The organism is Mycolicibacterium sp. lyk4-40-TYG-92, from assembly GCF_030209435.1.
GTDB lineage: Bacteria > Actinomycetota > Actinomycetes > Mycobacteriales > Mycobacteriaceae > Mycobacterium.
Genome location: NZ_JARVRX010000020.1, coordinates 114766 through 225019, shown reverse-complemented (window position 1 = coordinate 225019; position 110254 = coordinate 114766). Strand labels below are relative to the sequence as shown.

Sequence of the window (110254 nt, the reverse complement as noted above, 5' to 3'; positions counted from 1 at the left end):
GACACCGAAACCGAGCGGCTGTTGCGCGAGCGCCTGGCGGTGTTGCGGCCCGGCGACGCGATCCTGGGCGAGGAGGAGGGCGGCGCGACGTGCGCGCCCGCCGGTGTGCCGGTATGGGTGCTCGATCCCATCGACGGCACGGTGAACTTCATGTACGGGCTGGGCGCCTACGCGGTGTCGGTCGGGGTGCAGATCGACGGCGTGTCCGTGGCCGGCGCGGTGGCCAACGCGGCGACCGGAGAGGTGTTCTCCGCGGCGCGCGGGCACGGGGCCGTGGCGACCCGGGATGGGGCGCGGGTGGCCTTGCGCTGCAACGTCATCGACGAGCTCCCCATGGCGCTGGTGGCGACCGGCTTCGCCTACGCGCGGGAGCGGCGGCGGCAGCAGGCCGCCGCGGTGGCCGAGCTGCTGGCCGAGGTGCGTGACATCCGCCGCGTCGGGTCGTGTGCCCTGGATCTGTGCATGGTCGCCGCCGGACGGCTCGACGCGTACTTCGAATCCGGTGTGCACGTGTGGGATTGGGCGGCCGCGGCGCTGGTCGCCGAGGAGGCGGGTGCGGTGGTGCGGCTGCCCGCACCCGGTGCGGACGGCGACGACCTGGTCATCGCCGCGGCACCCGGGGTCGCCGCGGCGCTCAGCGCACAGCTGTCGCGGGTCGGGTATCGCTAGCTAGCAGGTCCCGCTGTGGATCTTCGGCAGCAGCGAGGTGTCGGCCGGCTGCGTCGCGTCGGGCTTCAGGCTGGCCAGCATGGCCTCGATGTCGTCGCTGTGGGCGAGCTCGTTGAACTCGGTGCCGATCGCGAGGTCGACGGAGTCGTCGGGCCGCTGGTCCTGGAACAGCTGCGTGCACGGCGCGACGAGCCACAGCGCCGCGGCCGCGGACTTGCCGGCCGGGCCGAACCGGATCTGGCCCTGGCATTCCATGCGGGTACTGGCGTACACCGGGTCGTTGCTCGCCGCCGGCTGGCCGAACCCGAGGTCGCGCAGCTCGCCGGCGACCTCGCTGGCCTGGCCGCCCTGGCCGCTGGCGTTGAGCACCTTGATCTTGGTGTCGGCGAGCTTGGCGGGCACCACGTTGACCATCGAGGACTGTGACACCTCGTCGCCGAGCTTCGGCTGGTTCGGGTCGGTCGGCGCGGGCGGGGGATTGCAGGTGATCGCCTGGTGGATTTCGGCAGGCTGGTTCGCGACAACGAGCCAGGCGATCAGCGTCGCCACGGCAAGTACCGCGAACAGCACCGCGGCGGGCATGTAGTTGCGCCGCCGGAACGGCCGACCGTGCTTGTCGAAGGCCGTGCCCTCGGTGATTTGTGCGACCACATGAGCACTGTAGATGCCCCGCTTCCAGCATGATTACAAACCACCTCTGGCGCGTGTGACGCAAATCACATACAATCGGCGCGCTTTCTGGGCACGAATCATTTGGTAGAAGCGTTCGACGCTGGTACAAAGCTCTGCTGCAAGGTAACGGAGGGGATGACCATGGCTACCGATTACGACGCCCCGCGGCGTTCTGAGACTGACGAGGTTTCCGAGGACTCTCTGGAGGAGCTGAAAGCGCGACGGAACGAGGCGCAGTCCGCCGTCGTCGACGTCGACGAGACCGACTCGGCCGAGAACTTCGAGTTGCCGGGCGCTGACCTGTCGGGCGAGGAACTCTCGGTCCGAGTGGTGCCCAAGCAGGCCGATGAGTTCACCTGCTCGAGCTGTTTCCTGGTGCAACACCGCAGCCGTCTCGCCAGTGAGAAGAACGGCGTGATGATCTGCACCGACTGCGCCGCCTAGGGATTCACAAACGCCGAATGGCCGGTCTCGCACGCTCTGCGTGCGGGGACCGGCCATTCGGCGTCTTCGGACCATGCGTCCTATGGGCCCTGCAGCGCCGCCAGGACCCGATCGGGATGACGGGTGCTCACCAGCCAGTACGGCGTGGGGTCGTCCGGATCGTCGAGCACCACGAGGATCAGCGGACCCACCCAGGCCCGGTGCACGACGTACGCGGCCGGGTCCAGCTGGCGTCCCAGCGCCGCCGACTTCGCCGAGCGCGGCACCTCCGCCGACCGGGAGATGACGCCGGTCGGAATGTGCGCCGGCCCCACCCACAGCTCGGTTTCGGCGTCCGGCCCGGTTCCGGTGCTCACCACGCGCAGCTCGATGCGCCCCATCCACACCAGCGTCGCCGCGGCGACCGGCAGCAGGACGGCGAACGGCGCCCATGCGGGCACGCCCGACACGCCTTGCACCACTTCCAGCGCGATCAGGGCCGCCAGCCCGAAACCCGGTAACCACCACCACAAAGGCACCGTCAACCGCTCCCGGTAGCGGACGGTTTGGGTGGCTGCTCGCGTGTCTGACACGCGGCCAAGGGTAGTCTGTGCGGTCGTGTCCACCTCTCTGGCGGTAGTTCGGTTGGACCGGGATCTGCCGATGCCGGCCCGTGCTCACGACGGCGATGCCGGCGTCGATCTGTTCAGCGCGATCGACCTCGAACTGGCCCCCGGTCAGCGCGAGTTGGTGCCGACGGGGATCGCCGTCGCGATTCCGCACGGCATGGTCGGCCTGGTGCATCCGCGCTCGGGATTGGCCATCCGCGTTGGTCTTTCGATCGTGAACGCGCCGGGGACCGTCGACGCCGGGTACCGCGGCGAGATCAAGGTGGCGCTCATCAACCTCGATCCCAGTGAGCCCATCACCGTCAAGCGCGGTGACCGGATCGCGCAGCTGCTGGTGCAGCGGGTCGAGCTGCCCGAGCTGGTCGAGGTCACGTCGTTCGACGAGGCGGGGCTGGCTGACACCTCACGTGGCGCGGGCGGCCACGGTTCCTCCGGCGGACATGCGAGTTTGTGATGGCATTCGAGTTCAACCCCGAAGAAGACGGCCCGTTCGACATCGAGGACTTCGACGACCCGGCCGACGCCGAGGCCGCCCGACTGGATCTGGGCGGGGTCCTTGTCCCGGTGCCCGACGGTTCACAGCTCAACGTCGAGGTCAACGAGCAGGGCGTGCCGAACGCCGTCTGGATCATGACGCCCAACGGGCGCTTCTCCGTGGCCGCGTATGCCGCGCCCAAGACCGGCGGCCTGTGGCGTGAGATCGCTGCCGAACTGGCCGAATCGCTGCGCAACGACGGCGCGCAGGCGCGCATCGAGGACGGACCCTGGGGTCGCGAGGTCGTGGGCCTGCCGGTGCCGCAGCCCGGCCAGCCGCAGGTCGTGATGCGTTTCATCGGGACCGACGGCTACCGGTGGATGGTGCGCTGCGTCGTCGTCGGCACCGAGGAGACCATCGACGCCATCGCCGACGAGGCCCGAACCTCGTTGGCGGACACCGTGGTTCGCCGTGGTGACACCCCGATGGCGGTCCGCACCCCGCTTCCGGTGCAGCTGTCCGAGCCGCTGCTGGAGCAGCTGCGCGCCGCGGCGCAACAGATGGCGCAGCAACAGATGGAGCAGGCTCAGCAGGCACTCGAGCAGCTGCAGCAGCAGATGCAGCAACAGCAGGCCGGCGTCGGCGGTGCCGACAATCAGCCGAGCGCCGAGCCCGATGCCCGTCGCAGTGAGCAGGGCTCGGCCATGCAGCAACTGCGCACCCAGCAGATGGGCACCATCACCGGAGGCTGACGGCCTCCCGCAACGCCGCCACGCAGGCGTCGCCCAGCACTGTCGGCTCGTCGCCCATCGCATCGAGGGTGACGGTCCGCAGCGCGGCCCTGGGGGCCGCCACGGCCCATTCCGCGGCGACCGCGACAGGGTGCACGGCGTCGTCCACCGCCCCGGCGACACCCATCGGCACCTGCAGCTCGGCGAGTTGTTCGCGGGTGGGCGCGCCATAAGCTGCCGCTTCCTCCATCGCGTCCGGCAGGCCCGGCCACTGCGCCGTCCACGACCGCGTCAGTTCGTCGGCGAGCCAGGCCGGGCTACCCGCCCGCATGCCGGCGACTGCCGCGTCCAGCCCGATCTCGCGCAGCTGCTGTGCCGAGTAACGGGCGGCCTGGGCGGCCGGTGCGCCGTCGGACTCGCCGGTCCAGGCGGGCAGGGCGGCCAGCACGGCGATGCACTGTTCGGGGTGCTTGAGCGCCCAGTTCGTGGCGACCGCCGCACCCAGCGACACGCCGCCGACGATGATGGGGCCGTGTTGCGCGGCGGCGTCGAGCGCTTCGACATAACCGCCGATCAGGTCGCCCGGCAGCGGCCGCGGGGCGATCACCACGGCACCGGATTCGAGCAGTGCGCCGCCGAAGGCACGGCGGACGTAGTCGTCGTCCGATCCTGTGCCGGGCAGCAGTACCGCGGTCATCCCGTGCAAATTGGCCGTCATCCCTCGATGGTGCCCGGCGGCCGGAACGGCGCTCGCACGGGGGTCGCGTGGGGTGTCCTGCCCAGTGAGCGGGATAACGAAGATATATCCCGTGCCGAAATGGCGAATCGGAACCAAGAGGTCTAGCGTGACGTTGGTTAGATAGCGGGTCCACGGTGGATTCGCAGCAAGTCTCAGGAGAGACCATGGCTACGGCGGAAGGCTATTTGCGCCGACTTACCCGGCGGCTTACCGAGGACCTCGAACAGAGCGATGTCCAGGAGCTGAACGACGAGGCCCTGAACACCGGCGCCATGCGAGCGGTGGACTGCACGCGCGGACAGGAAGTGACGATGGTCGGCACGCTGCGGTGTGTCGAGACCAACGGCAAGGGCTGTTCGGGTGGCGTGCGAGCCGAGCTGTTCGACGGCACCGACACGGTCACGCTGGTCTGGTTGGGTCAGCGGCGCATCCCAGGCATCGAATCCGGGCGCACCCTGCGCGTGCACGGACGTCTCGGCAACTTGGACAGCGGGGCCAAAGCGATCTACAACCCGCACTACGAGATTCAGAAGTGACTTTCCCCGACAAGGGGACCGCGGACAGCGAGCAGGCCGAAGCCGAGATCGAGGCCCAGCAGGACGACGGTGACGCCAAACTGACGGCGCATGTCCTGCTGGAACAGATGGGTGGCCTCAGCGGCCTGATTTATTCGTCCCTACCGGTCCTCGTCTTCGTCCCCGTCTCCAGCTTCTTCGGGCTGACGGCCGCGATCTACTCGGCGCTGGGCGTCGCCGGTCTGGTTCTCGTCTGGCGCCTGGTCCGGCGGGAATCGGTGCAGCCGGCGGTGTCCGGCTTCATCGGCGTCGGCATCAGCGCACTGATCGCCTACATGATCGGCGCCTCGAAAGGCTATTTCCTGCTTGGCATCTGGTCATCGCTGATCTATGCCGGGGTTTTCGGGATCTCGATCCTGATCCGCCGCCCGCTGGTCGGTTACGGCTGGAGCTGGGTCACCGGACACGACCGCAGCTGGCGCGATGTCCGGCGGGCGGTACTGGCGTTCGACATCGCGACCGCGGTGTGGGCGCTGGTGTTCGCGGCGCGTTTCCTGGTTCAGAACCACTTGTACGGACTGGACCAGACGGGTCTGCTCGGTGTGGCCCGGATCGCCATGGGCTGGCCGCTCACCGCGGTCGCCGCGCTGGCGTCCTACCTGGCCATCCGGACGGCCCAGAAGGCCCTCCGCGACGCCGAACATCACGTCACCGAGGATTAGCCCGGATTCAGCACCTGGTTGCGCAGCTCCTGCTCGACCTCGGCCACCGCGACGAACAACAGCTCGTCGCCGCCCTCGAGCGGCTCGTCCGATTCGGGCACGATGACGCGCGGGCCGCGCAGGATGGTCACCAACGTGGCGTCGCGCGGCAATTGGAGGCGCTTGACCGCCTTGCCACCCCACGGCGTGTCGTCGGGCAGCGTGATCTCGACCAGGTTGGCCTGGCCCTTGCGGAAGCTCATCAGGCGGACCAGGTCGCCCACCGAGACGGCCTCTTCGACCAGTGATGCCAGCATGCGCGGCGTCGACACCGCGACGTCGACGCCCCAGCTGTCGTCGAACAGCCACTCGTTGCGCGGGTCGTTGACACGGGCCACGACGCGGGGGACCGCGAACTCGGTCTTGGCGAGCAGGCTGACCACCACGTTGGCCTTGTCGTCGCCGGTGGCGGCGATGACGACGTCGAACTCGTGGAGCTTGACCGACTCGAGCAGCGACAGCTCGCAGGCGTCGCCCAGGCGCCACTGCGCCGCGGGGACGGCGTCGACATCGATGTGGTCCGGATTGCGTTCCAGCAGCGTCACCTCGTGGTGATCGACCAGTTCCCGCGCGATGGAGCGGCCGACGGCGCCGGCGCCCGCGATTGCGACCTTCATGTGCGCTCCTAGTGGCTTTCGACGTCGTCGCCGGGCGGCAGCGAGGCGATGGCGATGGCTTCGGCGACACGGCCCGACACCGCGGCCATGTACACCTGATCGCCGGCCTGGATGACGGTCTTGGCGTCCGGCAGGACGCCGCTGCCGAACCGGATGAGGAACGCGACGCGGCCGCCGGTCGCGCCTTCCAGCGCGGTGACGCGGTAGCCGACCCAGTCCTCGTGGAGCGACAGTTCGGTGACGCCGACGTTGCCGGAAGGATCGCGCCACTTGGTGGTCTCGGTCTCGCGGGTCAGCAGATTCAGCAACCGGTCGGTGGTCCACGGCACCGTCGCGATGGTCGGGATTCCCAGCCGCTCGTACACGGCGGCGCGCTTGGCGTCGTAGATGCGGGCGACGACGCGCTGCACACCGAACGTCTCACGCGCGACGCGCGCCGAGATGATGTTCGAGTTGTCACCGGAGGACACGGCGGCGAACGCGCCGGCCTCTTCGATACCGGCCCGCTCCAGCACATCCCGGTCAAAACCCATGCCCAGCACGCGTTCTCCGGGGAATTCGGGGGACAGCCGGTGAAACGCCGTCTTGTCCCGGTCGATCACCGCGACCTCATGGCCGATGCGGGCCAATCCGTCCGCCAGCGATGCGCCAACGCGGCCGCATCCCATCACGACTACTCGCACCAGCCGATCCTTTCTGGGCCGGAAACCGGCCCTGAAGCGAATTTCATGCCTCAGCTCAGTCCGAACGCTACAACCCGGGCCCTGTGGGCTTACCCTTGGCACTCGTGTCCAAGCTTTCGACCGCTACGCGACGGTTGGTGATCGGCCGACCCTTCCGCAGCGACAAGCTCGCCCACACGTTGCTGCCCAAACGTATCGCCTTACCGGTCTTCGCGTCGGATGCGCTGTCGTCGGTCGCCTACGCGCCGGAGGAAATCTTCCTGGTGCTGTCGGTCGCCGGCCTGTCGGCCTATTCGATGGCGCCATGGATCGGTCTCGCGGTTGCCGCGGTCATGTTGGTCGTGATCGCCAGTTACCGGCAGAACGTGCACGCCTACCCGTCCGGTGGTGGTGACTACGAGGTCGTCACCACCAACCTGGGCCACACCGCCGGGCTGACGGTCGCCAGCGCGCTGCTGGTCGACTACGTGCTGACGGTCGCGGTGTCGACGGCGTCGGCGATGTCCAACATCGGGTCGGCCGTGCCGTTCATCGCCCAGAACAAGGTGCTGTTCTCGGTGCTGGCGATCCTGATCCTGGCGTCGCTGAATCTGCGCGGCATCCGGGAGTCCGGCACCGCGTTCGCGATTCCGACCTACGCCTTCATGATCGGCATGTACCTCATGCTGGCGTGGGGGTTCTTCCAGATCTTCGTGCTCGGCCACCCGCTGCGGGCCGAGTCGGCCGGTTTCAGCATCAAGTCCGAGCACGGCGACGTGCTGGGCTTCGCCATGGTGTTCCTGGTGGCCCGCGCGTTCTCGTCGGGCTGTGCCGCCCTCACCGGTGTGGAAGCCATCAGCAACGGTGTGCCCGCTTTCCAGAAGCCGAAGTCGCGCAACGCCGCAACGACGCTGCTGCTGCTCGGCGCCATCGCGGTGTCGTTGTTCATGGGCATCATCGTGCTGGCCAAGCAGATCGGCCTGAAGATGGCCGACAGTGTGGACCAGTTGGTGGGTGCGCCCGCCGACTACCACCAGAAGACTGTCGTCACGCAGCTCGCCGAGGCCATCTTCCAAGGCTTCCCGGTGGGCCTGTACGCCATCGCCGGCGTGACGGGCCTCATCCTGGTGCTGGCTGCCAACACCGCTTTCAACGGCTTCCCGGTGCTGGGCTCGATCCTGGCGCAGGACCGTTATCTGCCGCGACAGCTGCACACCCGCGGCGACAGGCTCGCGTTCTCCAACGGCATCCTGTTCCTCGCGTTCGCCGCCATCGCCTTCGTCGTGGCGTTCAACGCCGAGGTCACGGCGCTGATCCAGCTGTACATCGTCGGTGTGTTCGTGTCGTTCACGCTGAGCCAGATCGGCATGGTCCGGCACTGGAACCGGTTGCTGAGCACCGAGACCGACGGATCCGAGCGGCGCCGCATGCAGCGCGCGCGGATCGTGAACACCATCGGCTTCATCTGCACGGGCGCCGTGCTGCTGGTGGTCATCGTGACGAAGTTCATGGCCGGCGCCTGGATCGCGATCCTGGCCATGAGCCTGCTGTTCGTCCTGATGAAGGCGATCCACAAGCACTACGACACCGTCGCCAAGGAGCTGCGCTCCCAGTCCGGGCCGGACGAGGACGTCGTGCTGCCCAGCCGCAACCACGCCGTGGTACTGGTCTCCAACCTCCATCTGCCGACGCTGCGGGCGCTGGCCTACGCCCGGGCCACCCGCCCGGATGTCCTGGAGGCCATCACCGTCAGCGTCGACGACGCCGAGACGCGCGAGCTGGTGCACAAATGGGAAGACAGCGACGTGTCGGTGCCGCTGAAGGTCATCGCCTCGCCGTACCGCGAGATCACCAGGCCGATCCTCGATTACGTCAAGCGCATCACGGCCGAGTCGAAGCGCACCGTCGTGACGGTGTTCATCCCGGAGTACGTGGTGGGCCACTGGTGGGAGCACATCCTGCACAACCAGAGCGCGCTGCGCCTCAAGGGCCGGCTGTTGTTCATCCCGAACGTGATGGTGACTTCCGTTCCGTGGCAGCTGAATTCGTCGGAGCGCGTGAAGGTGACCATGACCCCGGGCTCGGCGCCCGGTGACACCCGGCGGGGCATCATCGAGTGACCCACTCATCTCCCGTCGCTTCGCTCGCCCCGGAAGTAACGCTGACGGTCGGCCCGCCGGCCAACGGTGGCAGCTGCGTCGCACGTCACGACGGCCGCGTGATCTTCGTCCGGCACGCCCTGCCGGGCGAGGTGGTGCGCGCCAAGGTGACATCCGAGCGCGGCTCGTACTGGCATGCCGATGCGATCGAGGTGCTCGAGGCGTCGCCCGACCGGGTGGATTCGCTGTGCGAGATCGCCGGGGCGCAGGGATCCGGTTGCTGTGACCTGGCTTTCGTCGATCCGGCCGCGGCGCGGCGACTCAAGGGCGAGGTCGTGGCCAATCAGCTGGCCCGCCTCGGTGGTTACGAGGCCGGCGACCTCGAGGCCGCGGAGGTCGGTACCGCCGGCGCGACCGGGTGGCGTACCCGGGTGCGCCTGGAGGTCGGCGCGGACGGCCGGGCCGGGTTCCACCGCTATCACAGCGACGAGCTGGTGACCGACCTGTCGTGCGCCCAGGTACCGGCGGGGATGTTGGACGATCTGCCGCTGCAACCGCCCGGCGCGCACCTGCACGTGGTGCTCGACGACGCCGGGCACCGGCACGTCGTGCGGTCCGGTCCGCGCGCGGGCAAGAAGAGCAAGGCCGGCATGACCGAGGTGGTCTCGGGCGAGTACGAGGCCGTGCAGCGCGTCGGCGATCGGGAGTGGCGCGTGCCGGTGACGGCGTTCTGGCAGTCCCATCGCGACGCCGCCGGCACTTACAGCGCGCTGGTCGCCGAGTGGGCCGAGCTGTCGACCGGGCAGACGGCGTGGGATTTGTACGGCGGCGCAGGCGTTTTCGCGGCGGCGCTGGCCGGTTCGGTGGGGGAGTCCGGCAAGGTGCTGACGGTGGACACCTCCCGCGGATCAGCGCGCGCGGCCCGGGCCGCGCTCGGCGACCTGGGTTGCATCGAGGTGGTGACGGATTCGGTGCGCCGGGCGCTCGGCACCCAGCGGGTCGCTGCCGACGTTGCCGTGCTGGATCCGCCGCGCACCGGCGCCGGGCACGAGGTCATCGACCAGCTGGCCGCCGCCGGGGTACCGCGGGTGATCCACATCGGTTGTGAGGCAGCGTCTTTCGCGCGTGACATCGGGCTCTACCGCGGACACGGATACGAGGTGGCCAACCTGCGCGTCTTCGACTCATTCCCGCTGACGCACCATGTCGAGTGTGTGGCGTTGTTGACCCGTTAGCGGTTCTGGAAGTGGAAGGGCCGTCTGATGGCCACCGTGGATGTGACTGTGGAATGCGTCATCGCCCGACCCCGCGGTGTCGTGGCTGCCTTCGCAGCCGAACCCGACAACGCCACTGAGTGGTACGTCAACATCCGCGCGGCGCGCTGGGTCACGGCGCGACCGTTGGCGGTCGGGTCGCAATTCACCTTCACCGCGTCATTTCTGCGCCGGACCTTGACGTACACCTACGAGGTCGTGGAGTTCGTTCCCGACCGCCGCCTCGTCATGCGCACCGCCGAAGGCCCGTTTCCCATGGAAACCGTCTACGAGTGGGCCGATGTGGACGCGCAGACCACGCGGATGCGACTGCGCAATCGCGGTGCGCCGAGCGGTTTCTCACGCTTCGCCGCTCCGCTGATGGTGCGGGCGATGAAGCGCGCCACCACCAACGACCTCAAGCGGTTGAAGAACGTCCTCGAATCAGAGGTCACATAGCGGCGCGGTGCGGGCCGCTGTCGATGCTCGGCTCGGCTGCTAACTTTGCAGGCGGTGTGCCGGGAAGCCTGGTCGGCGCCGTTCGACGCTGCCCAGGAGAATTCCGATGAACAACCGCAACACCCGCCGGCGGCTGCTGACCCGGGGCAGCTGGCCCGAAGCCCAGCGGTTCACCGAGATCCTCCGCAAGGAGACCGTCGGCGGCATCCTGTTGTTGCTGGCCGCCGGCGTCGCCCTGGTCTGGGCCAATTCGCCTGCCGCGCACAGCTATCACGCACTGTCTGAGTTCGCGGTCGGCCCGCAGTCGTGGCATCTGCACCTCAGCCTCTCGGCGTGGGCGGCCGACGGGCTCCTGGCGATCTTCTTCTTCGTCGTCGGCGTCGAACTCAAACGCGAATTCGTCGCCGGCGACCTGCGCGATCCGGCACGTGCGGCGCTGCCCATCGCCGCGGCCGTCGGCGGCATGCTGGCGCCCGCCGCCATCTTCGTGGGCCTGAACCTGGCGCTGGGGCACCCGGAGAATCTGGACGGCTGGGCGGTGCCGATCGCGACGGACATCGCCTTCGCGCTCGCGGTGCTTGCCGTCATCTCCACGCATCTGCCGACCGCGCTGCGCACCTTCCTGCTGACGCTCGCGGTGGTCGACGACCTGCTGGCCATCATCGTCATCGCCTGCTTCTACACCGACCACCTCAACCCCACGGCGCTGGCGCTCGCGGTGATTCCCGGCGGGCTGTTCGTCGCGGCCGTGCAGCGCGGCATCCGGCACTGGTGGCTGCTGCTGCCGCTGGCGGTGGCGACCTGGGCCCTCGTGCACGCGAGCGGTATCCACGCCACGGTGGCCGGGGTGCTGCTCGGATTCGGGGTGCCGGTCCTGGGCAGGCACGCCTCGGCCGAGATGTTCGAGCACGCGCTGCGGCCGCTGTCGGCCGGGGTGGCGGTGCCGGTGTTCGCGTTCTTCGCCGCGGGGGTGAGTGTCGGGGGCTGGCCGGGTCTGGTCGACGCGATCACCCATCCGGTGACCGCAGGCGTCCTCTTGGGGCTGGTTTTCGGCAAAGCCATCGGTGTGTTCAGCACCACATTTCTGCTGGCGCGATTCACCGGTGCCGAGCTCGACGAGGGCCTGGGTTGGCTCGACGTCGCCGGGGTGGCGCTGCTGGCCGGGATCGGCTTCACGGTGTCGCTGCTGATCGGTGAGCTGGCGTTCGGTGCCGGCACGGCCGCCGGCGCCGATGCCAAGATCGGCGTGCTCGCCGGATCGCTGCTCGCGGGGATGCTGGCCGCGGTGGTGCTGCTGTCGCGCAATGCCGCATATCGCCGCATCCACGAACGCGAGACCGCCGACGACGACGGCGACGGGGTGCCGGACATCTATCAGCCTTGACCGGCTGTACCCGTGGTGCGTGCGTAGACTGTCGGAATGCTTGAACAGGTCCGCGGCCCAGCTGATCTGGCGCACCTGTCGCAGCCGCAGCTGACGGAACTCGCCGCCGAGATCAGGGAATTCCTGGTGCACAAGGTGGCCGCCACCGGCGGGCATCTAGGACCCAACCTGGGTGTCGTGGAGCTGACGCTCGCCCTGCACCGGGTCTTCGATTCGCCGCACGACCCGATCATCTTCGACACCGGCCACCAGGCTTACGTGCACAAGATGCTCACCGGCCGGTGCCCTGACTTCGAAACTCTGCGCATGAAGGGCGGCCTGTCCGGCTACCCGTCGCGCGCCGAGAGCAAGCACGACTGGGTCGAGTCCAGCCACGCCAGCACCGCGCTGTCCTACGCCGACGGTCTGGCCAAGGCGTTCGAACTCTCGGGCTACCGCAACCGGCACGTCGTCGCCGTCGTCGGTGATGGCGCCCTCACCGGCGGCATGTGCTGGGAGGCGCTCAACAACATCGCAGCGGCCAACCGGCCCATCGTCATCGTCGTCAACGACAACGGCCGTAGCTACGCGCCGACCATCGGCGGCCTGGCCGACCACTTCGCGGCACTGCGGCTGCAGCCCGCTTACGAGAAGGCGCTGGAGCGGGGCAAGAACGCGCTGCGCGGCATGCCCGTCCTCGGCGAGTTCTGTTACCAGTGCGTGCACAGCATCAAGGCCGGCATCAAGGACGCGCTGGCGCCGCAGGCGCTTTTCACCGACCTTGGACTCAAGTACGTCGGCCCCATCGATGGGCACGACGAGCACGCCGTCGAGGCGGCGCTGCGGCACGCCCGTGGGTTCAACGCGCCGGTGATCGTGCACGTCGTCACCCGCAAGGGCATGGGTTATTCGCACGCGGAGAACGACGAAGCCGAGCAGATGCACTCGACCGGCATCATCGACCCGCACACCGGGCGGTCCACCGCTGAGTCGGTGCTCGGCTGGACGTCGGTGTTCTCCGAGGAGCTGATCAAGCAGGCCACGAAGCGGCGCGACATCGTCGCGATCACCGCGGCCATGCCGGGGCCGACGGGTCTGTCGGCGTTCCGGCAGCGCTTCCCGGACCGGTTCTTCGACGTCGGTATCGCCGAGCAGCACGCGATGACGTCGGCCGCGGGTCTGGCCATGGGCGGTATGCACCCCGTCGTCGCCATCTACTCGACGTTCCTGAACCGGGCGTTCGACCAGATCATGATGGACGTGGCGCTGCACAAGCTGCCCGTCACCATGGTTCTCGACCGTGCCGGTATCACCGGCAACGACGGCGCCAGCCACAACGGCGTGTGGGACATGTCGATGCTCGGCATCGTGCCCGGTATGCAGGTCGCCGCACCGCGCGACGCCGCCCGGCTGCGTGAGGAACTCGGCGAGGCACTGGCCGTCGATGACGGGCCGACCGCCGTCCGCTTCCCGAAAGGCGCTGTCGGCGACGACATTCCGGCCGTCCGCCGCCAGCATGGCGTCGACATCCTGACCGAACCCGCCGACGGCCTGTCCGACGACGTGCTGCTGGTCGCTGTCGGTGCGTTCGCCCGGATGGCGCTGGTGGTGGCCGACCGGCTGCGCAAGCAGGGCATCGGCGTCACGGTCGTCGACCCGCGCTGGGTGCTGCCGGTCCCGGCGGCCATCGCCGACCTGGCCCGGGCCCACAAACTCGTTGTCACGCTCGAGGACAACGGTGTCGCCGGCGGCATCGGCTCCGCAGTGTCGGCTGCGCTGCGCCGCGCCGAGATCGACGTGCCGTGCCGCGATGTCGGCGTGCCGCAGGAGTTCCAGGACCACGCCAGCCGCAGCGAGGTGCTCATGTCGATCGGTCTGACCGACCAGGACATCGCCCGGCAGGTCACCGGCTGGGTCGCTGCCCTCGGCAGCTCGGTGGACATCACCTCCCAGTAGCTGACTCTCTCTCTCCCCGCGAGCGGCCGTGTTTGTACACGCAATTACGGTGTGTCGCGGGCATTTTGGGGCCGCTCGGCGGCGGTGACCGTGTGCCTACACGTGGAGCGCGATCGCTTTGCCTATCGGGATCAGTGCGCAGGCGACGGCGATGCCGGCAGGAATGCCGACCAGTGGCGTCCACCGTCGACGCGCCGCCAGTGCCGCGGTCACCACTGCGGCGACGACGCCCCCGATCAGACATATCCAGGGGATCGCGATGAGGAAGTACTGCCCGCGCGCGGAGAGCTTGCACACCCAGTCGGTGCTGCCGTCGTGGCAGCTGTCGGTGGCCATCGCCAGCGGGAGCATCAGGACGAATGAGAGGCCGAAACCCAAAACTCCGAGTGCCCCCACGATGGCCCCGAACCAGGCCCACTGCGTGGAAAGCCCTGAGCGAGTTGGCCTGTCGCTGGCTGGCCGTCCGGGCTCATTGGTCATGCGAAACGGTCCTCGCCCCCGCCGTCGATCTTGCCCCGGATCTCCGCGTACGCCGCGGCCAGGGCCGTGATCTTGTCCACCGACGACGACGGCGCCTGGGGCGGCGTGACCTCGACCCCGTACAACCTGGCGGACATCCGACTTCGGACGTCCTCGCGCTTCTCGGCGAGCGCGGCCCGGGCGCGGTCGTCACGCAGCGACCGGTCGATCTCCTCGGCCTTGTCCGCACACGTCCGCAGGTCGTCGACTCGCTGCCGGGACGCGACTTCCAGTCGCCGCGCCTTCGATCGCGCATCCTCCAGCATTGCCAGATCGTCTGAATCGGGTTCGGCGAGGTCGCTGAGCTCTGTGATCAGCCCCCTGAGTTCCTTTGTGGCGCGGCAGTTTTCGCGGATCGTCGTCAGGTCGCCGGCGAAGTCGAGGTCGTTACCGAGCCAACCACCGGTTGCGGCTTCCGACCGTTCGATCCGGTCGATGGCGACCTGCGCGCCGTCGAGCAGCTCGACACCATCGGCTCCGAACTCTTCGACAAGCCGGGCGCGTTCCAGCTCCTGAGTCGACGGTGCACGCGGGGTCCTGGAGGCGCGGCTGTCGATCACAATGTGCGTGATCAACAACCCGATGGCGGCGATGCCCATGGCGGGCAGAAGCAGGATGCCCTCCGTCGCGATACCGACCAGGAGGACCATGGCGATGCACAGCAGCCAGGCCCGTGTCATGGCCGACATGTGGCGCGTCGACTTCCGGTCAGCGGTGAAGACCGCCCCGAGCGCGGCGCCGCCGAGGATCATGATGACAGCGAGAATGACCGCGACGACGCCGAGCACTAGCAGCAGCCGAACCATCCCGATGTCCTTCTCCGTTCAATGCTGTCAATGGTAGGTCGGCGCGCCAACATCCCAGGCTGACGCGGTGCGGAGACGTCAGACTGTCCGCGGCTTACGCTCAACCCATGCACGACGAACTCGAAGCCTGGAAGTCCGCCGGCGCGTACTTCGACTACCTCGGATTCGACATCTTCTACCGTCGAGACGGCCTGCAGCTCGGCACCGGTCCGGTGCTGCTGCTCATCCACGGCTACCCGTTCAATTCCTGGGACTGGTCACTGATCTGGCCGACGCTCACCGAGAAGTTCACGGTGATCGCGCCGGACATGATCGGCATGGGGTTCTCCGCCAAGCCGTCCGCGTACCAGTACTCGATTCACGACCATGCCGATGTGCACGAGGCACTGCTGGCACACCTCGGCGTGCAGGCGGTCCACATCCTGGCCCACGACCTGGGCGACTCGGTGTGCCAGGAATTGCTGGCCCGCAACCACTTTGGTGATCCGTCGTACGGCAATCTGAACATCGAATCGATCACCTGGCTCAATGGCGGGCTGTTCGTCGAGTCCTACACTCCGCGCCTGCTGCAGAAGGCGATGTCGCAAACTCCGTTGGGTGACATCATGCGTCCGCTGCAGGGCAGCCCGCTGTCACGGCGCCTGGCCGACCCGACGATCAACGAGATGTTCGGCGTCAACACCAAGCCGTCGAAGGAATTGATGGACAAGTTCCACGAAATCCTCGACTACAACGACGGCAAGAAGGTCATGCACCAGGTCGGCCGTTTCATCAACGACCGCTATACCTACCGCAACCGCTGGGTGCGCGCCATGCGTGAGACCACCATTCCGATGCGGCTCATCGACGGCCCGTCCGACCCCAACTCGGGCGCCCACATGGCCAAGCGCTACCGGGAGGTGATCCCGAACCCGGACATCGTGATGCTGGCCGACGACATCGCGCACTGGCCGCAGATCGAGGCGCCCGACGCGGTGCTCGAGCACTTCCTGGAGTTTGTCACCCCGATGCTGTGGCGGCCCATCGACCACCGCTGATTACACGCGCGCAACCCGGACTCAGCTGGTTCACTTGCGGTATGCGCGTCCACCGCCCGGATCTGGTGGCGCTGCTGGCCGTCCTCTTGATCAGCGCATGCGAATCCGGGACGCCGACCGTCACGTCGATCGTCTTCGACGGGGAACCGCACACCATCGACTCCGGCAAGGTCGTCTGTACGCGGCAGCCGGCCGGGGGAGGCCTGGTCATCCTGGCGCAGGGCAAGTCGGGTCAACTGGTCCGGATTCAACTCACGCAGATCGGCCGCATCGTCGTCCAGAAGGTCGGGCTGCGCGACGGCGACGCGACGGGATTCATCGCCGACCCGCAGGAGATCACCGGCATCAAGGTCGACGACACCTACACCGTCAGCGGGCGGATGCCGCCGAACCGTGGTGAGTCCCAATGGCACACCTTCAAAATCCAGACCGCCTGCCCCGGCTATCAGGACGCCCATCCGCGCGACACTGTCCCCGCGATCGGGTCGCCTTGATCAGGTGAGCCCGAGTGACCGTGGATACAGGATCAACGCTGAGCTGAGCCGGACCCGCGTTGATCCTGAGCTGGCGGCGCAATCCACTCGAACTTTCGCGCCCTCGTTGCAGGGTCAACCCAAAGCAGCGACCAGCACCGGCCCGCACAGCTCCCGCTGCCACGGCCGGGCGCCCGCGGTGGCCAGGAACTCGTCGACCGCAGCGGCGACGTCGGGAACCGGCTGCCAGTCCCAGCACAGCCGCCGCACGGTCTCCGGCGTCAGCAGATTCTCGGTCGGGACCGACACCTTTTCGGACAGTAGCGTCAGCCCACTACGGCAGGCCTCCAGCCGTTCGAATGCCTCGGGCTTGCGGCGCGACCACCGCGCGGGTGGCGGCAGCCCGTTGCTGGGCTCGGATGCCGGCGGGTCGGCCTCGCGGGCCCGGGCTAGCGCGTCGAGCCACACCTGGGCACTGCGCTTCTGCCGCGAGCCGCCGAAAATCGGCAGTGCCGTGAGCTTTTCGATGGTGTCCGGATTCGCGACGGCCGCCGCGATGATCGCCGAATCGGGCAGGATGCGGCCGGGCGCGATGTCCCGCCGCTGCGCGATCAGGTCACGCGTCTGCCACAGCTCGCGCACGGCCGCCAGCGTCTGGCCGTTGCGGACCTTGTGGATGCCCGACGTCCGCCGCCAGCGGTCGCGCCGGGTCGGGGTTGGCTCGGCGGTCCGCATGTACTCGAATTCCTGTGCGGCCCATTCGGTTTTGCCCTGCGACTCGAGTTCCGCGGCCACCGCGGCGCGCAATTCCAGCAGCACCTCGACGTCCAGCGCCGCGTAGTTCAGCCAGTCCGCGGGCAGCGGCCGCTTGGACCAGTCGGCGGCGCCGTGGCCCTTCTTCAACCCAAGCCCCAACAACCGCTGCACCATGGCCGCCAGGTTCACCCGGTCGTAGCCGGCCAGCCGGCCGCCCAGTTCGGTGTCGTACAGCGACGGCGGCGTCATGCCCAGCTCGGCCAGGCACGGCAGGTCCTGGTCGGCCGCGTGCAGAATCCATTCCTCGGTATTCACGACCTCGGCCACCGGCGCTAGCGCTTTCACCGGGTCGATGCCGTGGCTGACGGGGTCGATCAGCACCGTGCCGGCGCCCGCGCGCCGAATCTGGATCAGGTAGGCCCGGTTGGAGTATCGGAAGCCCGACGCCCGCTCGGCATCGATCGCGAACGCGCCGTGCCCGGATGCCAGAAGCTCACCGGCGCGGGCGATGTCGCTCGCATAGACGGCAACGGGCGGCACGCCGTCGGCGGGCGCCAGCAGGGGAGTGACGTCGGGATCGTCGTCAGACGTCTCGACCGGATCAGCGTCAGTCATGCGGTCACGCGCGCGTGCGCGAACCCAGATCGGTCACGCCGGCAGGCGGCAGTCCGGCGGCGTGCTCGAGCACCTCGCAGAAGGCCTGCACGTGCGGTCCCAGCTCGAGTGACGTCGCGGTCCACGACGCCCGCAGCTCCAGCTGGTGCGCGCGCGGCGGGCCGGAGATGTCGCCGTAGCGGACGGATGTCGTCGCGGTGACGGTGCCGCCGAGCGCGGTGACGCCGTCGGCGTGCGACTCGAGCGCGTCGACCAGCCAGCTCCACGCCACCTCGGGCAGCAACGGGTCGACGGCCTCGGTGGAGTCCAGATCGGCCTGGATGTAGGCGACGAGACGCATGGTGCCGTCCCAGGCTTCAGCACCTTCGGGATCGTGCAGCAGGATCAGACGTCCGAAGGCGTCGCCCTCCGAGCTTTCCGGGACGACGGAGGTGTCGGGATGACGCACCTCTGCGCCGAGCGCGTAGCTGAAGGGAGCCAGCCGCTGCGGCGGACGGATCGGGCCGAGTTCGATCTCCTGGCGCACGGTGGCGGCGTTCATTGCCGCAACAGCAGTGCGGAACTGGGCCGGCTCGGCGGAGGTCACATTCTGGGACGCTAGCCCGATCTGGCCGGTCGCGTAAGCAGGCGCGCCGATAGCCCGACATTTGGCTGCCCGACAGGGTATAAGCGGCCGATGTGGACATGGCAGCATTAGCAGTGATGAGCACCCGTCGTGAACTGCCGCATGCGCCCTATCTGGCTGCCGCCACCGGCCGCACCCCGGACCGGACCCCGGTGTGGATGATGCGGCAGGCGGGCCGGTCCCTGCCCGAGTACCGCGCCCTGCGCGCCACCCACACCATGCTCTCGGCGTGTTTCAACCCCGAGTTGGTCTGCGAGATCACCATGCAGCCGGTGCGCCGCCACGGCGTCGACGCTGCCATCTTGTTCTCGGACATCGTGGTGCCGCTCAAGGCCGCCGGGATCGATCTGGACATCGTGCCGGATGTCGGGCCGGTGATCGCCCACCCGATCCGCACCCCGGACGATGTCGAGGGCATCAAGCCGCTCGAGCCCCATCAGGTGGCGCCGGTCGCGGAGGCCATCGGCCTGCTCACCAAGGAACTGGGTGACGTGCCGCTGATCGGTTTCGCCGGCGCGCCGTTCACACTCGCTTCGTACCTGGTGGAGGGCGGCCCGAGCCGGAACCACGAGAAGACCAAGGCCATGATGCTCGGCGAGTCCGCGACGTGGCACGACCTGATGGACAAGCTGACCGACCTCACCATCGAGTTCCTGCGCGCGCAGCTGGCCGCCGGCGTCGACGCGATCCAGCTGTTCGACTCCTGGGCCGGCACCCTGTCGCTCGCGGACTACCGCGACTACGTGCTGCCGCACAGCTCCCGCATCTTCGCGTCGCTGAAAGACGAAGGCGTGCCGATGACGCACTTCGGCGTCGGCACCGCCGAGCTCCTGGGGGCCATGGGCGAAGCCGGCGCGACGGTCGTCGGCGTGGACTGGCGCACCAACCTCGTCGACGCCGCGGGCCGGGTCGGTCCGGGCAAGGCCCTGCAGGGCAACCTCGATCCGGTCGTGCTGCTGGCCGGCTGGCGCGTGGTCGACGACGCCGTCCGCCAGGTGGTCGCGGACGGGCGCCGCGCCGTCGCTGCCGGTGCCGCCGGGCACATCTTCAACCTCGGCCACGGGGTGTTGCCGTCGACCGATCCCGGTGTGGTCACCGAAGCGGTGGCGCTGGCCCACTCGTTGTGAGTCGGTAGATGAGCAAGACGTATGGCGTTGTCGGCGGCGGCATTTCGGGTCTGGTTGCGGCGTACCGGTTGCGCCAGGCAGAGCCGTCGGCGCGCATCACCGTCTTCGACCCGGCGGACCGGCTGGGTGGCGTGCTCCGTACCGAACGGCTCGCCGGCCAGATCCTCGACGTCGGCGCCGAGGCCTTCGTGGCCCGTCGGCCCGAGGTCACATCGCTGCTGAAAGAACTGGGCCTGCGCCAGCTCGGCACCACCGGCGTCCGCCCGCTGATCTTCAGCGGCGGCCGCCTGCACCCCATGCCCAAGGGCACCATGCAAGGCATCCCCGGACCCGGCGCCAACCTGCGCGGACTCGTCGACGACGCGACGCTCGCCCAGATCGCGAGCGAGCCGACCCGGCCCCTGCCCTGGCAGCTCGATGCCGACCCGACCGTCGCGCAACTGGTCGGCGACCGGTTCGGCAACCAGGTGGTGACCCGGTCGGTCGATCCGCTGCTGGCCGGCGTCTACGCCGGTTCGGCGAAGACCATCGGCATCCGTAGCGCGGTCCCGGCATTGGCCGCCGCGCTGGACCGCGGTGCCCCGAGCCTGACGGCCGCGGTCGCCGCGGTGCTGGCCGCGGCGCCGCCTACGACCGCGTCGGTGTTCGGCGCGGTCGACGGCGGGTACGCGGTCCTGATCGACGAACTGGTCCGGCGGACCGGTGCCCAGTGGGCCCAGGTCGGGATCGAGGGGCTGGCTCCGGTGGGCTGCGGCTGGCAGCTGCGTGACGACGAGGGCAAGCACTGGTCGGCCGACGCTGTGGTGCTGGCGCTTCCGGCGCCGCGCGTGGCCAAGCTGCTCGAGAACGTCGCACCGGGCAGCGCGGCCATGGCGCGGTTGATCCCGATCGCCTCGGCCGCGGTGGTCGCACTCGCGCTGCCGGGCGGGACCCCGCTGCCGCAGCAGTCCGGTGTCCTGATGGCCGCGGGAGAAGCGTTGCACTCCAAGGCGATCACCCTCACCTCGCGCAAGTGGGGGCGCGGCGGCAACGTCGAGCTGGTGCGGTTGTCGTACGGCCGGTTCGGTGACGATCTGGCCCGCAACGTCGGCGACGACCGGCTGCTGGCGTGGTCGCTGGAAGACCTGCGGGCACTGTTCGGGATCACCGCCGAGCCGGTGGACTACCTGGTGCAGCGCTGGATCGACGCCATGCCGCAGTACGGTCCGGGGCACCTCGAACTGGTCGACGAGCTGCGGGCGGGGCTGCCCTCGGGGCTGGCCGTCGCGGGTGGATATCTGGACGGCATCGGGGTGCCGGCGTGTGTGGCGTCCGGAACCCGGGCGGCCCAAGAGGTACTCGGTACCCGCGTGGCACGATAGAGCCATGGCCAAGCTCGACTACGACGCCCTCAACGCGGTGACCCGGTACATGATGATCTCGGTCTTCGCCGTGCAGCCGGACGAGCTGCCGGCGGACGAGAAGTCGCGGGCCGCCATCGCCGCGGATACCGCTGCCTACCTCAAGAAGCGAGAGGACGCGGGCGTCGTGGTCCGCGGGCTGTACGACGTCGCCGGCTTCCGGGCCGACGCCGACTTCATGATGTGGACCCACGCCGAGCGTGTCGAGGACTTGCAGGCCACCTACACCGGCTTCCGGCGCACCGCCCTGGGTGCCGCAACCGAACCGGTGTGGAGTGTCGTCGCCCTGCACCGTCCCGCCGAGTTCAACAAGAGCCACCTGCCGGCGTTCATCGCGGGCGAGGATCCCGGCGACTACGTCTGCGTCTACCCGTTCGTGCGTTCGTTGGACTGGTACCTGCTGCCCGACGAGGACCGCCGCCGGATGCTCGTCGAGCACGGCATGGCCGGCCGTGAGTACCCCGATGTCCGCGCCAACACCGTGCCGGCCTTCTCGCTGGGCGACTACGAGTGGATTCTCGCGTTCGAAGGCCCGGACCTGGCCCGCATCGTCGAGCTGATGTGGAAGCTGCGCTACACCGACGCCCGTCGCCACGTCCGCGAGGAGACGCCGTTCTTCACCGGTCCGCGGGTCGGCATCGAGCAGCTGGTCGCGAACCTGCCGTAGCCCGGAGCTGGCAGGTCTAACTCGGGCCGTCGCCTGTCGCCATGATTCGGCGGTGCAATTCCGTTGTGAGCGTGTGGATTTGGCGGGTCAGATCGGTGTTGGTCCGGAGTTCGAGTTCCTGCGTCTCGAAGTCGTGATCGGCCTTGACGTGCTGGAATTCGGCCTGCCGGTTCTGCCCGATCATCACGAACGTCGACAGGAAGATGGCCTCGAGGGAGACCATGAGGGTCAGTGTGGGCCACGGGTTGCGTTCGAAGAAGATCATCCACGCCGCGAACAACACGGCATGGATGTAGACGAAGCTCATCGAACCCGCGAAGGCGGTGATCCGGTCTGCCACCCGTAGTTGCAGGCTCTGATTGCGCTTGATCGCCTGCTGGATGACGACGGGGTGATGGCTGGTTGTTCCGTCCCGCAGCCGGCGCTGGATCAGTTGAGCGAGGTCCTCGTGAGGGCGGTCCATGCGCCAATTGTCCACGACGGCAGCGGGTCAGAGGTCGGACTCTGCGGTGACCCGTCCGGCAGTGACGGCGGCGCGCAACGCCGCGTAGTCACGTGCGTTCTGGTCCGCGTAGGCCTCCGCGAAGCGGGCCAATGCCGTATCGGCGGCGTCGCTGCTCCCGAGGTAGGCGGCGATCGCGATGCGGTCGCCGGTGCGGGAGTGGGCCCGGGCCAACGCGTGGGCGCAGGCGCGTCCGTAGTCGGCCAGCAGCTTCGGGCTCGACGTCTGCACCGACACGGCGCCCTTCCAGTCGTGCAACTGACGGACGTAGTAGTCCGCCTCGTAGCCGTCCGGCCCGACGGCGTGCAGCCAGCCCAGCAGAATGTCGCTGCTGGCCTGCATCAGCCGCTGTCCCACTGAAACCCGTTGGGCGGCATTCGAATACGGGCTGGGTCCGAGGAAGCGCTCCAGGACGGAAGGTTGGGCCTCCTTCATCTGCAGCAACAACGGGTCGTCGCTGTCGCGCCCGGTCAGCAACACGATCCACGCCCGCAGACCGACACTGCCGACGCCGACGACCTTGCGCGCCATCGTCACGTACTGGAAGCGGTCGACGAGGACCCGCCTGCTGTCCTCGAGGCTGTCGCGGTAGCGCTGCATGAACGGCGTCATCTGCTGCTCGTATTGACGGGCCTGGTCGGCGCCGACGAGTTCCTCGATGGGCACCACGAGTGGTGGACGGCTGATGAGCCTGCTCTGGCCGTCGACCGTCTCGGTCAGTTTCGCGACGGCCTGGAGACTGTCGTGTGCACGGGCCTTGGCCGCGGTCTGCTGGATCTCGCGGGCGAACTTGGTGTCGACGCTGTTCTGCAGTTCCGCGTCCACGGTCGTCTGGGTGTACCACGCCTCCAGTTCGCCCATCCCGGCCAGTTCCTGCATACGGGTGCGGTAGCCGTTGACGCAGCTGCGAACCACCTCCGCGCGGTCCTCGGCTTGAAAGCCGTTGTCCCGTCCGGCGATTGCCAGACTCGCCACCAGGCGCTTGATGTCCCATTCCCAGGGGCCGGGCAGGGTTTCGTCGAAGTCGTTGACGTCGAAGATCAGATTGCGTTCGGGCGAGCCGAACAGGCCGAAGTTGCACAGGTGGGCGTCGCCGCACAGTTGCGCTGCCAGCCCGGTGTGCGGGCCCGCCGCCAGATCAGACGCCATGATCAGGGCCGCACCGCGGTAGAACGCCAGCGCCGAGGTCAGCATCCGGCCGTATCGGATCGGGACGAGCTCGGCGATCCGCGAGGTGGCCTGCGATTCCAGCAGGGCCACCGGGTCGGGGCGGTCGGCGGTGAGGTGGACGTCGGCCAAGGCGGACCGGGGCAGCCGGTCGCGGGCGGCCCGGCCGGCGTCGCGGCGTTGCTGCACGGACTGGTCCATCAGCCGACCGCGGTCCCGAACAACAGGCCCAGTCCATAGGTCACCGCGGCGGCGCCATAGCCGATCATCAACTGGCGCAACGCCCGTCGGAGCGGCGGCCCGCCGGAGAGCAGGCCGACGACCATGCCCGTCGAGAGCAGCGCCAGCCCGACCAGGACCGCCGAGACAACGATGGCGGTGATGCCGGTGAGCCCGAACAGATACGGCAGCACCGGGATCAGCGCGCCGGATGCGAAGAACAGGAAGCTGGACACCGCGGCCCGCAATCCGGTGCCGACGGCTTCGTGGTGCTCGGTCGACACCTCGCCCAGCGGGGAGTCGGCCGGCGCGCCCGCCCGCAGGCTCGCGAATACGTTCGCGGCGCGCACGGCGGCATCCTCGGGGCTCATCCCGCGGGCCCGGTACACCAGCTCCAGTTCGTTGGCGTCGACGTCGAGCGCCCGTACCGCGGTGCCGGCGGTGGCGCTGGGTGTCGACGCCTCGAGCAGTTCGAGCTGCGAGTTGACCGACACGTACTCGCCGGCGCCCATCGACAGGGCTCCGGCGATCAGCCCGGCCAGCCCGGTGGCCAGAATCGTCGCGCTCGAGACCCCGGTGGCGCCGATGCCCAGGACCAGCGCCAGATTGCTGACCAGTCCGTCGTTGGCGCCGAAGACCGCGGCGCGGAAGCTGCCCGACAGCTGGTCGCGGCCCCGGCTGGCGAGGGCGCGGACGACCTCGCCGTGGATACGTTCGTCGGCCGCCATGGTCGGCGTGGCGTCGACGTCGGTGTCGTACTCCGAGCGGGCTTCGGCTCGCTGCGCGAGCGCCAGCGTGAACACCGAGCCGAGATGACGGGCAAGAAAGCCCAGCAGCCGAGTCCGGATGTCGGGGCGGCGTGGCTTCCCGACCTGATCGCCCAGCAGCGTCAGCCAGTGCTTCTCGTGCCGGCCCTCCGCGGTGGCGAGTTCGAGCAGGATGTCGCGTTCGGCGCCTTGACGGCGCTGCGCCAGATCGCGGTAGACGGCAGCTTCGGCGCGTTCATTGGCCAGGTGCTGTCGCCACCGCCGCAACTGCGCGTCGGTGGGCTGCGCGACCACGTGTCAGCTCTCGGCCGGGACCAGGCGGAGCGAGATCGAGTTGATGCAGTAGCGCTGGTCGGTCGGGGTCGGGTAGCCCTCGCCCTCGAAGACGTGTCCGAGGTGGCTGTGGCAGTTGGCGCACAGCACCTCGACGCGGCGCATGCCGAGGCTGTTGTCGGCCCGCAGTATCACCGCGTCCGAGTCGGCCGGGTCGAAGAACGACGGCCAGCCGCAATGGGATTCGAACTTCTCGGTGCTGCGGAACAACTCGGCGCCGCAGGCCCGGCACTGGTAGACGCCCTCGGTCTTGGTGTCGGTGTACTCGCCGACGAAGGGGCGTTCCGTTCCGGCTTGGCGCAGCACATGGAATTCTTCGGGGGTCAGTTTCTCGCGCCACTGCGAATCGGAGAGTTCAACCTTGGGTGGCGGAATGCTCATGCGTTCACGCTACCTGCGGAAGCCCGTCCGGACTCGGCGTTGGACAACCACAACGGGTCGATGCCCTGGTCGAGCCGGCCGTCCTTCTTGGCGTCGAGGTAGCGGAAGTACAGCACGCAGAACACCACGACGAGCATCAGCGACCAGCCGTAGGTGATCTTGATGTACTCGAGGAACCGGCCGGTCGTCGGCCAGCGCCACATGAGCCAGCGGTCCATGGTGAGGAAGCCGTACACCGCGAGCCAGGCCGGCCAGCTGCGGATCGTCGACCGCGGCAGCACCACCGTCATCAGGAACGGGAACAGCATCATCGAGTAGTAACCCTGCGCCAGGGACAGCACGAGCCACGAGGTGATCAGCAGGACACCCGACGACGTCAGCATCCAGAACAGCTGGTCGCGCTCGCGGTAGTAGCGGTACAGCAGCCACAGGCTGGCCGCGGCCAGCAGCACGAAGGCGATGCGCAGCAGCATGATCAGCCACATCGGCAGGCCATAGTAGATGCCGTTCCCGAGTACCGAGCTGTTGAAGTAGTCGCGGGTCTGGAAGATGTACGGCACGGTGTTGCGCACGAATCCCATGGGGTCGGCCGACAGCGGCCAGGCCACGGCGTTGAAGACCAGCGGCACCGCGAGGGCGGCGACCAGGGCCCGCCACTGGCGGTTGAGCAGCGGCAGCAGCAGCAGGACGCCGAGCAGTGGCTTGAGCACCAGGGTCAGGCCGATGGCGGCGCCGGCCAGCCATTCATGGTTTTTCTTGCCATCCAGCAGCCAGGTGAAGAACAGCACCTCGGCCAGCAGGATGCAGCCGTTGACGTTGGTGAAAACCAGTGTGTTGGTGACCGATTCGGTGCAGTACATGGCCAGCAGGAGGGCGGGCAACGCCACCGACGTCAACGAGAACTTGAACAGCCGTACCAGAAGGCAGGCGGCGATGATGATCGCCACCGAGTTGACCGCGACGAACCAGAACCGCGACGCGAACTCCGGCAGGAAGCCGAACGGCGAGAGCAGCAGGGTGCCGCCGGGCGGGTACAGGTAGTGCGGATCGACGTAGTTGAAGTGCTCGTTGTAGATGGCCCAGTGCCGCCGGAAGTTCGACACCGCGCGGTACACCGGACCGAAGTCATCGGTGATGTAACCGTTGGTCGTCAGCACGTAGCTGCGGTGGATGATCGACACGATCGCGATGGGCCACAGGGCATTGCGAACGATATTCGCGGTGCTCTGCGGGCCGGTGCGGGGACCGAAGACGCTCAGGAGCGATAGAGGGCGCGTCACCACCGAACCCTATAACGGGGTGCCGGACGGGCCGCTCAGGCCGGGCAGAACGTGTCGGTCTCCGGCAGCTTGCCGGTGTTCAGGTAGCCCTGAACCGGCGGCAGGGCACACGCCGTCGTGTAGACGATGGTGCCGTGGCCGGTGCCCTGCCACATGACGCGCCGGCTGTTGTTGCCCGCGTTGATCGCCATCGCGGCCACCGCGGCGATGCCGTCGCCGCCGACGATCGCGTCGTTGTGGGTGCCCAGCAGCAGGATCGGCACCTTCAGCTCCTTGGGGGGCGCGGGCGACGGGCTGCTGGGCCAGCTCAGGCACGGTGCCAGGCTGAGCGCGCCGACGGCGCCGAACTGCGGGTACTTCTTGGGCCACGCCACGAGCAGTTCACGGACGCGGTCCGGCGTCGGCCGGTTGACGGAGTCGTCGCACCGGTTGACGAACTGCCCGTCGGTCTGGCGCGTCTCCTCGGCCGTCTTGCTCAGGGCGTTGAGCGCGGTGGCGTCGCCGCTGCGGGCCGCTGCCAGCGCACCGGCCAGCGCCATCGTGTTGGCGAGCCCGTCGCCGCGCGGGTAGCCCAGCGCCGTGGTGATCGACTCGAGCAGCCCGGCCGTCGAGGCGCCGCCGGCGCCGCGTCCGGCGCGGGCCTCGGCCAGCAGGCCGTCGATCGCGCCCTTCGGGTCCGGGCCCAGGGGGCAGTTGTTGGCGACGCACTGCGCGGCGAACGCGTCGAGTGCCGCCTGCTGGCCCTTGACCCGCTGCTCGGCCGTGGCTTCCGCCGAGATGCCCAGCGGCAAGGGGGAGTCCAGCACCAGTCGGGCGACCTTGGTGGGGTGCGACGCCGCGTAGGCCAGGGCGATCTGGGCGCCGTTGCCGATGCCGAGGACGGCCAGCGCGGGCACGTCCCAGGTGCTGCGCAGCCGCTCCAGGTCCTCGGCCGAATGCGCGTTGTCGTAGGCCGACTCGCCCGGGGCGATGCTGTCGGTGCAGTCGGTGGTGGCCGAGGTGGCGACCTTCGCGAGGTTGGCCACCTGGTCGTCGCCCGACAGGAACTGGGCCTGGTCCAGCAGGTCCTGGCGATCATTGCTCGACACACAGCTCAGCGGCCCGGACATGCCCATGCCGCGGCGGTCGACGGCCACGACGGGGCGGGTCTTCAACAGGTCGACACCGCCGCGCTGCAGCCACACCGGCAGCTGGTGCGACGTCGGGATGTCGGATCCGGTGGTCATGACGATCGGTCCGGCGTCGGCGGGGGTCGTGGCCAGGCGGGCCCGCACCACACCGATGCTGACGGTCCCGGCGGAGCCGCCCAGGGAATCGAGGTCGGCGTCGTAGTCGGAGCAGTCCAGGATGACGCCCGGCACGGCGGGCACCGTCGCGTCACCGAACACCCGGGACGTGCATTCATGCCACGTCAGATCCTTCTTCGGCACGGCGATCGGCGGCGGGCCTTCGGGTGCCTTGGACGTGGTCGCCGCGCCCTGCGGGCGGGCACCGGAGTCGGTGACGTACCGGGGGTTGGCGGCCAGCAGCGGGGCGCATCCTGCCACGACCGTCGACAGCACCACGGTCGACAGGCTCAGGGCCGGGAGCAGCAGGCGGCGACGCATGGCCACCACAGTAGCGATGCCGATGCTGCGGACCTGTCAGCGGACGTAGCGCGTGTACAGGTAGCCCGCGGTGTCGGTGAGCACGTGGCTGCGGCGCAGCCGGGTGTGTGCCTCGCCGGGACCCGAGGCGATCCGTCGGGCGAATCCGCCGACCAGGATGGGCGCGATGGTCACGCACATCTCATCGATCAGATCTTCCTCGATCAGCATGTTCAGCACCGACGGTCCGCCTTCGGTCAGCACCCGGCGCAGTCCGCGCTCGCCGAGGATGCGCAGCACGACGTGCGGGTCGACCCGGTCGGGCGCGGTGCCGGAGGCGTCGATGACCTCGGCGAGCCCGGTGAACCGGCGGCAGGTGTCGTCGATGCTGTCGCGGCTGGTGAGGATCAGCGGCGGCACCTCGGTGCGGGTGAAGAACTTGGCGTCGTGCGGAATGTCGGCGCTGTGCGTGATCACCGCGATGGGCGGCACCTCGGCCTGACCGCGGAGCTGACGGGCCTGGCGTTGTGGCGCGGACATCTGGGCACCGGAGTAATTCTCGATGCGCACGGTCGCCGCACCGACCAGGATGACGTCGGCCTGCTGGCGCATGTAGCCGAACAGCGCCCGGTCCCCGGGGCCGGCCAGGCCACCGGCGCGGCCGTCGTCGGTGGCGCCGCCGTCCAGGCTGGAGATCATGTTGGCCCGCACCCACGGCCGGTCCAGTTCCGCGGGGTAGCTGTAGAACGGCGCCAGCAGCGTGTCGTCGCCGGTCTCCGGGTCGGCCGGGAAGGCAGCGCCTACCGCGCTGAGCTCTGTGAGCTGCGTCGCAGCGTCGGGATCGGACACATGGATCATTGCAACACGCCGCTATGGTTCCTTAATGCCTGGGGCCAGCCAAGTCGCGCACCTGACCGATCGTCATCCGACCGTCACGCCGGAGAGACTGATCGCCGAACTGGTTCCGCCGCCCACATTCGCCGACGTCAGCTTTGACTCCTACCGGCCCGATCCGAATGAGCCGTCGCAGGCCGCTGCGGTGGTCTCGGCGCGCAAGTTCTGCGAGGACGCGATCCGCCAGCGGGCCGGCAAGAAGAAGTTGTTCGGCAAGCGGGAAGCACTGCCCGGGGTCGGTATGTACCTCGACGGCGGCTTCGGTGTCGGTAAGACCCACCTCCTGGCGTCGACCTACTACACCCTGGCCGGCGCGAACGCGGGCCCCGCCGCGTTCGCCACGTTCGGTGAGCTGACGCAGCTGGCCGGCGTCTTCGGCTTCACCGAGTGCATCGACCTGCTGTCCGACTATGTGGTGGTCTGCATCGACGAGTTCGAGCTCGACGATCCGGGCAACACCACGCTGATCTCCCGGCTGCTCTCGGCGCTCGTGGAGCGCGGTGTGTCGATCGCCGCGACGTCGAACACGCTGCCCGAACAGCTGGGTGAGGGCCGCTTCGCCGCGCAGGACTTCCTGCGGGAGATCAATACGCTGTCGAGCATTTTCACCACCGTCCGCGTCGAAGGCCCCGACTACCGGCAGCGGGCCCTGCCGTCGGCTCCGGTGCCGCCGTCGGACGACGACGTGCGGTCCTGGGCGGTCGGCGTCGAAGGTGCCACGCTCGACGAGTTCGACGCCCTGTGCGCGCACCTGGCGACCATGCACCCGTCGCGCTATCACGCGCTGATCGAAGGCGTACAGCAGGTTTTCATCACCGGTGTGCACATGGTCTACGACCAGGCCGTCGCGCTGCGGCTGGTATCGCTGATCGACCGGCTCTACGACGCGGGCATCCCCGTCGTGGCGTCGGGGGAGAAGATGAACACCGTGTTCAGCGAGGAGATGCTGGCCGGCGGCTTCCGCAAGAAGTACCTGCGTGCCACGTCCCGCCTGCTCGCGCTGACCCACGAGGGCACCCAGCTCCACGCCTGAGTTCTCTCGCGAGCAGACGTGAAAACCCCCAAATTCACATGATTTTGGGGGTTTTCACGTCTGCTCGGCGAGCTAAAGGGGGCGCACCAGGACGTAATCACTCTCGGTCCGCTCACCGAGCTGAAACGTCTTGGTACCGCCGACCTCGAACCCGTGCTTGCGGTAAAAGCGTTGGGCGCGTTCGTTTTCCTGGTTGACGCCCAGCCATACGCAGCGGGCGCCGAGGTCCCGGGCGAACCTGACGGACGTCTCCATGAGCAGGGCGGCAACCTTGCCGCCGTGGACGTCGGGCAGCACGTAGCACTTGGACAACTCGACAGCCGGTCGCTCCGGCACGGCACGTTGCACGTCGGCGTCGTCGGCCACGCCGCGAATCAGCATGGTGTAACCCAGGATCCGCGTGTCGTCGTGCGCGACGAACACCGCACGATCGGGATCGCGCAGGTATTCGTCGAAACGATCGGCGGACAGATTGGCGGCGATGAAGGCCGCGATGTTCTCCGTCGTCGACGACGGCGGGCACGCCAGCGGGAACGTGGCGGCGGCCACGTCGGCGAGTTCGGCGACATCCTCGGCCTGTGCCTGCCGCACCTGCACCGTCATCGAGATCTCCTTGTCCGCGAATACAAAACTGCCCCTGTCCACGCGGGGCAGGGGCAGTTTATATCCGGTCGCCGGGGCCTCAGGGCAGCTGATCGCCCGGCTGCCAGATGTTCCACTGCGCGAGGTGGACGCCGGTCGCCGGGTTGAGCATGACCACGTTGGTCACCAGGCCGCGGTAGACGTCCCAGTAGACGACACCGTCGACAGTGGCGCCCGCGGGCGCGCTCAGCAGCTTGAGTTCCAGGGCGTTGGGGTCGTCGGTGTGCTTGGACACGTAGGCGTCGGCGTAGGGCGTGACGCCGCTGAAGGTGACCCCGGTGGCCATCCAGTGGGGGTTGGGAGTGGAGATGACGTGCACGGTGACGTCGGCTTTCCAGGGGCCGCCCTGGTTGCGCCAGCGCGGCGAACCGTTCCAGGTCCAGCCCGGCGGCTCGTCCGACGGCAGCACGTTGTGGACGGTGACGTCGGCGACGAGGCCCTTGTAGTCGACGTGGAGGGTCTGGCCGAGGTTGCCGATGCTCGTCTCGGCCGCTGCCGAGGGCGCCAGCGTGGCCGCCAGCAGCGTCAACGCACCGAGCAAACCCGCCAGCCAGCGGTAGGTCCTGTTGCCGTTCACGCCCGTGCTCATCGCGTCCTCTCAGTTATGACTGCATCGCATGATGGCACACCGCCATCACGGCCTCCCCGGAATGGAGCAGATCTGGGCCACTTCGTCCCTGTCAGTGGACACTCACGCCGGCCCGGATTTTTCCCCGGCCGACTGCTGGGCGGCGACGAAGTCGGTGAGCATCTTCTCGAGTTCGGTTTCGAGGCGGCCTTTGTCGACGCCGAGCCGGTGCAACGGTCCGTCGGCGCCCTCGGATTCGAGCAGCGCCAGCAGGATGTGTTCGGTCCCGATGTAGTTGTGCCCCAACCGAAGTGCTTCGCGGAAGGTCAGTTCCAGCACCTTCTTGGCGGCGCCGTCGAACGGGATCAGGGCCTTGGGTTCGGCGGTGCCGACGGGGACGGCGGCGGCGGTGCGGATCTGGTCGGCGGTGACGCCCTGATTGCCCAGCAGGACCATGGCCAGTGATCCCGGGTCGGTGAGCAGTCCGAGCAGGAGATGGTCGGGGGTGATCTCGGTGCTGCGTGAGGTGTGCGCGGCCTGCTGGGCCTCGACGACAGCGGTGCGGGCACGCGGGGTGAACCGGCTGAATCCGTCCTTGGGATCCATGGTGTCGAACCGGGGTTCCTTGGGGACGAAGCGCTTCTGGGCGGCCTGCTTGGTGACGCCCATGCTGCTGCCGATGTCGGTCCACGACGCCCCCGAACGGCGGGCCTGGTCGACGAAGTGGCCGATGAGGTGGTCGGCGATGTCGCCGAGATGTTCGGCGGCGAGCATCGCGTCGGTGAGTTGGTCGAGCGGTTCGGTGTGCACCTTCTTGATCGCCTCGATGAGGTCGTCGAGGCGGACGGTGCCGGCAATCGGATTGGGTGTCGAGGTGTGTGCGGATTCAGCAGATGTAGCCATGCGTCAACGGTAGGTTGACGCATGGCATTCGTCAACCGCAAGTTGACGCCGCTATGACTGGCGCAGGGTGTCCCAGTCGTGTTCGGTTTCCAGTTGCTCGATCGCCTTGGCGGTGCGTTCCTTCAGCACAATCGTCACGGTCAGGGCGATCAGGCCACCGACCAGCAGCGCGACCCAGGAGAACCGAGCCAACCACTTCTCGGCGGCCACGCCCAGGTAATAGACGACGGCCGTGGTGCCGCAGGCCCACACGATGCCGCCGGCGGCGTTGGCGGCCAGGAAGCGCGTGTAGTGCATCTTGAGGGCCCCGGCCAGCGGCCCGGCGAAGATGCGCAGCAGCGCGACGAAACGGCCGAAGAACACGGCCCAGACGCCCCAGCGGCTGAAGAGCCGGCGGGCGAGTGCGACGTGACCCGGCCCGAAGTGCTTGGGGAACCGGCGGCCCAGGCGCTCGAACAACGACATGCCGAAACGGCGGCCGATGCTGTATCCGATCGAGTCGCCGATGATGGCGCCGGCGGCAGCGGACAGTCCGACGCCCAGGGGGTCGATGTCGAGCGTGTGCCGGGACGACATGACGGCGGCCGTGACCAGAATGATCTCGCCGGGCAGCGGGATGCCCAGGCTCTCGAGCCCGATCACGAACCCGACCACGAGATACACCGCCAGCGGCGGGATCGATTGCAGCAGCGCGTCGACGTCCATGCCGCTAAGGATGCACTACTACGGCGTGGCCGGCGGTGCGGGCGGCGCTGCAGGTGCCGGGGCGGGGGCAGGGGCGCCGCCGCCTCCGCCGAGGGTGCCGAGAATCGCGATCGCGGCGCGGGCCTGCGGGGAGATGTTGGGCCCCGGTCCGGTGGAGTCCGGTGCGGCATCGGTGACGTGCCACGGCTGGCAGCCGCTGGTCTTGAAGGCCTTGTCGGTCTCATCGATGAGCACGACCTGGGGCTTGGCGGTCATGGCGCTGTCGATGACGTTGTTCTTGGCGTGCGGGTCCGCGTTGTTCATCCGGCGCCAGTAGCAGCGCTTGTCGCCGACCGGTCCGGCCGTGGCGTAGGTGCCGGGCGCGATGTCCTTGCCGACGATGTACAGCCCGTCGGCGTCGATGCTGGTCTTCAGGCCTCCGGCGGGGGCCGCGGGGCCCGGGGGAGCAGGCGTGGGGTCGGCCACGGCAACCGCCGCCGATGCGCCCCAGCTCACCACTGCCAGTGCCGCGGCAGCGGCGATCGACGTCTTTGAGCTCATGAGGTCAAAGTTTAGCTCTTCTAGCTATGTGCGTGGGGCGCATAGTGGTGGAGAAAACAGAGCAGGGCGTGGGCCGCCTCGGCCCACGCCCTGCTCTGTGTGTTCGCGAATCAGTGCTGCGGTGCGAAGACGCCGCCGACGAGGCCGACGAGCTGCTGGGTGGCGAAGGTGCCCAGCTGGCCCGCGCCCTGCTCGTAGTAGGTGCCCGCGGTGCCGGCCTGCTGGTTGTAGTAGGTGCCGGCCTGGCCGAGGGCCTGCTCGTTTTGCGTGCCGAACGTGCCGATGGCGTGGTTCAGCTGGGTGCCGAACTGGCCGATCGCCTGGATCGGGTTCGGCGGCGGCGGGGTCGGGGCGGCCGAAGCGGCGCCGGCGCCGGCGAGCGCGACGATCGCGGCGCCTCCAGCCAGGGCGATCGATCCTGCGATGCGAGTGGTGATGTTAGCCATGATTGGTGTCCCTCCTGGAGCGAAACTCGCTTACAGCAAACATTTGTAGTCCACATTCGAGCGTTGTGCAACCAATTGAGCGAACTTTGCGGAAATGTTCACGTAACAGATTCTGGTTTGCTGACGGAAACGAGCGAGTTCCACGTCCTGGTGACTGCTGGGGCAGGTGTGGCGGCGCCACGGTGTGTTCGACCCGGCCTTGGCGGGGTCGCCGACGAGTTATTTGAACTGGGCTGATGCCTATCTCGTTCCAGCTGTTGGGTGGGCGGGCCGCCGACCGTTGCCCGAGGCTGCGGACATGGCATTACTCAATTAGCTGCGTGGAAGGTCAACATCGCCCGATGGCTATTGATGACACCCTGCTGAGCTAGTTTATCGACGCTCGGCAGTAAATCGTTACGCACCGGGTGAGGCAAATCCTCCGGTGTTCACTGTGCCTACGCCTTCGGGGCTGGTGAATGCTGGAATGCCCTCGCGGCGCCCATGGCAAACGCGTAGGCTATGACTGTCTGACTAAAGGAGTCATAGCTATGGCCGTGGCGTTCACTTCCGACGATAGGGAGCGCATTGCGCGCGTCCTCGTCCATACGGCCGAGCGACTGTTCGCCGCACAGGGCTTGAAGAAGACGTCGCTCGATGAACTCGTCCAGCCGGCGGGGATCGCCAAGGGCAGCTTCTATGCGTTCTTCGACTCGAAGGAGTCGCTCTATCTCGAGGTGATGCTGCGGCGCGCGCCCCTGGTGGGTGCCCGGCTCGCCGAGGTGCTGGGTCGGCCCGTCGATGAGGAGAACCTCGTCGCCGTCCTGCGCGCCATCACCGATGTGCTCGTCAACGATCCGTTCTATCGGCGGCTGCTGACACATGCGGACGAGCTGACGGCGGTCAACCGCCGCGTCGGGCCCGAGCAACTCGCGCGCGTCATGCCCGAGGTCGTCAGCCCGATGCTGGACTACCTCGCGGCCGGCCAGCGGGCCTGCGTCCTGGTCGACGACATTGCGCCGGAGACCCTGCTGGGTGTCATGCGGTCAGTCGGGCTGGTGGTGATGAACCGCGACCGGTTCGGCGCCGACTACGAGGACGTCCTCGAGGCCACCATCCGAACGCTGGCGAGGGGAATGCTGCGATGAAGCTCTTGGACAAATACGCCCGCGCCGCCGGCATGAGCGACGAGGCCTGGCGGCGCCACGCCAACCCGTGGAGCGTATGGACACGATTCGCGGCCATCCCGCTGATGGTGCTGGCGATCTGGAGCCGCGTCTGGATCGGCTGGTGGGCGCTGGCGCCCGTCGGCGTCGTCGTCCTGTGGCTGTGGTGGAACCCGCATGCGTTCGCGCCCGTCGACAAGCCGGTCGCCTGGTCCTCCCGAGGCATCTACGGCGAACGGCTGTGGCTGCAGGACCGATCGCGCGTGCCGGCGGGTTTCGCTGTCGTCCAAAGAATTTGGGCCGTGGGCGCGATCGCCGGCGCCGGGCTGCTGACGTGGGGGCTCGGCGCGCTGCTCATCTGGCCGACGGTATTCGGCGCCGTCCTCGTGGTGTACGGGCAGTTGTGGCGGATCGACCGGCTGGGCATCTTCTACGACGAGGTGACCGCCGGTCGGTGACCGGACTCTCTTGCCCCGTTCCGGCCTCGCGCAGGGGAGCGCTGCGCGAGAATGGGGCGATGCGCGAGTTCAGTGAAGAGCGAGCGATCGGCGAAGTCGTGGCACGCCTGACGGCGCGCTATCCGGCACTCGATCCCACGCTGATCGCCGCGTCGGTGCGGCAAGCGCACGAAGCCTTCACGTCGTGCACGGTGCGGGATTTCGTGCCCCTGCTGGTGGAGCGGCACGTCCGCGAAGAACTCGATGAAGGCCTGCGCGCCACCGCGGTCTGATCAGCCTTCGCAGGCGATGCCGTCGCCGTCGCGGTCCTGGGACGCCTTGTAGTCGGGGTCACCCTGCGGGATGTTGTACCGACCGTCGGCGTGGGCTGCCGAGCAGTTCTTGTATCCCGATGCCTGCGCGGCGGGTGCGATGGCCACACCGGCAGAAGTGATCAGGGCAGCAACGATCAACGCACGCAACATTTCGACCTCGGAGAGTTAGCTCGGCTCGGCAATATGCCGATATTGCGAGCTGGACGCTACCGCCATCTCCAGTGGTCTGTACGCAGATTCGGCAAGAAACCGCGCATCGGTACGAATATATTGCGGATTGCTGGACGAGAGAGTTCTTGGCTCCGTGAGGCAATAAGAAAGGCCCGGTTCGAAAACCGGGCCTGTCGTCAAACTGTGGTGCGCGATACTGGGATTGAACCAGTGACCTCTTCCGTGTCAGGGAAGCGCTCTCCCGCTGAGCTAATCGCGCCGGGTTGAAACTTGTGGAGGTGGAGACGGGAATCGAACCCGTGTGCACGGCTTTGCAGGCCGTTGCCTCACCACTCGGCCACTCCACCACTGGGGCTGATGCCATTCGCACCTTCGAGCGGATGACGGGATTCGAACCCGCGACCCTCACCTTGGCAAGGTGATGCGCTACCAACTGCGCTACATCCGCGTTTCGCTTCGGTTGAACTTTGTTCGTCCGTTGCGATGCAAGACATTAGTGCACGAATGCGAGCAGATACAAATCGCGTGAAAACCGCTGGTAAACGGGCTGGTTCGGGCAGGTGACCGAGTCCTGGCCGGTGTTTCAGGCGTTGTGTCGTGTGACTCCTGAGGCGGCGCGGGGGTGGGTCTGGGCGCCCGGCGCGGGTGCGTCCTGGTGCCGGCGGGGCGCGATTCCCGTTCGGGTCGTGGGACGTGTTAGTGTCTGTCGTCGCACCGATCCGGTCGGTGAGATTCCCCGGTCTCGTAGCTCAGGGGGAGAGCGTCCGCCTCACACGCGGAAGGTCACTGGTTCGATCCCAGTCGGGACCACCACACAAGCCCGCCGTCACGCATCATCGGGCATGACGACTTCCCACTGTCCGAACAGCTGCAAACCCAGGCTTGCCGCCAGCTTGTTCGAGGCGGCATTGTCCAGCTGGCATCGGTATTGCGGCTCATATCCTTCGGTGAGCGCGTAGCGAAACATTGCGCGCACCAACGTCTTTGCATGCCCGCGGCCGCGTGCAGCGCTGGTGGTGAGCACTCCGAGATCGGCCAACGGATACTCGTCGTCCCACGGATACATGCTGCCGATGCTGACGAGGCGCCCATGTTCGTCGAACGCGCCGAACACCGCCCAGTGGTCGAGCTCGACGTACGCGTTGTCCCAGTCTTGTTCGGGCACAGTCGCTTTGAACGAGGCAAAGAGTTCGGCGTCGTCGTCGGTGAGCGGGCGCACGTTGGGCGATCCGACGTCGTCGAGGATGTCCGCCGCTGCTGGTTCTGAGAGATAGAACACATTGTCGGCGCCGTTGAGCACGACATCCTGGGTTGCCAAGGCGGCCCGTATGCCGGCCTCTGTCGGATTGCCGAGTGCGGCAATGTCTTTGGTCAGTGCATCCGAGACAGCGGGACTCACGGTGATTGCGACCGGTTCGTCGTCTACCGATCGCAGGATGGCGACGCGTTCGTCGTGATCGAGATCGGGGTTGACGGTGATCGTCAGATGTTCGTTGCTGTGCAACGTTTTCCCGCTGAATACGGCGCTCCAGTAGTCGGTGATGACCGGCGAGAAGTCGGACATGGATGCACTCCTGGGCGCTGGCGGGTGGACCTGGGTAGGTCGCATCTTCCAGAGCCACCACCCGATCGGCAACGCATTTTCTCGGGCCGGGGCACCCGCCTGCTACCTTAATGAATATAGTTTTCATTATCGTTAACGGGGCGAGGGGATGCGCGATGGCAATGCCGGTGTGGATGGCGTCGCCGCCGGAGGTGCATTCGGCATTGCTCAGCAGCGGCCCGGGCCCGGGGCCACTGCTCGCGGCCGCCGCCCAATGGTCGTCGCTCGGCGCGACCTACACGGCGGTCGCCGAAGAGCTTCGCGCCGTCCTGACTGCAACGCACCTGGGAGCGTGGCAGGGCCCGACCGCCGAGAGGTACGCGGCCGCACACGTTCCGTATCTGGAGTGGTTGATCCAGAGCGGCCTGGAAAGCACTGCCCGCGCGGCTCAGCATGAGGCTGTCGCAGGGGCATACAGTGCCGCTCTCGCCATCATGCCGACACTCGCCGAGCTGGCTGCCAACCACGCCGCGCAGGCCGCGTTGGTGGCCACAAACTTCTTCGGTATCAACACAATTCCGATCGCGGTGACCGAGGCCGACTACGTCCGCATGTGGGTGCAGGCCGCCACCGCGATGGCGACATACGAAGCCGTGTCCGACGTGGCGATGACGTCCGCGACGCACTCCACACCTGCGCCCTCGATCGTGGCGCACGACGACCACGGTCATGACCACGATCACGGGCATGATCACGGCCACGGCCACGGCGATCTGGATCCGACCGATCTGGAGTGGTGGTTCGACGTCGGCGCCGAGATGGGCGAGCACCTCCGACTGCTGTGGAACAACCTGCTGACCGATCCGGCCGCGCTGCTGACCAACCTGCCGATGGTGTTGGCGGACGTGACTTTCCATGCCTCCCAGCTGGCTTCGGTGCTCGGACAGTTCGCCCCGGCGTTGATCCAGCCGGCGTTGGGGCTGGCGATCGCCAACCTCGGCTGGGTGGCCGGGCTCGCGGGACTGGCCGGTATCCAGGTGTCCCCGGAAGCCGTTGGCGCCGAGCCATTTCCCGCGGCGCAGGAACCGTCCACCCCGGCTGCCGCAGCGGCCCCCGCGCCCAGCCCGGCGTCGACGGCGGCAGCCCCGGCTTCTGCGCCGGCAGGTGCGGCTGCATCTGCAGCGACCGGCACGGTCCCGTCGCCCGCTCCGACACCCACGTCTCCACCGCCCGTCGCAGACCCCGGGTTCCCGTACGCCGTCGGCGACGGTTCGGGCATCGGCGCGAGCGCCTGGCTTCAGCGTCAGACGCGTGCCGACGCGGCCGCGTCGGCACGGGTGTCGACGCCTGCCCGAGAAGCCGCGGCTGCCGCGGCGGCGGCCCGGCAGGCGCGCCGGCGCCGGGGTCGCCGCAAGCGTGAAGGTGACGCTGTCGAATACATGGACCTCGACGTCGCCCCGGAGTGGGAATCCGGCGCTTCGGACAGCGGCGCCGGCCCCATGGGGTTCACCGGAGCCGTATCGAGCGCGGGCGCGAGGCCGGCGGGTTTGACGGCGGTGTCCGGCGACGGGACGCGGGCGCCGATGCTGCCGAGCACCTGGAGCCCCGACGAGAAGCGTTAGGCGGACTCGTTCTTCTCGACCTTGTCGGCCGCGGCCAACGCGTTCAGCTGGTTCTGTAGCAGCTGCATCGAGGTGCGTGCGTAGATCATCTGGCTGGTGATCGCCATCTGCGCGCGCCCGCGGCCCAGGAAGGTGACGAACCAGGTGAACAGCGTCGTCACCCGGTTCTTGTAGCCGACCAGATAGACCAGGTGCAGCACCAGCCACGACAGCCACGCGAGCGGCCCGGCGAATTCCAGTTTCTTGTTGGTCAACGGCACCGGTACCTGCGCGACGGCGTCGAACCGTGACACCGTCGCCATGCTGCCCTTGTCCCAGTACTTGAAGGGTTCGCGGTTGGCTGGGTCGTCCTGGCCGGCCAGAGACCGCTTGATGATGTCGGCGGCGTAGGTGGCGCCCTGGATCGCGCCCTGGGCCATGCCCGGCACCCCCGGGACGGCCATCAGGTCACCGATGACGAACACGTTCGGGTGCCCTTTGACCGTGAGGTCGGGTTCGACCAGGACGCGGCCGGCCCGGTCGGTCTGGCTGCCGTCGGACTGCTCGGCGATGAGCTTGCCCAGCGGGCTCGCCTGCACGCCGGCCGACCACACCTTGCAGGCGCAGTCGATGCGGCGCTCGGTGCCGTCCTTGTCCTTGACGGTGATGCCCTTGTAGTCGACGTCGCTGACCATCGCGTTGAGCTGGATCTCGACGCCGAGCTTTTCCAGGCGTTTCTGCGCCTTGGCGCCGAGCTTGGGACCCATCGGGGGCAGCACCGCGGGCGCGGCGTCCAGCAGGATCACGCGGCAGTCCTCGGGTTTGATGCTGCGGAACGCTCCGGCCAGGGTGCGTTCGGCCAGCTCGGCGATCTGCCCGGCCAATTCGACGCCGGTTGGCCCGGCGCCGACGACGACGAACGTCAGCCGCCGTTCGCGTTCTGCCGGGTCGGTGACCACCTCGGCGGCCTCGAACGCGCCCAGGATGCGGCCGCGCAGTTCGAGGGCGTCGTCGATGGTCTTCATGCCCGGCGCGAACGTCGCGAAGTGGTCGTTGCCGAAGTAGGACTGCTGCGCGCCCGCCGCGACGATCAGGCTGTCGTACGGCGTCACGGTCACCTGCGACATGAGCTTGGAGGTGACGGTCTGCGCCTGCAGGTCGATGCCCTCGACCTCGCCGAGCCGGACCGTGACGTTCTTCTGCTTGCGCAGGACCAGCCGCGTCGTCGGGGCGATCTCGCCTTCGGACAGGATGCCGGTGGCGACCTGGTACAGCAACGGCTGGAAGAGGTGGGTCGTCGTGCGTGAGATCAAGGTGATGTCCACGTCGGCGCGTTTGAGGGCCTTGGCGGCCTGCAGGCCACCGAACCCCGATCCGATGACGACGACGCGGTGACGCTGGGACGCGATGGTCATGTGGCTCCTTCGGGCGCAACGTGGGACCGAACGACAGGGCAAACATACTGGGAGTTGGCGAACTATGGGCGGCAACGGGTTGACCTGCGGTGGAACGCCGTCGGCCGCAGCACGTTTGCGCGCGGGCTGAGCGGGAATCGCAGTAGCGATGAATCATTGGCATTACGGCAATTACGCCCCATCGCATCCGATCCCGCCGGCACTGCCGAGGGCGGATCGGGGCGACTACACGGTGGCCGGGCATTGGCTGCTGGCCAGGCTAGGGAAACGGGTGCTGCGGCCCGGCGGCGTGCATTTGACGCGCGCGCTGCTGGCCGATGCGGCGGTCAGCAATGCCGACGTCGTCGAGTTCGCCCCTGGAATGGGGCGGACCGCGGCCGAGATTCTGGCCCGCGGCCCGCGTTCGTACCTGGGTGTGGAACTGGACCGTGATGCCGCCGACACGGTCGCTCTGGTGGCCGGGCAAGACAATGTGAGGGTCGGGGATGCCGCGAATACGGGCCTGCCCGGCGGCAGCGCGGATGTGGTGATCAACGAGTCTCTGCTCACCCTGCATGACAGGGACGTCAAGGAGGCGATCGTCGCGGAGGCCGTGCGCTTGCTGCGCCCGGGCGGCCGCTACGCGGTGCACGAACTGGCGATGTCGCCCGACACCATGGCCGAGGCCGCCGATATCGCGGGGCAGTTGGCCGGCGCCGCACTGACCAAGGTCCGACCCATGACGGTGGCCGAGTGGGAGCAGCTGCTGACGACTGCGGGGCTGACGGTCGAGCGGGTGCGGATCGCGCGGGCGGCACCGCTGGCGCTGCGGCGCCAGATCGCCGACGAAGGCGTCTGGGGCGCAATCAGTTTCGATGTGAAGCTCGCGAGGCACCGGGAAGCCCGCCGCCGCGTGCGGCAGTTGCGACTGTCTTATGCGCGGCACCGCGGGCATCTGGCGGCGGTGGGGTTGGTGGCATCGAAACCGGCCGGCTGACCGCCTAGCGGGTGGAGGGCAGCTCGATGCCCATCTGCTGCAAGGCTTTTCGCATGGAGGTGTCGCCGCGGTCCAGGTAGCCGCTCAGCTGGTCGAGCGATGCGTCCGCGGTGCCCGGCGTCATCATCGTGCACACGCGCGCGAACGATCGGAAGTTGTCGATGCTGTCCTGCAACGACGAGTTGACGTCCGCATCGGGAGTCGGCAGGTTCTTGCCGAGATCGTCCAGAGTCCCTTGCAGTTTCGTGCATCCCCGGGACATGGCGACGAAGTCGTGCGCGGTCATCGCTTCCCCGACAGTGCCGAGCGTCCCGCCCAGGCTGGACACCGAATCGGTGATAGGGCGTTGCCACTTGAGCTCGGCCGGCGCGCCGGGCTGCCCCGGCACGGTCTGCGTGCAGGCGCTCAGGAGCGCACCTGCCAGGACCAGTGCCGCGACTCGACGCATACGGCCAGCGTAGGCGAGTTGGCGGTCGCGTGAGAGCCTGGCTGCATGAGGCGCACAGTGCTCTCCGCCGCGTCGGTGCTGGTCGTGGCTATTTCGGCGTGCAGCTCGCCGCCTGCGAAATCCCCGCCACAGGCGCTGACGGTGTGCAGCACCGGCGACTACCGCCCGTTCACCTACCGTGACGCCGACGGCCGGTGGAGCGGTATGGACATCGATCTGGTCCAGGATTTCGCCCGCGAATCCGGCGCGGAAGTGCACCTGGTGCCGACCACCTGGCCGACGCTCATGGCCGACCTGGGTCAGAAGTGCGAACTTGCCGTCGGCGGCATCACCGTCACCGCCGACCGGGCTGCCAAGGCGCTGTTCTCCGACCCGTATCTGCGTGACGGCAAGGCGGCGGTCGTGCGTTGTGCCGATGCCGCGAAATATCGGTCTCTAACCGACATCGACCGCGGGGGAGTGCGAGTGGTCGTCAATCCCGGTGGCACCAACGAGCAATTCGATCGCGCGAACCTGCACCACGCGACCATCATCGAATACCCGGACAACAACACCATTTTCGATCAGGTCATCGAGGGCAAGGCCGACGTCATGATCACCGACGGCAGTGAAATCCGTTGGCAGGCCACGCAACATCCGCAATTGTGCGCGGTGTCGACCGATCAGCCGTTCACCGTCGCGCAGAAGGCGTACCTGATGCCCAAGGGTGCGGCGGAGCTGCAGCAGCGAATCAACAAGTGGCTCAGCACCATTCAAAGCGACGGTAGCTATGCGGCCGTCAGCCGCAAGTGGCTGGGCGCCGATGTCGGTCCGAAGTGACGCCGCTAGCGCAGCGCACCGTTGATCACCGGCTTGTCGATGACGCCCATCTCCACACCCCATTTGGTGGCGATCTCCCGGTATTCGCCGGTCTCCATGAGATGTTTGAGCGCCGCCTGCAACGCGGCGGCGAGCGACGAGCCCTTGGCCACCGGCCACCCGTAGGGCTGCGCATCGACGATTCCGCCGGCCGCTTCCAGCTTGCCGCCGCTGAGTTTGATCGCGTAGCCGGTGACGGGCGAGTCGGCGGCCATGGCGTCGACGGTGCCGGCGAGCAGGGCGGCGGTGACGCCGTCCTGACCGGCGATGGGGACGATCTCGATGGGGGCCACCCCGGCCGCCACACATGCCGCGCTGCGGGCCGGCAGGTGGTCTGTTTCCTCGACCGAGCCCAGGTGTACGCCCACTCGAAGTCCGCACGCCGCGTTGGGATCCACACTCGATCCGGCCCGCCGCGCCCAGAGCACGCCGGCCTTGAAGTACGTCACGAAGTCGGCTGACTTCTCCCGCTGTTTGGTGTCGGTGGTCGAGGATGCCCCGACCGAGATGATGCCGTCGTGCACCGAGGCGACGATCTTGGAGATTCCGATCTCCCGGAACTCCGGCTCGAGTCCGAGCACCCGGCTCACCGCCGTCATCAGGTCGACGTCGAAACCGGTGAACTTCCCATCGGGGCCCTTGAATTCATTTGGCGCATAAGGGATGTTGACTCCCACCACCAGCCGGCCGGAATCCCTGAGGTCGGCGGGCAGCTTGGCGGCGATCGACGGCACCGAACCCGACGGGCCCACCTGGTATTGCCGGGACCAGTAGAGCCACGCCGTTCCCGCGCCGGCGGCCAGCACGATGACCGCACCGACGGCGATCACGATTCGCCGGGTGCGGCGCTTCGGTTCGGCGGTCTGCACTGCATGGCGTCCCGAGCCCGTCCGCGGGCCGGTGCGGCCCGAGACGCGGACTTGGGCACTCAGTGCGGCGCGGGCGTCGGCGGCGAGTTCGCCTGCGTGCTGATAGCGCTTGCCGGGTTTCTTGGCCATGCCCTTGGCGATGACGTCGTCGAATGCGGCGAGCCGCCGGTCCACGTCGGACGGCTTCGGCGCGGGAGCACTGACGTGCCCGGCGATCTGGTGCTCGAGACTGTCGGCCGGATACGGCCGCCGGCCGGTGAGACATTCGTACAGCACGCAGGCCAGTGCGTAGATGTCCGAGCGGGGGTCGGCCTGGCCGCCCTCGAACCGCTCGGGCGCCATGTAGGCCAGCGTGCCGAGAGTGCTTCCGGCCGTGGTCAATCCGTGCTCGCCGGCGGTCCGGGCCAGGCCGAAGTCGATCAGATAGGCGAAGTCGTGGTCGGTCACCAGGATGTTGGAGGGCTTGATGTCCCGGTGGATCAACCCGGTGCCGTGTGCAGCGTCCAGGGCTGCGGCGATCTGCTCGATGACCCGGACCGAGAATTCCGGGCTTGGACGGTGCTCGGTGTCGGCCAGGATTTCCGCGAGGGTGCGGCCCTCGATGAGCCGCATGTCGAGGTAGAGCTGGTGGTCGATCTCGCCGAATCCGTGAATGGGGACGACGTGCGGCTCGTTGAGGCCGGCCGCGGCCTGCGACTCGCGCTTGAACCGTTCCTGGAACACCGGGTCCTTGGCCAGGTGTGGCGGCAGCACCTTGAGCGCCACAGTCCGCTGGGTGTTGGTGTCGTATGCGACGTAGACCTCGCCCATGCCGCCGCGGCCTATCAGTTCGCGCAGCTCGTAGTGCCCGAATCGTGTCGGCTCCACCCAGCACCCCTTGGCGTGTCAGTTTCGTGTGAAAGCTACAACACCTGGTCAGTGGTGGCCGGGTGAATCACAGTCGAGTGGGCTGGCGTGCGGCCGGGTAATCGGGCATCGCGGGCGTAATTGACCCTTGCTGTTCGAACATTTGTTCGATACAATTGGGCATGGGAATCGCACCGGATCTCAACCCCCTTCTCGACCATCTTCGTGACGTGGTGGTCCCCGACGAGATGGCCGGGGACGACGCGCTGGAGGTGGCGCGGTGTCTGTTGAGGATGCGGAAATTGGTCGATCATCTGGCGGCGACGCTGGCCGGGGTGTTGGACCGGTTGGGTGTGGCCGCGGGCCAGGGGCGGACGCTGCGGGAGCTGTTGATGTCGCTGGGGTGTGCACCGTCGGTGGCGGAGCGGCTGGTTCGGGTCGGTGGGGCGTTGCCGTTGTTGCCGACGTTGGTGGCGCACGCGTGCGATGGGGCGGTCTCGGGTGAGCATGTCGATGCGATCGTCAAAGGCGTCAACCACATTCGAGCCCGATCCCCCGGTGAGGTGGATGAGGAGGCCCGATTCCGCCAGGTGACGGATTTGTTGGGGCAGTTCTTCTCCGGAGCCACCCCGGCCGCGATCGCGGACCGGGGCCGAAAGTTGGGCAACCGCGCCGCCGCGGCCGAGGGTGGGTTGCCGGCGGCGGAGGATTGGTCGGTCAACACCCTCGAGCACCGGGTAACCAGTGACGGGCGGCTGCAGGTGCGGGCGGACCTGGATGCCGAAGTCGGCGCCAAGCTGGTCGCCGCAGTGGAAGAGCTGTCGGCGCCGCGGCCCGAACCCGACGGCAGCCCCGACACCCGCTCCGCCAGCCGGCGGCGGGCCGATGCGTTGGAGGCGGTGCTGGACATCGCTGCCCGCGGTGGGGATGTCGCGTCCGCGCCGCGGACGCAGCTGTTGGTGACGGTGCCCGCACAGGTTCCGGATTTGGCGGCGTTGGCGTTCATGGGGTCGATCAGCACCATGACCCTGGAACGGCTGACCTGCGACACGGCTGTGACGACCGTCGTCGTGGACGACGAGCAGGTGCCCCTCGACATGGGGCGGGAGAAGCGGCTGTTCCCGCCGCACCTGCGCAAAGCCCTGTATCTGCGGGATCAGTGCTGCATCAAATGCGGCGCACCCCCGGGGCGCACCCATGCCCATCACATCGTGCACTGGACCCACGGCGGCGAGACATCACTGGGCAACGGGTGCCTGCTGTGCCCGGCGTGTCACGCCAACGTCCACCACGACGGCTGGGACGTCGTCATGGGCCTCGACCGGCACCCCTGGCTCATCCCACCCGCCACCGTCAACCCACAGCGGAACCCGGTACCGGCTTACAACCGCCGCACCATGCGACTCGACCACGCCGCATAACACATAAAGCGTTGTGCACCTTGACAACTGAATAGTGTTGCGGTGACCGCCGGATCGCTTACACCGCGCGCAGATAGCGCTGACCGATGAAGCGCTGTGCTACCCGGGCGACCGGCGCACCAAGCCGGCTCCACCAGCGCGCCGGCCGGGAGAACGCGCGGACCTCGGCGTAAACGGCATCGGTGGCGGTGTCGTAGCGCACGCAGAACAGCTCCTCGCCGGACTCCGGGTGGCCGGGCAGTGTCCCGTAGGCGAATCCGCGCCGGTCGGGTTCGTCGACGACGTACACCACGCGGCAGGGGACCTGTACGGGTCCGAGGTGACCCAGCATGTCCGTGCCGGGCGCCGCGGTCACGGTGGTCGCCTCCACCCGCATGCCGACACCGCGTTGCATGCCCCACCGCAGGACCGCGGCGGCCGCCTCGTCGAATCGTGCTCGACCCGAACCGATCTGGGCCTCCGCGTGCACCTGGTGGTAGCCATCCGGCGGATCGCCGGCGGTCGCCCCGACCTCGGGGTAGGTGAATGCCAGCCCGGCCAGGTCGCTCAGTCGCATAGGGCCACCTTGCCACCGTGATAAGAGAGACAGGTGGATATGCATGCCGGCGGGGGATTCAACCCGCCCAAACCCACCACCCAGGGCGGCCCGGACTACGGCAGGTTCGTCGAATCCGTCCGCACGGTCGGCGACCACGCGCGCGGTGCCGACGCGCCCGACGACGTCATCACCCAGGCCGCGAACCTCATCGAACAGGCCAACGCCCTGCTGGCGCCGTACCGCGCCGACGAGTGGCACTCACCGTCGGGCCGCCGACTCGACCTACCCAACCGCGGCAACGTCCTGAACGTGCCGTCGGACCTCAAGGTCACAGATGACGGCCGGATCGCCGGTCCCGTCCGGTTCCGGCGCTTTCATCTGGGCCGCAACGGCGCTGCGCACGGCGGGTCGATCGGGCTGCTGTTCGATTCGGTGCTGGGGCATGCCGCCTACCGGCTCACCGACAGCCCCTTCCAGCGCACCGCCTACCTGCACATCAACTACCGGCATATCGTCCCCGTTGAACGGGACCTGCACGCCACGGCTGCGCTGGAGCGCGTCGAAGGCCGCAAGATCTTCATCACCGGTGCGCTGCTGGACGGTGACACGGTGCTCGCCGACGCCGAGGCCCTCTTCGTCAAGCTCAAGCCGGGTCAGCCTTGAGCGGCGCTGCGCCGCGAAGCGATGACCGGTGCCGATAGCATGGTCGCGACCGTCACCTAACCAGTAGGAGTGTCTCGATGACCGCCGTCGCCAGCCCCGCACCAGCAGCCCCGATCCGGGTCGCTGCCGGGACTACCGCAGGCGCCGCGGTCCGCGAGGCCGGACTGCCGCAGCGTGGCGAGGTGGACGCCATCGTCGTGGTCAGGGACGCCGACGGCCGCCTGCGTGACCTGTCCTGGACCCCGGACGTCGACGTCGAGATCACCCCGGTGGCCGCGAACACCGAGGACGGGCGCAGCGTCATCCGCCACTCGTGCGCCCACGTGTTGGCCCAGGCCGTGCAGGACCTGTTCCCAGAGGCCAAGCTCGGCATCGGCCCGCCGATCACCGACGGCTTCTACTACGACTTCGACGTTGCCGAGCCCTTCACGCCGGACGATCTGGCCAAGCTCGAGAAGCGCATGCAGAAGATCATCAAGGACGGTCAGCTGTTCGACCGTCGCGTGTACGAGTCCAAGGAGCAGGCCCGCGAAGAGCTGGCCAAGGAGCCCTACAAGCTCGAACTGGTCGACGACAAGTCCGGTGACGCCGACATCATGGAGGTCGGCGGCGACGAGCTGACGGCCTATGACAACCTCAATCCCCGTACCCGCGAACGGGTTTGGGGCGACCTGTGCCGGGGCCCGCACATCCCGACCACCAAGCACATCCCGGCGTTCAAGCTCACCCGCAGCAGCGCCGCCTACTGGCGCGGCGACCAGAAGAACGCCAGCCTGCAGCGCGTCTACGGCACCGCCTGGGAGTCGCAGGAGGCCCTCGACAAGCACCTCGAACTGATCGAGGAGGCGCTGCGCCGCGACCACCGCAAGCTGGGCGTGGAGCTGGACCTGTTCAGCTTCCCCGACGAGCTGGGCTCGGGTCTGCCGGTGTTCCATCCGAAGGGCGGCATCGTCCGCCGTGAGCTGGAGGACTACTCGCGGCGCAAGCACCAAGAAGCCGGCTACGAGTTCGTCAACACCCCGCACATCACCAAAGAGCAGCTGTACATCACCTCCGGACACCTGGAGTGGTACGCCGACGGCATGTACCCGCCGATGCACATCGACGCGGAGTTCAACGAAGACGGCACGCTGCGCAAGCCGGGGCAGAACTACTACCTCAAGCCCATGAACTGCCCCATGCACCACCTGATCTTCCGGTCGCGGGGGCGGTCGTACCGCGAGCTGCCGCTGCGGCTCTTCGAGTTCGGCAGCGTGTACCGCTACGAGAAGTCGGGCGTCGTCCACGGCCTGACCCGCGTGCGCGGCATGACGCAGGACGACGCGCACATCTACGTCACCCGTGAGCAGATGCGCGACGAGCTGACCACGCTGCTGCAGTTCGTGCTGGACCTGCTGAGCGACTACGGCCTGGACGACTACTACCTGGAGCTGTCCACCAAGGACCCGGACAAGTACGTCGGCTCCGACGAACTGTGGGAAGAGGCCACCGAGACGCTGCGCGAGGTCGCCGAGGCCTCCGGCCTGGACCTGGTGCCCGACCCGGGTGGCGCGGCGTTCTACGGACCCAAGATCTCGGTCCAGGTCAAGGACGCCCTGGGCCGCAGCTGGCAGATGTCGACCATCCAGCTGGACTTCAACATGCCTGACCGGTTCGAACTGGAGTACACCGCAGCCGACGGCAGCCGGCAGCGCCCGGTGCTGATCCACCGCGCCCTGTTCGGGTCCATCGAACGGTTCTTCGGCGTGCTCACCGAGCACTACGCCGGCGCGTTCCCGGCCTGGCTGGCCCCGGTGCAGGTCGTCGGCATCCCGGTCGCCGACGCGCACCTGGACTACCTGTACGACGTTGCGGCGCAACTGAAGTCGCGCGGGATTCGGGTCGAGGTCGACGGCAGCGACGACCGGATGGCGAAGAAGATCGTCAACCACACCAACCTGAAGGTGCCGTTCATGCTGCTGGCGGGGGACAAGGACAAAGAGGCAGGTGCGGTGTCCTTCCGGTTCGGTGACCGCACCCAGGTCAACGGCGTCCCCGTGGCCGAGGCCGTCGACCTCATCGCGGGCTGGATCGCGCGCCGCGAAAACGCTTTCCCGACAGCAGAATTGGTGAACGAAGCGCGGGGCGCGCAGGCGTGACCGAGGATGGGGGCATCGTGGACCGCGGCGTCGGTGACGCCATAGTGGACCGGGGCGTGGGCGACGTCGACTATCTGCAGCGGCTGTGGACGCCGCACCGGATGAGCTACATCGTCGACGCTCCGATGAAGGGTGGCGAGGGCACGTCCGCGGGCTCGAAGCAGCCGTTCATCGACATTCCCACGATGTCCGACGAGGAGGGCCTGATCGTCGCGCGCGGCGAGCAGGTCTACGCAGTGCTCAACCTGTACCCGTACAACCCGGGGCACCTTATGGTCGTGCCCTACCGCAAGGTATCCGAACTCGAGGATCTCACCGACGCCGAGAGCGGCGAGCTGATGGCGTTCACCCAGAAGGCAATTCGCGTGATGAAGGCCATCTCGAACCCGCATGCCTTCAACGTCGGTCTGAACCTGGGCACCTCGGCCGGCGGTTCGCTGGCCGACCACCTGCACATGCACGTGGTGCCACGCTGGGGCGGCGACGCCAACTTCATCACCGTCATCGGCGGCACCAAGGTCATCCCGCAGCTGCTGCGCGACACCCGCAAGCTGCTGGCCGACGAGTGGGCGGCGCAAGACCGGGAAGCCGCACCCCTGGGCGAGCGCAGCGACGGGAAAGCAGCCCCGTGAGCGACTTCTACCTGCTGACCCGCGCGGCGTACACCAAGTTGAGCCGCCCGCTGGCCCGGGGAGCATTGCGCATCGGGCTGACGCCGGACAGCGTCACTGTCATCGGTACCACCGCGTCGGTCGCCGGTGCGCTGACGCTGTTCCCGACGGGACACCTCTGGTACGGCGCCCTGGTGGTCTGGTTCTTCGTGCTGGCCGACATGCTCGACGGCGCCATGGCCCGCGAACGCGGCTACGGCACGCGCCTCGGCGCGGTGCTCGATGCGACCTGCGACCGCATCGGTGACGGCGCGGTGTTCTGCGGCCTGCTGTGGTGGATCGCGTTCGAGATGCACGACAAGCCGCTGGCCGTCGCCACGCTGATCTGCCTGGTCACCTCGCAGGTCATCTCGTACATCAAGGCCCGGGCCGAAGCCAGCGGACTGAACGCCGACGGCGGCTTCATCGAACGCCCGGAGCGGCTGATCATCGTCCTGGTGGGCGCCGGATTCTCGGACCTGCCGATCCATCCGCTGCCGCTGGCGCTGCCCATAGCGATGTGGCTGCTGGCCGTGGCCAGCATCATCACGCTGGGCCAGCGTGTCGCCGCGGTGCGCCGCTCGCCGGGCGCCGATGCGCCGTTGCCGTCGAGCACGCCCACGAAGGAGCCGCAATGAGCGTTCCCACTGGCGGTGTTCCGTCCTTCGGGGGCTTCGACGTCCCGATGGGCGAGCAGATCAAAGACCTCGGCTATGCCGCGGGGTGGGGACTGATCCGGACCATGCCGGAGTTCGCCGCCCGCAACATGTTCGATGCGGGTGCGCTGTACGCGGCGCGCGGCGGCGGTCCCGAGCAGCTGCGCAAGAACCTGGCCCGGGTGCTGGGTGTCCGGCCGGCCAAGGTGCCGGGCCGCGTCATCCGCGCGTCGCTGGCGTCGTACGCCCGGTACTGGCGGGAGGCCTTCCGGCTGCCGTCGATGAACCAGCGCACGCTCGGTGAGAGGCTGCGGCACTGCCTGGTCGGGACCGAGCACATCGCACGTGGGCTCGAAAACGGTAAGGGCGTCATCCTGGCGGTGCCGCACAGCGGCAACTGGGACATGGCCGGCGTCTCGGTGGTGCACCAGTACGGAAAGTTCACCACGGTCGCCGAGCGGCTCAAGCCCGAGTCGCTGTACAACCGGTTCGTCGAGTACCGCGAGTCCCTGGGCTTCGAGATCCTGCCGCTGACCGGGGGAGTGCGTCCGCCGTTCGACGTCCTGACCGAGCGCCTGCAGGAGGGCCGCATCGTCTGCCTCATGGCGGATCGGGACCTGTCGCGAAATGGGGTGCAGGTCAACCTCTTCGGCGAGCCGACCCGCATGCCGGCCGGTGCGGCCAAGCTGGCCGTCACCACCGGTGCGACGCTGCTGACCGTGCACTGCTGGAACAAGCCCAACGACTGGCAGTTCGACGTGTCGGCGCCGCTCGACACCTCCAGCGGCGACGTCGCGGTCATCACTCAGGACCTGGCCACCCGCTTCGAGGCGGGCATTGCCGCGCATCCCACCGACTGGCACATGCTGCAACCGCAGTGGCTGGCCGACTTGTCCGAGGAACGTCGGGCCCGGTTGGCCGGGAACGACTGATGCGCATCGGCATGGTGTGCCCGTACTCGTTCGACGTACCGGGCGGCGTTCAGGCACACGTGCTGCAACTGGCCGAGGTGATGCGCGGCTACGGCCACGAGGTCAGCGTGCTGGCGCCGTCGTCGGCCGAGACACACGCCGACCTGCCCGACTTCGTCGTCTCCGGGGGCCGCGCCGTGCCCATCCCGTACAACGGGTCCGTGGCGCGGCTGCGCTTCGGCCCCGCCACCCGGCGGATGGTCAAACGCTGGATCGTCGAGGGTGACTTCGACGTACTGCACCTACACGAGCCCAACGCCCCGAGCCTGTCGCTGCTGGCGCTGATGGTGGCCAACGGCCCGATCGTCGCGACGTTCCACACGTCCACCACGAAGTCGTTGACGCTCAACGTCTTCCAGGGCATTCTGCGGCCCTGGAACGAGAAGATCATGGGCCGCATCGCGGTGTCCGATCTGGCGCGGCGCTGGCAGATGGAGGCCCTGGGCTCGGACGCCGTCGAGATCCCCAACGGTGTCGACGTGTCGGCATTCGACAACGCGCCGCTGCTGCCCGGCTATCCGCGGCCCGGCCGCACCGTGCTGTTTCTCGGGCGGTTCGACGAGCCGCGCAAGGGCATGCAGGTGCTCGTCGGCGCGCTGCCCAAACTGGTGGCGGCCTACCCGGACGTCGAGGTGCTGATCGTCGGCCGCGGCGACGAGGAGGCGCTCAAGGAGACGGTCGGCGAGCACGCGGGGCATCTGCGCTTCCTCGGCCTGGTCGACGACGCCGAGAAGGCCTCGGCCATGCGTAGCGCCGACGTCTACTGCGCCCCGAACACCGGCGGCGAGAGCTTCGGCATCGTGCTGGTCGAGGCCATGGCCGCGGGCACCCCGGTGGTGGCGAGCGACCTGGATGCCTTCCGGCGGGTGCTCGACCAGGGTGCGGCCGGCCGGCTGGTGCCGGTCGACGACGCCGAGGCCCTCGGCGAGGCGCTGGTCGAGATGCTGTCGAACGACGCCACCCGCCGCCGGTACGCCGCGGCCGCCACGCAGGCGGTGCGCCGCTACGACTGGTCGGTGGTCGCGCAGCAGATCATGCTGGTCTACGAAACCGTCGCCGGGTCGGGGACGAAGGTCCGGGTGGAGGGCGGCTGATGAGCGCTTGCGCGAAGAAGAAATAGCATGACGCACTGGCTTCTTTTGATCGCGCTGGTCTTCCTGGCGCTGATGGTCCTGCTCACGGTGGTGTGGGCCTATCAGACCGCGCACCGGCTTGACCGGCTGCACGTCCGCTACGACCTGTCGTGGCAGGCCCTGGACGGCGCGCTGGCCCGGCGCGCGGTGGTCGCCCGGGCCGTCGCGGCCGACGCGTACGGGTCCCGACCGGCGGGCCGTCGCCTGGCCGCACTGGCGGACGAAGCCGAACGGGCGCCCCGCGCGGCCCGCGAGGCGGCGGAGAACGAACTGTCGGGCGCCCTGGCGCAGGTCGATCCGGCGTCCATCCCGGTGACGTTGGTCGCCGAGCTCGCCGACGCCGAGGCCCGGGTGCTGCTGGCCCGGCGCTTCCACAACGACGCCGTGCGCGACACCCTGGCGCTGCGGGAGCGCACCCTGGTGCGCTGGCTGCATCTCGGTGGAACCGCGGCCATGCCAACCTATTTCGAGATCGTCGAGCGGGCGTCGCGGCACGAGCCCGGTGCGGTGGGACGACGGACGTCGGCCCGTGTGGTGCTGCTGGACCAGGACGGGCAGGTGCTGCTGTTCTGCGGCAGCGACCCGGCCGCCGACCCGCTGATGGCGCCGCGGTGGTGGTTCACCGTCGGGGGAGCGGTCGAACCGGACGAGTCGCTGCCCGACGCCGCCGCCCGCGAGATGGCCGAGGAGACCGGGCTGAAGGTCGACCCGGCCGACCTGATCGGCCCGGTGTGGCGTCGGGAGGCGGTGTTCGAGTTCAACGGGTCTGTGATCCGCAGCGAGGAGTTCTTCTTCGTGTACCGCACCACCCGCTTCGAACCGGTGACCAGTGGTCACACCACGGTGGAGCGCCAGTCGATCCACGCGCACCGCTGGTGTGACGCGGCGGTCATCGCCCGGCTGGCCGCCGATGGTGAGACTGTCTACCCATTGCAGCTCGGTGAATACCTCTCTCTCGCAGGCGAATTGGCCGACAGGGTGCGTCCGGTGGCGACGGCGGGCGCGGAGCCGCAGCCCATCCGCTGACCTGCGCGGATAACCGATTTGGTCCGGCCACTAGACTTGGCGGGTACCAAATTCTTGAGGGAGATTGCAGTGGATACCGCAGCGGATAACAGCGGTCAGACGGGCACCGCCCGGGTCAAGCGCGGCATGGCCGAGATGCTGAAGGGCGGCGTCATCATGGACGTCGTAACACCCGAGCAGGCGCGCATCGCCGAAGGCTCAGGTGCCGTCGCCGTCATGGCGCTAGAGCGCGTTCCCGCCGATATCCGCGCGCAGGGCGGTGTCTCGCGGATGAGCGATCCGGACATGATCGAGGGCATCATCGATGCCGTCACCATCCCGGTGATGGCCAAGGCCCGTATCGGCCATTTCGTCGAGGCGCAGATTCTGCAGAGCCTCGGGGTGGACTACATCGACGAGTCCGAGGTGCTGACCCCGGCCGACTACACCCACCACATCGACAAGTGGAAGTTCACCGTGCCGTTCGTGTGCGGCGCCACCAACCTGGGTGAGGCCCTGCGTCGCATCAACGAGGGCGCGGCCATGATCCGCTCGAAGGGTGAGGCCGGCACCGGTGACGTGTCCAATGCCACCACCCACATGCGCAAGATCGGTGGCGAGATCCGTCGGCTGACGTCGCTGTCGGAGGACGAACTGTACGTTGCCGCAAAGGAATTGCAGGCGCCGTACGAGTTGGTGGTCGAGGTCGCGCGGGCCGGCAAGCTGCCCGTGACGCTGTTCACCGCCGGTGGCATCGCCACCCCGGCCGATGCCGCGATGATGATGCAGCTGGGTGCCGAGGGCGTGTTCGTCGGCTCGGGCATCTTCAAGTCCGGTGACCCGGCGGCCCGCGCCGCGGCCATCGTCAAGGCCACGACGTTCTACGACGACCCCGACACGCTGGCCAAGGTGTCGCGCGGCCTGGGCGAGGCCATGGTCGGCATCAACGTGGAGGACGTGCCGGAGCCTCATCGGCTCGCCGAGCGGGGCTGGTAAAACCAACAGGTGGCAATCGAGCAGATACTCGATCTCGAGCAACTCGAGGTCAACATCTACCGCGGCAGTGTCTTCAGCCCGGAATCGGGCTTCCTGCAGCGCACTTTCGGTGGCCACGTAGCCGGTCAGTCGTTGGTGTCCGCGGTGCGCACCGTGGAGCCGAAGTACCAGGTGCACTCGCTGCACGGGTACTTCCTGCGTCCCGGTGACGCCCGCGCACCGACGGTGTACATGGTGGAGCGCATTCGCGACGGTGGGTCGTTCTGCACCCGCCGCGTGAGTGCCATCCAGCATGGCGAGACCATCTTCTCGATGTCGGCGTCGTTCCAGACCGACCAGTCGGGCATCGAGCACCAGGACGCCATGCCGGTCCCGCCGCCGCCTGACCTGTCGAAGGGGTTCCGGTCCGCCGGAGCGTTCGACGACGCCGGCTTCGCCCAGTTCGCCGAGTGGGACGTGCGCATCGTGCCGCGCGACCAGGTGGCCCGGGTGCCGGGCAAGGCGTCGCAGCAGCAGGTCTGGTTCCGGCACCGCGACCCGCTGCCCGACGATCACGTGCTGCACATCTGCGCGCTGGCCTACATGAGCGACCTGACGCTGCTGGGTTCGGCGCAGGTGAATCACCTCGAGGTACGCAAACACATGAACATCGCCTCGCTGGACCACGCCATGTGGTTCATGCGGCCGTTCCGGGCCGACGAATGGCTGCTGTACGACCAGTCGTCGCCGTCGGCGTGCGGCGGTCGTGCGCTGACGCAGGGCAAGATTTTCAACCAGTACGGCGAGATGGTGGCCGCCGTGATGCAGGAGGGGCTGACCCGCTACAACCGCGGTTTCGTCCCGCCGGCGGAGTGAGCCCGCACGTCGGTGTCCTGGCCTTGCAGGGGGACACCCGAGAGCATCTGGCCGCGCTGCGCGAGGCGGGCGCCGAGGTCTCCACGGTCCGGCGCCTCACGGAGCTCAATGCCGTTGACGCCCTGGTGATCCCGGGCGGCGAATCCACCGCGATGAGCCACCTGCTGCGCGAGCTGGAATTGCTGGAGCCGCTGCGCGACCGCCTGGCCGCGGGCCTGCCGTGCTACGGATCGTGTGCCGGCATGATCCTGCTCGCCACCGAGATCAACGACGCGGGCGTGCCGGGCCGTGAGGCGCTGCCGCTACGCGGGATCGATATGACGGTGCGGCGCAACGCGTTCGGTCGTCAGGTCGACTCGTTCGAAGACGACCTCGACTTCGTCGGCCTCGATGATCCCGTGCATGCGGTGTTCATCCGGGCGCCCTGGGTCGAGCGCGTCGGACCCGACGTCGAGGTGCTGGCCCGCGCGGCCGGACATCCGGTCGCCGTCCGTCAGGGCCGCATGCTCGCGACGTCGTTCCATCCCGAGGTCACCGGCGACCGGCGCATCCACAAGCTCTTCGTCGAGTCGCTTGGCCAGTAGGGTGCGGTCGCGTGCGGCCTATGAGGTCTTTCGCCAGCGTCCGAGGTAGCCGTATCCGGAGAACGGGTCAGAACCGGCGGTCAGTCGTCCGGCGTAGTTCTGGTCGTAGATCCTGCCGTTGTACCACGTGGCGATGTGCCCTTGCGGCAGGTACGCGAATCGCGGATCCTGTTGCCACACAAGGATGTCGCCATCGCTGAAGTCTCGGTCGTCGCTCCAGGTGAACCCGCGGGCCTGGAGTTCATTGCCGCCCCGGCCGCCGCTGCGATAGTCGATCGCGTTGCCCCATGAGCCCGCGGCGATACCGTAGACGTCGCTCAGATACCGTTTGATCAGCGTCACGCACTGGCCGTCGCCGATCTGCTGTCCGTTGGTGTTCGCGACGAAGCCGGCAATCCCGCCGGTGGGCTGGGCAGCCGCGGGCGCCGGTGGGCGGTTGTCGCCGCAGATGCCCGTCACATCGTTGAGTGTTCCGGTTTCGATATCCACGTCGGCCACGAAGTGGCCGTCCGAGGTCTGATACCAGAGGTTGTCCCATCCGCCGGGGATGTTGAAACTGAAGAAGCCCTTGACGTTCTGCCCGCGCTTCGAACAGACGAGAGTCAGCTTGTCGCCGACGTTGTACCAACCTTCTTGGTGCGAACCGAGATTGGCGTCGCTCATCCGCTGGGTCCGGGCCTTCACGGTGGCGACCGGGTCGGCGTGTGCCACGCCGGTCTGCGTCAGTACGGGGAACATCAGTCCCGCTGCCACTGTCACTCCGGCAATTTCGATAACCCGACGACGCATGGGACGGCTCACTTACCCTCGGTGCTCACGCACGGTTAACTGGACCGCATAGTAATAGCACGTAGTTTGGCTATGCGTGATGCGGATTGGTTTGCCATTAGGTGAGGAAGCCGTGAAATTCATCCGTTCGGCCGACATCGCCGAGTGTGATGGCCGTGGCCGCAGCTAACTATGCCAACCAGACGCGCAGCCGCTCATAGATCCGCTCGTCGTTGAGCAGGGTGAAGTGGTGCGCCTCCGGCAGGTGCAGGCGATTGCCGCGTTCAAACCCCATGTCGCGCTTGCGGCTTCGGCCTTGCGCGCTGCGCACCTGCACCAGCCCGTCGCCGAGTACCCAGCCGATCGGGTTGGCCGGCGTGCGGGCCAGGGTTGCGGTCACGCAGTAGTACGACACGCCCTCGAGTAGCGGCACGTCGATCGGAGCCGTGGCGCGCAGGGCATCCGGCGCCCGGTCGCGCCAGTCGCGTTCGTCGAGCGAGCCGAACCGCAGATCGCGAATTCCGGTGCTGCGCCGCCGCAGCAGGCTGCCGAACGGGCGGGTTTCGGGCAGCGCGCAAAGTGCCGCCGACCCGTAGTGCACGACCTTCTCCAGCGGCGCGCCGGTGTGCGGGGTGCCCAGCGTGACGACGGTGCGCACCCGGTCCACCCACGAGGCGCCGGGCACTGCGCAGGCCGAGCGGATCACCAGGCCGCCCATCGAATGGCCGACCAGCGAGATCGACGTGACCGGCACCGGCCAGGCGGCCACCAGTTGGTCCAGCAGTTCGGCGAGGAGCAGTCCGTTGTCGGAGATGTGCAGGCCGGTGTTGTAGCGGATCTCGACGCCGGTGATGCCGATGTCGGCACCGAGTCGCCGGCCGTACGTCGGCCGTTTCCCGAGCGCCCAGAAGGCCTCGGTCTCGATCAGCCCGTGGACGAACACCACGACGTCACCCGTGGCGGCCGGGTAGGCGTCCCGCAGGCTGTCGGTGTCGAGGTCCACCGGCCGGCCGTCGACGCGCACCGACATCGTGGTCGCCAGCACCGAACCCTGCTCATGGAGCTTGTCGCCGATCAACCCCTGCAGCACTGCAAGAACGCGTGCGCCGCCGGCCTGGTCGGACAGCTTGCCGGCGGTCTGGTCGTGTACCGCTTTGCCCGCGATGGGCGCGGCCGTCGTCGCCACATGACTGATGGTGGAGTAGACGCCGTCGGTGATGGCGTCGTAGACGACCTTCACGGGCTTGGCGGCCGGGCCGACACCGAAGCCCACCAGCCGGAACACGCGTTCGGAGATGGCGCGCTGGACCTTGTGGATGCCGTCGACGGCGGTCCCCAGCTCGTTGAGGCCGAGCTCGGTGAGGGCGGCGGCTTCGCTGGCGAGGGGGTCGTCCATGAATTGAGTGTACGACTGTTCACTGGATTGGCCCCCTGTGAATCCGCTGACTGTGAGCAGTTTCATCGCCCGCGCACGTCATAGCGGCGGCTCGTCCGCTTCACAGCTAGGCCATAGCTGGAGCTGCCTTAATGGTCGGGTGACTACGACATCCGCCGCTGTCCTGGACGCCCCGACGGCCGAGCCGGAGACCAGGGCACCCGCCAAGACTGGCGAGCGCGCGGCGCTGGCCCTGCTGCTGATCGTCACGGCGGTCGGCTACCTGTGGAACATCACCGTCAACGGCATGGGCAACCAGTTCTACGCCGCCGCGGTGTGGGCCGGTTCGCGGAATTGGGAGGCGCTGCTGTTCGGGTCGATCGACCCGAACAACGTCATCACTGTCGACAAGCCGCCGCTGTCGCAGTGGGTGATGGCGCTGTCCGGCCAGATTTTCGGCTTCAGCAGTGCGAGCATGTTGATCCCCGAGGCGTTGATGGCCGTCGGCTCGGTCTGGCTGCTGTACGCCGCGGTCCGACGGATCAGTGGTCCGGCGGCCGGTCTGCTCGCCGGTGCGGTGCTCGCGCTGACCCCGGTGTCCGCCATGATGTTCCGTTTCAACAACCCCGATGCGGCCATGGTGCTGCTGATGACGCTGGCGGCGTATTTCACGGTTCGCGCGCTCCACGGTAAGGGCGCCAAGTGGATGGCGTTGGCCGGCGTCGCGCTGGGTTTCGCGTTCCTGGCCAAGATGCTCGAGGGACTGATGGTGGCGCCGGCCCTCGGCCTGACGTACCTCATCGCCGCGCCCGTCGCGCTGCGGACCCGGCTGTGGCACCTGCTCGGGGCGTTGGGGGCGCTGCTGGTCTCCGCCGGCTGGTTCGTGGTGCTCACGATCCTGTGGCCGGCATCGTCGCGGCCGTACATGGCCGGCTCTACCGACAACAGCTTCATGAATCTGGTGTTGGGCTACAACGGCTTCGGCCGCGTGCTCGGCAAGAACCACATGGGCAAGAGCGACCCCGACAAGCCGTCGACGGTGCACACCCTCACCGGTGAGCACGCCGGCCACGCCGCCGGCGAGACGATCAAGACGGCCGGACACCACGGCTTCGGCATGGGTGATCAGACGCAGGGCCTGCCCCGGCTGTTCACCGGCGAATTCGGCTTCGAGATCGGCTGGCTGGTGCCGGCCGCGCTCCTGGCGATGGTGCTCGTACTGATCTCCCGCGGGCGGGCGCCCCGCACCGACCGGGTTCGGGCCGGAGCCATCCTGTTCGGCGGCTGGCTGGTCAGCGTCGGCCTGGTGCTGAGCTTCATGAAGACCAACGTGCACCCGTACTACTGCCTCGCGCTGGCGCCCGCGATGGCCGCCATGTTCGCGATCTTCGTCATCGAATTCTGGCGCCGGCGTGACTCGCTGTTCCACCGGATCGGTTTGGCGACAGTGCTTTTGGTCAGCGGGGTGTGGGGCTTCGTGATCCTCGGCCGCAACGCCGACTGGCTGCCCGCGCTGCGCTGGGTGCTCCTCGTCGCCGCCGTGGTCGGGGCTGCCGGCCTCATCGGGTCGGACCGCCTCAACCGCAAGCATGCGGCGACGCTGGCCCTGGCGCTGGCGATGTTCGGCGCCGCCGGGGGATCGGTTGCCTACTCGCTGGCGACCTTCGGTCAGCCGCACCTCGGCGGCGGGCCGTCGGTCGGTCCGGCGGACAAGGACGACAAGGCGCACGGTGGCTTCGGTCAGCGCGACGAGAACCCCCAGCTCAACGCGCTGCTCAAGGCCACGACCACCAAGTGGTCCGCCGCGATCGACCGGTCGTCGCCGGCCGCCGGTCTGGAGCTCGACACCCGTACGCCCGTCATCGCGATCGGTGGCTTCGGCGGCAGCGACCCCGCACCGACGCTGCAGCAGTTCCAGTCCTATGTGGCGGGCCACGAGGTGGCGTACTACATCGTCTCCGACAACAAGGGGCACTGGGGCGCTGATGCGCACAGCGACATCGCCGACTGGGTCGGCGCCAACTTCGCGCCCATGAAGGTCGGGTCCGACACCGTCTACGACCTGACGCAGCCGGCCAAAAAGTAGGGCCAGCTAACAAGCCGCAGGTCTCGGGAGCCAGGTCCACTCGACCGCGCATGTCGTCCGTTCGACCGATATCAGCCACATCCCGGGCTGTGCTGTAATCCAGCGAATTCCATTCGGTCGAAGGAGCGGCGATGTCGAATTCTGATGGTGGACAAAATGAGTGGAGCCGTCCTGTCGACCCGCGCGCCGAATTCCGGCGCCCACCTCCGCAGCGCTACGGCCCCGCCGCTTCCCACCCGCCGTTGTCTGCCGGCTCTGCGCGGTTCGGTGCTGCGCCCGGGACGCCGCAAACTAACGGTGGGTCCGGCTTCTACCAACCGCAGGCTGCTCCGGGCGGGTCCGGAACTGCGCCTGGAGCTGGTCTGGCACTGAAGCCGTGGCACTTCCTGTGGATCGCGGCGGCGGTCTTTCTGTTGGTGGCGCTGTTCGTCTCGTCGAGTTTGAGCTGGGTCCTGCTGGCGGTGGCGTGCGGACTCGGCGGGGTGTACCTGCGTGAGCGATACGCGGCCTCGACGGTTCCGTCCGGGCCGGCTCAGACGGCGCCGCCCATGCCGTTGATCCCGTTGCGCGCCATGGCGATTCCCGAAATCTTCAGCGGTACCGCGAAGATCATGCTCCGGTACTGGCCCGCGTTGCTGGGTATACCGGTGGTGATCCTGGTGGGCTTCGCGCTGTTCGTTTACGCGTCCGCCGCGACGCTCGGCACCGTCGTGGTGAAGGCAACCATGTCGGTCGGCGCGGGTGGCCTCGCCAATCTGGACAACCTGATGACCGGGATGTTGGTGGTGTGGCTCGTCTACTTCGTCGTAGTCGCGGCGATCGCCCTGCCGACAGACGCCTTGCTGATCTCGCTGACGGTCATCGCGGCCGACCGGGCTGTGCGCGGCCTGCCGATCCAGTCACGTGACGTGCTCCGTCTGGCTCGGCAGCGCATGTTTGCGGTATGCCGACTCACGCTGGTGTTCTACGCGATTCTGTTGCTCCCTCAGCTCGTGTTCTACCTGGTTCTGACGAGTAGCCCGAAGATGATGATCGCCCTCGCCGGACCGGGCGGCTTGGTATTGACGTTCCTGGTGATGTTCCCGATCTACTTCGGTCTGGGTCTGATCCTCAGCCTGGCACCCATCGCCGTCGTGGTCGAAGGTCGCGGCGTCGGAGCCGCGCTCCAACGATCCGTACAACTGCTCAAACCAGCGTTCGGGCGCATCCTCGGCATCCACGTGCTGTGGAGTGTGTGCATGGCGGTGGTCCTGTGGGGCTACTTCACGCTGTTGGGCGACCAGATCCTCACGGACCTGGTCGACAGCCCGCTGCTGGCGGGGGCCGACCTCCTGCTGTTCGCGGGCGTGCTCGGCGTGATGATCGGGTTCTTCCGCGTCCTGCAGGCGCTGATCTACATCGACGTTCGGATCCGCCAAGAGGGCTACGACCGCGAACTGATCGCCGACTGGAATCGGGCTGTGGCCGGCGGTGTGGCGACACAGCCGGCGATGACGACCGGCAAGGCCCTGCCGGCGGCGGCCGTCGGGGTTGCGGTGATCGCCGGGCTGTCCATCGTCGTCTCCGCATTCAGCGGACCGTCGGATGACGACGTCATCAATGCGTTGAAGGCCGACAAGCCGGCAGGATTGTTCAAGAACGGCAAGGCGGTTTTCCACGTGGACGATCTCGAAGAAGCCGGCCAAGGTTGGTATGTCGCCATCATCAAGTTCGACGGCATCGAGCTCGAGCCGGGCACCGTCGTTCTCCGGCGCAGCCCGGTGGCCGGGGACCGGCTGACGGTGGTCGACGGACCGGGCACGGACCTCCACTTCCAGTGCCCCTCGTTTCCACAGTCGGTACAGAAGCTCGTGCACAGCTGTTCGTACGGGCATTGATCGAAGCGTCACGCCCATGACCGAGTCGCCCGTCTTGAGCCTGCGCAGGGCGTGCTGTCGTCCCACGTAGACTGGTCAGCTGACGTTTGGATCAGAAAGAGGGCGTACACGCATGAGCGGCCATTCCAAGTGGGCGACAACCAAGCACAAGAAGGCCGTCATCGACGCCAAGCGCGGCAAGATGTTCGCCAAGCTGATCAAGAACATCGAGGTCGCGGCCCGCGTCGGCGGCGGCGACCCGGGCGGTAACCCGACCCTCTACGACGCCATCCAGAAGGCCAAGAAGAGCTCGGTCCCCAACGACAACATCGAGCGCGCCCGCAAGCGCGGCGGCGGTGAAGAAGCCGGCGGCGCCGACTGGCAGACCATCATGTACGAGGGCTACGGCCCCAACGGTGTCGCGGTGCTCATCGAGTGTCTGACCGACAACCGCAACCGTGCCGCCGGCGAGGTCCGCGTCGCGATGACCCGCAACGGCGGCAACATGGCCGACCCGGGTTCGGTGGCCTACCTGTTCTCCCGCAAGGGCATCATCACCCTCGAGAAGAACGGCCAGACCGAGGACGACGTGCTGATGGCCGTCCTGGACGCCGGTGCCGAAGAGGTCAACGATCTCGGTGACGCGTTCGAGGTCATCTGCGAGCCCACCGACCTGGTTGCCGTGCGCACCGCGCTGCAGGACGCCGGCATCGACTACGACTCGGCCGAGTCCGGCTTCCAGTCGTCGGTGTCCGTCGAGGTCGACCTCGAAGGCGCCCGTAAGGTGTTCAAGCTCGTCGACGCCCTCGAGGACAGCGACGACGTGCAGAACGTCTACACCAACGTCGAGATCCCGGACGACGTCGCCGCGCAGCTCGACGAGGAGTAGCCGCTCCGGCGGTAGCCTGCCGAGATGTCCGAGCCGCCTCCGTTCAGCCCGACCGTCGCACTGCTGACCGTCAGCCGGGTGTGGGACGCCGCATTCGCCGACGCCCTCAAACCCCTTGGGCTGACGACGCGTAAGTATGGGCTGTTGGGCCACATCCGGGGAAGTGCCGGAATCTCGTTCAGTGAACTCGCCCGGCGATCACGGATCACCGTGCAGAGCGCGCACACTGCTGTGGCGGCATTCGTCGAGGCCGGTCTGGTCGAGGACGCGACGGCGCATGCCGGCGCGGCATCGACTCTGCGGGTGACCGCCAAGGGCGATTCGTTGTTGAACCGCGCCGCTGACGTCGTGGCCGAGCTGGACGCCGCGTTCGCCGCGCAGCATCCCGAACTGACCGGCGCGCTCCGCGCGTACATGACACGGGTGGCAGCCGTGTCGTCATAACCTTCAGTTAGACTGAAGGTTATGCAAGCGTTCCTGTTGTCCGTCCACGTGGTGGCGGGCATCCTCTTCGTCGGCCCGATCGCCGTGGCCACCAGTCTGTTTCCGCGCTACGTGCCGGTCGACGGCCCGTCTGCGAGCAACGAACGCAGCGTCGGGATCGCGCGGCTGTTGCACCGGATCACCCGCGTCTACGGTCTGCTGGCCATCGCGGTTCCGGTGATCGGCCTCGCGCTCGCGGGCGTCCAGGGGCGCTCGACCGAGGTGTGGATCATCGTGGCCATGGTGCTCACGGCCGGCGCCGGCGGCCTGCTCGCAGTCCAGATCGCCCCGCGTCAGCGGCAGGCGCTGGCCGCGCCGGGCGGTGAATCGGAACTACGCACCCTGGCCATGGTCACCGGCATCTTCAACCTGCTGTGGGTGATCGTCGTGGTGCTGATGGTCGTGCACCCTGGATCGAGGTACGTTTGATCGCCGGTCAGGCGAGTGCCGCAGTGATCGGGGTGTCGCCGGCGATCACCTCGAACGTCCGTCCGGCGGTTTCCGGTGCGTCGAGCACGGCCAGCAGGACGGCGGCGACGTCTGCGCGCGGAATTTCGCCGCGGCCCGTGGTCTCCGCGATATGCACGAGGCCGGTGCCGGGTTCGTCGGTGAGTCGTCCCGGTCGGACGATCGTCGTCGCCAGTCCGGTCCGGGCCCGCACGTCGGTGTCGGCCTCGGATTTCGCGCGGATGTACGCCACGAACACCGGGTCGTAACCCGGGTCCAGGCTCCGGTCGTCGGCCGAGATCGCCGACACCATGACGTAGCGCGTGACCCCCGCGGCTTCGGCGGCATCGGCGAGCAGGATCGCCGCGTCGCGGTCCACCGTCTGTTTGCGTTCGGCGCCGCTGCCCGGACCGGCGCCCGCCGCGAACACGACCGCGTCGGCACCCTCCAGTTGCGCGGCGACTTCCGCCACCGACGCATGCTCGAGGTCGAGCACGATCGTCGTCGCGCCGACCGCCTCCAGGTCGGGTGCATGCGCCGGGTTGCGGACCAGCCCGGCTGCCGTGTCGCCGCGACCGGCGAGGAGTTGCTCCAGCAGCAGGGCGATCTTTCCGTGCCCACCGGCGATGACGACGCGCATGTGTCCACTGTGTCACGTGTCCGTTCGCATCTCAGGCGTGTCCCTCGCGGGAAGTGTCGCCACCGCCCGCTAAGCTATCGAACAGCTGTTCGGGACCTTAGTGAGGAGTAGGCGTGCGGGTGATGGGCGTCGACCCTGGTCTGACGCGCTGTGGTCTCTCGATGATCGAGGGGGGCACGGGGCGCAAGGTCACCGCGCTCGATGTCGACGTGGTGCGCACCCCGTCCGACGTCGAACTGCAGCGGCGGCTCCTGACCATCAGCGACACCGTCGAGCACTGGATGGACACGCACCGTCCCGATGTCATCGCCATCGAGCGGGTGTTCGCCAACCAGAACGCCAACACCGCCATGGGCACCGCGCAGGCCGGCGGCGTCATCGCGCTGGCGGCCGCGCGCCGGGGGATCGACGTCCATTTCCACACGCCCAGTGAGGTGAAGGCCGCCGTGACCGGAAACGGTCGAGCGGACAAGGCCCAGGTCACCACCATGGTCACCAAAATTCTTGGGCTGCAACAGAAACCGACTCCGGCCGACGCCGCCGACGCGCTCGCGCTGGCCATCTGCCACTGCTGGCGGGCGCCCATGATCGCCCGGATGGCCGCGGCGGAGGCCAAGGCCGCGGAGTTCAAGAAGCAGTACGCAGCGAAGGTGAAGGCGGCACGCGCATGATCGCATCGGTTCGTGGCGAGGTCATCGACATCGCACTCGATCACGCGGTGATCGAGGCCGCCGGTGTCGGCTACAAGATCATGGCCACCCCGGCGACGCTGTCCACGCTGCGCCGCGGCACCGAGTCGCGGCTCATCACCGCGATGATCGTGCGCGAGGATTCGCAGACGTTGTACGGCTTCGCCGACTCCGACGCCCGCGACCTGTTCAACACGCTGCTCGGGGTGTCGGGCGTCGGCCCCAAGATCGCGCTGGCGACCCTCGCGGTCTACGACGCCCCGACCCTGCGGCAGGCGCTGGCCGACGGCGACGTCACCGCCCTGACCCGGGTGCCGGGCATCGGCAAGCGTGGCGCCGAACGCATGGTTCTGGAACTGCGCGACAAGATCGGCGCGACGGCCGGCGCCGGTGCGGGTGTCTCCGGCGGGCATTCGATCCGGGGTCCGGTCGTGGAAGCCCTTATCGGCCTTGGCTTTCCGGCCAAACAGGCCGAAGAGGCCACCGACAAGGTGCTGGCCAACGATCCGGATGCCAACACCGCCACCGCGCTGCGGTCGGCGCTGTCGATGCTGGGTAAGAAGTGAGCCGGTTCGAGGACGAGGGCGCCGAGCCCGACGAGCGCGACGTCTCGCCCGCACTGACCGTCGGTGAGGGCGACGTCGACGCCAGCCTGCGGCCCAAATCACTGCGCGAGTTCATCGGCCAGCCCCGGGTACGTGAGCAGCTGCAGCTCGTGCTCGAAGGTGCCAAGAACCGCGGCGGGACGCCCGACCACATCTTGCTCTCTGGGCCGCCCGGCCTGGGCAAGACCTCGCTGGCCATGATCATCGCCGCGGAGCTGAGCTCGTCGCTGCGCGTCACGTCCGGGCCCGCGCTGGAACGCGCCGGTGACCTGGCCGCCATGCTCAGCAACCTCGTCGAGGGTGACGTCCTGTTCATCGATGAAATCCACCGCATCGCCCGGCCCGCCGAGGAGATGCTGTACCTCGCCATGGAGGACTTCCGGGTCGACGTGGTGGTCGGCAAGGGTCCCGGGGCGACGTCCATTCCGCTGGAGGTCGCGCCGTTCACCCTGGTCGGCGCGACAACCCGCTCGGGCGCACTCACCGGCCCGCTGCGCGACCGCTTCGGCTTCACCGCGCACATGGACTTCTACGAGCCGCCCGAGCTGGAGCGGGTGCTGGCCCGGTCGGCCGGCATCCTCGGCATCGAACTCGGTGCCGAAGCCGGCGCCGAGGTGGCCCGCCGATCGCGCGGCACGCCACGCATCGCGAACCGGCTGCTGCGCCGTGTCCGTGACTACGCCGAGGTTCGCGCCGACGGCGTCATCACCCGGGACGTCGCGAAGGCCGCACTCGCCGTCTATGACGTCGACGAACTCGGCCTGGATCGGCTCGACAGGGCCGTATTGACCGCTCTGACAAAGAGTTTCGGAGGCGGACCCGTCGGCGTGTCGACGCTGGCGGTCGCGGTCGGGGAGGAGGCCACCACCGTCGAGGAGGTCTGCGAGCCGTTCCTGGTGCGTGCCGGCATGATCGCCCGGACGCCGCGCGGGCGCGTGGCCACCCCGCAGGCGTGGACGCATCTGGGCCTGCAACCGCCGATAAACGGACTGGGACAGGCCGGGCTGTTTGAATAGGACCCATGCTGATTGCAGGGTTGATCGTTGCCGGCCTCGCCGCGCTGTTGCACGTGTACATCTTCGTGATGGAGTCCCTCACCTGGACCTCGCCGCGGACCAGAGCCACCTTCGGACTCACCGAGCAACAGGCCGCCGACACCAAGGAGCTGGCCTTCAACCAGGGGTTCTACAACCTGTTCCTGGCCATCGTCACCGCCGTCGGTATTGCGGCAGTCATCTTGGGTTGCAAGGCGGTCGGGCTGGCGCTGATCTTCGCCGGCATCGGATCGATGGCCGCCGCCGCGCTGGTCCTGCTGCTGTCATCCCCGGAGAAGGCACGGGCGGCCATCACACAGGGCATCTTCCCGGTTCTCGGCATCGCTGCGTTGCTGATCGGAACGCTGGGGTGATTCGCCGCCGCGCGGCCGCCGTTGCCGCTGTCGTGCTGGCGTTCACCGGTGGCGGCACCGCCGCCGCGGACCCCGACCCGGTGCAGCTCGCTGACACGCTGGTCGCCGACGAGCAGGCCGTGCGCGATCCGGCGACGCCGGAACCCGCATTGATCGACGCCGCGCACCGGCAGCAGGTGGCCTACCGCGAGATCGCCCGGCATCCGGAATGGGATGCGGTCATCGCGCCGCGAATCCCGCCGGCGCTGGCCGCGGCGTACAGCCACAACGTCGACGCCGGCCGTCAGCTGTTCGGGATGACGCCGCCGCGCGACGCCCTCCCGCCGTGGACCATCCAACCGCCGGCGCCTGCCGACGAACTGCTCGGCTACTACCGCGAGGCGCAGGCGGCATCCGGCGTCGACTGGACCTACCTGGCGGCGATCAACCTCATCGAATCGCGGTTCGGCCGGATCAACGGCGACAGCACGGCCGGGGCGCAGGGACCCATGCAGTTCCTGCCGTCGACGTTCGCGGCTTACGGCTCGGGCGACATCCGCTCGCCACGGGATTCGATTCTCGCGGCCGGTCGCTACCTGGCGGCCAACGGCTTCGCCGCCGACCGGGACGGCGCCATTCACCACTACAACCATTCCGGCGCGTATGTCCGCGCCGTCAATGACTATGCGGCGGTGCTGGCCGCCGATCCCGCCGCGTTCGCGGGCTACTACCAATGGCAGGTCTACTTCCGGACCACGTCGGGCGACGTGCTGTTGCCCGTCGGCTATCCGGCATGAGCCTCAGTGATGTGACAGCAGGTGCGTGCTGACCTGATCGCCGCCGGCTCGTTTGGCGACATACATGGCGTGGTCGGCGGATGCCAGCAGCTGATCCATAACCGGCCTGGTACCGGCCGGTGCGTGGGCGATGCCGAAACTGGCCGTCATGTACCACGGTTTCGTGGCGATGTTGCGGCGTAGTCGTTCGGAGAATCGAAGGGCATTGGCCTGATTGCCGCGGATGGCGATGACGAACTCCTCGCCGCCGATCCGGGCTGCGACCGCGCCTTTGGGCAGGGCATTCATGATGACCCCGGCGACGTCCATCAGGACCCGGTCGCCGACCGCGTGCCCGAGGGTGTCGTTGATGCGTTTGAAGTCGTCCAGGTCCAGAAGGATGACGCTGATCTCGGATTCCGCGCGGGGGCCCGCGAGCATCGGGCGGATCGACTGTTCGAACCCGCGGCGATTCGGCAATTGCGTCAGTGGGTCGAGGTGGGCCACGGCGGAGTCGTCGCCCAGCAGCATGACCAGCACATGCACGGCGAGCGGGAGTAGCAGTGTATTGGCGACGAGCCCGACGAACACGGCGACAGCCAGTTGTGGATCGCCCTGTTCCGCCAGCCGGACGCCGCAGACCACGGCGGTCACGATGGCGGTCACCGCCACCGACGCCAGATATTTCGGCGTGTGGAACGACGCGACATACGCGGCCAGCAGTGCGAAGACGGAGCCGGCCAGGGCCGCCGCCTTGGGATCCCGCTGCACCAGAGACACGCCCGCGATACAGAAGTCGAGCAGGATCATGATCACGGCGGACTGGCGGCGCCGCGGCCAGCGCGTCAGCCAGACCAGCGAGCACCCGATCGCGACGATGCCGGCGACGCCCGGCACCGCGACCGAGTAGACGGTGGCCGGGCCGGACGGGTTCCAGATCGTGGCCATTCCGACCGCGCCGCCGCTGAGCACGACGAGACCGACGATGATCCGCGTGTAGGGCTGCAGGCCGCGGTTCTCGATATATGCGGACAGCCATTCATAGTGGTCGGGCCGATGCCACCATTGCCGAATCCGCTGCCAGGCCAACGTCCCGAACCTCCCTCGCCCCCGGCGAAAAGCTAGCAAATTGTTAACTGAGGCGCGCGGCGGAGACGCTTATCGCATGAAATTCACATCTTAGGTTCGCAAGGGTGGTTGCTGGAAGCATGTCCCACATAGTGGGGCGCGACATCACGCGTGGTGGGGTGGTCGGTGTGGACGCCCTAGATGGCACACTGGTCACTACCGCGGCACGGCGCACGGCTGGTCCGGCTCGCTTGCCTGTTCACAGACTCAACAGAACGAAAGATTTTCGCTGTCATGGATTTGGTCGTCTTCCTGCCGCTGCTCCTGGTCATGGGTGCCTTCATGTTCTTCGCATCGCGGCGGCAGCGGAAGCAGATGCAGGCCACGATCGATCTGCACAACTCGCTGAAGGTCGGCGACCGCGTGCACACCACATCCGGTCTGCTGGCCACCATCGCCCGGATCGACGACGACAACGTGGATCTGGAGATCGCCCCGGGCGTCGTCACCACCTGGATGAAGCTGGCGGTGCGCGACCGCATCGACGCCGAGACCGAGGCCGCTGAAGAGGTGTCCTCGACTGCCGTCGAAGAGGGCACGCCGAAGACCGAAGGCTGACATTCCCGCACCAACACGTACCCTTTGCGGGGCTGACGTACCGATCTCAAGGAGACCCTAGAACCGTGGCATCGTCTTCGGCGCCGGTGCACCCATACCGCTATTTGTCGTTGTTCCTGGCGCTGTTGGTCGGCGCCTACCTTCTGGTGTTCCTCACCGGCGACAAGCAGGCCAAGCCCAAGCTGGGCATCGACCTGCAGGGCGGTACCCGGGTCACCCTGACTGCACGTACCCCTGACGGCTCGACGCCGACCCGCGAGGCGCTGATCCAGGCCCAGGAGATCATCGGCGCCCGTGTGAACGGGCTCGGTGTCTCGGGTTCTGAGGTCGTGATCGACGGTTCGAACCTGATCATCACCGTGCCCGGCCAGGACGGCAGCGAGGCCCGCAACCTGGGCCAGACCGCGCGGCTGTTCATCCGGCCGGTCGTCCATGTCATCCCGGCTCAGGGCGCCCAGCCCGCGAAGCCCGCCGCGCCCGCGGCGCCGGCTCCCGGTGGCATGCCCGGCGCTCCCGGTGGCATGCCCGGTCTGCCCGGCATGCCGCCGCTGATCGCCCCGGCCGAGCCCGAGGCCCCGATCACCCCGCCGACGCCGGGCATGCCCGCGCACCCGGCATCCACCGCCCCGGCCCCGCAGCCGCGGCCCTTCCCGGAGGAGCCGACCCCGGCGCCGTCGGACACCTCGGCCACGCCCGCACCGCCGGCACCTGCCGCCCCGGGCGCGCCCGAGCCGGGTGCCCCCGCGGCTCCGGCTCCTGGTGCCCCTGCACCGGGCGCCCCTGAGCCCGCGCCCGGACCGCACGGCCCCAAGGCCGAACTGGCCCAGCGCATCGCCGACGAGAAGGCCCTGCGGCAGAGCACGCAGCCGCAGATCCAGTTGCTGGCGCTGCAGTTCCAGGCCACGCGCTGCGACCAGCAGGACGTGCTGGCCGGCAACGACGACCCGAACCTGCCGCTGGTGACGTGCTCCAAGGACCACAAAGAGGTCTACCTGCTGGACAAGTCGATCATCAGCGGTGACGAGATCAAGGATGCGTCGTCGGGCCTGAATCAGCAGCAGGGCGAGTACGTCGTCGACGTCACGTTCAAGGAGAAGGCCGCCGACGTCTGGGCCACCTTCACCGCCGCCAACATCGGCACCCAGACCGCGTTCGTGCTCGACTCGCAGGTGGTCAGCGCGCCGGCCATCCAGGAGGCGATCCCGGGCGGACGCACGCAGATCACCGGCCACTTCAACGCCTCGACGGCGAAGGACCTGGCCAACGTGCTGAAGTACGGGTCGCTGCCGCTGTCGTTCGAGTCGTCCGAGGCGGAGACGGTGTCGGCCACGCTGGGCCTGACGTCGCTGCGTGCCGGGCTCTGGGCCGGTCTCATCGGACTCGGTCTGGTGCTGCTCTACTCGCTGGCCTACTACCGGGTCCTCGGCATCCTGACCGCGCTGTCGCTGGTCGCGTCGGGCGCCATGGTGTTCGCGATCCTGGTGCTCCTGGGCAGGTACATCAACTACACGCTGGACCTGGCGGGTATCGCGGGTCTGATCATCGGTATCGGTACGACTGCCGACTCGTTCGTGGTGTTCTTCGAGCGCATCAAGGACGAGATCCGAGAGGGCCGCAGTTTCCGCTCGGCCGTGCCGCGCGGTTGGGCCCGCGCCCGCAAGACCATCGTCTCGGGCAACGCCGTCACCTTCCTGGCAGCCCTGGTGCTCTACATCCTGGCAGTCGGCCAGGTGAAGGGCTTCGCGTTCACCCTGGGCCTGACCACGATCCTCGACATCGTGGTGGTGTTCCTGGTGACGTGGCCGCTGGTTTTCCTGGCGTCCAAGTCGGCGCGGATGGCCAAGCCTGCGTACAACGGTCTCGGCGCCGTGCAGCAGATTGCGCGCGAGCGGCGAGCGGCCAGCCTGACGGGACAGGGGTAACACCGACATGTCGAAGCATTCAACTGACGACACCGACCTCGAGCTGACCGAATCGGCTGCGGCCGAAGAAGATTCGGCCACCGAGATCGAGGAATCCGCCGGTGCCGAGCAGGGGGGCACCCTGCCGCAGCACGGGTTCTTCGTCCGGCTCTACACCGGTACCGGTGCCTTCGAGGTCATCGGCAAGCGCCGCATGTGGTACGCGATCAGCGGCGTGATCATGCTGGTCATGATCGCGAGCATCCTGATCCGTGGTTTCAACTTCGGTATCGATTTCGAGGGCGGCACGAAGATCGCGATGCCGGTGGCGGGCGTCTCCACCACCGCGACGCCGCAGGCCGTCGAGGACGTCTTCAGCAAGACGCTCGGCCATGCTCCGGAGTCGGTGGTGCGCGTCGGAAACGGCGACTCGGCCACCCTGCAGATCCGCACGGAGACGCTGTCGACGGCAGACACCGACAAGGTGCGCAACGCGTTGTTCGACGCCTTCCAGCCGAAGGGCGAGGACGGCAAGGCGTCCAAGGCCGTGATCAGCGACTCGGCGGTGTCGTCGACCTGGGGCGATCAGATCACCAAGAAGGCGCTGATCGCACTGGTGGTGTTCATCGTCATCGTCTCGATCTACATCACCATCCGCTACGAGCGGTACATGGCGCTGGCGGCGCTGGCCTCGCTGGCTTTCGACCTCGTCAGCACGGCGGGCGTGTACTCGCTCGTCGGATTCGAGGTCACGCCGGCCACCGTCATCGGCCTGCTGACAATTCTGGGCTTCTCGCTGTACGACACCGTCATCGTGTTCGACAAGGTCGAGGAGAACACCCACGGCTTCGAGCACACCACGCGACGGACGTTCGCCGAGCAGGCCAACCTGGCGGTCAACCAGACCTTCATGCGGTCCATCAACACCAGTCTCATCTCGGCGCTGCCGATCATCTCGCTGATGGTGGTCGCGGTGTGGCTGCTGGGCGTGGGCACCCTGAAGGACCTGGCGCTGGTCCAGCTGGTCGGTGTCATCGTCGGCACCTACTCGTCGATCTTCTTCGCGACCCCGCTGCTGGTGTCGATGCGCGAGCGCACCGATCTGGTGAAGAACCACACCCGCCGGGTGCTCAACCGTCGCAAGTCGGCGAACGAGCGCGGCGTCACCGCCGGCGACGAGGTGTCCGTCGGTGCGGTGAACGCACCGGAAAAGCCGGCACCGGGGGCCAAGCCGTTGCGGCCCACCGGTAAGCCGTCGGGTAAGCGCACCCGGGGCTAGCCCTCGATGCCCGCCCGGTTCCGCCGGACTGCCTTGGCCGGTGCGGTGATGGTGGTGGCCGGTTTCGGGCTGTCCGGTTGCGACAGTTCGGCCGACACCGTCGACTACATCGTCGACGGCGCGTTGCCCACCTACAACACCGCGTCGGTAGTCGGCGCGGCATCGGGTGCGCCCCAGGCGTTTTCGCGGGTACAGACGGGTTTCAACTTTCGCGGGCCCGACGGGCAGGTGGTCGCCGACCGCGACTTCGGCACCGTTTCGGTGATGGGTCGGGCCCCGCTGACACTTGACTACAAGATCAACGACAGCGCCGTCTACTCCGACGGGAAGCCGGTCACATGTGACGACATGGTGCTGGCCTGGGCCGCGCAGTCGGGGCAGTTCCCGGCGTTCGACGCGGCCAGTCGCGCCGGGTACAGCGACATCGCGGTCGTCGACTGCACCCCGGGCCAGAAGCGGGCCCGGGTGACGTTCGTCCGCGACCGCGACATCACCGACTACGGCCAGTTGTTCGCGGCGACGTCGCTGTTGCCGGCGCACGTGCTGGACGACGCGCTCGGTCTCGGTGAGGGCGGTGTGACCAAGGCGCTGCAGAGCGGCGACGCGCCGACCATCGACAAGATCGCCGACGCCTGGAACACCACGTGGGATCTGAAGCCCGACGCGGACCTCAAGAAGTTCCCGTCGTCCGGCCCCTACAAGCTGGCGTCGGTGGCGAAGGACGGCTCGATCACGTTGGCCGCCAACGACAAATGGTGGGGCGCCAAGCCGGTGATCGGCAAGATCACGGTGGCGCCGCGGGGTGCCGACATCGCGAGCCGGATCAAGTCCGGCAAGGCCGAGGTTGTCGACATCGCCGCCGGCGTGGTCGGCAAGGACGATATCCCGTCGAGCTACGTGCGCAAGGACAGCGCGTCCGACGACATCCAGCAGCTGATCTTCGCCGCGCAGGGCGCACTGGCCGATCCCGGTGCGCGGCGTGCCGTCGCACTGTGCACGCCGCGGGACGCCATCGCCGCCGCGGTCGGCGTTCCCGTCAGCAACGCGCGGCTCAACACGGCATCGGACGATTCCCTCGCGGTAGCCGAAAACGTCGACGCGAGTGGGCAATTCGCTGCTGCCGACGTGGACGGGGCACGCGCCGCCGCGGGTGGCCAGCCCCTCACAGTGCGGATGGGATACCGCGGGCCGGATGCCCGGCTGGCGTCGGTCGTCGCCGCGATCACCAAGTCGTGCGCCACCGCGGGCATCACCGTGCAGGAGGTGGCCGCGCCGACGGTGGGTGTACAGAGCCTGCGCGCCAACGACATCGACGTCCTCTTGTCCGGTGGCGGGGGTGCGGCCGGTAGCGGTTCGAGTGGTTCGTCGGTGGTGGATTCGTACGCGTTGCACAGCGGCAACGGCAACGATCTGTCCGGCTATGCCAACGAACGCGTCGACGGCGTGATCGCCGCCCTGGCCGTCACCACCGATCCCAAGGAGCAGGCGCGCCTGCTCGGTGAGGGAGCCGGCGTCCTGTGGGGCGACGTGCCGACCCTGCCGCTGTACCGCCAGCAGCGGACCCTGCTGGTGACGAATGACCTGACGCTCGTGCGCGCCAACCCCACGCGGTGGGGCGCCGGCTGGAACATGGACCGCTGGGGGAGCAAGTGACCGATCTGAACGCCCTCTTCACCGAACTGGTCCGTGAGGTGCCGGACTTCCCGGAGCCGGGCATCCAGTTCAAGGACCTGACGCCGTTGCTCGCCGACGGCCGCGGACTGGCCGCGGTGACGGCCGCACTGGCCGAGGTGGCCGACGGCGTCGACCTGGTTGCCGGCATCGACGCCCGCGGGTTCCTGCTGGGCGCCGCGGTCGCGACGCGGTTGGGGACCGGAGTGCTTGCCGTCCGCAAGGGCGGGAAGTTGCCGCCGCCGGTGCACAGCCAGTCCTATGCACTGGAGTACGGCAGTGCCACGCTGGAGATTCCCGCCGATGGGATCGATCTGACGGGCCGGCGCGTTGTCGTGATAGACGACGTGCTCGCTACCGGCGGCACGGTTGCTGCGACGGTCCGGCTGCTGCAGGCGGCAGGTGCGACGGTGACCGCGGCCGCGGTCGTGCTGGAGCTGGGTGGCCTCGGCGGACGCGCTGTGCTGGAACCGCTACAGGTCACCAGCCTGTACGTGGTCTGAGGGGCTATTCTCGACAAACCAGGTGTAGGAGGTGTGCGGCGTTGGCTGACGACAAGGTGACGCAGGTCCAGTCGGCGCCGCCCGAGCCGCCGCCGGGAGCATCACCGGAAGCGGCCAAGGGCACCGTCAGCGCATCCCGCCGCGTCCGTGCCCGGCTCGCCCGTCGGATGACCGCGCAGCGCAGCCTGGTGAACCCGGTCCTCGAGCCGCTGGTCGCGGTGCACCGCGAGTACTACCCGAAGGCCGACCTGGCGATCCTGCAGCGCGCCTACGAGATTGCCGAGGAGCGGCATGCGCCGCAGCTGCGCAAGTCTGGTGATCCGTACATCACCCATCCGCTGGCTGTCGCCAACATCCTGGCCGAGCTCGGCATGGACACCACGACGCTCGTCGCCGCCCTGCTGCACGACACCGTCGAGGACACCGGCTACACGCTCGAGGCGCTCACCGCCGAGTTCGGCACCGAGGTCGGTCATCTGGTCGACGGCGTCACCAAGCTCGACAAGGTGGTGCTGGGCTCGGCGGCCGAGGCCGAGACCATCCGCAAGATGATCATCGCCATGGCGCGCGATCCCCGCGTGCTGGTGATCAAGGTCGCCGACCGGTTGCACAACATGCGCACCATGCGGTTCCTGCCGCCGGAGAAGCAGGCTCGCAAGGCCCGCGAGACGCTGGAAGTCATTGCGCCGCTTGCCCATCGGCTCGGTATGGCCACCGTGAAGTGGGAGCTGGAGGATTTGTCCTTCGCGATCCTGCACCCCAAGCGGTACGAGGAGATCGTGCGCCTGGTCGCCGATCGGGCGCCGTCGCGTGACACCTACCTGGCCAAGGTGCGTGCCGAGATCGCCAATTCGCTGCAGGCCATGAAGATCAACGCGACGGTCGAGGGACGGCCCAAGCACTACTGGTCCATCTACCAGAAGATGATCGTCAAAGGCCGCGACTTCGACGACATCCATGACCTGGTCGGCGTGCGCATCCTGTGCGACGAGATCCGCGACTGTTACGCCGCCGTCGGCGTCGTGCACTCGCTGTGGCAGCCGATGGCCGGGCGGTTCAAGGACTACATCGCCCAGCCGAGGTTCGGCGTCTACCAATCGCTGCACACCACGGTCGTCGGCCCGGAGGGCAAGCCGCTGGAGGTGCAGATCCGCACCATCGACATGCACCGCACCGCCGAGTACGGCATCGCAGCGCACTGGCGCTACAAGGAAGCCAAGGGCCGCAACGGGTTACCGGCGGGCGGCCACGCCACCGAGATCGACGACATGGCGTGGATGCGCCAGCTGCTCGACTGGCAGCGGGAAGCCGCGGACCCGGGCGAGTTCCTGGAGTCGCTGCGTTACGACCTTGCCGTGCAGGAGATCTTCGTGTTCACCCCCAAGGGTGACGTGATCACGCTGCCGGCCGGTTCCACGCCCGTCGACTTCGCGTACGCCGTGCACACCGAGGTCGGGCACCGCTGCATCGGCGCCCGCGTCAACGGCCGACTCGTCGCGCTCGAGCGCAAGCTCGAAAACGGTGAGGTCGTCGAGGTTTTCACCTCCAAGGCGCAGAACGCCGGCCCGTCGCGCGACTGGCAGACGTTCGTGGTGTCGCCGCGGGCGAAGGCCAAGATTCGGCAGTGGTTCGCCAAGGAACGGCGTGAAGAGGCCCTCGAGACCGGCAAGGACGCCATCGCGCGCGAGGTGCGCCGCGGCGGAATGCCGTTGCAGCGGTTGATGAACGCCGAACTGATGGCCGCGCTGGCCCGCGAACTGCGCTACGCGGACGTCTCGGCGCTGTACACCGCCGTCGGTGAGGGGCACGTGTCGGCACGGCACGTCGTGCAGCGACTCGTGGCCACGCTCGGTGGCGACGACGAAGCTGCCGACGAGATCGCCGAACGGTCGACGCCGGCCACCATGCCGGTGCGGCGCCGTACGAATGACGATGTGGGCGTGGCAGTTCCGGGTGCCCCCGGGGTGCTGTGCAAACTCGCCAAGTGCTGCACGCCGGTGCCCGGCGACAACATCATGGGCTTCGTGACCCGCGGCGGTGGCGTGAGTGTGCACCGGACCGACTGCACCAACGCCACGTCGCTGCAGCAGCAGGCCGAGCGCATCATCGACGTGAAGTGGGCGCCGTCGCCGTCGTCGGTGTTCCTGGTGGCCATCCAGGTCGAGGCTCTCGACCGGCACCGGTTGCTGTCCGACGTCACCCGGGTGCTCGCCGATGAGAAGGTCAACATCCTGTCGGCGTCCGTCACCACGTCCAACGATCGAGTTGCGATCAGCCGCTTCACTTTTGAAATGGGCGATCCGAAGCATCTCGGTCATGTGCTGAACGTGGTGCGCAATGTCGAAGGTGTGTACGACGTCTACCGCGTGACTTCGGCCGCCTAGCGCTGGTTTCTGCTGCGGCTCGTGATCTGAGCAAACTCGTACTCGACGCTGCGCAAGATTGGTGCAGGACTGGGGTTGGCGGTGCGGGTAATCTCAAACGCGGGACTGTCCAGATGTGGGGGTGGACGCGTTGAGCGGTGAGTTGAAGGTCGACCTGGAGACCATGTCGTGGTCGGCGGCTTCGGTGCCGCCCCTGGGGTGGGTGCATCTTCCTGCGGGCGCTGACCCCGTGAGCCTGATGCTCTCGTCATACGTGCCGACGCTGGTCGACGGCGCGAACGAGAAGGTCGCGGCTGCACAGGCCGACGATGATGCTTTTGCGGGAAAGGTGTCCTCGGCTCGCAGCGCCTATCAGAGTGGCGACGAAGCGGGCGGACAGACGATTCAGAAAGCCGCTGCAAACCTGAATCCCGCATCTGCCGCTGGCAAGGCCGGCGGCGGCGCAGACGGCGGGATGGGCCAGTTCGGTCAGATGATGGGCATGGCGATGCAGGCCTTCCAGGCGCCCGCGCAGGCCATGCAGGCGCTGGGCTCGGTTCCGCAGACCGCGATGCAGGCGGCCCAGCAGATCGGGCAGCAGGTCCAGCAGCTGGCTGGCCAGGCAGGCAAAGATGGCGGCAAGCCGGGTGAGGGTGGCGCTGGCGCCGGCGGAGTCGGTGGGGCGGCCGGCCAACAGCTCAAGCCGGAGGACCGCAAGCCGGGCGACGAGAAGGCCCGCGAGGAGAAGCGGTACGAGAAGCCCGAGGAAAAGAAGGACCCCGAGGCCGACAAGAAGCACGCCGCAGCGGGTCCGACCAGTGGCCCCAGCGCACCGGTGCCACCATCCACGCCGGCGCCGCGGTCGGGGCGCCACGCCGCAAATCCTGCGGTTGATGTGTAATTTTCGGTCTTGACTGTCTTGCGTTGAGTATCTGAGGGAGGACGATCTGTGACGCAACCGCCGACGTGGGGTGCGCCCCCGCCGCAGCAGCCGGGTGGCTGGCCGGGACAGCCGGGACAGCCGGGACCGGGTGGGCAGTGGGGTCCGCAGCAGCGGTGGCCGGCGCCGGTTCCGCCGAAGAAGGGCGGCGCCGCTAAGTGGGCCATCGGTGCGGTGTCGCTGGTTGCGGTTATCGCGGTGACGGCCGTAGTCGCAGTGTCGTGCACCAAGAACAGTGGTGACAGCAATGGTGGAGGCGGAGGTGGCACCAAGACTTCAGCTGCACCGTCTGATGTCGCGAGTGCCAACGACACTGGGCCGGTTGGAATCATTACCGAGGACCCGTCATGTGCGCCGTGGACACCTATCCAGGCAACATTCGCAGCTGCTGGACGCAACGGTTGGGCGCAGAGAGATCAGTCCTTGCCTGCGTCTGCGTGGACACCGGAGGTGCGCGCGCAGTACGAAGCGGTTGCAAAAGTCATGCGCACGGTTGCCGAGCAAGCCGTGCCGTTGGTGAAAATGACTACACACCGCGTTATGCGGGAATTATACGGTCAGTTTATCGTCTATGCCCGCGCTTATGCGGATAGTATTTCCAAATTGGATACGTATCGTCCGGTAGATGACAATCTAGCGCAGGCGGCCTCTACTGCAGGAAATGTTATCGGACATATTTGTAGCGCCGTATTTTCGGGGGCTGCTGCTGCCCGAGCCTCATTGATTCCTGCGCCGAAGCCACCGAAGTCGATTGCGCCAGTCGGAGACCCGTCTAATCCGCAAAGAATGTTTGAATCCCCTGACCCTGTGTGTCGGGGCCTTGGCTCTACTCTCGACCAATTATTGCAGAATCCGGACTTTAAGAAATGGCTGGATACCGATCCCAAGATACCGGCGGCCAATTGGTCGCCGGAGCAGGAATCTCTTACCACTACGGTCGTAGCAGTCATGAGTTCGACCGCCAGTTCGCTCGAGGAGCTGGCGCAGCAGAGTTCCAACGGGATTGTTCAGGATTTGATCCTCTTGGGCGTTCAGTACAGACGTACATATATCGAGGCGTTGCCTACGTACCAACCGAACGATTCGAGTATCTACCTCGCGGGTCAAATGTCGCCTGGAATTGTTCTGGCTGCTTGTGATGCCATCGCCGGATAGGAGTCGAAGTCATATGCTCGCGTATGTATTCAATGCCCGGAGTCTGTTCGTTAGTGAATACTTGATTTTTCATCCGATGACTCGTGCGGTGTATTCAACCGAATGGTGATTTAGAATGGCATCAATTGAGCGTTATCACGGCGGTAAGTACGGCGAGGCCACCGTAGTTCCCCCTGCGTTCCCGGACATTGATGAGAATGCGCTCAATGATATTGCTGTGAGACTCATGGCGTTGGGTGACCACCTTGATGGCGAGCTGATTCCGCACCATGCTCACCAGCGGATGCAGCTATCCGATTGGGAGGGAGAGGCTGGTCGGCTTGCGCAAGCCGCGGCCACCGGTGTTCTCGGTTCGTATGGGAAGGCTTGTAAAGCCGCGTATGACGCTGCGAGAAAGGTATTCCGCGCCGAATCTGCGGTAGTGCAGACTAAAAACGAGGTAAATAGGACTGCTGAGCTTATCCAGCAGGCGTGTTTGCAGTTCGAACAAGCATCTAAGAACATGCTGGCGGCTGCGCATGCGGCGAATCAATCAGGTGATACCGCTGGGGCAAATGCGTTTTTCAACTCGGCGGCTCTGTTCACCAAAATGATCGAGACGATGAAGGCCCTGGGTCTAGCCGAAAACACCGCTGCGGTGGCTAAGTGCGCGACTGCCCTGGCCAAGGAGTTGAGCGTTCCGGCCGCTACACCTGGCGCCGATGGCAGGGTGCCTGGGCCGGTACCCCCTCCGCCAGTCGGTAATCCTGGCGTCTCCGGCGCTCCTCAGATAGGGCAGCCACCAGGTTCACTTGCGACCGGAGGTGGCGGTGGACAGGGAGCCGGTGGGGCGACCAATGCCGCCGGGGAAGGTCCGTCGCCCTCGCAATTGGCCAATGCCGGTACGTCTGACCCACCCCGCGGTGGGGGAGGCACGAAAGACGCCGCTGGGGACGGTCCATCGCCCTCGCAATTGGCGGCCAACGCCGGTACGTCTGACCCGGCCCGCGGTGGTGGCGGAACAAAAGATGCCGCGCCTGCGAAACCCGCAACTCCTCAAGTGAACGTACCGCAGACGCCTGCAAATCCTGACGCATCGGGCGCACCGACACCTGCTGGTGGCATCAATGGGGCGGTGGGGTCACCTGGTTCTCGTCCGACCCCATCAGCGACGACGTCGACGGGTGCACCCTCAGCTTCGCCCGCCGCCAGCTCTGCGACCGGCAGCACGTCAAGCTCCGCGACTGGCCAGGGTACTGGTCAACAGGGCGCAGGCCAAAGCACCGGCCAGCCGACTGGCCAGCAGGCGCCGGATACCCCGAAGAACCCGTTCGGCCAACTTCCGAACGCGCAGCCGTTGGCTGCGGCGGCGAATGCCGCGCCGCTCGCTACGACAGAGCCGGCGACTCAGACCGGCGCAACGTCAGGCGCTCCAGCCGCCGCAAGTGGGGCGGCGGCCGGCGCTGGCCCCGGAGGTGCTGCGCCGGTAGCGCAGGCATCGGCGAGCACCGCAGCACCGGCGACAGGCACACCAGCCGGCGCCGCGCCGGCCGCCCCACTCGGTCCCGCCCCGACGCCATCCCCGGCCGCGCCGGTCGCCCAACCCGGTGCAGGTGCCGGTGTTCCGGGTGGTCCGGGTGTCGCGCCCATGTCGACCAACCAGCAGCAGAACGCCGCCGCCGCGGCGCCGATCCCGGTGACGGCGGCGCGGGCCGAGCGTGACGCGATGGCTGCCGCGGCACGGGCCGGTCTGGTGCGCAAGTCCGCGGGTGACGCGGACGTGCAGTTCGCGGAACGGATCGCAGCGGCGTTGCATGCGCCGCCGTCGATCCCGGCGATGGCGTGGAACTTCGTGTGGGCGGTCGGCGTGACGACTGACGGCGAGATCATCGCCGCGAATTCCTATGGGGTGTCGTTCATTCCGGACGGCATGTGCCTGCCGTCGCAGGTGATCTTCGTCAGCGCCGACGAGCGCATCCCAGCCGGCCAGCGCGGCCGCTGGGTTCGCGAGCCGTTCGTCGCGTTGCAGGCGTGGTGCACCTTCCACGAGAAGACGCTGAAGGTCGTGATCGGCACTGAGCAGGAAGTGCAGCCGTTCGCCGGCAGCCTGCAGACGAGAGTCATTCCGCCCGAGGATATTCCGACGGACGGCCTGATGAAGGGCCGTACACGCTTGGAAGTCATCGCACCCGAGGCGGCGGCAAAGCTGGCGGAGTGGCCGGATGCACAGCTACATGAAGCGTTGCCGCCGCAGCCTGTTCAGTTGGTCCCGCCGGACCCGGCGGCCATCGGCAAGGCGTGGATGGAATCGATCCGGCCGCTGATGCAGACGACGGGCGAGACCTACCGGACGGCACACCTGGAGAAGCTCGCCGCCTACGGACGGCTGCAGGAATCTGCGGCGCTGTACCGCGCCTACACCGCGCCGTACGCAGCCGACCTGCGGGCAGCGATCACCGATTGGGTGTGGTGGCAGCAGTTCTCGACGATTCAGGGCGACGCCCAGCTGGTGGAACTGGGCGCCTAACCGCGCGGCAGCATCGCCAGTTGGCGGCTCTGCACGACCACCTGACCGGTGGAGTCGAGGATGACGTGGTCTTCCTCGAACCATGTCTCGCCGACCACGGTCGAACTGGCCTGCACCCGCAGCCAGCCCGGCGCCGGCCGCCGTCGCACATAGGTGGTGAGCTGCACGGTGGGAGTCCAGCCGAAGTGCCCCTGATTCATGGTGACCGGGGGAGTAATGTCGCCGGCCATCAAAGCGAACAGCAGGGCGGTGTCGGGATTGGCCTCGTCATCGGCGAAGGGCCGCAACCACATTCGGTTGACGGGATCGCCCTCCTCGCCGGAGAGGAACGGTGTCGCTGCGTCGAGCAGGAACTCGCACCCCTGCGCCACGTGGACAATCGCACCGACCGAGTGGCCCGCAGTCACCGGTACGGCGTCCGCCGGCGGCTCGACCGGAAGGTAGGACACGTCGAGCGACTCCTGGTAGCGCGGCGGCTTGGCGTCGAGCGGCCCGAGGGTCACCGCACAGCTGACCGCCGCGCGGCCATTCTGCGACAGCTGGACATCGACGAGCGCGACCTGGCGCCCATGCTTGCGGACCGTTGTCGTCAGCTGCACCTCGCCCGGGTCGGGCGCATTCAGGTAGTTGGCGCTCACGGCGACCGGTGCCAGCTCGGATTCCGCACCGATCGCTTGTTGCGCAGCCGCGGCACACACCGCCATCATGCAGCCCCCATGCACCTTCGGGCCGATGGTCCACACCGGGTCGATGGTCGCGCTGAAGGTGCCATCACCCACCGCGGTGACGGTGGTGAGGTCGGTGAACGGATGCGCAGTCATTTCATCTCCAACGGTGGCGTGACGGTTGCTGATTCCAGAACGGGCAAAGGTCACTACCGGTTCAGCCGAATTTCGATGTCACCGGCGGAAACAGTGGCAGCATTTGGATCATCGGTGACGATCACGCCAACCCGCTGGCCGGACTCCCGGTCGACGAAGCACAGCGGACCCCGGCCGCCCTTCTGCAGGTGCTTGTCGCCCCACTGGCTCATCGCCAGGTATACCGGCAGCAGATCTTCGCCGGCCTCCGTCAGTCGGTACTCGTCCCGCGAGCGCTTGCCGGGCTCCTGATACGGCACCCGGACCATCAGACCGGAGGTTTCCAGTTGCTTGAGGGCGCGCGACACCGCAGGCGCCGACGTCCCGATCCGGTCGACGAAGTCTTCGAATCGTGTTGTACCGAAAAGGCTTTCGCGTACAGCGAGGAAAACCGTCTTGGTGCTGAGCAGGTCCAGTAGCTTGGCCACCGAGCAGCCATCGCTGATCGACCACTGGCGGTCGCGCAGTCTTTCCTCGAACTCCATCACACCCTCTTTTGGATAATGCTTGCGTTACTCAGATATCCGTGCTTCCATCTTAGTAACGTCATCGTTATTCAGCAAGGAGTGTGGTTCAAGTGGTGGCAGTGGCAGGCAAGGTGGTCGTGGTGACCGGCGGTCGGCGGGGTCTGGGCGCCGCTCTCGTCGACGAACTGCTGGCCAGGGGAGCGCGCAAGGTCTACTCGACGGGCCGCTCGTCGTTCACCGACGAACGCCCCGAAGTTGTCCCGGTCGAACTCGAAGTGCGCTCGGAGACATCGGTTTCCGCATTCGCCGACATCGCATCGGACGCCGAGATCATCTTCAACAACGCGGGCATCCTGCTGCCCGGCTCGCTGCTGACCGGTGGCTTCGACGACATCGAAGCGACCTTCGACATCAACGTTTTCGGTCCGCTGCGGGTGGCGCGGGCATTCGCCCCGATCCTGGCGGCCAATGGCGGCGGCGCCCTGGTCAACATGCACTCGGTGCTCTCGTGGGTGGCCGGCAGCGCCGCGTACGGCGCCTCGAAGGCCGCGATCTGGTCGGTCACCAACTCCCTGCGCGGCGAGCTGGCCGCACAAGGCACGCAGGTGGTCGGCGTGCACGCCGGCCTGATCGAGACCGACATGGTCGCAGACATCCCGGGTCCGAAGACGACCGCGGTGGACATCGCGACGCGCATCATCGACGGACTGGAAGCGGGCGCGGTCGAGGTCCTGGCCGACGACGTTTCGGTGGGCGTCAAGTCCGCACTGTCCGGTCCTGTGGAGAACCTGACCTTCGCGATGGCGGTCTGAAAAAGCATGCCGCTGTGGACCATTCACCACACGCCGGATTTCTTCACCGCCGAAGACAAGCGTGAGCTGGCGCGCAGCATCACCGATCACTACGAGAAGGCCGGCCTGCCCCGGTTCTACGTGGTCGTGATCTTCAACGAAACCCGTTCGGGCGACCTATATGTCGGTGGCGAGCAGACCGACGTCGGACTGCGGGTGGTCATCGACCACATCGCCCGCCGCGCCGCTGACAAAGACCATCGCCACCGGATTGCCCTTTGGATCAAGGCGATCCTCAGCCCGTACCTGGAAGCGCATGGCAACCCGCACTGGGAGTTCCACGTGGATGAGACCAGTGAGGATCTCTGGATGATCAACGGGCTGATCCCGCCGCCGATGGGATCCGACGCCGAAAAGCGTTGGGTCGCAGACAACGCAGTATCGACGTACTGACGGTCAGGACCCGAGCGGCAGCATCGCCATCTGCCGACTCTGTACGACCACCTGGCCGTTGGCGTCGAGGATGAGGTGGTCCTCCTCGAACCAGGTCTCGCCGATGACAGTGGAACTGGCCATCACCCGTAGCCAACCGGGCGCCGGCCGGCGGCGCAGATAAGCGGTCAACTGGACCGTCGGCGTCCATCCGAAGTGACCCCGGTTCATCGTGACCGGCGGCGTGATGTCACCGGCCATGAGCGCGAAAAGCAGGGCTGCATCCGGATCTGCTTCGTCGGACGCGAAGGGACGCAACCAAATCCGGGTGACGGGGTCACCTTCGGCGCCGGCGAGGAACGGCGTGGCGGCGTCCAGGCGCATATCGCAGCCCTGTGCGACGTGGACGACGTGACCGAGCGGGTGATCAGGCGTGACGGGCACCGCATCAGCCGGTGGCTCGACCGTCATCGCGGAGACGGCCAGCGGCGACTGATGTCGTGGTGGCTTGGCATCGAGCGGCCCCAGCGTGACCGAACAGGTGACGGCGACCCGGCCGCGTTGGGACAACTCGACTTCGACCAGGTTCACCTGCCGGCCGCGTTTGCGGATCGTGGTGCTCAGCTGGACCTCGCCCGGGTCGGGTGCAGCGAGGTAGTTGGCGCTCAATGCGATTGGTGCCAGTTCGGCGGCGTCGGGAACGCTGCGTCGCGCCGCGGCGGCACACACCGCCATCATGCAGCCCCCGTGCACTTTCGGGCCGATGGTCCACCTGTCGTCGATGTTGGCGACGAACACGCCGGAATCGATCGCGGTGACAGCGGTCAGATCGGTGAAGGGACGAAGTGTCATGCCATCTCCAGTTCCGGTGTTGTGCTTGCGGTTTGTGCGGTGCGGGCGGGACGGGTACGGACCTTCAAGGGCCACCAGAACCAGCGCCCGAGCAGCGCCGCGATCGACGGCGTGATCAGGGAGCGTACGACGAAGGTGTCGAACAGCAGCCCCAGCCCGATCGTCGTGCCGATCTGGCCGACCGACCGCAGGTCGCTCGCGATCATCGAGATCATGGTGAACGCGAACACCAGGCCGGCGGCGGTGACGACGCCACCGGTGGCGCCGGTGGCGCGGATCAGTCCGGTACGCAGGCCGGCCCCGATTTCTTCCTTGAAGCGGGACACCACCAGCAGGTTGTAGTCGGAGCCGACGGCCAGCAGCACGATCACCGACATGGCGATCACCAGCCACTGCAGTTCGATGCCGAGGAAGTACTGCCAGATCAGCACCGACAGGCCGAACGACGCGGCGAGGGACAGCACCACCGTGCCGACGATGACGATCGATGCGACGAGCGCTCGGGTGATCAGCAGCATCACCACGAAGATCAGGATGATGGCGGCCAGGGCGGCGATCAGCAGGTCGTAGTGCGCACCCTGCTGAATGTCCTTGTAGGTCGCGGCGGTACCGCCCAGATAGAACTTCGCGCCGGCCAGCGGCGTGCCCTTGACAGCCTCCTTGGCGGCCTGCAGCTCGGCGTCGACATGCGAAATGCCTTCCAGGGTCGCGGGATCCACATCATGGGTGACGATGAAGCGCGCGGCCTTGCCGTCGGGGGAGAGCATCAGCTCCATGCCGCGCTGAAAGTCGGGACTGCTGAACGCTTCTGGCGGCAGGTAGAACATGTCGTCGTTCTTCGCGTCGTCGAACGTCTGCCCCATGGCCGCGGCGGTGTCGGTCATGCGTTCCATCTGGGTGACCATGCCGTCGAACGTGCTGTGCATGGTCTGCATCAGATCGCGGACGTCGGTCGCCAGGCTGATCATCGGCGGCAGCTGGGCGGCGATCTGCGGCGTCACCACATCGAGCTTCCCCGACGCGTCCGACAACGCCTTGGTGTTGTCGGCCAGCCGGTCGAAGCCATCGGTGGCGTCGAACACCGAGCGCAGCGCATGGCAGACCGGTATGTCGAAGCAGTGCGGCTCCCAGTAGAAGTAGTTCCGCAGGGGACGGAAGAAGTCGTCGAAATCGGCGATCTGGTCGCGCAATTCAGCGGTAGTGGCCGACATGTCCTGCGCCGCGAGCTGGGTGGCGTGTGTGGCATCGGCAAGCTGCACGCTCAGCTCGTGCATGTGCCGCATGATGCCGATCATCGAGGTGAGGCGGTCGGTCATGGTCTGCACGTCGCCGAGGCGGGCCTTGAGAAACTGCAGGTTCTCGTTCATCGAGACGGCCTGGGCGCTGACCTGAAATGGCACCGAGCCGTGCTCCATCGGCGGGCCGAGGGGCCGGGTGATGCTCTGCACCCGGGCGATACCCGGGACCCGGAAGATGTTCTTGGCGATCCGGTCCAGCACCAGCATGTCGCGGGAGTTCCGGAGGTCGTGGTCGGCTTCGACCATCAGCATGTCGGGGTTCATTCGCGCTGACGTGAAGTGCTTTTCGGCGGCGGCGTAGCCGATGTTGGACGGCACGTCTTTCGGCACGTAGAAGCGGTTGTCGTAGTTGGTGCGGTACCCGGGCAGGGCCAGCACGCCGACCAGCGCGGCCGCGGTGGCCGCGACCAGGATGGGCGCGGGCCACCGGACCACGGCGGTGCCGACCCGGCGCCAGCCACGGGTCTTGTTGGCGCGCTTGGGGTCCAGCAGTCCGAAGTGGGTGCTGACGACCATCACCGCCGGCGCGAACGTCAGTGCCATGACCAGGATGACGACCATGGCGGTCGCACACGGCAACGCCAGGGTGTTGAAGTAGTTCAACCGGGTGAACAGGAGGCACATCATGGCGCCGGCGATGGTCAGCCCGGAGCCGAGGATGACGTGGTAGACGCTGGAAAATGTTGAGTAGTAGGCGGTTTCCCGGTCCTCGCCGGCGTTGCGGGCCTCGTGGTAGCGGCCGACCAGGAAGATCCAGTAGTCGGTGCCGGCGGCGATCGCCAGGGCCGTCAGCACGCTGACGGCGAACGTCGACAGGCTGATCAACTGGGCGTTGCCCAGGGCGGCGACCAGCCCGCGGGCCATGCTCATCTCGGTCAGCACGACCAGCAGGGCGATGAATGTCGTTGCGAGGGAGCGGTATACGACCAGCAGCATCACCGCGATGACGACGAGTGTCACCACCGTCATCTTGACCATGCTCTTGTCGCCGGCCTCGTTGGTGTCGGCGACGAGGGCGGCCTGGCCGGTGACGAACGCCTTCACCCCGGCTGGTGGGTGGCTGTGGTCGACGATGTGCCGGACCGCGTCGACGGATTCGACGCCCTGCGTGGAGCCCTGATCGCCGCGCAGGTTGACCTGGACGTACGCCGCCTTGTGGTCCTCGCTCTCGGAGCCGGCGGACGTGATGCGGTCGCCCCAGAAGTCCTGCACGTGCTCGATGTGCGCCGTGTCCTGCTCGAGCTGGTGGACCAGATCGCCGTAGTACTGCCGTGCGGTGTCGCCGAGTGCCTGGTCCGACTCGATGATGATCATCAGCACACTGTCGGAGTCGAATTCGCTGAACGTGGTGCCGATGTGCTTCGTCGCGATGACCGACGGCGCGTCCTGGGGCGAGAGCGAGACGGCGTTGTTCGCACCGACGACTTCGAGTTTGGGTACCAGCAGATTGCTCGCGGCGGTGGCGGCCAGCCAGATCAGGATGATCGGCACCGACAGGATGCGGATCAGCCGGGGATACCCGCTCCGGCTGCTGTGCTGGCCGCTCATGCCGCCTTCACCAGGCAGAACGTGGTCGCCGATGCGCCGTCGGTGGACTGGTGGTCGCGCAGCTCGCCATTGACCGTGATGCGGCACGTGAGCCGGCTGCTGTCGCCCTGGGCGACGAGGTTGGCGAACACGCTCGGCACGGTGGTGGTCAGCGTCTTGGACCAGGGCAGCGAGGTGAAGCGCTCCCGTTGCGGCTGGGCCCGCTCGTCGACGTAGCTGATCATCCCGGTGGTGTCGGAGGGTCCGTCGACTTCGTACGTCACGTATTTCGGGATCGTGGAAACGATGTTTTCCGTACGGGTTTCGGCGGAATGCTGGCTGCCGAACACGCCGTGGAAGCGGTCGATGACGAAACCACCGACCGTGACGACCCCGACAACCGTCAGCAGCACCCAGCCGCGCTGCGCGGTCTTGAGCAACCAGTTCATGAAGAGCACCATACGACCGTATGTATACGCATGTATAGTTACGGTGCGGTGGCGACGATCACACACCTCGTCACGACGGCGATTAGGGTGAAGGCATGGCGGGCTCGACACGGCAGCGGAATGTGCGAGGGCAAGGCGCACTACTGCGCGACGAAATCCTGGCCGCCGCGATCCGCGTCGTCGACTCATCGGCGTCCACGAATGAGGTGTCGTTGCGCAGCATCGCGCGTGAAGCCGGCATCTCCAACATGTCGGTGTACGCCCACTTCGACAGTCGCGAGGATGTGCTGGCGGCCGTTGCGGAGCTGAGCTGGGATCAGGTCCGCCAGGACATCGCCGAGCAGGTGCCGGCCGGTAAGACCCGACGCGAGCGACTGCTGCTCGGCTGCCGCGCGTATGTCGCGTTCGCCCAACGCTTTCCGTTGCGGTACGTCCTGATGGTCAAGGTGGACGAGATCACCCCGTCGGCGCGCCAGGCTCTCGAGGTGGTGACGCGCGGGCTACTGGCCGCGGGTGGTATGGACCCTGACTCCGAGCCGGGTCCCGACGCGCAGCGGGTGGCCGCGGCGCTGTCGGTCGCGCTGCACGGCGTCGCCATGCTGCACCGCACCGACACCCCGCATCTGTGGATGAGCGATTTCAGCACCTGCGAAATCATCCAGACCATGGTCGACGCGGCCATCCTGCAGCTCGAGCAGGCGGCCGCGGCGCCGCGGCCGTAGGCCCTACTTCTTCTTCGCCTCTCGCCAGCCCCGCTCGAACGGCAACCGCCAGGCGTTGGGCGCGATCAGCTGATGAATCGCGTTGGGACCCCAGGTGCCGGGCTGGTAGTTCTTGACCGGCGGCGGATCTTCGAGCAGCGCAGCCGAATTGGCCCACAACGACTCGATGCCCTCGGCGGTGGTGAACAGCGTGTGGTCGCCGCGCATGGCGTCGAGAATCAGCCGCTCGTAGGCCTCCAGCACCTGATCGGCGCCGTCGGCCTCCCCGGCCGAGAACTGCATCGACAGCTTCTCCAGCTTCATTCCCGGACCGGGTCGCTTGCCGTAGAACGACAGTGACACCTTCGAGTTGTCGGCGAGGTCGAAGGTCAGATGGTCGGGTCCCTGGGAGCCGACTCCCGAGCCCGACGGGAACATGGTGCGCGGCGCCTCTTTGAAGGCGATCGAGATGATCCGCATGCCCTCGGCCATCTTCTTGCCGGTGCGCAGATAGATCGGCACGCCGGCCCAGCGCCAGTTGTCCACCCGAACCTTCAGTGCGATGAACGTCTCGGTGTCGGAATCCCTTGATACGCCCTCGAGTTCGCGGTAGCCGGTGAACTGCCCCCGGACGACGTCCGAGCACTTGATCGGCAGCATCGATCGGAAGACCTTGTTCTTCTCCTCGCTGATGGCGCGTGGCTCCAGCGCTGTCGGCGGCTCCATCACCACGAAAGCCATCACCTGGAGCAGGTGGGTCACCACCATGTCCTTGTAGGCGCCGGTGCTCTCGTAGAAGTTGGCGCGCGCGTCGAGCCCGAGCATCTCGGGAATGTCGATCTGGATGTGGTCGATGAAGTTGCGGTTCCAGATCGGCTCGAACAGGCCGTTGGCGAACCGGAACGCCAGGATGTTCTGTGCGGCTTCCTTGCCGAGGAAGTGGTCGATCCGGAAAATCTGTTCCTCGTCGAAGGTCTCGTGGACGAAGTCATTGAGTTCGACGGCGCTGGCCAGGTCGGTCCCGAACGGCTTCTCCATGACGACCCGGGAGCGCTCGACCAGGCCGGCGTCGTCGAGCGTCGCGATTACTGCCCGCGCTGCTTTCGGCGGCACCGAAAGATAGTGCAGCCGACGCACATTCGGGCCCAGCTTCTTCTCCGCGGCGGCCACCGCTGCCGCCAGCCCCGACGGTCCGGCACTCTGCGGCACGTAGGTGAGCGTCGCGGCAAATCGTTCCCACTGTTCGTCGGTCAGGTGATGGCTGCCGAATTCGTCGATCGCGGCCTTGGCCAGGTCGCGGAACTGGTCGATGGTCAGGTCTTCCAACGAGGTTCCGACGATCTGGATGTCGGGTGCCAGTTCGGACTGGTCCAGATAGGCCAGACCGGGTAGCAGTTTGCGTTTGGCCAGGTCGCCGGTCGCGCCGAACAGCACGATCACATGGGGGTCGACGGCGACATCGTCGTGGCGGTTCGGCCGTGAGCCGGGCGCCGGGTACGAGATGGTCTGCGGTTTGGTGTTCGCCACGTTGCGCATGATTCCACCGCTGCCGGGTCCGCGCAGGGCCTAACACGAAGAAGGCCCGGTCACCGTGATCGGTGCCCGGGCCTTCTTCCTGATCTGTCAGTCCAGCTGGATGTATTTCACCGTGACCGGCTGCGCGGGCTTGCCGTCCCCGCCGCCGCCCTCGATGCCGTTCTGGGCGATCTTGTCCAGCGTGGCCAGGCCGGTGGCGTCGACGGTGCCGAACGCGGTGTAGCCCGGAGGCAGCTGTGAGTCCTGGTACACCAGGAAGAACTGGCTGCCGTTGGTGTTCGGGCCGGCGTTCGCCATCGCGAGGGTGCCGCGCGGGTACACGACCGGCTGGCTCAGCGCGGGGCTGTCGGGCTGGTACTGATTGGTCGGGTACTCGTTGGCGAACTGGTAGCCGGGGCCGCCCATGCCGGAGCCGGTCGGGTCACCGCACTGCAGGACGTCCAGGCCGCCCTTGGTGAGCCGGTGGCAGGGCGTGTCGTTGAAGTAACCCTGCTGCGCCAGGCTGGCGAAGCTGTTGACCGTGCACGGCGCCTTCGCGTTGTCCAGCGTCAGCCCGAGGTTGCCCTGGTTGGTGCTCATGCTGGCCGTGACTGTCGGCGGGGTGGTGGGGATCTTGCCGGTGCGCGGCGGGTTGACCTTCTTGCTGGCCTGCTCCGACGACGCCGGGTACTGGCAGTTCTCGCCGAGCCCGGCGGGCGCCACGAACGGCGGCAGCTTGCCGTCGGCGGGCGGGTTCTGCGCCGGGGCGGTCGAGCTCTCGGTCGACGCCGAGGCTGTCGCCGATGACGACTTGGAGTCCTTGTTCAGGTAGATGACGCCGAAGGCGACGCCGCCGATGACCGCGAGCACCGCGACCACCGACGCGGCGATGGTGATGATGCGCTGCTTACGGGCCTTCTCGGCCCGGCGCTCCAACTGCCGTTCCAGCTTGCGCTTGGCGGTCTCCCGCCGTTGTTCGTTCGTCGGCACGGCCGAAGTCCTCCTCGTCACGGTCGAGGCCAAATGCCTCGACATATGGTCGGCACCGAGTGTGCCAGGTCACCCTGAGACGGTCTTGAGCTGGTCCAGCAGCGCCTGCGGATCGGGGTTCTGCAGCACGGCGTCGCCGATGTCGGCACCGTTGAGCAGCACCGTCGGCGTCGAGTTGATGCCCGAGCTCTTGACCGAGTTGTTGACCATGTCGCGGTACTTGCCGCTGGTGATGCAATCGGCGACCGAATCAGGTGCGCCGGCTTTCTGGGCCTGGGTGACGAGCTCGTCGTCGGACGGGTACGACGTCGCCCCTTCGTCGGGCTGATGCGCGAACAGCGCGGCCTGGAACCGCTGGAACGCCGCGGTGTCGGCGTCGGCCACGCAGTATGCGGCCGCGCCGGCCCGCACCGAGTACGACGTCAGGTCGCCACGACCCAGGATCGACACCATGGTGTAGTCCACGGCGATGCGGCCGTCGGTGATCAGCTTGCCGATGGTCGGGCCGTAGACCTGCTCGAACCGGCGGCAGAAGGGGCATAGGAAGTCCTCGTAGACCGCCAGCGTGGCCTTCGGCTCGGAGCTGCCCGGCTTGGTCGCGACGTTCGGTGCCGCGAGGTGGATCGAGCGCAGCGGCGTCGGCCCGGATTCCGCGGATGACGTCGCGCCGGCCCCACCGACGGGCTTGTTCTCGTGGCGCAGCACGATAACGGCGGCGACACCCGCCGCGACCAGCGCGATGACGGCGATGACGGCGAACATCACCCAGCCGGTGCGGGACTTCTTCGGCGGCGGAAAGCCCGGAACGTATTGCGGCGCACCGTAGTACTGGGGCTGGTCGGGCGGCGGGGGTCCCCAGGGGCCTGGCTGCGTCATGGAGGCAGTTTCCCACGTGGGAAAATGGCTGCGTGTTGTTGACGGGGTTTCCGGCCGGGATGTTGCAGTGCAACTGCTACATCCTCGCGGCGCGCGCCGGGTCGGACGCGATCATCGTCGACCCGGGCCAGCGGGCCATGGGCCGCATCCGCGAAATCCTGGATGAGAACCGGCTCACCCCGTCGGCGGTGCTGCTCACCCACGGCCACGTCGACCACATCTGGTCGGCGCAGAAGGTGGCGGACACCTACGGCTGCCCGGTGTACATCCACCCCGAGGACCGGTTCATGCTGACCGATCCGATCAAGGGATTCGGCCCGCGCCTGGCCCAGCTGGCGTTCGGGGTCTTGTTTTCCGAGCCCAAGCAGGTCGTCGAACTCGATCGGGACGGCGACAAGCTGGAGCTGGGCGGGATCACCGTCACGGTGGACCACACGCCGGGGCACACCCGGGGCTCGGTGGTCTTCCGCGTGGCTGACGGTCCGGCCGAGCTGGCATTCACCGGCGACACCTTGTTCAAGCAGTCGGTGGGCCGCACCGATCTCCCGGGCGGCAGCGGCCGGGACCTGCTGGACTCGATCGTGACAAAACTGTTGGTGCTCGACGACGACACTGTGGTACTACCTGGGCACGGCCCCCAGACCACGATCGGCGCCGAACGCCGTACCAACCCATTCCTCGAAGGCTTATCACGTTGAGCGATTTTCAGGCGCCCAAGGGCGTCCCGGACTACCTGCCCCCGGACTCGGCGGAATTCGTCGCGGTACGCGACGGACTGCTGAACGTCGCGCGGCTGGCCGGGTACGGCCACATCGAGCTGCCGGTGTTCGAGGACACCGCGCTGTTCGCCCGCGGTGTGGGGGAGTCCACGGACGTGGTGTCCAAGGAGATGTACACCTTCGCCGACCGCGGTGACCGCTCGGTCACGCTGCGCCCGGAGGGCACCGCGGGCGTCATGCGGGCCGTCATCGAACACGGGCTGGACCGTGGCGCGCTGCCGGCCAAGCTGCGGTATTCCGGACCGTTCTTCCGTTACGAGCGGCCGCAGGCCGGCCGTTACCGCCAGCTGCAGCAGGTGGGCGTGGAGGCCATCGGCATCGACGACCCCGCGCTGGATGCCGAGGTGATCGCGGTGGCCGACGCCGGCTTCCGCTCGCTGGGACTCGACGGTTTCCGCCTCGAGATCACCTCGCTGGGCGACGACACCTGCCGCCCCCAGTACCGGAAGCTGTTGCAGGACTTCCTGTTCAAACTCGATCTCGACGAGGACACCCGCCGCCGCGCGGAGATCAACCCGCTGCGGGTGCTCGACGACAAACGGCCCCACGTCAAGGAGATGACGGCCGACGCCCCGGTGATGCTCGATCACCTGTCGGAGGCCGCCAAGGAACACTTCGACACCGTGCTGGCGCACCTGGACGCCCTCGGTGTGCCGTACGTCATCAACCCGCGCATGGTCCGCGGCCTGGATTACTACACCAAGACCACCTTCGAGTTCGTGCACGACGGCCTCGGCGCACAGTCCGGGATCGGCGGCGGTGGCCGGTACGACGGTCTGATGAAGCAACTGGGCGGCCAGGACCTGTCGGGCATCGGCTTCGGCCTCGGCGTCGACCGCACGGTGCTGGCACTCAAGGCCGAGGGCAAGACGGTGGCGTCTCCTGCGGCCGTCGATGTGTACGCGGTGCCCCTGGGCGCCCCGGCCAAGCTCGAACTGGCGAAGATCGTTGCGGCCCTGCGGGGTTCGGGTGTGCGCACCGACATGTGCTACGGCGACCGTGGCCTCAAGGGCGCGATGAAGGCCGCCGACCGCTCCGGCGCCAAGGTGGCCCTGGTCGTCGGGGACCGCGACATCGAGGCCGGCACCGTCGGCGTCAAGGATTTGTCGAACGGCGAGCAGGTCGACGTGCCCATCGCCGACGTCGCCGCGCGCGTGACCGGGCTACTCCTTTAACCGCGAGCGGCCGTGTCTGTACACGACACGCCGGATCGTGTGTGCATTTTGGGGTCGCTCGCGCCCCACGAGTGGCCCCACAATGTCATGAGTTGACGGCGTGTCGCTGTGCAAACACGGCCGCTCGCGGGATTTGGGTCAGTGGGTCATGCGGCGGAGCATGCCGTCACGCAGGGTCAGGGTGTGGAGCAGGATGGCGCTGACGTGCGCGGCGATCGCGGCGACCAGCAGATAGGCCACCACCGAATGTGCCTGGCGCAGAATGCCGTACAGGTCGGCGTCGAAGGGAACAAGGCCCGGGAGCGTCAATCCGAAGGCCCGCACCGGGCTGCCCGACGCCGACACCATGGCCCAGCCGACCAGCGGCTGCGCCAGCAGCATGGCGTACATCGCCAGCTCGGAGCCGGCGACCAGCTTGCCCTCCAGTGGTCCGACCGTGTCGGGCCATTTCGGCGGCTTGTGGGTGAATCTGTTTGCCGCCCGGACGATCACGATTACCAGGATGCTGATGCCCAGCGTCATGTGGACGGCGACCAGGGCGCCGTGGGAGCCGATCTGGTTGGTCATGGTGAAGCCGATCAGCAGTGCGGCGAAGACCGCCACCGCGGTCAGCCAGTGCAAAATCCGGGTGCGGACGGGGAAGCGGTCGGTCACGGCTTGACCTCCTGAACCTGAACGGCCGGAGCAGTATTCGGCTCGGTGGTCCGGGCGCGGTACGACCCGGCGTACACCGCCGACCGGGCGCTGAGCAGCGGATCGTCGGACGGTTCGATGCCGTCGGGCAGCACCAGCGGATCGAAGTTGATGTCCCGGGCGTTGCCGGCGGCATCGGTCTGGGCCTCAGTGAGGGTCAGGACGCCGGCGTCGATGACCTGCCGGTCGGCCGGCCAGGGCAGCGTCGGGTCTGTCGGGTCGCCGTCCCGTCCGACCGTCAGCCGCAGATTCCACTGCAGCGGAGCCTTTTTCAGCTGCCGGATCAGCGCGTCGAACAGCGCGTTGGGGTCGTCGGATTTCGGCGGCAGGGCGGTCTGCTGCGGAACGAACGACCAGCGGACCGGGGTGCGGACACCGGCATGGTTCACCAGATAGAACTTGTGCAGGCCGGAGAAGGTGCTGTCGGCGAAACCCGGTGTGGGCGGGCTTTTCTTGACCAGTGCCGTCGCGGCCGCGGTCTCGGGGTGCCGGCTGAGGAAGTCGGCCATGACCTTCGGATCGGGCTTGCCGTCGGCGCCCGGTTTCGACGCCAGCAGCCGGTCGTAGAAGCCCTGCGGTGAATTGTCGACGAACACCGGGAGGTTCAGCATCGCGGTCCGCCACTGGGCGGCACCGGGGAAGCCGATGGCCAGGCCGAGCCCACGCGCTGCGCCGGGGGTATCGGCGGCGGTCGGGTTGCCACCGGCCAGAGAGAACCGACCCGCGACGGGCGTCTCACCCGGCCCGAAGACCGCGGCCCGCGAGAGGGCAGCCGCGTTGCCGTTGCTCATGAAGTGGCCGACCACCGAGACCCCTTTGGCATGGTTCTTCCGGAACCCGGGGTGATCGCCGAAGACGTTCCGGAAGCCGTCCAGGAACGTCTGGCGGGTCAGCGTGCCGGCGCGGCTGGTGTATGCGACCAGTCCCAGATCGACGGCGAGGAACGCCCCGACGGCGCCGAGGCCGACCAGGATCGAACGCCGGGTCAGGGGAGTACCGCGCCAGGATGGGCCGTCCATGACCACCACAGGTACCACAAACTGCTGTGGCAACATCGGCGAACGTGCGGGTACTGGTGCAGCGGGTGACGTCGGCGCGGGTGACGGTCGACGGGCTGACGGTCGGTGAGATCACCCCGAATCCTCAGGGTTTGGCCGCGCTCGTCGGCCTCACCCACACCGACGACGTCGCGGTGGTGCGCAAGATGGCAGACAAACTGTGGCGGCTGCGCATTCTCGACGGCGAGCGCAGCGCCGCGGACGCCGGGGCTCCGATTCTCGTGGTCAGTCAGTTCACCCTCTACGCCGACACCGCGAAGGGCCGTCGACCGTCGTGGAATGCCGCGGCGCCCGGGCCCGTCGCCGAACCGCTGGTCGACGAGTTCGCGGCCGCGCTGCGGGAGCTGGGGGCCGAGGTGGCCACCGGCCGGTTCGGCGCCCACATGCACGTCGAACTGGTCAACGACGGGCCGGTGACGGTGCTGCTGGAGCTGCAGGCGGGGTGATACGTCTGATGCAGGGTGTAACAGTCCGGTACGGTCAGTCGATATGACCGGCATGCGTAAAGCGACAGTCAAGTTGTCAGTGGTGTGTGGCGCGGCAGCAGTGGCGGCCGCCGGGCTGATGGCGCCGGTGGCGTCTGCTGACCCGGCCGGCCACGAGGTCCGGTACACGCTGTCGGTCGGTGGCCCGGCCACCTTCGACCTGCTGTACCTGGTCAACCAGCCGGCGAACAAGGCCGCCTACAACGCCGACGCGTACGCCTACCTGAAGCGCGAGACGGTCACCGTCGGCCCGGACGCCCCGTGGGTGTTCACCACGAAGCTCGCCGACCCGCAGTGGGCCATCTTCACTGTCAGCAGCACCACGCATGGCGGCCAGGCCGCCCCGGACTCGACGTGCGACATCGCGGTCGACGGGCAGTCGGCAGCGCACCAGACCGCGCCGTACAACGTGCAGTGCCAGCTCGGTCAGTGGTAGTTCGCTAGCGGCGGCTGGCCCGCCGGTTGGCCTTCTCGATCGCTTCGACCAGCTCACCTTTGTTCATGGTCGACCGGCCCCGGATGTCGAGCCGGCGCGCGATGTCCATGAGATGTTTCTTGGTGGCCTCGGTGTCCACGCCTTCGGCAGTCTTGCCGCGGGCGTTGGGCCCGCCGCTGCGCGCTCGTTCGTCGGACGGGCCCTTGTGGTCCTTCTTCTCCCAGTGGTCGCCGACCTTCTCATAGCTGTGCTTCAGCGCTGAGTACGCGACCCGGTGGGCACGTTCACCTTCGCCGTACTCCTCGGCGGCAGAGTCGTGCGCCTTCGCGAATGTGCGTTGTGCCTTGGGGCTCGACTTCTGCAGTGTGCTGGGCAGCTCACTCTTCTTGGCTTGCCCCTTCTTCGTGGTCTTCGGCATGACACTCCTCCTCACGGTGTGAAAACAGCTGGCGGGCAGATCAACATCAGGCCGGCACCGCTTCGGTTGCCCGGTTCCAGGTCCGGTGCCGCCGGATCGTGTCGATGAAGGCCTCGACGAACAGTTCGTCGAGCGCGCCGCCGTGCGAAGTCGTCGTGACAACGCCTCTGTCGGTGTGGGTTTCGGCCACCCCGGCAGATTCGGGATTGAGTCCCGCGGCGCGCAGCAAGCCGATACCCGCACCGAACGCGGCAACCGGCTTCAGGTGCTTGTAGGCCTCACCGACGAAATGGATCGCCGAACCGTCCTGTGCGAGTAGCTCGACGGACCCCTGAGCTCCCGGCACCAGCACCGCGTCGTAGACCGACGATGAGGTGGTGTTGAGCCCGAGATCCACGCCGAGTTCCTGGCCGGTGTCGGTCGTGATGGTGCCGCCACCGATGAGACCGACGATGTCGACGGTGGCGCCCAGCTCTCTGAGTGCGGCGGCGGTCCGTTCGGTGCCGCGGAGGTCCACTCCGTCGGCGGCGAGGACGGCGATTCGCCGACTGACGATGGAATCGGTCACGGTGTTCATCTGCGACAGCGCCGGCGACGACACCACCCGCTCGGGGACAGCGACTTCGTCCGGAGCCAGTAGTCCGAGCTTGGCGGCGACCCGCTCGGCGAGCTCGTGATCGATCATGTTGAGCTGTGCGATGACTCGTTGCCGGATGCCGGTCTCGGGCCCGACCTTTCCGAGTTCGAACGAATACGCGGCGACGATGTGATCCTGCTCGGCGGTCGACATGCTGAGCCAGAACATCCGGGGCTGGCTGTAGTAGTCCTTGAAACTCTCCGCGCGGCTGCGGATCTTGTGGCCGTCGACGCGTTCGGTGTAGTGCCGGAAGGCATCCTCGTCCGCCAGCGCGGGGCAACCACCGCCGAGGTTGTTCTTGAGGTAGCTCGTCGTCCCCACGGGGATGGTGTGCTGGCCGTAGCCGTCGCGCTGATTGTTGGTGACCGCCGCAACGGGCCGGTTGACCGGCAGGTGCGCGAAATTCGGCCCGCCCAAGCGGATCAGCTGGGTGTCGAGGTACGAGAAGTTGCGGAACTGCAGCAGGGGATCGTTGGTGAAATCGATACCCGGCACCAGATTGGCGGTGTGAAACGCGACCTGCTCGGTCTCGGCGAAGAAATTGTCCGGATTGCGGTCGAGCACCATCCGGCCGACGGGGATCACCGGAACCCGTTCCTCCGGAACGAGTTTGGTCGCGTCGAGCAGATCGAACGGGAAGGCGAACTCGTCGGATTCCGGAATCAGCTGAACACCCAGCTCCCACTCGGGGAACTGGCCGGCCTCGATGGCGTCCCACAGGTCGCGGCGGTTGAAGTCCGGATCCTTGCCGGCGATCTGCTGGCATTCTTCCCACAGCAGTGAGTGCACACCGAGTTTCGGCTTCCAATGGAACTTCACGAACACGCCCTCGCCGGCGGCGTTCACCAGCCGGAAGGTGTGCACACCGAAGCCTTCCATCATCCGGTAGCTGCGCGGCAGGGCCCGGTCGGACATCAGCCACATGATGGCGTGCAGCGTTTCCGGCTGTAGCGACACGAAGTCCCACAGCGTGTTGTGAGCGGATGCGGCTTGCGGAATCTCGTTGTGCGGCTCCGGTTTCACGGCGTGCACGAAGTCGGGGAACTTGATGCCGTCCTGGATGAAGAAGACCGGGAAGTTGTTGCCGACGAGGTCGTAGTTGCCCTGCTCGGTGTAGAACTTGGTGGCGAAGCCGCGAACGTCGCGCACGGTGTCGGCGGAGCCTCGGGACCCGGCGACCGTGGAGAAACGGACGAACACCGGCGTGCGCAGGCCCGGCGTGGTCAGGAATTTCGCCGCGGTGAAGTCGGCCAGCGAATCGTCGTAGGGCTCGAAGTAGCCGTAGGCCCCCGCGCCGCGCGCGTGCACGACCCGCTCGGGAATGCGTTCGTGGTCGAAGTGGGTGATCTTCTCGCGCGCGTGGAAATCCTCCAGCAGGGTCGGACCGCGTTCACCTGCGGTGAGGGCGTCGTCGGTGTGCGGAACCCGGACCCCCTGCTGTGTGGTCAGGTACCCCGCGTTGTTGTCGACACGCGCGGCGTCGAGTTGCTCGTGCTTCGCATTCGATGTTTCGTCCACCGTGTCTGGTTACCCACCGCGATCGGCAACAAACGCGGCGGCCGGCACCCGTGATTCACAGCGACGCGGCCGACGGATATTCCTGGTCGGCATTCGTCGCCGGGGCGACCTGCTTGATGAAGTCGCCGATGTAGCGGATCGCCCGGCGCCCTTCGGGCAGGACGGCAGCAGCGAGCGGGAAGTCGTGAATCTGCCCGTCCCACATATGAAGTTCACATTGCGCGCCGGCCTCGGTCAGCCGCTCGTACATCAGTTCCGCGTCGGGCCGGAGGAACTCGTCGCTGCTGACGTGGATCGACACCGGCGGCATCCGGCGCAGGTCTGCGTCCACGGGCGAGGCGATGGGCTGACCGGACGGGTTCTTCTCACCGTGCACGGCGACGTAGCGCATGAACGATGTCATCGCGCGAGCCGTGAACATGGCGCACCGGTCCTTGCCGCTGGGAGTTTTGTCGTGTGGGTTCAGCGTCGTCAGGGGAGAGATGGCCGCCACACCGGCGGTGGGCGGGTGACCTTGCCGCAGCAGTTCGGCGGCGGTCTGTAGGGCCAGATACCCGCCCGCGGAATCTCCGGCGACGACGATGTCGGACCAGCGGTAGCCGCGGTCCAGCAGCCAGCGGAGTCCATCGGCCGCGTCGGCCAGCGCTGCAGACAGCCCGTGGTCGGGCAACATGCGGTATCCGACGTTGAGTACCTCGGCGTCAGCGGTGCGGGACAGCTGGGCGGCAAAGGACCGGTGCGTGTTGAGACCACAGGTGAGAAATGCGCCGCCATGCAGGTAGAGGATCGCGCGACGCGCGGACGAGCCTGCGGTGCCGATCAATTCGGCCCGACAGGACGGCAGGCGGACACGCTCGACAGTCGCCGAACTCGGCATCGGGGCCAGCGCGGCGACCTGATCGATGGCACTGAAGGGCCAACGCAGATCCGGTTGCAGGGCCCACATCCGCACCATGTTCTTGACGAACACCCGGCAGAAAGCGCCAATTGCCTGAGATTGCGGGCTGCGCCGGCGGTGATGGTGCCGTACTCCCTGGCCATGCCGGGTATTTCGCATTGTGATCAACTCCTGCGTACTGTGCGCACTCGAATACCCACGCCGGATTTTGGTCAAACGTTGCGCCAGAGCAGGTTTCCGATCGGTGCGGAGCAGGTATGTCGGTAATGGCGAAGCGCTTCGATCGCACCCGAACAACACCAACACCGCAACACAAGGAGGAAATGCCGTGGGAGAGCACAACAGTGGTCCTGAAGAGGGCATCAAGGGCACCGTCGAGGGTGTCAAGGGCAAGCTGAAGGAAGCCGCCGGCAGCGTCGTCGGCCGGGATGACATGGTCCGTGAGGGTCAGGCCCAGCAGGACAAGGCCGACGCCGAGCGCGATGCGGCCAAGAAGGAGGCGGAGGCCGAGTCGGCCCGCTCCGGTGCGAAGGCCGCGGAGAAGCGGCAGCAGCAGAACCAGTGAGACAGCACGGCCCGGCCTTCTTACACCGTGGGGAGGCCGGGCCGTTCCTTGCGCGAAAACTATTGTGCGCGAGCGGTATCGTTGTGCCCGGTGTTCTGCATTGCCAGGGGCACCAGCACCCAGAATGTGCAGAACCCGGCCAGTCCGATGCCGCCGGCGATCCAGCCCGCCATCCGGCCCGCGACTGTACCGAAGATCAGCTCGGTCACTCCGGTCAGTGCCATGCCGAGCAGGATCAGGCCGTAGAACGCGCAGCGGTGCGCCGCGGCGACGATCATCGACATGCGGTGCTGCCGAAACATGATGCGGTGCATGCCAACTGGTGCTATCAGCAGAATCGCCGACGCGACCGAGAACGCCACGGTTGCCAGGTAGACGGCGCGGCTCTGGGCATCGAGCGTGGTGAATCGTTGTTGGAACGGCAAGGTCATCAGGAAGCCGGTGAGCAGTTGTACTCCGGTCTGGGCGACACGCAGTTCCTGCAACAGACTCGACCAATTACGGTCCAGCCGTTCGATTTCGGTCTCATGACGGGCCATCCGGTCCCATCTCTGGTCGGATGGTCCCTCGTCACCGTGATCGCCCGTCATCAGGCACATCGCTCCTGCGTCGAACGTGTTCGGTGTCGACGACGGTGATGCGATCGTCGGGTCCCGAACCGTAGAAACTGAAGATGTCTTTGTGCGACAGGGACTCCACCTGGATCTGGCGGACGGTGAGCCAGCGCCCTCCGGCCGGATCCTCGATGACATCACCCTTCGTCACGTCCGCGGGGCGGACTGCTTCGGCTTTCGTGTCTGTGGTCATCGGAACCCGTTGCCTCTCACGGTGTTTCGAAGGTGAATGTGAGGACGACGAACCCGGCGATCAACAATGCCCAGGCGATCAGCGGCACCACGATGCCGCGGCGGGTGCGTGCGGTCACGAACGACAGCGCCACGGCCAGAACCGCGACCACCGGCGCGCCGTACTCGATCAGCCCGAATACGAACGGGTTCGGACCTAACTTGGAGCAGGTGCCTTCGGAGCAGCCCGCGGTCGCCAGGACCTGGGCGTACTGATACAGGATGATGGCCAAGGCGGCCGGCACGGTGAGACCTGCCAGCACCCAGTTGATGACGGTGCGTCGCCGGTGCCCGGCTCCCTGTGCGTCTGTATCGTCTTGCATGATCGCACCGGTCTGAACCTCAGCCATCGACGCCTCCCGGGTGTTTGCGGGTTTTATTCGTACTTTCCTGTGCTGGACGTACCCGGGCGGTCGAACCGCGAAACGCCTGTTTCGTCCGGTATCGCGGGGGTACCTCGCCCGCATGACGACGACTGTTGGGGATTACCTGCTCGAGCGGCTGAGGCAATGGCATGTCCGTCACGTGTTCGCTTATCCCGGCGACGGGATCAACGGGATCGTTGCCGCATTCGGTCGCAGTGATGATGAGCCACAATTCATTCAGACCCGCCACGAAGAGATGGCTGCGTTCGCAGCGACCGGATACGCCAAGTTCAGCGGTGGCGTCGGTGTCTGTATGGCGACGTCGGGTCCCGGGGCCATCCACCTGCTGAACGGGTTGTACGACGCGAAACTCGATCGCATCCCAGTGGTGGCGATCATGGGTCAGACGGCGCGCAGCGCAATGGGCGGTAGTTACCAACAGGAGGTCGATCTCCACAGTCTCTTCAAGGATGTCGCGAGCGAGTACCTGGTCGAGGTCAATGTCGCCAACCAACTGCCCAACGCGCTCGACCGGGCGATTCGCATCGCGCTGGCCCGGCGCGCGCCGACGGCCCTGGTGATCCCGTCTGATCTGCAGGAGCAGCCGTACGAACCTCCGCAACACGAGTTCAAGCAGGTGCCGTCGAGTGATCCGCAGTATGTGCCGCCCTCGGTGCATCCGCGGGACGAACAGGTCCGCAAGGCCGCCGATGTCCTCAATGCCGGTGCGCGCGTGGCGATCCTGGTTGGCCAGGGTGCTCGCGGTGCCGCCGATCAGGTGCGCGAACTCGCCGACAAGACGGGAGCCGGCGTCGCCAAGGCCCTGTTGGGCAAGGACGTGCTGTCCGACGAGTTGCCCTTCGTCACCGGTTCCATCGGACTCCTCGGGTCCCGGCCCAGCTACGAGATGATGCGCGACTGCGACACCTTGCTGATCGTCGGATCGAATTTTCCGTACAGCCAGTTCCTGCCGAAATTCGGCCAGGCCCGGGCGATACAGATCGACATCGACGGAACCGCGATCGGTATGCGGTACCCGACGGAGGTGAATATCGTCGCCGACGCGAGTGCCGCGCTCGATGCGCTACTGCCGCTGGTGGAGCCGAAAGCGGAGCGGACATGGCGAGATACCGTCGAGCACAACGTCTCTCGCTGGTGGGACACCGTCGAGCGCCAGTGCATGTTGTCGGCCCGGCCGGTGAACCCGATGCGGATCGCGTGGGAGCTCTCGCAGCGGTTACCGTCGAACGCCATCGTGACAGCCGATTCCGGTTCGTCCACCAATTGGTATGCGCGCTGCCTCAAGTTCCGCGGTGAGATGCGCGGTTCGCTGTCGGGCACGCTGGCCACCATGGGGTGCGGTGTGCCGTACGCGATCGGCGCGAAGTTCGTGCATCCGGACCGCCCCGTCGTGGCGCTGGTCGGAGACGGTGCGATGCAGATGAACGGGATGGCCGAGCTGCTGACCATCAAGCGCTACACGGCGCAATGGCCCGACCCGCGCCTGGTGGTGTGTGTCTTCCACAATGGCGACCTCAATCAGGTCACCTGGGAATTGCGCGCAATGGGGGGAGCTCCCAAGTTCATGCCGTCACAAACGCTACCCGACGTCTCGTATGCCGAGATCGCCTGTGCCATGGGGCTGGAGGGTATCGCCGTCGACGACCCCGATCGGGTGGGCGAGGCTTGGGATCGTGCGCTGGCTGCCGACCATCCCGTCGTGCTGGACGTCCGGTGCGACCCCGAAGTGCCGCCGATCCCTCCGCATGCCACCTACGAACAGATCAAAGACCTGACCGCCGCAGTCCTCAAAGGTGACCCCAACGGCTGGCATCTGGTGTACCAGGGCATCAAGACCAAGGCCCAGGAGTACATCGCTCGTTCTGGTGGTGGCGCCCGGTAGCGCCGTGTAATGTGAGGAACAGAGCGCTGTTGTACAGCGCGGCCGCTTAGCCAAAAGCGGCGTCGGTCGAGGGGACTGCAACTCGGCGCGCGAATTCGGTCCAGAGCGGGGCCTCCATTCTCAGGATTCGCCGATTGCGGTCGGGCTTGACTACGGCAGATTGCCGTTCCGCCGGTAAGGCGGAGCCAGTACGTCGCTGACCCACCGCATTCTCGTAAATTTCTGTCCCGTCAATCGGTAGTCGCGTGCGTGCTGTAACACCCTGGAAGGGGTGCTGCATGTCAGTTTCTCTGTTGGAAAACGACTCTCGTGAAGTGAGCGAGTCGGTAGACGCAAGTCCGGACGAGTACGCGGATGTGGTCACGATGGTCACGATGCTTCGTCAATTACCGCCCGATTCGGACGAATATGCCCGTCAGCTCGAACGCATCGTGCTGCGGTGCTGCCCGCTGGCCGACCGCGTGGCACGCCACTTCGACCGCCGCGGTGAGAATCTCGAAGACCTGATCCAGGTCGCCCGCGTGGGCCTGCTGCAGGCGATCAATCGATTCGATCCCGCGCGGGGCTCGCGATTCGTGGCGTTCGCCCTGCCCACGATGATGGGTGAGTTGCGCCGGTACTTTCGAGACTATGGCTGGAAAGTCCACGTACCCAGGCGAATCCGCGATCGACAGCACGATATCGCCTGTGCTACGGCGTATTTGACGACCGATCTGCGAAGGGCGCCGAGCATCGAGGAGCTCGCCGCGGAGCTGGAGATCGACCGCGACCAGGTCGTCGAGAGCATCGTGGCAGCCAAGGCGTATCAACCCCAGTCGCTGGATGTGACCGTCAGCGACGACGATTCGCGAGCGCAGGCGCTCGGTGACTCGCTTGGTGAAGTGGATGCCGGTTTCGACCGCGTGACAGACCGCGAATCGGTACGGTCCCTGCTGGCGGCTTTGCCTCAACGTGAGCAGAAGGTGCTCTATCTCCGGTATTTCGGCGCCCTGACGCAGCGGCAGATCGCCGACTCGATCGGTGTTTCCCAGATGCACGTGTCACGGATACTGGACCGCACCTTGCGCGACTTGCGAACTCAGGTGGGCTGCGCCTGATCGGCGCCGGCCTTTCGGCCATCGGCGGCGGACCGGGTCTGCCGCCGATGGCTGGTGTCGCACCACGGATAGGTCTTGCTCCGCTGGCAGCAGCAGATGGCGACCATGAATCTGTCTGAGCAGATCCGGGTGCCGTCATCGAGTTCGACCTCGACCGGCCCTTGGATCAACATCGGGCCGCGGGGCACGATGCGTACTCTTCTGCGGCTGGGACTCACAGCTTCACCGCCTTGATGACGACCAGTTCCTCGGTGCGGCGGCCCGGCGTCAAACGGCCGGTGTCCTCCAACCAGCGTGCGCGCGCGGTCATCACGGGCCCGAATGCGATGGTCCGGCGCGCCACCTCATCGACCTGTAGCCCGCCGTCCCGCAAGGCGATGACGCTGGTCGCGACATCGGCGAATTCGGACTGGACGATGAGAACCGTGCCGCCGCACTTGAGCAGCGCGGGCGCCGCGGCGCACAGCGGATTGAGGATGAGGCGGCCATCGGGACCGGCGTTGAAGGAGGTGGGCGGACCGCCGGCGCCGACGATCACCGGTTCACGGTTAGCGGGCTCCGGCACGTACGGCGGGTTGCACAGCACCAGATCGAACGGCTCGAGTTCGAGTGCCGCAGACCAGGAGCCGAGCCGCGCATCGATCAGGCAACCGGCGAGTCGGGCGTTGGCACGGGCTGCCGCGACGGCGGCGCGCGACGTATCGAAGGCAACCACGGTGTCCGCTCCGGCACCGGATGCGGCAATCGCCGCCACCCCGCTGCCGGTACACAGGTCCGCGACGCGCATGCCCGCCGGGTGGCAGCAGCGGTGCATGGTTTCGATCAGTAATCGCGAATCGTGTTGCGGCAGATAGACGTTTGCGTACTCGGGCAAGATTTCGGAGCTCAGCATCGGGCTTCCTCTCTGGATCCAACCTCTCCGATATAACCGCGAATCAGCGTCGGCAAACGCGTCGAATCGGTAACCGCGCACCAGGTGGACGGTTTTGCTGCCGGCGGGAACGGGTAACAAGCATCAATGCCGGGTCACGGTGACAGCCAACGGGCGGTGATCCGAGAGTTCCACCTCCGGGGTGGTGTGTCGGAGCACCGCCAGCTGCCGGTCGTCGGTGAGCAGGTGGTCGAGCTGCTGAGTCGGGGCGTCCGCCGGGAACGTGTCGGCACAAACCAGCGAACGCATGCCCGACCAGCGCACCGCGGGACCCGTCGCCATGTTCAAGTCGCCGGCGATGATGTGTGGCCCAGGCAGGGCGCGGACCGTACGGGCCAGCTGCCACAATTGATGCCGATTCCAGCCGGGCACGAACGACAAGTGCGTGCCGGCGATCGTCATGGCACCCAACGGCGTATCGAGGCGCGCGATCACAGCGGCGCGGGGCTCCTCGTGCACGATCATCACTCTTCCGGGGACCGGCAGATACATCGGAAAGCGTGTCGGTATCCGGGGCAGCCGCAGCACCTGCCAGCTGGTCGCCGGGTAACGCGACAGCAGCGAGATGCCGTACGCCGCCGATTCCGGCTGTTCCTCGCCGGTGGCCGCGATCCAGGTGGCACCGGGCGTTCCGGTGATGGCCGCGACGAACCGGTGCGAGACGGCGTTCATCACCTCAGCCGCGATAGCGGTCAGATCCGCTCGGCCGGAACGCGATTGGTCGAAGTCCACTTCCTGCAGCGCCAGGATGTCCGGGTCGAGCAGGCTGAGGCTACGGCGAAGTCTGTCGAGATCGACGCCGTCGCCGACGGTGCGGCCGTGCAGGATGTTGAAGGTCGCGAGGCGCATCGAAGTCATGATGACTCGATACCCCCGAACGCCGGCTTTGATTGCTCGGTGCCTCATGTGCCCTGAGCGCACTCGACTGCGAGATGCACTGCGCGCCGCAGCCAGTGCGTTCAAGGCGAACGGGCAGAGTTTCGCCCTCGCGGGAAGCTACGCACTGTGGGTCCACGGCGCACCGGAACCTGAGCACGATGTCGACTTCGCCGTTCCCGAGCAGGACACCGAGTCGGCCGTGAACATCTTGGGACAGAACGGATTCGACATCGAGCGAACCCCCGAGGACTGGCTGTTCAAGGCGCACTTCGACGGTGTTCTCGTCGATGTCCTGCACCGGCTCAACGGTGTTCCTGTGGACTCCGTTCTGCTCGCCGGGGCCGAGGTACATGAGGTGCTGGCGATCTCGATGCCGGTCCTGAATCCGAACGCGGTGATCACCCAGAAGCTGCTGACCCTCGATGAGCATCACTGCGACTTTGCTCCACTACTCCCGGCGGTGCGTGCTGTCCGTGAGCAGCTCGACTGGCCACGAATTCGAGAGCTGGTGGCCGGAAACGACTTCGCCATGGCCTTTCTCGAGCTGGCGGCACGCCTTCGGCTGGACCGCTGAGCGGTCTTTTTCTCGCGCGTTAGTTTGCCATTACGCGCCCATGGGTACTTCTTCCAATGAGACCACAGGGGTCTGTGTAGGAGGAGCCATGTTGCGAGGAAGCGTGGGCGTCATCGTGGTGGTCTGGCTGCTGGTCGGCGTACTGGCGGCCTGGCAGCGCGACTATTTCCGCGGCGGCGACACCAGCTGCGGCACGGCCGGGCGTATCGCGCTGACCGTGATAGCTGGGCCGTTGAACTACGCCGGGGTCAATCCGAAGGTCGTCGATTGCCGACTGCCTCAACCAAGTGCGATGCGGTAAGCCGCGTCTGAGATAAGGAAACGATCATCATGATTGCTTTGGGAGTAGTCCTGCTCATCCTGGGCTTCGTCTTCAACGTGTATCTGCTGTGGACCCTGGGCATCGTGCTCGTCGTGGTGGGCGCGATCTTCTGGCTCCTCGGGGCGGCCGGCCATGCCGTCGCCGGACGCCGATACTGGTATTGACGCGACGAGGGGGCGAAAGCCCGGGCCTCAGGCCCGGGCTTTCGCCTTCTTTGCGGTAGTGACTGCGGTATCAGCCAACTCCGAAGCACGTGCGCTGGCTTTCCGGTACGCGGATTCCGCATAGGGCGCAGCTTTTTCGAGGCCGTCTTCCAGTGTGTCAGCCAACTCCGAAGCACGTGCGCTGGCTTTCCGGTACGCGGATTCCGCATACGGGGCAGCCTTTTCCAAGCCATCTCCCAGTTTCTCGCGCGCGACGCCGGCGAGTTCGCGGCCGTGCTCAAGCGCGACTTCTGTCCTGGACGGCACCGTCGAGGAGAGGGCCTCCGCTGCCCGCTTGGCGGCCCGCCGTCCTCGCCAGCCCAGTGACGGCTTTCCGGCGGTATCCGCCGAAGCGAGGATCAGACCGCCGAGGAGGCTGAGGTCGGCCAGAAAGCCCCGGCGTTTGGCGGCTTTGGCCTCCGGATCGTTCTCGGCCCAGAACATGTGATTGCCCAGGTTTGCGGGAATCACCGTCGCCGCCAGCACCGCCGACGCCACGCGCGGAATGCGTCCAGTGGCCAGTAACAGCCCACCGGCGACCTGGGCGGCCGCGGTCGCCTGCGCCACGGCGACAGCGTTGGACGGCACGTTGCGTGCCACGGGATCCGGCATTTCTTTCAGACCGTCGAGCGCGGGGCGGACCGCCTCCGCGCCGGAGTCGGTGTTCAACAGGGTTTCGACGCCCTGTCCGATGAAAGCGGTGGCAAGAAGCGGACGGGCGATCCTACGAATGATCATGAAGCAGGGATTTCCCCGGTGGCGCCGACCCAAACATCACCCCGGCATCGTCTCGCCGCCGAGGGGAGCCATGCGGCTGTTCGGCCATCTCACGCATCGCGTCCGAAATCGTCTTCGTCGGCGTCTATTTCGACGTCCGCGGTCTGCTCCAGCCAATCGTGCGGCGTGGCCTCGGTCGGCGGGTTGTCGCGGCCGCTGACTGCGGCCTCGTCGTCGGGGACCTGTTCGTGGACGTCGCGTAACTGCTCGACGGCGTCTGCGTCGGGGACCGCGTCCGGGACCGCGTCCGGGAACTGTTCTGGTGTCATGACAGAGCGGATACCCGCCCCGCAGCCCGGAAAACACTGCGTGCGTCTATGTAGCGGGCAAGGAGAGTCAGCTTGTCGGTGGTGTCCGCGGCTCGCCGGGATGCGTCTGGAGATAGTCGAGCTCGCGGCGCCGGATGCGGCGGTGCCGCACGAAGAGCCACGCACCACCCCCGACGGCCAGCACGGCCGCGAGCGCCAGGGCCACGCCACCGGTGTCCGCTTGGCCGTTGGCGAAGAAGTACAGGCTGATGACCAGCGTGGCCACTGCGAACCCAACGGCCACCAGACCCGGAGCATTCGTGCCGTCCTTGAAGGATTCGCCGGCATGCGGCCGGGTGGTGCGAGCATGGTCGACGGGGTCTTTCATGGATGCCTCCTGGGGATCAGTCCTCGATG

At 67.4% G+C, this 110254-nt stretch carries 120 protein-coding genes and 4 tRNA genes (1 of these 124 cut by a window edge); 67 read left to right on the top strand and 57 right to left on the bottom strand.

Annotated features, from left to right (window positions below; translation table 11 throughout):
- Positions 1–669: the 3' portion of an inositol monophosphatase family protein gene (locus tag QRN63_RS25680; RefSeq protein WP_285033711.1), read on the top strand. Its footprint begins 183 nt before the window's first position; 669 of the gene's 852 nt are visible here — the last part of the coding sequence; its start codon lies off the left edge, out of view; the stop codon is at positions 667–669.
- Here QRN63_RS25680 and cei read toward each other — a convergent pair whose 3' ends face one another.
- Positions 670–1320: an envelope integrity protein Cei gene (cei, locus tag QRN63_RS25675; RefSeq protein ID WP_267317123.1), complete on the bottom strand. Its 651-nt coding sequence runs from the start codon at positions 1318–1320 to the stop codon at positions 670–672.
- A gap of 162 nt (positions 1321–1482) precedes the next feature.
- Between cei and QRN63_RS25670 the strand changes: the two genes are divergently transcribed.
- Positions 1483–1785, top strand: a complete 303-nt coding sequence (locus QRN63_RS25670; RefSeq protein ID WP_029105318.1) for a DUF4193 domain-containing protein — start codon at positions 1483–1485, stop codon at positions 1783–1785.
- A gap of 80 nt (positions 1786–1865) precedes the next feature.
- Here QRN63_RS25670 and QRN63_RS25665 read toward each other — a convergent pair whose 3' ends face one another.
- Entirely contained in the window at positions 1866–2357 is a 492-nt protein-coding gene (locus QRN63_RS25665) for a DUF3093 domain-containing protein (RefSeq protein ID WP_267317124.1), read from the bottom strand.
- A 25-nt stretch (positions 2358–2382) separates the two neighbouring features.
- On the opposite strand from QRN63_RS25665, the gene dut reads away from it, so the two are divergent.
- Positions 2383–2847, top strand: coding sequence for a dUTP diphosphatase (gene dut / locus QRN63_RS25660; protein WP_267317125.1), 465 nt, complete (start codon positions 2383–2385; stop codon positions 2845–2847).
- Positions 2847–3620, top strand: a complete 774-nt coding sequence (locus tag QRN63_RS25655) for a DUF3710 domain-containing protein (protein WP_285033710.1) — start codon at positions 2847–2849, stop codon at positions 3618–3620. The genes dut and QRN63_RS25655 overlap by 1 nt, the downstream gene beginning before the upstream one ends.
- On the opposite strand, the gene QRN63_RS25650 is transcribed toward QRN63_RS25655, so the two are convergent.
- Positions 3607–4317, bottom strand: coding sequence for an alpha/beta fold hydrolase (locus QRN63_RS25650; RefSeq protein ID WP_285033709.1), 711 nt, complete (start codon positions 4315–4317; stop codon positions 3607–3609). The two genes, QRN63_RS25655 and QRN63_RS25650, sit on opposite strands and share 14 nt — an antisense overlap.
- A 185-nt stretch (positions 4318–4502) precedes the next feature.
- On the opposite strand from QRN63_RS25650, the gene QRN63_RS25645 reads away from it, so the two are divergent.
- Together QRN63_RS25645 and QRN63_RS25640 are read left to right on the top strand one after the other, a co-directional pair.
- Positions 4503–4874 (top strand): OB-fold nucleic acid binding domain-containing protein, encoded by a 372-nt coding sequence (locus QRN63_RS25645; RefSeq protein WP_020101829.1) that lies wholly within the window; start codon positions 4503–4505, stop codon positions 4872–4874.
- A gap of 107 nt (positions 4875–4981) precedes the next feature.
- The gene (locus QRN63_RS25640; protein ID WP_410506070.1) at positions 4982–5575 is read left to right on the top strand and encodes a DUF3159 domain-containing protein; all 594 of its coding nucleotides are present in this window, start codon (positions 4982–4984) and stop codon (positions 5573–5575) included.
- Here the strand turns inward: QRN63_RS25640 and QRN63_RS25635 are convergent.
- Together QRN63_RS25635 and QRN63_RS25630 are read right to left on the bottom strand one after the other, a co-directional pair.
- On the bottom strand, positions 5572–6231 hold the full coding sequence (locus QRN63_RS25635) for a potassium channel family protein (protein WP_061006036.1): 660 nt from the start codon (positions 6229–6231) through the stop codon (positions 5572–5574). The two genes, QRN63_RS25640 and QRN63_RS25635, sit on opposite strands and share 4 nt — an antisense overlap.
- An 8-nt stretch (positions 6232–6239) precedes the next feature.
- A complete protein-coding gene (locus QRN63_RS25630) occupies positions 6240–6914 on the bottom strand; it encodes a potassium channel family protein (RefSeq protein WP_081633431.1) in 675 nt (224 codons plus the stop codon).
- 104 nt (positions 6915–7018) lie between these two features.
- Between QRN63_RS25630 and QRN63_RS25625 the strand changes: the two genes are divergently transcribed.
- The 5 genes from QRN63_RS25625 to dxs all read left to right on the top strand — a co-directional run bounded on the left by QRN63_RS25625 (position 7019) and on the right by dxs (position 14023).
- The gene (locus QRN63_RS25625) at positions 7019–9013 is read left to right on the top strand and encodes an APC family permease (protein ID WP_267317128.1); all 1995 of its coding nucleotides are present in this window, start codon (positions 7019–7021) and stop codon (positions 9011–9013) included.
- Entirely contained in the window at positions 9010–10227 is a 1218-nt protein-coding gene (locus QRN63_RS25620) for a class I SAM-dependent RNA methyltransferase (RefSeq protein ID WP_285033708.1), read from the top strand. The genes QRN63_RS25625 and QRN63_RS25620 overlap by 4 nt, the downstream gene beginning before the upstream one ends.
- 27 nt (positions 10228–10254) lie before the next feature.
- Positions 10255–10704, top strand: coding sequence for an SRPBCC family protein (locus tag QRN63_RS25615; RefSeq protein WP_285033707.1), 450 nt, complete (start codon positions 10255–10257; stop codon positions 10702–10704).
- A gap of 106 nt (positions 10705–10810) precedes the next feature.
- Positions 10811–12088, top strand: coding sequence for a Na+/H+ antiporter NhaA (gene nhaA, locus QRN63_RS25610; RefSeq protein WP_285033706.1), 1278 nt, complete (start codon positions 10811–10813; stop codon positions 12086–12088).
- Positions 12089–12124: 36 nt separating this feature from the next.
- Complete coding sequence (gene dxs, locus QRN63_RS25605) at positions 12125–14023, top strand: 1-deoxy-D-xylulose-5-phosphate synthase (RefSeq protein WP_267317132.1); 1899 nt, start codon at positions 12125–12127, stop codon at positions 14021–14023.
- Between the two features lie 96 nt (positions 14024–14119).
- Here dxs and QRN63_RS25600 read toward each other — a convergent pair whose 3' ends face one another.
- Both QRN63_RS25600 and QRN63_RS25595 read right to left on the bottom strand, forming a co-directional pair.
- Entirely contained in the window at positions 14120–14419 is a 300-nt protein-coding gene (locus QRN63_RS25600) for a hypothetical protein (RefSeq protein WP_285033705.1), read from the bottom strand.
- Between the two features lie 80 nt (positions 14420–14499).
- Positions 14500–15348, bottom strand: coding sequence for a hypothetical protein (locus QRN63_RS25595; protein ID WP_285033704.1), 849 nt, complete (start codon positions 15346–15348; stop codon positions 14500–14502).
- A gap of 107 nt (positions 15349–15455) precedes the next feature.
- On the opposite strand from QRN63_RS25595, the gene QRN63_RS25590 reads away from it, so the two are divergent.
- Both QRN63_RS25590 and QRN63_RS25585 read left to right on the top strand, forming a co-directional pair.
- Complete coding sequence (locus QRN63_RS25590; RefSeq protein WP_285033703.1) at positions 15456–16385, top strand: alpha/beta fold hydrolase; 930 nt, start codon at positions 15456–15458, stop codon at positions 16383–16385.
- 41 nt (positions 16386–16426) lie between these two features.
- Entirely contained in the window at positions 16427–16879 is a 453-nt protein-coding gene (locus tag QRN63_RS25585; protein ID WP_285033702.1) for a lipoprotein LpqH, read from the top strand.
- Between the two features lie 114 nt (positions 16880–16993).
- Here the strand turns inward: QRN63_RS25585 and QRN63_RS25580 are convergent, their stop codons facing one another.
- Together QRN63_RS25580 and QRN63_RS25575 are read right to left on the bottom strand one after the other, a co-directional pair.
- Positions 16994–18229 (bottom strand): HRDC domain-containing protein, encoded by a 1236-nt coding sequence (locus QRN63_RS25580; RefSeq protein WP_285033701.1) that lies wholly within the window; start codon positions 18227–18229, stop codon positions 16994–16996.
- A 4-nt stretch (positions 18230–18233) separates the two neighbouring features.
- Entirely contained in the window at positions 18234–18770 is a 537-nt protein-coding gene (locus tag QRN63_RS25575; RefSeq protein WP_410506071.1) for a DUF3000 domain-containing protein, read from the bottom strand.
- A 161-nt stretch (positions 18771–18931) separates the two neighbouring features.
- Between QRN63_RS25575 and hemE the strand changes: the two genes are divergently transcribed.
- Genes hemE through hemQ form a run of 3 tightly spaced genes read left to right on the top strand, consistent with a single transcriptional unit; the run spans position 18932 to position 22048 of the window.
- Entirely contained in the window at positions 18932–19981 is a 1050-nt protein-coding gene (hemE, locus tag QRN63_RS25570) for a uroporphyrinogen decarboxylase (RefSeq protein ID WP_267317139.1), read from the top strand.
- An 8-nt stretch (positions 19982–19989) separates the two neighbouring features.
- On the top strand, positions 19990–21342 hold the full coding sequence (locus QRN63_RS25565) for a protoporphyrinogen oxidase (RefSeq protein WP_285033700.1): 1353 nt from the start codon (positions 19990–19992) through the stop codon (positions 21340–21342).
- A 4-nt stretch (positions 21343–21346) separates the two neighbouring features.
- A complete protein-coding gene (hemQ, locus tag QRN63_RS25560; RefSeq protein WP_267317141.1) occupies positions 21347–22048 on the top strand; it encodes a hydrogen peroxide-dependent heme synthase in 702 nt (233 codons plus the stop codon).
- A 16-nt stretch (positions 22049–22064) separates the two neighbouring features.
- On the opposite strand, the gene QRN63_RS25555 is transcribed toward hemQ, so the two are convergent.
- Genes QRN63_RS25555 through QRN63_RS25525 form a run of 7 tightly spaced genes read right to left on the bottom strand, consistent with a single transcriptional unit; the run spans position 22065 to position 29141 of the window.
- Positions 22065–22511 (bottom strand): DUF1003 domain-containing protein, encoded by a 447-nt coding sequence (locus QRN63_RS25555; protein WP_285033699.1) that lies wholly within the window; start codon positions 22509–22511, stop codon positions 22065–22067.
- A gap of 27 nt (positions 22512–22538) precedes the next feature.
- The gene (locus tag QRN63_RS25550; protein ID WP_285033698.1) at positions 22539–23918 is read right to left on the bottom strand and encodes a DUF2252 domain-containing protein; all 1380 of its coding nucleotides are present in this window, start codon (positions 23916–23918) and stop codon (positions 22539–22541) included.
- Positions 23918–24997 (bottom strand): VIT1/CCC1 transporter family protein, encoded by a 1080-nt coding sequence (locus QRN63_RS25545; protein WP_285033697.1) that lies wholly within the window; start codon positions 24995–24997, stop codon positions 23918–23920. The genes QRN63_RS25550 and QRN63_RS25545 overlap by 1 nt, the downstream gene beginning before the upstream one ends.
- 3 nt (positions 24998–25000) lie before the next feature.
- Positions 25001–25417 carry a peptide-methionine (R)-S-oxide reductase MsrB gene (gene msrB, locus QRN63_RS25540; protein WP_155904832.1) on the bottom strand — a complete coding sequence of 139 codons (417 nt, stop codon included), beginning with the start codon at positions 25415–25417 and terminating at the stop codon, positions 25001–25003.
- Complete coding sequence (gene aftC, locus QRN63_RS25535) at positions 25414–26697, bottom strand: arabinofuranan 3-O-arabinosyltransferase (protein WP_267317145.1); 1284 nt, start codon at positions 26695–26697, stop codon at positions 25414–25416. Before aftC ends, msrB begins: the two co-directional genes overlap by 4 nt.
- A gap of 35 nt (positions 26698–26732) precedes the next feature.
- The gene (locus QRN63_RS25530) at positions 26733–28304 is read right to left on the bottom strand and encodes an alpha/beta fold hydrolase (protein WP_285033696.1); all 1572 of its coding nucleotides are present in this window, start codon (positions 28302–28304) and stop codon (positions 26733–26735) included.
- Positions 28305–28340: 36 nt separating this feature from the next.
- Positions 28341–29141: a pyrimidine reductase family protein gene (locus QRN63_RS25525; RefSeq protein ID WP_267317147.1), complete on the bottom strand. Its 801-nt coding sequence runs from the start codon at positions 29139–29141 to the stop codon at positions 28341–28343.
- Between the two features lie 25 nt (positions 29142–29166).
- Between QRN63_RS25525 and zapE the strand changes: the two genes are divergently transcribed.
- Positions 29167–30210, top strand: a complete 1044-nt coding sequence (zapE, locus tag QRN63_RS25520) for a cell division protein ZapE (RefSeq protein ID WP_267317148.1) — start codon at positions 29167–29169, stop codon at positions 30208–30210.
- Positions 30211–30282: 72 nt separating this feature from the next.
- On the opposite strand, the gene QRN63_RS25515 is transcribed toward zapE, so the two are convergent.
- From QRN63_RS25515 to QRN63_RS25490, 6 genes are all read right to left on the bottom strand, one after another.
- A complete protein-coding gene (locus QRN63_RS25515; RefSeq protein WP_285033695.1) occupies positions 30283–30813 on the bottom strand; it encodes a GNAT family N-acetyltransferase in 531 nt (176 codons plus the stop codon).
- A gap of 79 nt (positions 30814–30892) precedes the next feature.
- Entirely contained in the window at positions 30893–31441 is a 549-nt protein-coding gene (locus QRN63_RS25510) for a hypothetical protein (RefSeq protein ID WP_267317150.1), read from the bottom strand.
- 102 nt (positions 31442–31543) lie between these two features.
- The gene (locus QRN63_RS25505) at positions 31544–32323 is read right to left on the bottom strand and encodes a Clp protease N-terminal domain-containing protein (protein WP_285033694.1); all 780 of its coding nucleotides are present in this window, start codon (positions 32321–32323) and stop codon (positions 31544–31546) included.
- Between the two features lie 51 nt (positions 32324–32374).
- Positions 32375–33028, bottom strand: coding sequence for a DedA family protein (locus tag QRN63_RS25500; protein WP_267317152.1), 654 nt, complete (start codon positions 33026–33028; stop codon positions 32375–32377).
- An 18-nt stretch (positions 33029–33046) separates the two neighbouring features.
- On the bottom strand, positions 33047–33568 hold the full coding sequence (locus tag QRN63_RS25495) for an Rv1352/Rv1906c domain-containing protein (RefSeq protein WP_285033693.1): 522 nt from the start codon (positions 33566–33568) through the stop codon (positions 33047–33049).
- 110 nt (positions 33569–33678) lie between these two features.
- Positions 33679–34014 (bottom strand): hypothetical protein, encoded by a 336-nt coding sequence (locus tag QRN63_RS25490; RefSeq protein ID WP_267317154.1) that lies wholly within the window; start codon positions 34012–34014, stop codon positions 33679–33681.
- A 530-nt stretch (positions 34015–34544) separates the two neighbouring features.
- Here QRN63_RS25490 and QRN63_RS25485 point away from each other — a divergent pair.
- From QRN63_RS25485 to QRN63_RS25475, 3 genes are read left to right on the top strand one after another with little or no spacing between them, the layout of a single operon-like run.
- Positions 34545–35141, top strand: coding sequence for a TetR/AcrR family transcriptional regulator (locus tag QRN63_RS25485; protein ID WP_285033692.1), 597 nt, complete (start codon positions 34545–34547; stop codon positions 35139–35141).
- A complete protein-coding gene (locus QRN63_RS25480; protein WP_285033691.1) occupies positions 35138–35617 on the top strand; it encodes a DUF6653 family protein in 480 nt (159 codons plus the stop codon). The genes QRN63_RS25485 and QRN63_RS25480 overlap by 4 nt, the downstream gene beginning before the upstream one ends.
- Before the next feature lie 59 nt (positions 35618–35676).
- Positions 35677–35889, top strand: a complete 213-nt coding sequence (locus QRN63_RS25475) for a three-helix bundle dimerization domain-containing protein (RefSeq protein ID WP_285033690.1) — start codon at positions 35677–35679, stop codon at positions 35887–35889.
- Here QRN63_RS25475 and QRN63_RS25470 read toward each other — a convergent pair whose 3' ends face one another.
- The 4 genes from QRN63_RS25470 to QRN63_RS25455 form a co-directional block, all read right to left on the bottom strand.
- On the bottom strand, positions 35890–36081 hold the full coding sequence (locus QRN63_RS25470; protein WP_020101794.1) for an excalibur calcium-binding domain-containing protein: 192 nt from the start codon (positions 36079–36081) through the stop codon (positions 35890–35892).
- A 205-nt stretch (positions 36082–36286) separates the two neighbouring features.
- A tRNA-Val gene (locus tag QRN63_RS25465) sits at positions 36287–36361 on the bottom strand.
- Positions 36362–36375: 14 nt separating this feature from the next.
- A tRNA-Cys gene (locus QRN63_RS25460) sits at positions 36376–36449 on the bottom strand.
- Positions 36450–36477: 28 nt separating this feature from the next.
- A tRNA-Gly gene (locus tag QRN63_RS25455) sits at positions 36478–36550 on the bottom strand.
- A gap of 290 nt (positions 36551–36840) precedes the next feature.
- Between QRN63_RS25455 and QRN63_RS25450 the strand changes: the two genes are divergently transcribed.
- A tRNA-Val gene (locus QRN63_RS25450) sits at positions 36841–36915 on the top strand.
- Between the two features lie 13 nt (positions 36916–36928).
- On the opposite strand, the gene QRN63_RS25445 is transcribed toward QRN63_RS25450, so the two are convergent.
- Complete coding sequence (locus QRN63_RS25445) at positions 36929–37666, bottom strand: GNAT family N-acetyltransferase (protein WP_285033689.1); 738 nt, start codon at positions 37664–37666, stop codon at positions 36929–36931.
- A 155-nt stretch (positions 37667–37821) separates the two neighbouring features.
- Here QRN63_RS25445 and QRN63_RS25440 point away from each other — a divergent pair, with 155 nt between their 5' ends.
- Complete coding sequence (locus tag QRN63_RS25440; protein WP_285033688.1) at positions 37822–39267, top strand: PPE family protein; 1446 nt, start codon at positions 37822–37824, stop codon at positions 39265–39267.
- Here QRN63_RS25440 and QRN63_RS25435 read toward each other — a convergent pair.
- Entirely contained in the window at positions 39264–40661 is a 1398-nt protein-coding gene (locus tag QRN63_RS25435) for a type II NADH:quinone oxidoreductase NdhA (protein ID WP_267317160.1), read from the bottom strand. The two genes, QRN63_RS25440 and QRN63_RS25435, sit on opposite strands and share 4 nt — an antisense overlap.
- 148 nt (positions 40662–40809) lie before the next feature.
- Here QRN63_RS25435 and QRN63_RS25430 point away from each other — a divergent pair, with 148 nt between their 5' ends.
- On the top strand, positions 40810–41637 hold the full coding sequence (locus QRN63_RS25430) for a class I SAM-dependent methyltransferase (protein ID WP_285033687.1): 828 nt from the start codon (positions 40810–40812) through the stop codon (positions 41635–41637).
- A 4-nt stretch (positions 41638–41641) separates the two neighbouring features.
- Here QRN63_RS25430 and QRN63_RS25425 read toward each other — a convergent pair whose 3' ends face one another.
- Positions 41642–42085, bottom strand: coding sequence for a hypothetical protein (locus tag QRN63_RS25425; protein WP_267317162.1), 444 nt, complete (start codon positions 42083–42085; stop codon positions 41642–41644).
- 45 nt (positions 42086–42130) lie between these two features.
- On the opposite strand from QRN63_RS25425, the gene QRN63_RS25420 reads away from it, so the two are divergent.
- A complete protein-coding gene (locus QRN63_RS25420) occupies positions 42131–42904 on the top strand; it encodes a transporter substrate-binding domain-containing protein (RefSeq protein WP_285033686.1) in 774 nt (257 codons plus the stop codon).
- Positions 42905–42909: 5 nt separating this feature from the next.
- Here QRN63_RS25420 and stpK7 read toward each other — a convergent pair whose 3' ends face one another.
- The gene (gene stpK7 / locus QRN63_RS25415; RefSeq protein ID WP_285033685.1) at positions 42910–44679 is read right to left on the bottom strand and encodes a serine/threonine protein kinase StpK7; all 1770 of its coding nucleotides are present in this window, start codon (positions 44677–44679) and stop codon (positions 42910–42912) included.
- 161 nt (positions 44680–44840) lie between these two features.
- Here stpK7 and QRN63_RS25410 point away from each other — a divergent pair, with 161 nt between their 5' ends.
- The gene (locus QRN63_RS25410; RefSeq protein WP_285033684.1) at positions 44841–46079 is read left to right on the top strand and encodes an HNH endonuclease; all 1239 of its coding nucleotides are present in this window, start codon (positions 44841–44843) and stop codon (positions 46077–46079) included.
- Between the two features lie 58 nt (positions 46080–46137).
- Here the strand turns inward: QRN63_RS25410 and QRN63_RS25405 are convergent, their stop codons facing one another.
- Positions 46138–46635 carry a DUF1990 domain-containing protein gene (locus QRN63_RS25405; protein ID WP_267317166.1) on the bottom strand — a complete coding sequence of 166 codons (498 nt, stop codon included), beginning with the start codon at positions 46633–46635 and terminating at the stop codon, positions 46138–46140.
- 39 nt (positions 46636–46674) lie between these two features.
- Between QRN63_RS25405 and QRN63_RS25400 the strand changes: the two genes are divergently transcribed.
- The 10 genes from QRN63_RS25400 to pdxT all read left to right on the top strand — a co-directional run bounded on the left by QRN63_RS25400 (position 46675) and on the right by pdxT (position 56268).
- Complete coding sequence (locus tag QRN63_RS25400) at positions 46675–47280, top strand: PaaI family thioesterase (RefSeq protein WP_267317981.1); 606 nt, start codon at positions 46675–46677, stop codon at positions 47278–47280.
- Between the two features lie 77 nt (positions 47281–47357).
- On the top strand, positions 47358–49418 hold the full coding sequence (thrS, locus tag QRN63_RS25395; protein WP_285033683.1) for a threonine--tRNA ligase: 2061 nt from the start codon (positions 47358–47360) through the stop codon (positions 49416–49418).
- Positions 49415–50050, top strand: coding sequence for an ATP adenylyltransferase (locus QRN63_RS25390; protein ID WP_285033682.1), 636 nt, complete (start codon positions 49415–49417; stop codon positions 50048–50050). The genes thrS and QRN63_RS25390 overlap by 4 nt, the downstream gene beginning before the upstream one ends.
- Complete coding sequence (pgsA, locus tag QRN63_RS25385; RefSeq protein WP_267317169.1) at positions 50047–50706, top strand: phosphatidylinositol phosphate synthase; 660 nt, start codon at positions 50047–50049, stop codon at positions 50704–50706. Before QRN63_RS25390 ends, pgsA begins: the two co-directional genes overlap by 4 nt.
- The gene (locus tag QRN63_RS25380; RefSeq protein ID WP_267317170.1) at positions 50703–51656 is read left to right on the top strand and encodes a phosphatidylinositol mannoside acyltransferase; all 954 of its coding nucleotides are present in this window, start codon (positions 50703–50705) and stop codon (positions 51654–51656) included. The genes pgsA and QRN63_RS25380 overlap by 4 nt, the downstream gene beginning before the upstream one ends.
- Positions 51656–52789, top strand: a complete 1134-nt coding sequence (locus QRN63_RS25375; protein ID WP_285033681.1) for a glycosyltransferase family 4 protein — start codon at positions 51656–51658, stop codon at positions 52787–52789. Before QRN63_RS25380 ends, QRN63_RS25375 begins: the two co-directional genes overlap by 1 nt.
- A gap of 27 nt (positions 52790–52816) precedes the next feature.
- Positions 52817–53854, top strand: coding sequence for an NUDIX hydrolase (locus QRN63_RS25370; protein ID WP_285033680.1), 1038 nt, complete (start codon positions 52817–52819; stop codon positions 53852–53854).
- A 69-nt stretch (positions 53855–53923) separates the two neighbouring features.
- A complete protein-coding gene (pdxS, locus tag QRN63_RS25365) occupies positions 53924–54829 on the top strand; it encodes a pyridoxal 5'-phosphate synthase lyase subunit PdxS (RefSeq protein WP_020101778.1) in 906 nt (301 codons plus the stop codon).
- Between the two features lie 9 nt (positions 54830–54838).
- Positions 54839–55684, top strand: coding sequence for an acyl-CoA thioesterase II (gene tesB / locus QRN63_RS25360; protein ID WP_285033679.1), 846 nt, complete (start codon positions 54839–54841; stop codon positions 55682–55684).
- On the top strand, positions 55681–56268 hold the full coding sequence (gene pdxT / locus QRN63_RS25355; RefSeq protein WP_267317174.1) for a pyridoxal 5'-phosphate synthase glutaminase subunit PdxT: 588 nt from the start codon (positions 55681–55683) through the stop codon (positions 56266–56268). The genes tesB and pdxT overlap by 4 nt, the downstream gene beginning before the upstream one ends.
- An 18-nt stretch (positions 56269–56286) precedes the next feature.
- Here pdxT and QRN63_RS25350 read toward each other — a convergent pair whose 3' ends face one another.
- Together QRN63_RS25350 and QRN63_RS25345 are read right to left on the bottom strand one after the other, a co-directional pair.
- Positions 56287–57027 (bottom strand): hypothetical protein, encoded by a 741-nt coding sequence (locus QRN63_RS25350; protein ID WP_285033678.1) that lies wholly within the window; start codon positions 57025–57027, stop codon positions 56287–56289.
- Positions 57028–57226: 199 nt separating this feature from the next.
- Positions 57227–58432, bottom strand: a complete 1206-nt coding sequence (locus QRN63_RS25345) for a lipase family alpha/beta hydrolase (protein ID WP_267317176.1) — start codon at positions 58430–58432, stop codon at positions 57227–57229.
- A 139-nt stretch (positions 58433–58571) separates the two neighbouring features.
- On the opposite strand from QRN63_RS25345, the gene QRN63_RS25340 reads away from it, so the two are divergent.
- The 5 genes from QRN63_RS25340 (at position 58572) to QRN63_RS25320 (ending at position 64154) form a co-directional block, all read left to right on the top strand.
- Positions 58572–60497, top strand: coding sequence for an ArnT family glycosyltransferase (locus QRN63_RS25340; RefSeq protein ID WP_285033677.1), 1926 nt, complete (start codon positions 58572–58574; stop codon positions 60495–60497).
- 131 nt (positions 60498–60628) lie between these two features.
- Positions 60629–62374: a glycerophosphodiester phosphodiesterase family protein gene (locus tag QRN63_RS25335; protein ID WP_285033676.1), complete on the top strand. Its 1746-nt coding sequence runs from the start codon at positions 60629–60631 to the stop codon at positions 62372–62374.
- Positions 62375–62486: 112 nt separating this feature from the next.
- Positions 62487–63242 carry a YebC/PmpR family DNA-binding transcriptional regulator gene (locus QRN63_RS25330; RefSeq protein ID WP_285033675.1) on the top strand — a complete coding sequence of 252 codons (756 nt, stop codon included), beginning with the start codon at positions 62487–62489 and terminating at the stop codon, positions 63240–63242.
- Positions 63243–63266: 24 nt separating this feature from the next.
- Positions 63267–63686, top strand: a complete 420-nt coding sequence (locus QRN63_RS25325; RefSeq protein WP_285033674.1) for a MarR family winged helix-turn-helix transcriptional regulator — start codon at positions 63267–63269, stop codon at positions 63684–63686.
- Between the two features lie 21 nt (positions 63687–63707).
- On the top strand, positions 63708–64154 hold the full coding sequence (locus QRN63_RS25320) for a hypothetical protein (protein WP_267317181.1): 447 nt from the start codon (positions 63708–63710) through the stop codon (positions 64152–64154).
- A 7-nt stretch (positions 64155–64161) separates the two neighbouring features.
- On the opposite strand, the gene QRN63_RS25315 is transcribed toward QRN63_RS25320, so the two are convergent.
- Positions 64162–64812, bottom strand: a complete 651-nt coding sequence (locus tag QRN63_RS25315; RefSeq protein WP_285033673.1) for an NAD(P)H-binding protein — start codon at positions 64810–64812, stop codon at positions 64162–64164.
- Positions 64813–64925: 113 nt separating this feature from the next.
- Here QRN63_RS25315 and ruvC point away from each other — a divergent pair, with 113 nt between their 5' ends.
- Genes ruvC through QRN63_RS25290 form a run of 5 tightly spaced genes read left to right on the top strand, consistent with a single transcriptional unit; the run spans position 64926 to position 68290 of the window.
- A complete protein-coding gene (gene ruvC, locus QRN63_RS25310) occupies positions 64926–65483 on the top strand; it encodes a crossover junction endodeoxyribonuclease RuvC (RefSeq protein WP_029105302.1) in 558 nt (185 codons plus the stop codon).
- Positions 65480–66067: a Holliday junction branch migration protein RuvA gene (gene ruvA / locus QRN63_RS25305; protein WP_267317183.1), complete on the top strand. Its 588-nt coding sequence runs from the start codon at positions 65480–65482 to the stop codon at positions 66065–66067. The genes ruvC and ruvA overlap by 4 nt, the downstream gene beginning before the upstream one ends.
- Positions 66064–67122 (top strand): Holliday junction branch migration DNA helicase RuvB, encoded by a 1059-nt coding sequence (gene ruvB / locus QRN63_RS25300; RefSeq protein WP_060999866.1) that lies wholly within the window; start codon positions 66064–66066, stop codon positions 67120–67122. Before ruvA ends, ruvB begins: the two co-directional genes overlap by 4 nt.
- A 5-nt stretch (positions 67123–67127) precedes the next feature.
- Positions 67128–67514 carry a DUF1304 domain-containing protein gene (locus tag QRN63_RS25295; RefSeq protein ID WP_285033672.1) on the top strand — a complete coding sequence of 129 codons (387 nt, stop codon included), beginning with the start codon at positions 67128–67130 and terminating at the stop codon, positions 67512–67514.
- A gap of 32 nt (positions 67515–67546) precedes the next feature.
- Positions 67547–68290 carry a lytic transglycosylase domain-containing protein gene (locus tag QRN63_RS25290; protein ID WP_285033753.1) on the top strand — a complete coding sequence of 248 codons (744 nt, stop codon included), beginning with the start codon at positions 67547–67549 and terminating at the stop codon, positions 68288–68290.
- 3 nt (positions 68291–68293) lie between these two features.
- Here the strand turns inward: QRN63_RS25290 and QRN63_RS25285 are convergent, their stop codons facing one another.
- Positions 68294–69358, bottom strand: a complete 1065-nt coding sequence (locus QRN63_RS25285) for a GGDEF domain-containing protein (protein ID WP_285033671.1) — start codon at positions 69356–69358, stop codon at positions 68294–68296.
- 273 nt (positions 69359–69631) lie between these two features.
- On the opposite strand from QRN63_RS25285, the gene yajC reads away from it, so the two are divergent.
- The 9 genes from yajC (at position 69632) to QRN63_RS25240 (ending at position 82273) form a co-directional block, all read left to right on the top strand.
- Entirely contained in the window at positions 69632–69955 is a 324-nt protein-coding gene (gene yajC / locus QRN63_RS25280; protein WP_267317186.1) for a preprotein translocase subunit YajC, read from the top strand.
- Between the two features lie 65 nt (positions 69956–70020).
- Entirely contained in the window at positions 70021–71877 is a 1857-nt protein-coding gene (gene secD / locus QRN63_RS25275; RefSeq protein ID WP_285033670.1) for a protein translocase subunit SecD, read from the top strand.
- A gap of 7 nt (positions 71878–71884) precedes the next feature.
- On the top strand, positions 71885–73135 hold the full coding sequence (secF, locus tag QRN63_RS25270; protein WP_267317188.1) for a protein translocase subunit SecF: 1251 nt from the start codon (positions 71885–71887) through the stop codon (positions 73133–73135).
- Between the two features lie 6 nt (positions 73136–73141).
- Entirely contained in the window at positions 73142–74788 is a 1647-nt protein-coding gene (locus tag QRN63_RS25265; protein ID WP_285033669.1) for an ABC transporter substrate-binding protein, read from the top strand.
- Positions 74785–75309: an adenine phosphoribosyltransferase gene (locus tag QRN63_RS25260; RefSeq protein ID WP_267317190.1), complete on the top strand. Its 525-nt coding sequence runs from the start codon at positions 74785–74787 to the stop codon at positions 75307–75309. The genes QRN63_RS25265 and QRN63_RS25260 overlap by 4 nt, the downstream gene beginning before the upstream one ends.
- A 41-nt stretch (positions 75310–75350) precedes the next feature.
- Entirely contained in the window at positions 75351–77693 is a 2343-nt protein-coding gene (locus tag QRN63_RS25255; RefSeq protein ID WP_285033668.1) for a RelA/SpoT family protein, read from the top strand.
- A gap of 130 nt (positions 77694–77823) precedes the next feature.
- Entirely contained in the window at positions 77824–78573 is a 750-nt protein-coding gene (locus tag QRN63_RS25250) for a hypothetical protein (protein WP_267317192.1), read from the top strand.
- A 48-nt stretch (positions 78574–78621) separates the two neighbouring features.
- Positions 78622–79767 (top strand): ESX-1 system-associated protein, encoded by a 1146-nt coding sequence (locus tag QRN63_RS29750; RefSeq protein WP_502888192.1) that lies wholly within the window; start codon positions 78622–78624, stop codon positions 79765–79767.
- A gap of 1627 nt (positions 79768–81394) precedes the next feature.
- A complete protein-coding gene (locus tag QRN63_RS25240) occupies positions 81395–82273 on the top strand; it encodes an EspK C-terminal domain-containing protein (RefSeq protein WP_285033667.1) in 879 nt (292 codons plus the stop codon).
- Here the strand turns inward: QRN63_RS25240 and QRN63_RS25235 are convergent.
- Together QRN63_RS25235 and QRN63_RS25230 are read right to left on the bottom strand one after the other, a co-directional pair.
- Entirely contained in the window at positions 82270–83094 is an 825-nt protein-coding gene (locus QRN63_RS25235) for a thioesterase family protein (protein WP_285033666.1), read from the bottom strand. The two genes, QRN63_RS25240 and QRN63_RS25235, sit on opposite strands and share 4 nt — an antisense overlap.
- A 53-nt stretch (positions 83095–83147) precedes the next feature.
- Positions 83148–83618 carry a winged helix-turn-helix transcriptional regulator gene (locus QRN63_RS25230; protein ID WP_267317197.1) on the bottom strand — a complete coding sequence of 157 codons (471 nt, stop codon included), beginning with the start codon at positions 83616–83618 and terminating at the stop codon, positions 83148–83150.
- Between the two features lie 92 nt (positions 83619–83710).
- Between QRN63_RS25230 and QRN63_RS25225 the strand changes: the two genes are divergently transcribed.
- Positions 83711–84412 carry an SDR family oxidoreductase gene (locus QRN63_RS25225; protein ID WP_267317198.1) on the top strand — a complete coding sequence of 234 codons (702 nt, stop codon included), beginning with the start codon at positions 83711–83713 and terminating at the stop codon, positions 84410–84412.
- A 6-nt stretch (positions 84413–84418) separates the two neighbouring features.
- Positions 84419–84844, top strand: a complete 426-nt coding sequence (locus QRN63_RS25220) for a tautomerase family protein (protein ID WP_285033665.1) — start codon at positions 84419–84421, stop codon at positions 84842–84844.
- Positions 84845–84847: 3 nt separating this feature from the next.
- Here QRN63_RS25220 and QRN63_RS25215 read toward each other — a convergent pair whose 3' ends face one another.
- The 3 genes from QRN63_RS25215 to QRN63_RS25205 are packed head-to-tail and all read right to left on the bottom strand — an operon-like array spanning position 84848 to position 88949.
- Positions 84848–85675, bottom strand: coding sequence for a thioesterase family protein (locus QRN63_RS25215; RefSeq protein WP_285033664.1), 828 nt, complete (start codon positions 85673–85675; stop codon positions 84848–84850).
- Complete coding sequence (locus tag QRN63_RS25210) at positions 85672–88521, bottom strand: MMPL/RND family transporter (protein WP_285033663.1); 2850 nt, start codon at positions 88519–88521, stop codon at positions 85672–85674. Before QRN63_RS25210 ends, QRN63_RS25215 begins: the two co-directional genes overlap by 4 nt.
- Positions 88518–88949, bottom strand: a complete 432-nt coding sequence (locus QRN63_RS25205) for an MmpS family transport accessory protein (protein ID WP_285033662.1) — start codon at positions 88947–88949, stop codon at positions 88518–88520. Before QRN63_RS25205 ends, QRN63_RS25210 begins: the two co-directional genes overlap by 4 nt.
- A gap of 95 nt (positions 88950–89044) precedes the next feature.
- Between QRN63_RS25205 and QRN63_RS25200 the strand changes: the two genes are divergently transcribed.
- On the top strand, positions 89045–89671 hold the full coding sequence (locus QRN63_RS25200) for a TetR/AcrR family transcriptional regulator (RefSeq protein WP_267317203.1): 627 nt from the start codon (positions 89045–89047) through the stop codon (positions 89669–89671).
- 3 nt (positions 89672–89674) lie between these two features.
- On the opposite strand, the gene zwf is transcribed toward QRN63_RS25200, so the two are convergent.
- The 3 genes from zwf to QRN63_RS25185 all read right to left on the bottom strand — a co-directional run bounded on the left by zwf (position 89675) and on the right by QRN63_RS25185 (position 93031).
- A complete protein-coding gene (gene zwf / locus QRN63_RS25195) occupies positions 89675–91177 on the bottom strand; it encodes a glucose-6-phosphate dehydrogenase (protein WP_267317204.1) in 1503 nt (500 codons plus the stop codon).
- 96 nt (positions 91178–91273) lie between these two features.
- The gene (locus QRN63_RS25190) at positions 91274–92155 is read right to left on the bottom strand and encodes a peptidylprolyl isomerase (RefSeq protein WP_267317205.1); all 882 of its coding nucleotides are present in this window, start codon (positions 92153–92155) and stop codon (positions 91274–91276) included.
- A gap of 69 nt (positions 92156–92224) precedes the next feature.
- Complete coding sequence (locus QRN63_RS25185) at positions 92225–93031, bottom strand: DsbA family protein (RefSeq protein ID WP_285033661.1); 807 nt, start codon at positions 93029–93031, stop codon at positions 92225–92227.
- 32 nt (positions 93032–93063) lie between these two features.
- Between QRN63_RS25185 and QRN63_RS25180 the strand changes: the two genes are divergently transcribed.
- Together QRN63_RS25180 and hisS are read left to right on the top strand one after the other, a co-directional pair.
- The gene (locus QRN63_RS25180; RefSeq protein WP_285033660.1) at positions 93064–93729 is read left to right on the top strand and encodes an MBL fold metallo-hydrolase; all 666 of its coding nucleotides are present in this window, start codon (positions 93064–93066) and stop codon (positions 93727–93729) included.
- Complete coding sequence (gene hisS, locus QRN63_RS25175; protein ID WP_285033659.1) at positions 93726–94985, top strand: histidine--tRNA ligase; 1260 nt, start codon at positions 93726–93728, stop codon at positions 94983–94985. Before QRN63_RS25180 ends, hisS begins: the two co-directional genes overlap by 4 nt.
- Positions 94986–95123: 138 nt before the next feature.
- Here hisS and QRN63_RS25170 read toward each other — a convergent pair whose 3' ends face one another.
- Positions 95124–95639, bottom strand: coding sequence for a cytochrome b (locus QRN63_RS25170; RefSeq protein ID WP_285033658.1), 516 nt, complete (start codon positions 95637–95639; stop codon positions 95124–95126).
- Complete coding sequence (locus QRN63_RS25165; protein WP_267317210.1) at positions 95636–96697, bottom strand: catalase family peroxidase; 1062 nt, start codon at positions 96695–96697, stop codon at positions 95636–95638. The genes QRN63_RS25170 and QRN63_RS25165 overlap by 4 nt, the downstream gene beginning before the upstream one ends.
- A 44-nt stretch (positions 96698–96741) precedes the next feature.
- On the opposite strand from QRN63_RS25165, the gene dtd reads away from it, so the two are divergent.
- Both dtd and QRN63_RS25155 read left to right on the top strand, forming a co-directional pair.
- Positions 96742–97182, top strand: a complete 441-nt coding sequence (gene dtd, locus QRN63_RS25160; protein WP_285033752.1) for a D-aminoacyl-tRNA deacylase — start codon at positions 96742–96744, stop codon at positions 97180–97182.
- A gap of 43 nt (positions 97183–97225) precedes the next feature.
- On the top strand, positions 97226–97657 hold the full coding sequence (locus QRN63_RS25155) for an Rv2576c family protein (protein WP_267317211.1): 432 nt from the start codon (positions 97226–97228) through the stop codon (positions 97655–97657).
- A gap of 4 nt (positions 97658–97661) precedes the next feature.
- Here QRN63_RS25155 and QRN63_RS25150 read toward each other — a convergent pair whose 3' ends face one another.
- From QRN63_RS25150 to QRN63_RS25140, 3 genes are read right to left on the bottom strand one after another with little or no spacing between them, the layout of a single operon-like run.
- Entirely contained in the window at positions 97662–98075 is a 414-nt protein-coding gene (locus QRN63_RS25150) for a ChaB family protein (RefSeq protein ID WP_267317212.1), read from the bottom strand.
- A gap of 46 nt (positions 98076–98121) precedes the next feature.
- Positions 98122–100230 (bottom strand): catalase, encoded by a 2109-nt coding sequence (locus QRN63_RS25145; protein ID WP_285033657.1) that lies wholly within the window; start codon positions 100228–100230, stop codon positions 98122–98124.
- A 55-nt stretch (positions 100231–100285) separates the two neighbouring features.
- A complete protein-coding gene (locus QRN63_RS25140) occupies positions 100286–101200 on the bottom strand; it encodes an alpha/beta hydrolase (protein WP_285033656.1) in 915 nt (304 codons plus the stop codon).
- Positions 101201–101456: 256 nt separating this feature from the next.
- Here QRN63_RS25140 and mbp1 point away from each other — a divergent pair, with 256 nt between their 5' ends.
- Entirely contained in the window at positions 101457–101693 is a 237-nt protein-coding gene (gene mbp1, locus QRN63_RS25135; protein WP_267317215.1) for a microaggregate-binding protein 1, read from the top strand.
- A 59-nt stretch (positions 101694–101752) separates the two neighbouring features.
- Here mbp1 and QRN63_RS25130 read toward each other — a convergent pair whose 3' ends face one another.
- The 3 genes from QRN63_RS25130 to QRN63_RS25120 are packed head-to-tail and all read right to left on the bottom strand — an operon-like array spanning position 101753 to position 102861.
- The gene (locus tag QRN63_RS25130; RefSeq protein ID WP_285033655.1) at positions 101753–102283 is read right to left on the bottom strand and encodes a DUF6328 family protein; all 531 of its coding nucleotides are present in this window, start codon (positions 102281–102283) and stop codon (positions 101753–101755) included.
- Complete coding sequence (locus tag QRN63_RS25125) at positions 102264–102500, bottom strand: hypothetical protein (protein ID WP_267317217.1); 237 nt, start codon at positions 102498–102500, stop codon at positions 102264–102266. Before QRN63_RS25125 ends, QRN63_RS25130 begins: the two co-directional genes overlap by 20 nt.
- A gap of 16 nt (positions 102501–102516) precedes the next feature.
- Positions 102517–102861, bottom strand: a complete 345-nt coding sequence (locus tag QRN63_RS25120) for a hypothetical protein (RefSeq protein WP_267317218.1) — start codon at positions 102859–102861, stop codon at positions 102517–102519.
- Between the two features lie 142 nt (positions 102862–103003).
- Here QRN63_RS25120 and QRN63_RS25115 point away from each other — a divergent pair, with 142 nt between their 5' ends.
- Entirely contained in the window at positions 103004–104806 is a 1803-nt protein-coding gene (locus QRN63_RS25115) for a thiamine pyrophosphate-requiring protein (RefSeq protein WP_285033654.1), read from the top strand.
- Between the two features lie 278 nt (positions 104807–105084).
- A complete protein-coding gene (locus QRN63_RS25110) occupies positions 105085–105903 on the top strand; it encodes a SigB/SigF/SigG family RNA polymerase sigma factor (RefSeq protein WP_502888195.1) in 819 nt (272 codons plus the stop codon).
- On the opposite strand, the gene QRN63_RS25105 is transcribed toward QRN63_RS25110, so the two are convergent.
- The 3 genes from QRN63_RS25105 to QRN63_RS25095 form a co-directional block, all read right to left on the bottom strand.
- On the bottom strand, positions 105885–106091 hold the full coding sequence (locus tag QRN63_RS25105; RefSeq protein ID WP_350224475.1) for a CDGSH iron-sulfur domain-containing protein: 207 nt from the start codon (positions 106089–106091) through the stop codon (positions 105885–105887). The two genes, QRN63_RS25110 and QRN63_RS25105, sit on opposite strands and share 19 nt — an antisense overlap.
- Before the next feature lie 26 nt (positions 106092–106117).
- The gene (locus tag QRN63_RS25100) at positions 106118–106795 is read right to left on the bottom strand and encodes a methyltransferase (protein WP_285033653.1); all 678 of its coding nucleotides are present in this window, start codon (positions 106793–106795) and stop codon (positions 106118–106120) included.
- Between the two features lie 123 nt (positions 106796–106918).
- Entirely contained in the window at positions 106919–107683 is a 765-nt protein-coding gene (locus tag QRN63_RS25095; RefSeq protein ID WP_285033747.1) for an endonuclease/exonuclease/phosphatase family protein, read from the bottom strand.
- A 55-nt stretch (positions 107684–107738) separates the two neighbouring features.
- Between QRN63_RS25095 and QRN63_RS25090 the strand changes: the two genes are divergently transcribed.
- The 3 genes from QRN63_RS25090 (at position 107739) to QRN63_RS25080 (ending at position 108773) form a co-directional block, all read left to right on the top strand.
- Positions 107739–108287 (top strand): hypothetical protein, encoded by a 549-nt coding sequence (locus QRN63_RS25090; RefSeq protein ID WP_285033652.1) that lies wholly within the window; start codon positions 107739–107741, stop codon positions 108285–108287.
- An 88-nt stretch (positions 108288–108375) separates the two neighbouring features.
- Positions 108376–108588, top strand: a complete 213-nt coding sequence (locus QRN63_RS25085; RefSeq protein ID WP_267317223.1) for a hypothetical protein — start codon at positions 108376–108378, stop codon at positions 108586–108588.
- Between the two features lie 29 nt (positions 108589–108617).
- Positions 108618–108773: a DUF6131 family protein gene (locus QRN63_RS25080; protein WP_167526394.1), complete on the top strand. Its 156-nt coding sequence runs from the start codon at positions 108618–108620 to the stop codon at positions 108771–108773.
- A 27-nt stretch (positions 108774–108800) separates the two neighbouring features.
- Here QRN63_RS25080 and QRN63_RS25075 read toward each other — a convergent pair whose 3' ends face one another.
- The 3 genes from QRN63_RS25075 to QRN63_RS25065 form a co-directional block, all read right to left on the bottom strand.
- Positions 108801–109550: a DoxX family protein gene (locus QRN63_RS25075; RefSeq protein WP_267317224.1), complete on the bottom strand. Its 750-nt coding sequence runs from the start codon at positions 109548–109550 to the stop codon at positions 108801–108803.
- Between the two features lie 89 nt (positions 109551–109639).
- Entirely contained in the window at positions 109640–109858 is a 219-nt protein-coding gene (locus QRN63_RS25070; protein ID WP_285033651.1) for an Rv3202a family protein, read from the bottom strand.
- A gap of 67 nt (positions 109859–109925) precedes the next feature.
- Positions 109926–110225 (bottom strand): hypothetical protein, encoded by a 300-nt coding sequence (locus QRN63_RS25065; protein WP_285033650.1) that lies wholly within the window; start codon positions 110223–110225, stop codon positions 109926–109928.
- Positions 110226–110254 lie beyond the last annotated feature (29 nt).

Bases quoted from the DNA above. Each gene is read 5' to 3' on its own strand.
- QRN63_RS25315 (WP_285033673.1), bottom strand. From the start codon at position 64,812: ATGCGCGTCGTCATCGCCGGTGGGCACGGAAAGATCGCCCTGCTGCTG.
- QRN63_RS25500 (WP_267317152.1), bottom strand. From the start codon at position 33,028: ATGGACGTCGACGCGCTGCTGCAATCGATCCCGCCGCTGGCGGTGTAT.
- QRN63_RS25325 (WP_285033674.1), top strand. From the start codon at position 63,267: ATGTCCGAGCCGCCTCCGTTCAGCCCGACCGTCGCACTGCTGACCGTC.
- QRN63_RS25645 (WP_020101829.1), top strand. From the start codon at position 4,503: ATGGCTACGGCGGAAGGCTATTTGCGCCGACTTACCCGGCGGCTTACC.
- QRN63_RS25655 (WP_285033710.1), top strand. From the start codon at position 2,847: ATGGCATTCGAGTTCAACCCCGAAGAAGACGGCCCGTTCGACATCGAG.
- QRN63_RS25080 (WP_167526394.1), top strand. From the start codon at position 108,618: ATGATTGCTTTGGGAGTAGTCCTGCTCATCCTGGGCTTCGTCTTCAAC.
- QRN63_RS25200 (WP_267317203.1), top strand. From the start codon at position 89,045: ATGGCGGGCTCGACACGGCAGCGGAATGTGCGAGGGCAAGGCGCACTA.
- QRN63_RS25075 (WP_267317224.1), bottom strand. From the start codon at position 109,550: ATGATCATTCGTAGGATCGCCCGTCCGCTTCTTGCCACCGCTTTCATC.
- QRN63_RS25505 (WP_285033694.1), bottom strand. From the start codon at position 32,323: ATGGCTACATCTGCTGAATCCGCACACACCTCGACACCCAATCCGATT.
- QRN63_RS25090 (WP_285033652.1), top strand. From the start codon at position 107,739: ATGTGCCCTGAGCGCACTCGACTGCGAGATGCACTGCGCGCCGCAGCC.
- QRN63_RS25295 (WP_285033672.1), top strand. From the start codon at position 67,128: ATGCTGATTGCAGGGTTGATCGTTGCCGGCCTCGCCGCGCTGTTGCAC.
- QRN63_RS25265 (WP_285033669.1), top strand. From the start codon at position 73,142: ATGCCCGCCCGGTTCCGCCGGACTGCCTTGGCCGGTGCGGTGATGGTG.
- QRN63_RS25440 (WP_285033688.1), top strand. From the start codon at position 37,822: ATGGCAATGCCGGTGTGGATGGCGTCGCCGCCGGAGGTGCATTCGGCA.
- QRN63_RS25330 (WP_285033675.1), top strand. From the start codon at position 62,487: ATGAGCGGCCATTCCAAGTGGGCGACAACCAAGCACAAGAAGGCCGTC.
- QRN63_RS25070 (WP_285033651.1), bottom strand. From the start codon at position 109,858: ATGACACCAGAACAGTTCCCGGACGCGGTCCCGGACGCGGTCCCCGAC.
- QRN63_RS25235 (WP_285033666.1), bottom strand. From the start codon at position 83,094: ATGACTGCGCATCCGTTCACCGACCTCACCACCGTCACCGCGGTGGGT.
- QRN63_RS25400 (WP_267317981.1), top strand. From the start codon at position 46,675: ATGCATGCCGGCGGGGGATTCAACCCGCCCAAACCCACCACCCAGGGC.
- QRN63_RS25635 (WP_061006036.1), bottom strand. From the start codon at position 6,231: ATGAAGGTCGCAATCGCGGGCGCCGGCGCCGTCGGCCGCTCCATCGCG.
- QRN63_RS25640 (WP_410506070.1), top strand. From the start codon at position 4,982: ATGGGTGGCCTCAGCGGCCTGATTTATTCGTCCCTACCGGTCCTCGTC.
- QRN63_RS25525 (WP_267317147.1), bottom strand. From the start codon at position 29,141: ATGATCCATGTGTCCGATCCCGACGCTGCGACGCAGCTCACAGAGCTC.
- QRN63_RS25375 (WP_285033681.1), top strand. From the start codon at position 51,656: ATGCGCATCGGCATGGTGTGCCCGTACTCGTTCGACGTACCGGGCGGC.
- QRN63_RS25405 (WP_267317166.1), bottom strand. From the start codon at position 46,635: ATGCGACTGAGCGACCTGGCCGGGCTGGCATTCACCTACCCCGAGGTC.
- zapE (WP_267317148.1), top strand. From the start codon at position 29,167: ATGCCTGGGGCCAGCCAAGTCGCGCACCTGACCGATCGTCATCCGACC.
- QRN63_RS25490 (WP_267317154.1), bottom strand. From the start codon at position 34,014: ATGGCTAACATCACCACTCGCATCGCAGGATCGATCGCCCTGGCTGGA.
- QRN63_RS25125 (WP_267317217.1), bottom strand. From the start codon at position 102,500: ATGACCACAGACACGAAAGCCGAAGCAGTCCGCCCCGCGGACGTGACG.
- QRN63_RS25115 (WP_285033654.1), top strand. From the start codon at position 103,004: ATGACGACGACTGTTGGGGATTACCTGCTCGAGCGGCTGAGGCAATGG.
- dxs (WP_267317132.1), top strand. From the start codon at position 12,125: ATGCTTGAACAGGTCCGCGGCCCAGCTGATCTGGCGCACCTGTCGCAG.
- QRN63_RS25410 (WP_285033684.1), top strand. From the start codon at position 44,841: ATGGGAATCGCACCGGATCTCAACCCCCTTCTCGACCATCTTCGTGAC.
- QRN63_RS25480 (WP_285033691.1), top strand. From the start codon at position 35,138: ATGAAGCTCTTGGACAAATACGCCCGCGCCGCCGGCATGAGCGACGAG.
- hemE (WP_267317139.1), top strand. From the start codon at position 18,932: ATGAGCACCCGTCGTGAACTGCCGCATGCGCCCTATCTGGCTGCCGCC.
- QRN63_RS25370 (WP_285033680.1), top strand. From the start codon at position 52,817: ATGACGCACTGGCTTCTTTTGATCGCGCTGGTCTTCCTGGCGCTGATG.
- thrS (WP_285033683.1), top strand. From the start codon at position 47,358: ATGACCGCCGTCGCCAGCCCCGCACCAGCAGCCCCGATCCGGGTCGCT.
- QRN63_RS25150 (WP_267317212.1), bottom strand. From the start codon at position 98,075: ATGCCGAAGACCACGAAGAAGGGGCAAGCCAAGAAGAGTGAGCTGCCC.
- QRN63_RS25345 (WP_267317176.1), bottom strand. From the start codon at position 58,432: ATGGACGACCCCCTCGCCAGCGAAGCCGCCGCCCTCACCGAGCTCGGC.
- QRN63_RS25495 (WP_285033693.1), bottom strand. From the start codon at position 33,568: ATGAGCTCAAAGACGTCGATCGCCGCTGCCGCGGCACTGGCAGTGGTG.
- QRN63_RS25510 (WP_267317150.1), bottom strand. From the start codon at position 31,441: ATGAGCACGGGCGTGAACGGCAACAGGACCTACCGCTGGCTGGCGGGT.
- QRN63_RS25530 (WP_285033696.1), bottom strand. From the start codon at position 28,304: ATGCGTCGCCGCCTGCTGCTCCCGGCCCTGAGCCTGTCGACCGTGGTG.
- QRN63_RS25580 (WP_285033701.1), bottom strand. From the start codon at position 18,229: ATGACTGACGCTGATCCGGTCGAGACGTCTGACGACGATCCCGACGTC.
- QRN63_RS25220 (WP_285033665.1), top strand. From the start codon at position 84,419: ATGCCGCTGTGGACCATTCACCACACGCCGGATTTCTTCACCGCCGAA.
- QRN63_RS25320 (WP_267317181.1), top strand. From the start codon at position 63,708: ATGCAAGCGTTCCTGTTGTCCGTCCACGTGGTGGCGGGCATCCTCTTC.
- QRN63_RS25670 (WP_029105318.1), top strand. From the start codon at position 1,483: ATGGCTACCGATTACGACGCCCCGCGGCGTTCTGAGACTGACGAGGTT.
- QRN63_RS25485 (WP_285033692.1), top strand. From the start codon at position 34,545: ATGGCCGTGGCGTTCACTTCCGACGATAGGGAGCGCATTGCGCGCGTC.
- QRN63_RS25595 (WP_285033704.1), bottom strand. From the start codon at position 15,348: ATGGTTCGGCTGCTGCTAGTGCTCGGCGTCGTCGCGGTCATTCTCGCT.
- QRN63_RS25155 (WP_267317211.1), top strand. From the start codon at position 97,226: ATGACCGGCATGCGTAAAGCGACAGTCAAGTTGTCAGTGGTGTGTGGC.
- QRN63_RS25120 (WP_267317218.1), bottom strand. From the start codon at position 102,861: ATGCAAGACGATACAGACGCACAGGGAGCCGGGCACCGGCGACGCACC.
- QRN63_RS25515 (WP_285033695.1), bottom strand. From the start codon at position 30,813: ATGACGGTGCAGGTGCGGCAGGCACAGGCCGAGGATGTCGCCGAACTC.
- QRN63_RS25445 (WP_285033689.1), bottom strand. From the start codon at position 37,666: ATGTCCGACTTCTCGCCGGTCATCACCGACTACTGGAGCGCCGTATTC.
- QRN63_RS25240 (WP_285033667.1), top strand. From the start codon at position 81,395: ATGTCGACCAACCAGCAGCAGAACGCCGCCGCCGCGGCGCCGATCCCG.
- nhaA (WP_285033706.1), top strand. From the start codon at position 10,811: ATGAACAACCGCAACACCCGCCGGCGGCTGCTGACCCGGGGCAGCTGG.
- QRN63_RS25110 (WP_502888195.1), top strand. From the start codon at position 105,085: ATGTCAGTTTCTCTGTTGGAAAACGACTCTCGTGAAGTGAGCGAGTCG.
- QRN63_RS25210 (WP_285033663.1), bottom strand. From the start codon at position 88,521: ATGAGCGGCCAGCACAGCAGCCGGAGCGGGTATCCCCGGCTGATCCGC.
- QRN63_RS25590 (WP_285033703.1), top strand. From the start codon at position 15,456: ATGCACGACGAACTCGAAGCCTGGAAGTCCGCCGGCGCGTACTTCGAC.
- msrB (WP_155904832.1), bottom strand. From the start codon at position 25,417: ATGAGCATTCCGCCACCCAAGGTTGAACTCTCCGATTCGCAGTGGCGC.
- QRN63_RS25425 (WP_267317162.1), bottom strand. From the start codon at position 42,085: ATGCGTCGAGTCGCGGCACTGGTCCTGGCAGGTGCGCTCCTGAGCGCC.
- QRN63_RS25100 (WP_285033653.1), bottom strand. From the start codon at position 106,795: ATGCTGAGCTCCGAAATCTTGCCCGAGTACGCAAACGTCTATCTGCCG.
- QRN63_RS25095 (WP_285033747.1), bottom strand. From the start codon at position 107,683: ATGCGCCTCGCGACCTTCAACATCCTGCACGGCCGCACCGTCGGCGAC.
- QRN63_RS25230 (WP_267317197.1), bottom strand. From the start codon at position 83,618: ATGGAGTTCGAGGAAAGACTGCGCGACCGCCAGTGGTCGATCAGCGAT.
- QRN63_RS25335 (WP_285033676.1), top strand. From the start codon at position 60,629: ATGTCGAATTCTGATGGTGGACAAAATGAGTGGAGCCGTCCTGTCGAC.
- yajC (WP_267317186.1), top strand. From the start codon at position 69,632: ATGGATTTGGTCGTCTTCCTGCCGCTGCTCCTGGTCATGGGTGCCTTC.
- QRN63_RS25615 (WP_285033707.1), top strand. From the start codon at position 10,255: ATGGCCACCGTGGATGTGACTGTGGAATGCGTCATCGCCCGACCCCGC.
- QRN63_RS25085 (WP_267317223.1), top strand. From the start codon at position 108,376: ATGTTGCGAGGAAGCGTGGGCGTCATCGTGGTGGTCTGGCTGCTGGTC.
- QRN63_RS25435 (WP_267317160.1), bottom strand. From the start codon at position 40,661: ATGACCATCGCGTCCCAGCGTCACCGCGTCGTCGTCATCGGATCGGGG.
- QRN63_RS25575 (WP_410506071.1), bottom strand. From the start codon at position 18,770: ATGAACGCCGCCACCGTGCGCCAGGAGATCGAACTCGGCCCGATCCGT.
- QRN63_RS25420 (WP_285033686.1), top strand. From the start codon at position 42,131: ATGAGGCGCACAGTGCTCTCCGCCGCGTCGGTGCTGGTCGTGGCTATT.
- QRN63_RS25380 (WP_267317170.1), top strand. From the start codon at position 50,703: ATGAGCGTTCCCACTGGCGGTGTTCCGTCCTTCGGGGGCTTCGACGTC.
- QRN63_RS25475 (WP_285033690.1), top strand. From the start codon at position 35,677: ATGCGCGAGTTCAGTGAAGAGCGAGCGATCGGCGAAGTCGTGGCACGC.
- QRN63_RS25430 (WP_285033687.1), top strand. From the start codon at position 40,810: ATGAATCATTGGCATTACGGCAATTACGCCCCATCGCATCCGATCCCG.
- QRN63_RS25555 (WP_285033699.1), bottom strand. From the start codon at position 22,511: ATGGACCGCCCTCACGAGGACCTCGCTCAACTGATCCAGCGCCGGCTG.
- QRN63_RS25565 (WP_285033700.1), top strand. From the start codon at position 19,990: ATGAGCAAGACGTATGGCGTTGTCGGCGGCGGCATTTCGGGTCTGGTT.
- QRN63_RS25585 (WP_285033702.1), top strand. From the start codon at position 16,427: ATGCGCGTCCACCGCCCGGATCTGGTGGCGCTGCTGGCCGTCCTCTTG.
- QRN63_RS25130 (WP_285033655.1), bottom strand. From the start codon at position 102,283: ATGACGGGCGATCACGGTGACGAGGGACCATCCGACCAGAGATGGGAC.
- secF (WP_267317188.1), top strand. From the start codon at position 71,885: ATGTCGAAGCATTCAACTGACGACACCGACCTCGAGCTGACCGAATCG.
- QRN63_RS25550 (WP_285033698.1), bottom strand. From the start codon at position 23,918: ATGGACCAGTCCGTGCAGCAACGCCGCGACGCCGGCCGGGCCGCCCGC.
- QRN63_RS25470 (WP_020101794.1), bottom strand. From the start codon at position 36,081: ATGTTGCGTGCGTTGATCGTTGCTGCCCTGATCACTTCTGCCGGTGTG.
- hemQ (WP_267317141.1), top strand. From the start codon at position 21,347: ATGGCCAAGCTCGACTACGACGCCCTCAACGCGGTGACCCGGTACATG.
- ruvA (WP_267317183.1), top strand. From the start codon at position 65,480: ATGATCGCATCGGTTCGTGGCGAGGTCATCGACATCGCACTCGATCAC.
- QRN63_RS25650 (WP_285033709.1), bottom strand. From the start codon at position 4,317: ATGACGGCCAATTTGCACGGGATGACCGCGGTACTGCTGCCCGGCACA.
- QRN63_RS25205 (WP_285033662.1), bottom strand. From the start codon at position 88,949: ATGAACTGGTTGCTCAAGACCGCGCAGCGCGGCTGGGTGCTGCTGACG.
- QRN63_RS25185 (WP_285033661.1), bottom strand. From the start codon at position 93,031: ATGACGCAGCCAGGCCCCTGGGGACCCCCGCCGCCCGACCAGCCCCAG.
- QRN63_RS25065 (WP_285033650.1), bottom strand. From the start codon at position 110,225: ATGAAAGACCCCGTCGACCATGCTCGCACCACCCGGCCGCATGCCGGC.
- QRN63_RS25165 (WP_267317210.1), bottom strand. From the start codon at position 96,697: ATGGACGGCCCATCCTGGCGCGGTACTCCCCTGACCCGGCGTTCGATC.
- QRN63_RS25215 (WP_285033664.1), bottom strand. From the start codon at position 85,675: ATGACACTTCGTCCCTTCACCGATCTGACCGCTGTCACCGCGATCGAT.